This is a genomic window from Sorangium sp. So ce426 (assembly GCF_051475585.1).
Taxonomy (GTDB): Bacteria; Myxococcota_A; Polyangia; order Polyangiales; family Polyangiaceae; genus Sorangium; species Sorangium cellulosum_B.
This window is the reverse complement of the sequence record NZ_CP150341.1, coordinates 3,772,672-3,888,014: the sequence shown is the minus strand read 5'-3', so window position 1 is coordinate 3,888,014 and position 115,343 is coordinate 3,772,672. Positions and strand designations below refer to the sequence as shown.

Below are 115,343 nucleotides of genomic sequence, written 5' to 3'. Positions count from 1 at the left end.
GGCTCGGCGCGGCCGCGCTCCCCGCCGTCGGACAGTCGGTGTGCCCGGTGCTCCACGGCGGCAGGCTGCTCGGCCTGCAGGCGAAGCTGAACCCGGCGATCCCGGAGCGGAGCTCGATGCGGCCTGGCGCGACCTGGGCGCCCGTCGAGATGCCGGACGGCCTCCCGGGGCCCATGGGCGTGCTGGTCTGTCTCGACTTCCTGTTTCGGGAGGGCGAACCGCACCGGAGGCTCGTGGCGGAGCGCCTCGGGGCGTGCCGATTCCTCGCCGTGCCGAGCCTGACGCCGCACCACACGCTGCCGGAGTTCGCCGGCAAGGCGTGGGAGGAGGCGCGCCGGTACGGGCGGCCGGTGCTCTATTGCGACGGCGCGGAGGGCGGCGGCACGTCGGTGTACGTCGATGAGGGGCAGGCGCATGATCTGAAGCGGTTTCCGGATCGCGCCGGGTACCTCGATCCGGGCGACGAAGGGGTGATCGTCGCCGACGTCGATCTCGGGTACGAGCGGGCCGGGAGGTCGACGCGCTACGAGGCGCCAAGGCCGGTGGTGCCGGTCGCCGAGGCGACGTTCGTGTACCGCGGGCACCCGGCCGGGGAGGCGTACGCGCGGTGGCTCGACGAGGCGCGGGAGCTGCTCGCGCGGGATGACGACGACGCGCTGGAGGCGGTCGTCGCGCGGATCGAGGAGGCGCGCGACGTGCTGCTGAACGCGGGTGCGCTCTCCGGAGCCGCGGCGCGGGGGAGGCGGCTCAGGCGGCTGTACGGCGAGCTCGACAAGGTGACGAGCGTCGAGCAGCTACGGCAGTTCACGCGGGAGGTGGTGCTCCCGGCGGAGGTGCTGCCGCTCGACGCGCTGCGGGCGGCGATGGCCGGCGCGGCCGCCGACGTGGTGTTCGGGTGGATGGCGCAGCGGGAGGCGCGGGAGGCCGGGTTCGCCGAGGTCGAGGCGCGGCTCCGGAAGGCGGTGGACGCGACGCGGGGCGCCGGCGAGTGGACGAGCGACGGCGCGGCGGCGCTCGGGGCCGTGGCGCAGGCGGTGCGCGGCCCACGCGAGGTCGACGAGAGCAGGCAGGAGGAAAAGCCGGCGCCGGAGGTGCGGGTGGTGCTGCCGGGAGGGCTCGACCCGGCGGCGCTCGGAACGAGGCGGGTCGGAGGGTGGATCCTCGCGTTTCAGAGGCGACCCGCTGACCTGATCGAGGTCGTCAAGGGTCGCCTCCGGCGCGTGGCGGCTGACGCTGAAACGCGGCGGCCCGTCGAGGAGGCGGACGAGCACGGGCACGTCACGCGGTTCTCCGAGCATCAGATCAACGCAGCGGAGAACCTTCGCCTGCTCGCGATGGCGGAGGGGAGACAGCGTATCGCGACCGTCGGTATCTCGTCCGAGAGCCAGAGTGTTCCGCCCACGATCCTGATCGCGTCGTCCCGAGACGAGGGGTGGGTCCTGTGGACCGACGCCGGCGAGGGATCCCTCGGTGATCGCTCGGTGGGACTGCTCGCCGCGCTCGCCGAGACCGGGCTTGCGGGCGCCGCGTGCGACGAGATCCCACCGGACGCGCGGCGGGACCGGATCGCGGGCCTCTTGCACCGCTTCGGTGGCGCGCGCGCCGTGATCGCGGCGCTCCGCGACCAGCGGCTGCGCGAGGTCGACGGCAGGTTCGTGGAGCCCGACGCCCGTGTCGACGGCGGGGAGCCCACACCGATGCTCGGCGCCCTCGACGCATGGCTGTCGTCGGGCGAGCCGACGGCCCTCGTCCTCGGCGAGTTCGGGCTGGGGAAATCGACCGCGCTCGCCGTGTGGGCCGACAGGCGCTGGGAATCCGGGGCGACGCCGCTGCCGCTCCTCGTGAACCTCGCCGGCGCGTCCCCGTCGGCAAGCGCAGAGCAGCTCCTGCTCCAGGCAGCCGGGCTCGAAGATGCCCCCGAGAACCGCGCCGCCGTGCGCCTCCTCACCCGGCATCACCTGCTCGTCCCCTGCTTCGACGGCTTCGACGAGATGGCGACGCGCCTCGAGGCCGCGGAGCTCGCAGGCAGGCTCTCCGGGCTGCTCGAGATCGCGGCGGGCGGAGGAAAGGTGATTGTCTCCTCGCGGGACAACTACTTCCCCAGCCAGGCGCACCTCACGACGACGACCGAGAGCGCGCTCTCGCAGGCGCTCGGCGCGCCGGCGGGGATCCGGCGCGTCGTGGTCCAGCCGTTCACCGACGATCACGTGCGCGAGCTCGTGCGACAGATCCGCGGCGAGGGCGGCGCCACGGCGGCGCTCTCGCGCATCGCCGGGATCTACGACCTCAAGGACCTGGTGCACCGGCCGCTGCTGCTCGGGATGGTGCTGGCCACGCTGGACGACCTCTCTCCCGGCGCGCAGGTCGGCCGGGCGGACCTCTACGAGGCGTACCTGAAGCGATGGCTCGACAACACGCGGAAGGACGACCCGGAGTGCTTTACCGACGAGCAGAAGAAGGAGTTTGCAGAGGCGCTGGCCGAGCAGCTCTGGCGGTCTGGAAAGGCGACCTGTACGTGGCAGGCGCTCCAGAGCTCCGTCCGTGCTCGCCTCTTCCCGCTTCTGCCCGAGGGCATGGGCATGCCGCCGGGCGCGGCATTCCTCGAGATCCAGGGCGGAGCCTTCTTCGTCCGCGACGACGAGGATCGGTATCGCTTCGCGCACAAGTCGTTCCTCGAGTACTTTCTCGCCCGCGCGCTGGTCGCGACGCTGCCTGAGCGGCCGGAGGAGGCGCTCCGGACAAGGCCGATCACGCAGGAGGTCGCGGCGTTCGTCGGAGAGATCCTGAGGGCGGACGGGGAGCCGAGGCGCGCGAGCGCGGTCCGCGCGGTCCAGTCGTTCCTGGCGGAGGATCGGCGGCCGCTCCAGCGACCCGGTGAGATCGTCGAGAACGCCCTGCGGCTGCTGCTCGGCCTCTCTCGATGGGCAGGTGATGGGGCGGACTGGATCCCGGGCGGAGCGGATCTCCGCGGGGCGCAGCTCGTCGGTGAGGATCTTCGCGGGGCGCGCCTTCTCGGCGCGAAGCTGGAGGGCGCGAACCTCGCCGGCTCCGACCTCTCCGGAGCGGATCTGACGGGCGCCATGCTGAGCGGAGCCACACTATCGGGTGCGAAGCTCGACCGGGCGCTCCTCCGAGGCGTGCTCGCGCATCGCGCAGACTTTACCCAGGCCGAGGCGAACGGTGCCGTGGTCGAGGCAGCGGACCTCACGGGCGCGGTCTTCCGGCAGTCGACCTGGACAGCAGGTCACTGGAAGGACGTGCGAGCCGAGGACGTGGATGTGAGCGCATGGCTGGCTGCGCCTGAGAACGAGCTCCTCGAGCGCGGGCTCAACCTTGCTCCAGTACCGCCGCAGGTGCAGGCAGAGCTCGTCTCGGGACACACCTCAGACATCCTTGCGATCGCCTGGGCGCCTGACGGCAAGCACCTGGCTAGCGCAGGAGGCGACAACACCGTGCTCCTCTGGGACACGGACACTGGCAACGAGCTCGCTCGCCTCGTGGGACATTCGAATTCTGTCACGGCCGTTGCCTGGCACCCCGACGGAAAGCGCCTGGCTAGCGCCGGAGGCGACAACACCGTGCTCCTCTGGGACACGGGCACTGGCAACGAGCTCGCTCGCCTCGTGGGACACTCAGCTGCGGTCAGGGCTGTTGCCTGGCACCCCGACGGAAAGCGCCTGGCTAGCGCCGGAAACGACAACACCGTGCTCCTCTGGGACACGGGCACTGGCAACGAGCTCGCTCGCCTCGTGGGACACTCAGCTGCGGTCAGGGCCGTTGCCTGGCACCCCGACGGAAAGCGCCTGGCTAGCGCCGGAAACGACAACACCGTGCTCCTCTGGGACACGGGCACTGGCAACGAGCTCGCTCGCCTCGTGGGACACTCAGCTGCGGTCACGGCCGTTGCCTGGCACCCCGACGGAAAGCGCCTAGCGAGCGCCGGAGGCGACAACACCGTGCTCCTGTGGGGCCCGGACACCGGAAACGAACTCGCTCGCCTCGAAGTACATTCGCCTTGGGTCATCGCCGTTGCCTGGCACCCCGACGGAAAGCGCCTGGCTAGCGTAGGATACGACAACACCGTCCTCCTATGGGACACGGACACTGGAAACGAACTCGCTCGCCTCGAAGGACAATTGCGTGGGGTCAGCGCCGTTGCCTGGCACCCCGACGGAAAGCGCCTGGCTAGCGCAGGATACGACAACACCGTGCTCCTCTGGGATCAGGGCACCGGAAACGAGCTCGCTCGCCTCGTGGGATATTCGAATCCGATCACGGCCGTTGCCTGGCACCCCGACGGAAAGCGCCTGGCTAGCGCAGGAATCGACGGGACGGTGCTCCTCTGGGACACGGGTACTGGCACCGAGCTCGCTCGCCTCGTAGGACATTTGAATTCGGTCACGGCCGTTGCCTGGCACCCCGACGGAAAGCGCCTGGCTAGCGCAGGAGATGACAACACCATACTCCTATGGGACCTGGACACCGGAAACGAATTCGCTCGCCTCGAAGGACATTTGCGTTGGATCAGCGCCGTTGCCTGGCACCCCGACGGAAAGCGCCTGGCTAGCGCAGGAGTCGACGGGACGGTGCTCCTCTGGGACCTGGACACCGAAAACAAATACGCTCGCCTCGAAGGACATTCGGATTGGGTCAGGGCCGTTGCCTGGCACCCCGACGGAAAGCGCCTGGCTAGCGCAGGGGTCGACAGCACCGTCCTCCTCTGGGACCTGGACACCGGAAACGAGCTCGCTCGTCTCGTGGGACACTCTGCTGGGGTCACGGCCGTTGCCTGGCACCCTGACGGAAAGCGCCTGGCTAGCGCCGGAGACGACAACACCGTGCTCCTCTGGGACCCGGACACCGGAAACGAGCTCGTTCGCCTCATGGGACACTCAGCTCCGGTCATAGCCGTTGCCTGGCACCCCGACGGAAAGCGCCTGGCTAGCGCCGGAGACGACAACACCGTGCTCCTCTGGGACCCGGACACCGGAAACGAGGTCGCTCGCCTCGAGGGTCATCCCTCCCGGATATGGGCGATTGCCTGGCACCCCGACGGAAAGCGCCTGGCTAGCGCCGGGAACGCCTCGGTACGGATCTGGAACGCCTTCGATAGCAAGCTCCTCGCCTCGTTCGAGTTCGCAGGCCTCGCCACCCTCATCCGCACCGCCGGTGGCTTCTGCTCGTTCGGTGACCTCCACCCCGACCGCGCCCGCCTCGCCCTCCGGCGCCCCGGCGCGACGACCACGCTTTACCTTCCCCTCGCCGGCTTCCGCGACATCCTCCACCGCCCCGACAAGGTGAAGGCTGCGCTCTCCGGAGATCTCAGCGGCGACAACCTCGGCGAGGAGCTCGCCAGGCACGGCTACGCGGGCGGCGTGGCCTGGGATGGTGAAGCGCACGTCATCAAGGCTGGCCCCGCGGCCCACGGCCCTACCGCCGCTGTCCCCACGATAGCCGCCCCTGCGCCAGCGCTCACCGCACCCGCGCTCGCCGCCGCGGCCCCCGCAGCCGCCGCACCGGCCCCCGCGCACGCGCCTGCAATCCGCGAGCTCGCTCTCGAATCGCTCTCCCTCCCCGCCGCCGCCCGCCCCAACCCCTTCCGCCCCGGCCCCGCCCTCACCGACGCTTCCGCCCTCCCCGGCCGCGCCCCCATCCTCGCGGAGCTCCTCGCCCTCATCGACAGCCGCAGCCCCGCGGTGCTCCGCGGCCCGCGCCGCTCGGGCAAGACCTCCATCCTCCACCACCTCGCCGCGCGCCTCTCCCCTGCCCGCGCCGTCCACCACCGCTCTCTCGAGGGCCGCGCCTCTCCCCTTCGCACCGCCGACGATCTCGCCCTCTTCCTCGACCCCTCTCTCCAGTCCGACGCCACCCCCGCGCTCACCTTGCGCAACCGCCTCTCCAGCGCCGGCAACGCCGTCCTGCTCCTCGACGAGGTCGCCAACCTCCACCAGGCCGACGCCACCGTCTTCGCGTGGCTGCGCGCCGTGGGCCAGGAGCAGACCAGCGTCGTCCTCGTCGGCTCGCACTGGGACTGGGTCACCGTCGTCGAGCACGCCTTCGCCGCGGCCCCGGGCTCCTCGTTCGGCAACGACGTCACCCCGGTCAACCTCGGCCCTCTCCCCGAGGAGGACGCGATCCGCTTCCTCGTCGACACCGCTCCTCCCGACGTCCCCATGGAGGCCGAGCGGACCGCCCGCTGGATCGTCGAGCTCTGCGGCCCATGGCCCTTCTATCTCCAGGTCATGGGTTATGCCCTCGTCCAGGCCGTCCGCGCTGGCCACCGCCGCGCCTTGGTGGAGCGCGCCGGCGTGCGGGAGCTCTACGAGCAACGCCTCCTCCTCGACCGCGACGCGGCCTTCTTCCGCCCGCGCTGGGCCGAGCTGCCCCAGCGCGCGCGCGCCGTGCTCGGCGCCCTCCGCGGCGCCCCCGACGCGGCGCTGCCCGAGGTGCGCAGGCTGCCTTCCGAGGACGTCGCCGTCCTCTGCGACGCGGGCCTCTGCGATGCGCTCGGCGCATGGCTGGCGGATCCGCCGTTCTTCGACTGGATTCGCCGGGTGGCCAGGGAACCAAGGAGAGAGCCGTGACGCGCGCGTTCGACGTGAGGAGAGCCTACGCACCGGAACGCGATGTCCGCGATCACGCGCAGCTCCTGGATCTCTTGCTGTCCTTGCCGGTGAACGGCGTGATATGGCCGCTCGTCGGCGCGCGCAGGGCCGGGAAGACGTGGACGCTCAGGGCGCTCGAGCACCACCTCGGCCTCGCCGACAAGACGAGCGTGCGTTACCTCGACCTCCGCAAGTTCGGCCGGACGCTCCCCAGCGTGCCGCCGGGGACAACGCTCCTCCTGGATGAGCCGCAGCTCGCCGGCCAGGGCGGCAGCCCGCGCGACGCGAGCGCCTTCCTGCGCTGGTGCGTCGACCTCTACACCAACAACACAAGGATCTTCCTGGCGATGAGCCCCGCCGAGTGGATCGCGCTCGAACGCGCGGCCTCCGGCGACGCCGGGCTCGTCTGCTCGCGGGACATGCGCTTCCTCGATCCCCTCACGCACAGCGAGGCGCTCAAGCTCGCCCGCACCGCGGTGTCGAGGGCGCTCCTCCCCGACCTGCCCGTCGCCTGGCGCCGGAATCCCTTCCTGCTCGAGCTCGTCTTCGAGCTCGCCGAGCAATCTCCCGCTCTGGCGAACACCCCATGGGCGCTCCTGCGAACGGCGCGCGTGAGCAGCGAGCGCATGGAGTTCGCCTATCACCGCGCCGTGTTCGAGGACGGGCTGACCGACGCGCAGCGGGGCGTGCTCCGCGAGATCGCGCGCGGCGCGTCTCCCCGCGACGAGAACGTCGATCTGCTCGAGCGCTGCGGCCTCGTCCAGCAGCGGGACGGGCGCCCCGTGCTCGCCGATCCGATCCTCGAAGCGAACCTGTGCCCGCTGCGGATCCACCATGTCTCCGACATCCATTTCGGCCCGAAATCCGCCGAGCGCATCGACGTGAAGGAGAGGAACCAGCACGGCAACACCATGACGGGCGGGCTCGGCCCCCCGCGCGTCTGCGATCATTACGTCGAGCACGTCGCCGAGCTCGCCGCGTCCGGCCGCGCGCCGCACCTGCTCGTCGTGTCGGGCGACGTCGCCGAGTGGGCCGACGACGCCCAGTACGCCGAGGCCCGCCTCTGGCTCGATCAGGTCTCCAGGCACCTCGCGGATCACCCTCGCCTGCCGCCCGACGAGCCCAACGTGCTGCTCGTGGGCGGCAATCACGACGTCGACTGGCGGCAGGCGGCGGGGCCCGCCCAGGCCGACACGCAGGCGCGCCACGCGCCTTTCGCGCGGGCGTTCGGCGATCACCCGCGCTGCGCGCGGCCGCCGCTCGAGGAGCCGCCGGCGACGCGGGCGCTCGCGGTGGCGCGGTATGCGGATCTCGGGGTGGAGTTCGCGCTGCTCGGATCGGCGGAGTTCGGCGGCCAGGAGGAGAAGGATCCGGTCCGGGACGAGCTCCTCTCGCTCATCGGCCGTCTGCGGCAAGGCGCCATGGACGAGCCGGACGCCGAGCGCGCCGCGGCGCTGCGCGACCACGTGGCGCGCATCGATCCCGGCCTGGTCCACAACGCGGATCTCCAGCGCCTGCGCAGGGCGCAGTGGCACGCGCCGATCCGGATCGCGGTCCTGCATCACCCGGTGTCGCCGCTGCCGTCCACCGAGCTCGCCCGCTTCGGCGGCCTGATCAACGCAGGTGAGGTGAAGGACGCGCTGGCCCACAAGGAGTTCTGCCTGGTGCTCCACGGCCACAGCCACACGGGGTGGTTCGGCAAGGAGCAGTGGCCGGAGCGGCACGAGGATTGGACGATCCGTATCGCCGCGGCGCCGTCGCTCTCCAGCCGGGAGGTGCAGGAGTACAACGGCTACAACGAGATCGAGATAGCGCGCGACGGCGTGGGCGGCGAGGTCGGCTATCAGATCCACGTGAGGCGCGTGGGGAGACAGGGCGCGACCTGGACGCGGCTGGCGTCGATGGGACCGTTCGCGCCGGGGAAGTAGCGCCGCTGCGGAGGCGCGCGCTCGTAGCGGGGGAGCGCGCGTCGTGGGTCGCCAGGGTTCAGGGGGGCTTCCAGCGCGTCGAAGCGCGGCGGTTGCCGCGCTTTCCCGTCCCTGGCGGCCACCTGCGCGGCCTCGGCGGTCTTGCTGCGCAGCCCCGGCTCCCGCCTGCGCGTCCCACTGCCCCTCCTGCGCGGCCCCGGCGGTCCTGCTGCGCGGCCTCGGCGCTCTTGCTGCGCAGCCCCGGCTCGCGCCTGCGCGTCCCACTGCCCCTCCTGCGCGGCCCCGGCAGTCCTGCTGCGCGGCCTCGGCGCTCTTGCTGCGCAGCCCCGGCTCCCGCCTGCGTACCTATCATGGTATGCTATCGTACAATCAATCGGCTGCTGAGCCGTCCCAGCCCTCTCCTGCATCCCCCACTTGGTGTCCTACCACACATTTCCGTGGCTCCTGCGCAGCTCCTACGTCGTCTTGCGCGGCGCTGCTCTCCTATCGCGACCTGGGCTTCGTGCTCTCCTCTGAGCAGAGCTTCGGTGTCACCGAGTTCCTTGATCGAGCGAACGCCCCTCGGCTGCTCGGGTTGCCGGCGGCACCCTGGCTGCATTCAGCGCGGAGATCACGCAGGTCCAGGACGACATCGCGCATGCTAGATCTTCTCCGCGGGGCAGAACATGCTCGACCTCCCTCTCCTCGGCGCCGTGGACATGGAACGGACGCTCAGAAATGCGCGCTCGATCGCGGTGCTGGGGATCAAGCCGGAGAGCCGCCGGGACCTCGATGCGCACCAGATCCCGCTTTACCTCCAGAAGGTCGGCTACCACATCCTCCCCGTCCCGACCCGCTATCCCGAGGCGACCCAGATCCTCGGCGTGCCCGTCCACCGCCGCCTGATCGAGCTTCCCGCGCCCATCGACGTGCTGAACGTCTTCTGCAAGCCCGAGGAATTCGTGCCCCACGTCGAGGATGCGCTGGTGTTGCGTCCGTCAGTGGTGTGGTTCCAATCGGGGTTGCTCGAGCTCTCGGCGGCGCGCAGGCTGCTCGACGCCGGGATTCCGGTCGCGGAGGATTGTATCGGCTGCCGGCGCGCGTCGATGTGGCCTTCCATCGAGCCATTCGAAGCACAGCGCGCGGCGGCGGGCTCGCGGACGCCATGAAAACGGGCCCGCGCTCGACGCCTCCCGGCCTCGTGTGGATCCCTGGCGGCACCTTCACGATGGGCCACGAGCCGATCTTCGAATCCGAGGCGCCCAACCCACCTCATCGCGTCGAGCTGTCGCCCTTCTGGATCGGCGCTCACCCGGTCACCCGCGCCGAATACAGCACCTTCGTCGAGGCGACGGGCGCCGCGGCGCCGCCCTCCGCGGGCCGGCCAGAGCTCGACGCGCCCGATCGGCCCGTGGTGAACGTGAGTTACATCGAAGCCCTGCGGTATTGCGCCTGGGCCGGGGGGACCTTGCCCACGGAGGCGCAATGGGAGCTCGCCGCGCGCGGGTTCGATGGGCGGCGATATCCCTGGGGAGACGACCCCCCGGACGAACGGCGCGCCTGCTTCGCCGAGGACTGGAATCGCGGCGGGCCGAGCCCGACAGGCGCGCACCCGGCCGGCGCGAGCCCCTTTGGTTGTCACGACATGGCCGGCAATGTCTGGAGCTGGTGCCTGGACGCGTTCCGCGCGGACGCGCACCTCGAACGAACGCGCCTCGGCCGCGATCCGTGCGTGGGCGGCGCGACGCGGGTGCGCCCGCTGCGAGGCGGGTGCTGGCGCAGCATCGAGAGCAGGCTCCAGTCGGCGTACCGCAACTGGAGCCACGAGGTCGCGCGACATACAACGATCGGCTTTCGCCTCTGTGTCTCGACGGTTTGACGCGAACGCCGTCAAGGCGAAGGCAGATCGCGTGAAGTCGGCGGGGGCGAGGATGCCGAGGGGCGCGGGACGCCGGGCAGGGCCGCGGCGTCGGGCGCGATCCTCCGCGGGTCCACGGCCGCTCGTGCCGTCCGCGCGGCAACGCCCTCATCCTGCCGTGGACCCCGGCTGGCGGCTGGCATGCCCTGGGTCAGGTCGTATCCTTCATCCCCGCCTCTCCCGGCCGCGGCCGTACCATGCACGGCGGGGAGGGGGAACGTTGATGACGATCCTGAGGACTGCATTGCTTCTCGGTGGGGCGCTCGGCCTCTCGTCCTGCGATCACGCGATGAAAGGACGCATGGACGGCCACGCGCCCGCCGCTCCGGACGACAGCGCGGCCGGGTCGCAGGCCACGCTGGTCGAGCCTGCGCTCCATTTCATCGAGAGCCGAGGGGCGGCGGAGTCCGCCTCGGGCTATCACGTCCAGGGGCGAGACAAGGCCGTTCACCTCGGACCCGACGGCATCACCTTCGTCCTGGCCGGCGCCCCGGAGGCCTCGCTCCCCCGCTGGGCGGTGAGGCTCGAGTTCGAGGGCCATCGCGCCGGCGTCGCGCCCGAGGGGAAGGATCCCACCGGCGCGGTGGTCAGCTATTTCACGGGCCCTCGCGCGCAGTGGAGGACCGGCCTCCCGACCTATGCCGCGGTGGTTTACGAGGACCTCTGGCCCGGCGTCGATCTCGAGATCTCCGGCACGGCCCGCGCGCTGAAGTACCAGTTCGTGGTCGCGCCGGGGGTCGATCCGGCGCAGATCCGGCTCACCTACCGGGGCGCGAGCGCGGTGCGCCTGACCGACGGCGGGCAGATCGAGATCTCCACGCCGGCGGGCAGCTTCACCGACGACGCGCCGCTGTCCTTCCAGGACACCCCCGAGGGCCGCGTGGCGGTGCCGAGCGCGTACGCCCTCGAGGCACCCGCGCCGGACGGGGCGCAGACCTATGGGCTCCGCCTGGGCGCCTACGACCCGACCCTGCCGCTGGTGATCGATCCGGCCGTGCTGATCACCTGCGGCTTCATCGGTGGATCCGGCTCGGACGACGGCGAGGACATCGCGGTGGACCTGGCCGGCAACGCCTATATCACGGGCTCGACGACCTCCACCCGGACGACCTTCCCGGACATCGTCGGTCCCGATCCCAAATACAACGGTGGCCAGGACGCCTTCGTCGCCAAGGTGGACCCGCGGGGCGCCCTCGTCTACGCGGGCTATATCGGCGGATCCGGGTTCGAGCTCGGCAGGGGCATCGCGGTGGATTGGGCCGGCCAGGCCCACGTGACAGGCCTCACGCACTCCGATGATTTCCCCGTCGAGATCGGCCCGGACCTGACCTACAACGGCCAGGGCGACGCGTTCATCGTGAAGATCGACACCTCCGGCAAGGACATCGCCTATGCCGGCTACATCGGCGGCGCCGGGACCGATCTCGGGTTCGACGTCGCCGTGGACAGCTGCGGCGACGCCTACGTGACCGGGAGGGCTGACTCCGACGCATCGACGTTCCCCGCTCAGGTGGGCCCCGATCTCACGCAGAACGGCGGCGCCGACGCCTTCGTCGCCAAGGTCGACGCCTCCGGCGCAGGCCTCGTCTATGCCGGTTACATCGGCGGCAGCGCGCAGGACGAGGCCTTCTCCATCGCCGTGGACTGGGCCGGCGCCGCCTATGTCACCGGCTGGACCTTCTCAGGCGCAGACACCTTCCCCGTCCAGGTCGGCCCGGATCTCTCCCAGAACGACGGAGGCGCCGCCGGCGACGCGTTCGTCGCCAAGGTGAGCCCCGCGGGCACCGGGCTAGAATACGCCGGCTACATCGGCGGCGCCGGCTCCGACGTCGGCCAGGGCATCGACGTGGACCTCGCTGGCAACGCCTATGTCTCCGGGAACACGGCCTCCGACGAGCTGACCTTTCCCGTCAAGATCGGCCCCGACCTGACCTACAACGGCGCCGAGGACGCGTTCGTGGCGAAGGTCAGCCGGTCGGGCGCCGAGCTCGTCTACGCCGGCTATGTCGGCGGCACGAGCCTGGACGGCAGCACGGGGCTCGCGGTCGACCTCGCCGGCCGTGCTTACCTGACGGGCGCGACATCGTCCGCTGATTTTCCCGCCGTCGGGGGGCCCGATCTCACGCACAACGGAGGCGTCGACGCCTTCGTGACCAAGGTCGGCGCCTCCGGCGCGAGCCTCGTCTATTCCGGGTTCATCGGCGGATCGAGCACGGACACCGGCAGAGATATCGCGGTGCACTGGCACGGCGACGCGTTCGTCGCCGGGATCGCCCATTCGACGGAGGCGACCTTCCCGACCGTGAGCGGCCCCGATCTCACCCACAACGGAGACGCCGACGCCTTCATCGCGAGGATCAGGCAGACGCGCTTGCTCGCCTCGCCCTGAAGCGCGCTTCCGATCGGCGCTCTACCAGCAGGCGCTCTGAGCGCGCCTCGCGTGCCGTGATGGCCGCGGCGCAGACATCGAACGGAAACATACGGTCGACAACCCACCTGGGGTCCGACATCGAACGGAAACATACGGTCGACAACCCATCTGGGGTCCGACATCGAACGGAAACATACGGTCGACAACCCATCTGGGGTCCGACATCGACCGGAAACATACGATCTACAACCTATTTTGGGCTCGACATCGACCGGAAACATACGATTTACGATTCATTCACGGTCCTTGTTTTATGGATCCGTCCTGAGGCCTCGAGCGCCGCACCGCGAGGTCCTTCAGAACTTGCAACTTACGAGGACCCATGACCCAGGCTACCAAGGCGACCAAGATCGAGCTATTTTCGCTGTCGACTCCAGCGATGCGCGCATTCCACCTGACCTGGCTGGCGTTCTTCGCCTGCTTCTTCGCGTGGTTCGCGGTGGCACCGCTGATGCCGGTCATCAAGGGCGAGTTCGGGCTGACCAAGGAGCAGATCGCCAACATCAACATCGCCGCGGTGGGGATCACGGTGGCGGGGCGTCTGGTGATCGGGCCGCTCTGCGACAAGTACGGCCCGCGGGCGACCTACACGTGCTTGCTCGCGCTCGGCGCCATCCCCGTGCTCGGGATCGCGCTCGCGCAGAGCTATGAGGTCTTCCTGTTCTTCAGGCTGCTGATCGGCATGATCGGCGCGAGCTTCGTCATCACGCAGTACCACACGTCCGTCATGTTCGCTCCCAACGTGGTCGGCACCGCGAACGCCGCGAGCGCGGGCTGGGGCAACGCCGGAGGGGGCGTCACGCAGTCGGTGATGCCCTGGGTGCTCGCGGCCGTGCTCAGCCTGGGTGTCAGCTCGTCGCTCGGCTGGCGCCTCGCGATGGTGGTGCCGGGCGCGCTCATGCTCGTCGTCGCGGTCCTCTACTGGAAGTACACCCAGGACTGCCCGCAAGGGAACTACAAGGACCTCCGCGCGGCGGGCGTCGAGATCGAGGGCGGGAAGAAGGGCGGATGGGCGGTCTTCAAGGCGGCGATGGGCAACTACCGGTCCTGGATGCTGTTCGTCACCTACGGGGCCTGCTTCGGGATCGAGCTCTTCGTGCACAACGTGGCCGCCAGCTACTTCGTGGACCGGTTCAAGCTGGATCTCCAGACCGCAGGCATGGCCGCGGGCAGCTTCGGGCTCCTGGCGCTGTTCGCGCGCGCCGTGGGCGGCATGCTCTCCGATCGGCTGGCCCACCGGAAGGGCCTGGACGCCCGCACGACCCTCCTGTTCGCGCTGATGGTCGGCGAGGGGCTCGGCCTTCTCTGGTTCTCCCGGATGCAGACGGCGGGGATGGCGGTGCTCGCGATGGTCGTCTTCGGGCTCTTCACACACATGGCTTGCGGCGCCACCTACGCGCTCGTGCCCTTCATCGATCGCAAGGCGCTCGGCGGCGTCGCGGGCATCGTGGGCGCGGGCGGCAACGTCGGCGCGGTCGCGGCGGGCTTCCTGCTCAAGGCCGTCGGCGACATCCAGGACTGCTTTGCGGTGCTGGGCTTCGCCGCGCTCGTCTCGTCGGTGTGCGCGATCCTCGTGCGCTTCACCGCCGCCCACAAGGCGAGCGAACAGGCCCTCTACGACAAGGCCCTCGCCGAGCGCCTCGCCCAGAGCGGCGCCTCGGCCCCGGACGGCCTCGCGCGCGCGAGCTGAGCACGCCAGAGGTTCGCCTCAGCGTCGCTGTGCCTACGATGCCACCTTCACGCGGTCGACGCCAAGCCCAGGCGCCCTCGCAACCGGGGGCGCGAGCGCGCGGCCGCAGGTCAGCGCGAGAGCGGGCTCGCCGTGCTGCGCAGCTCGCGGCGCCCCGCCGACAGGGCCTCCATCAGCGCGGTGTCCTCGGCTGGCTTGACGAGGTGCCTGTCGAAGCCCGCCTCTCGCGATCTCCTCCGGTCCTCGTCCTGACCGTAGCCGCTCAGGGCGACGAGGCGCGTCGACGCGAGCGACGGCTCGGCGCGGATGGCGCGGGCCACGTCGTAGCCGTCCATTCCGCCCGGCAACCCGAGGTCGCACAGGACCACATCCGGAGGGCGCGTCCGGGCCGCCGTCAGGCCGGTCGGGCCGTCGAACGCCGTCTCCACGTCGTAGCCGCTCAGGGTCAAGAGCATCTCCAGGCTCTCGGCCGCGTCGTGGTTGTCCTCGATCACGAGGACGCGAACCCCCTGGCGACTGGCCTCCTCCCCGTCGGAGGCGGACGACAGGTCCCGGGCGACCGGCGCCGCGAGCGGCAGCCGCAGCGTGAAGACCGAGCCGCGGCCGGGCCCCTCGCTGTGGGCCGCCACCGTCCCGCCGTGGAGCTCGACGAGCCCCTTCACCAGCGCAAGGCCGAGCCCGAGCCCCCCCTTGCTCCGGGCCAGCCCCTGATCCGCCTGGCTGAACGGATCGAAGATGCGCGATAGCAGCCCCGGATCCATCCCGACGCCGTTGTCCTCGACCGTGATGACGGCCTGTCCAGACATGCCCCCTTCGCGCCCGGACGCCCGAGGACGAGGGCCCGCCTCGACGCGCACGCCCACGCGCCCTCCCCCGCTCGCGCCCGCGTCGGTGAACTTGCCGGCGTTCTGCAGCAGATTGCCCAGCATCTGCGCCAGCCGGGTGTCGTCGCCCTCGACCCAGAGCGGCTCGTCCGGCACGCTCACGCGGAGCGCCACGCCGTCGGCCTCGAGGTTCGCCCGGTAATCCTCGGCGGTCTGGCGGACGATGCCGGCGATATCGCAGCGCGCCTTGCGGAGCTGGATCCGGCCGCGGGCGATGCGAGAGATGTCGAGCAGGTCGTCGATCAGCCGGACCATGTGCGTGACCTGGCGGTCGATCACGTCCCGGGCTCGCCGCTGCACGGGATCCGCCGCTCCGACCCTCCGGAGCATCGCGACGGCCGTGCGGACGGGCGCGAGGGGGTTGCGCAGCTCGTGGGCGAGCATGGCCAGGAACTCGTCCTTCCGCCGGTCCGCGTCCCGCAGCGCCTGCTCTGCCAGCTTGAGATCATGGATGTTGATCGCGATCCCGAACCAGCGGACGATCCGGCCCGAGGCGTCGCGGATGGGCCGCCCGCGCACCTTGAACCACTGGTATCCGCCGTCGCGCCACCGGACGCGGTACTCCAGGTCATACGGGGCGAGCCCCCCGACCGCCGCGCGCCAGGAGGCGAAGACCCGCTCCCGATCGTCCGGGTGCAGGACCTCGAGCCACCGGTCGCCGAACTGCCGCTCGGCGGGCACGCCGGTGAACTCGATCCATTGCTCGCTGAAGAACTCGCAGTAGCCGTCGGGCCGGGTCGCCCACACCATGCCCGGGATCGACTCGAGGGTCTGACGGTGAAAGAGCTCGCTCTCGCGCAGGGCGGCCTCGGCCCGGTGGCGCTCGGTCAGATCCAGCATCGAGCCGATCATGCGGGTGGGCGCGCCGCTCGCGCTCCGGCCGATGTAGCCGCGGTCGAGGAAGGGCGCGTACGAGCCGTCGCCCTTGCGAAAGCGGTACTCGTCGGTCCAGCTCTCCCCGTTGCCGTCGATCGCCGCGCGGATCCCCTCCGACACCCGCGCCCTGTCCTCCGGGTGGATGCGCTCGTACCAGCCCTCGGGGCCGTCGCCGAGCTCCTCCGGCGTGCAGCCGAAGTGCTGGACGACCGCTCCGTTCCAGAAGACCCGGTTCGTCTCCAGATCCCAGTCCCAGATCACGTCGTTCGTGGCGCGGTTGACGAGGCGATACTGCTCCTCGCTCCGCCGGACGGCCGCCTCGGCCTCCAGCCGGGCGGCTTCTGCGCTGGCCGCGCGTTCGCGGGCCTCGCTCTCCCGCGGCGCCACCTCGGCCTGCCCGGCCTCGGTGGCGCCCTCGGCGCGCTGGCGGCCAGCCCCGTCCACCCGTGTGCTCCGCATCGTCCTCGCCCGGAGGTCTGCGTAGTGGCGCGCTCGGCGTTTGGCCACTCGCCGCGCCGAGAAACGATGCTGGAGACCTCGGCGACGCGATCCCCCGCGCGGGCCCCGTCCGCCGGCTCGGCGACGTGGTCCCCCGCGCGGGCCCCGTCCGCCGGCGCGAGCTCGCCTGCGCGGTTGCGGCCGCGGCCTCTGGCAACAATGCATAGAGCGTGGCCGCGCTGGGGAAATCCGCGGAAGAAGGCGCCGCCGGCGCGCTCAAGCGACAGCTGGCCGAGCTCGGCGGCGCCGAGGCGTTGCTGCAGGCGATCCTGGACAGCGCGTCCGAGTGCATCCTGGTGATCTCCCCGGACGGCACGGTCCTGCTCTCCGGCCGCGCGCTGCCGAGGGCGAGCTCGACGAGCCTGCTGCGGACGAGCATCTACGAGCACATCGCCCCGGAGACGCGAGAGGCGGCCCGCTCCTGCGTCGAGCGCGTCGTGCGGTCGGGGGCGTCCGACAGCACGGCGGTGCCGATGACGGTGGCGCCAGAGGAGGTCGACCTCAGCGCGCTCCTCCGGGACCTCCTGCATGAACGCGCGGCGCTGCTCCGGCGCGCGGCGTGCCCGGTCGCGCGGCGGCACGCGAGCACCTGATCAGCTCGCGTCCGGGGGCATGATCCCGCGCAGGAGCTTCTGCGCGCTCGCCATGCTGGAGACCAGGCTGTGATGCTGGACGGCCTTCTCGACGGCCGCGATGAGCCCCGACACGTCGCCATTCTTGTCGAAATAGCCGAACGCCTTGTGGGTCGAGAGCAGGTCTTGCTTCTCCAGGATGTCCTGGAACGCGGTGTAGAAGATGATCGGCACCTTCGGGAACAGCGCCTTGATCCTCAGGTACGCAGTGAGGCCGTCGATGCCCGGCATGCGGATATCCAGGATGACCAGGCTGACCATCGCCGTCATGGCGGCGATACCCTCCTGCGCGCTCGCGTACAGGCGCACGTCGTAATCACGCCGCAGCGTGAACTCGAGCGCAGACCGCATCCGCGGGTCGTCGTCGATCACGACAACGATCGCCCGCTCCTTGTCGGGCTCCTCCGGCGCCTCGCCCGAAGCTTCGCGGAAGCGCCTGGTGAATTTCGCCGATGTCATCTTGGCGCCTCCTTTCAATTCCCGGAGAGGTTGAGATCGTTCCGGCCGACGGGCGCGCCGGCCGGCTGCAGCCGTTGCGGCGGCTGCGGCTGCTCATGAAGCGCCGCGCGCGGGAGCCGGACGACGAACGTCGTTCCGCGATCCGCGGCGCTCTCGACGTCGATCGTCCCGTGGTACATCGCGACGAGGCGGGAGACGAAGCTGAGCCCCAGGCCCACGCCCGTCGTCGGCTTCGTCGAGAAGAACGGCTGGAAGATCTTCGAGAGGTCGTCAGACGCGATCCCGTCGGCGTTATCGCTGATGGTGACGACCTGGAGCTCCCCCTCGTCGACCGTCTCGACCCGCATCCGCCGGCCGCGGCCGTCGCCGACCTGGAGCAGCGCGTCGCGCGCGTTCAGGACGATGTTGCTCACGATGGAGTCGAAGTGCGACTCGTACCCGATGACCGCCGAGCCGCCCTGGAGATCGAGCTCGACCGACACGCCCTGGCGCGCGAACTCGTCGCGGTGCCGCGCCGCGACGGACTCGATGACGCGGCGGAGGCTCACGACCTCGTTGCCGGCGAGCGCGACGCCGAGCTTCGAGTACTCCAGGATCCTGTTCGTGACGCTCAGCGCGCGCGACGTGCAGTCGCCCACCATCCGGAGCACGCTGTCGAGCGTCTCCTCCGCCTCCTCGATGTCGCCCAGACGGGCGATAACCGCCTTGATCTTGCCCTCCGGGATATCACCCTTGAGCAAGTCGAAGAGCTCGCCGAGCCGGGCCGCGTTCTTCACGCACAGCGTCTCGCCGCCCTGGGTCACGGACTCGAGCACCATGGCGGCCCCCGAGAGGGCGTTGCGCATCTCGTGCGCGAAGCCGCCCGCCATCTGGTTCTCGACCGCCTCCCGCTCCAGGCGGACGATCGTCGCGTGGGCCTGCTCGAGCTCCGCCGTGCGCTCGCGGACCTTCTGCTCCACGCCCGTGTAGAGCTTCGCGTTCTCGATGGAGATCGCCATCTGCGAGGACAGCATCGAGAGCAGCTCCAGCCGATCCTGGGTGAACGTCCCGGTCGCCGTGTTGTTCTCGAGGTAGATGGCCCCGTAAAGGCCGTTATGGTGGGTGATGGGCGTGCACAGGACGGACCTCGGACAGCGCTGCGCGACGTAGTCGTCGCGCTGGAACTGCCTGTCCGTCGAGGCGTCGGAGAGGACGACGCACTGGCCCGTCCGCGCGACGTACTGCACGATCGCGGCCCAGAGGAGCGGGCGCTCGTGCGCCGCGGCCTCGTCGAGGGGCAGCCCCGGGAAGCGCGGTTCGTCGCGGCCGTCGGTCCAGTCGACCTCGGCCTCGATCCGCAGGCCGTCGCTGTCCCGGAGGACGAGGCAGCCGCGCTGGGCGCCGGCGTTCTCCATGGCGACCGACATGAGCTTGGCGAGGAGCCTGTCGAGCACGATCTCCCCGGAGATCGCCTGCGCCGCCTTCAGGACCGTCCTGAGATCGAGGCGAGATGCGCCGAGCGAGGTCGTCGTGACGAACCTCCGTGAGGGCGCGATCTCCGAGGATTGCGGAGGGGGCGCCTCGCGCACGGCGAGCTGCGGATACCGCTCCTCCAGGTCCTGCGCCTTGCGGGCGGCGCCCCAGAGCTCGTAGTGGTACCTCGCGTCCGCGAGGTAGACGCGCGCGAGCTTCTCTCTCCCCTGCGCGAGCCAGAACCGCCCCGCCAGCTCGCAGGCCACCGCGGCCTCGTTCACGTAGTCGTGCTCCGAGGCGGACGCGATGGCGCGGTCGTACAGGTCCAGCGCCTCGGCCGCGCGGCCGTCGATCCGCGCGAGCTCGGCCTCCACGAGCAGGTACCTGTGCAGGAAGTTGCTGGCGCACGTCGCGGACAGCGCCTTGAGCTTCGCCTGGTTCTCCGACAGCTTCGCGCGGTAGCGCGCCCTGTCCTCCGGCGAGGCCGCCGGGTAGAGCGCTGTCATGGCGAGGGAGTAATAGAAGGTGTGCAGCGGCGTGAACACCTTGCCCGTGCTCGCGCCGAGGGTCGGCTCCGTCTCGGCGGCGTGTTTGTAGGCGAGCTCGTATTCGCCGAAGACGAAATAGAGCATGGCCTGCGCCGTATGGATATAATTGACGGTGTTGAAGTTCTTCGTCGCGTAGAGGCCGGGGAGCGCCTGCTCGGCGTCGAAGAACTCTCCCTTGATCTTCGCCGCGTGCTCGGACCTGCCGGTGAGGTTCCGGATGACCTGCCGCCACACGCGGAGCTGGTTGATGACCTGCTCCTGCTTGAACCTGAACACCTCCTCGATGTGCCTGTCGAACATCGCCTCGAGGTCGAGGAGGTTCTGCCCGGAGATGGCGCCGCAGACGAAGGCGTTGATCAGGCAGTACGCGGCGCTCTCGGCGTCGCCGTTCTCGGCGTAGCTCAGGTACCCTTCGATGAGCGGCGCCTGGCTCTCGCGGGCCGGACGGTAGAAGTGCCGGGAGAGCCCGTAATAGAAGTTGTAGGTGCTCGCCTTGTAGAACGGCTCGTCCCGGCGCCGGTGCACCGCGATCGCCAGCTCGCCGAACCGGGATCCCGTCGCGATGTCGCCCACGCCGGCGTTGACGAGCACGCTGAACGCCGCGAACGCATAGGGCGAGAGCGGCGACTCGCCGTGATCCATCGTCAGGTCGAGCGCGCGGCAGATGAAGAGCCCGAGCATCTCCGGCGCGGCGAAATACGACGCATGGATCGCGCGCCGGAGGATCACGAGCGCGGCTTGCTTCGGGGCCTCCGTCATCGGGGCGAGCCGGCCGAGGCGCTCGAAGCCGATCTCGGCGACCTGCTTCGTCGTCTTCGTGTAGGCGTCGAGGAAATCCTGCGTGCCGGGGCTCGCCGGGAACGTCTCGCCGAGCTGCGCGAGCGCCTCCACGGCGATGTCCACGGCCCTCCGGAACTCCGCCTGGGTGTGGTGATAGAGGATCAGGAGCTGGTAGAGCTTGCTCCTGTTCATGACGTCGTGGATCTCGCACAGGGCGGCGTCCACGAGCGCCTTCATCGCGCCCCAGTCGGCGTTCATGCACGCCGCCTCGGCCGCGCCGATGTGGAGCGCGCTCATCAGCGCAGGATCGCTCTGCCAGGCGCTCGCGGGCAGCAGCGAGAGGCCTCGGGCGAAGTAGCCGCGCGCCGCGTCGAAGGCGGCGGAGAGCAGCGCGCGCCGGCCCGCGAGCAGGTTCAGCTCCGCGAGGCGCCGCTGCTCCGCGGCGTCGCTCAGCAGGTCGGCGCCGCGGTTCAGGTGGTAGACGACGTCGAAGACCTTCTCCTCGGGGGCGCGCCCGCCCAGGCTCCGCAGGAGCAGCCGGCCGATGTCGGCGTGGAGGCCGCTGCGCTCGCCGTCCTCGATCATCGCGTACGCGGCCTGCTGGACGCGATCGTGGAGGAACCTGTAGTCCGGGAAGACGAGCGGCGCGGCGAGATCGTCGGGCGCCGCGGGCTCCATCGGGGAGAGCGGGACGAGGAGGCCCTCCTGCAGCGCGGGCGCGAGGTGCCGGTAGGCATCGGCGCGGGTCTCCTCGCGGATGACCGCGAGCCTGCCCAGGTCGAAGCGGTTGCCGAGGCAGGACGCCGACATGAGCGCTCGCTGCGTGTCCTCGGGCAGCTCCCGCAGCTTGCCGATCATCAGGTCGACGACGTTGTCCGTGATGTTCCTGGACTCGATGTGCTCGACGTCCCACGTCCACGCCGCGAGCCCGGCGTCGTACCGCAGACACCCGGTGTGGTGCAGCGTGCGGAGGAACTCGTTGACGAAGAACGGGTTGCCGCCCGTCTTCCGCGTGACCAGCGCGGCCAGCGGCGTGACCGCCGCGGCGTCCGCGCGCAGCGCGTCGGCGAGCATCCGGCAGACCGTCTCGGCGCCGAGCGGCCCCGGGGAGATCTCGCTCACCCGGCCGACCGCCCCTTCCCGTCGCAGCGCGGCGATCGCGGCCGAGAGCGGGTGCGCGGCCCCCACCTCGTTGTCGCGGTAGGCGCCGATGACGAGCAGGCCGCGCAGCTTCGCGTCGGTCATCAAGAGCTCGATGACCCTGAGGGACGCGGCGTCGGCCCACTGCAGGTCGTCGAGGAAGATGGCCAGCGGGCGCTCGGCGTCGCAGAACACGCGGACGAAGTTCTGGAGGACGCGCACGAAGCGGTTCTGGGACTCGGCGGGCCCCAGCGCCTGGACGGCCGGCTGGTCGCCCACGATGCGCTCGATCTCGGGGATCACGTCGACGAGGACCTGCCCGTTCGCCCCGAGCGCGGCCTTGATCTTCGAGCGCCAGAGCGCGAACTGCGCCTCGGGCTCGGCGACGATCTGCCGCACCAAGTCGCGGAACGCGCTGGTGATCGCGGTGTACGGGGTGCTTCGCTGGAGCTGGTCGTACTTGCCCGCGACGAAGTACCCGCGCGCCTCGGTGATGGGCTTGTACAGCTCGTGCGCCAGCGCGGACTTGCCGATCCCCGAGTACCCGGCGATGAGCATCAGCTCGGCGCCGCCCCGCGCCGCGCGATCGAACGCCTCGAGCAGCGCCTGCACCTCGCGCTCGCGCCCGTAGAGCTGCTGCGGGATGCGGAGCTCGCCGGAGGCGTCGGCGCGGCCCAGCGGGAACGGGGCGATCTCGCCCGTGGCCGCGAGGCGCCGCTCGCACTCCTCCAGGTCGTGGAGGAGGCCCGCCGCGCTCTGGTAACGGCCCTCGGCCGCCTTCGCCATGAGCTTCATCACGAGGTCCGACAGGACCTCCGGCACGCCCGGACAGCGCGCGCGCGGCGGGGCGGGATCGCGCGCGACGTGGCAGTGGACGAGCTCCATGGCGTCCGTCGCGCTGAAGGGCGGCGCGCCCGTGAGGAGCTCGTAGAAGGTGGCGCCGAGCGAGTAGAAATCGGTGCGATGGTCGAGCGACCGGTTCATGCGGCCGGTCTGCTCGGGAGAGATGTAGGCGAGCGTCCCCTCGAGCACCGCGGGGCTCTTCATCGAGAGCTCTTCCCGGGAGAGCCGCGTCGAGATGCCAAAGTCGATGATCTTGGCAACACCCGTCTCGCGGTTGACCACGATGTTGGACGGATTGATATCCTTGTGTATAATTCCGCTTCCGTGGACTTCGCGAAGGGCGCTCGTGATCTGGATCGCAAGCCGGATGAAGTCCGCGGCGTCGAGCGGGCGGCGCTGGAGGTGGTGGAGGTGGTGCGCCAGCGAGCGGCCGCCGAAATCCTCGAGGACGAGGAGGAGCCCGTTCTCGTGCCTGCACAGGTCGAGCGCCCGGACGACGCCCGGCGCATCCAGGTTGCGGAGCACCGCGTACTCATGCCGGTAGCGCGTGAGCTCCGTCTGGCTGGGATAGTCCGAGCGCAGCAGCTTGAGGATCACGGCGCGCCCGTCTCCCGCGCGCTGGCCCCGGTAGACGCGCGAGCTGCCGCTCTCGTAGATCGTGTCGGTCGCTTGATACCCCGAGATCGTCAGCATCACTCCCCTTGACGTCAGAGTGCTCTGGCGCGGTCAGGCCCGGTCGACAGCCCACGGCATGGCATGCCCCCGCCACGAATGTGTCCTGGATGGTAACACGAAGCCGCTTCGCGGCTGGACGAATCTCGCGGGACGGCGTGGGTGGATATCCGCCGTTGATACCTGTTCTGGTTCAAGGTGCCACCTAGGGAGCCTGGCCTGCGAGGTCTCCGGACAGGCAGCAGGGGACAGAGGGCGAGTCGGTGATCCGAATTTCCGGCCTCCCCGCGGCGGCGGCGGAACAGATCGCTGAAGTGCTGGGACGACGCGCTGCCCACCTCAGATGCCGCTCGCGGCGACGATCGCGAGGCGCAGGGCCTCGGCGGACTCCTCCGGGCGTGGGTGCTCGAGGTGGGAGAACGCCGAGATGGGATCGCTGTAGAACGAGACCGGGAACGGGGAGCCGACGATATCGAAGAAGCCACGCGCGTCGCTTTAAGAGCCGATTAAGGAGCGGTCCTGCGGCGGGGACCTAGCCTGTTCGGCGGAGGTCACGCCATGCGCATCATCGCTTCTGCTCTGCTGATCCTTGTCCCTGTCATCCCCCTCGCCGGATGCGGTGAGAACCGTGAGCCCGATCCGGCCGCCGCATCGAGCAGCGCTAGCAGCGCGGGATCCGGAGGATCCGGCGGCGACGGTGTGGCAGGCGGAGCATCGAACGGGAGCTCAGGCGGCTCGGGCGGCTCGGGCGGCTCGGGCGGCTCGGGCGGCTCGGGCGGCTCGGGCGGCTTGGGGGGCGGCGGTGAGCCGGGTTGGGGAGGAGACTCGAGTGGCGGCGGAGGATCGCTGCCAGCGGAAGCCTGGCACCGGCAGATCTCGATCTCCGATATGGATTCGGCCCGCGCCGTCGCGATCGATAGCGAGGCAAACATCGTCTTGGCCGGCGCCGCGGGGCGAACGACAGACCCGGGCACCATCGTCTCGCCGCTCTTCGGCTCCCTGGACATCTTCGTCGCCACGTACGCAGACGACGGCGCCCCACGCTGGGTCCGGCAATTCGGTGGCCACTGGGCGACGGTCACGGGGGTCGCGATCGACGGAAACGACGGCATCGCCGTCGTCGGCGAGTACTCGAGAGGTCCGCTCCAAGCCGGTGATTTCGTCCTGCCAGAGCCGGAAAGAGACGACCCGGAGGTCGCCTCGTCCGACACCTTCGTCCTCGCGCTCGATCGGGACGGCGCCCCGCGCTGGATGCACCGCCTGGGCGGCGGCGGCGTCGACTTCGGAGGCCGCGTGGCCATCGGTCCCGGAAACGACGTCATCGTCGCCGCCGAGTCCGCGGGCCGCCTTACCCTCACCAGGTTCGCCGCCGATGGGACGACCCGCTTCGCGAAGGACGTGGGAAGCCTGCGCGGAATCAACGCGTACTTCGACCCGATCGTGGGGGTGGCCGTGGACCTCCACGGCGACATCCTCGTCGCCGGAGACTTCTACGACGACGCCGACCTCGGCGGCGGCGCCACCTCCGGGCTGAAAGGCAATCAGGCCTGGGTGGCGAAGTACTCGGGGGAGGACGGCGCGCACCTCTGGTCGAGGCACTTCGGCCAACCGGCAGACCCCATTTTTAGCGGCGGCGACTCGGCGGCTGCGCTGCTCGTGGACGAGCGCGGCGACGTGCTGCTCGCCGGCCGGTTCGCGCAGGGCGCCGACCTGGGCGAGGGGCCAATCGACGACATCTCACGCGGCGCGTTCCTCATGAAGCTCGCCGGGGAGGACGGCGCGTTCCAGTGGACGAAGGCGTTCCCGGCCGTACAGGTCAGGTCGACCAGCCTCTCGTTCGCGCCCGACGGCCGGCTCGCGCTCATCTCCTGGCTCGGCGCCGCGCCCTCGTTGCCCATCGATCTCGGCGGCGGCTCGGTGGTCGAGGGGGGAACGTACGTTGCCACCTACGAGCCAGACACCGGGGCGTTCGTCGCGCAGCGGCGGCTCGTCGAGCTCGGCGGCACTGTCGAGCCCGCCGCCTCCACGCTCGACGCGAAAGGACACGTGTTGTTCGTGGTGAACTTCATCGAAGAGCTACGGACCGGCTTCGGCGCTCTGAAGAGCGAAGGCTGGAGCGACTTCCTCCTCGCGCACGTGCCGCTCTGAGACGGAAAGCCACGCAGCACTTCCTCCCCCCACTTGCGCCTGGCACGGACGTGCACACGTGCGTCGCCGTCGACCTCGCGCGTGAGCTGGCGGGGATCTGCTCTCCAGCCCCTCGCTACGGGCGCCGCCGCAGCTTCCGACCCCTCACCCCGTGAGCGCGTCGAGCGCCGCGAGCAGCGGCGCGGCCCTCTCGCGGTCGATCATCTGTACATAGGCGATCCTGCCGCGAAGGTGCGCCTCGAAGTCCGAGACGCCGCTCCGATTCTGGGCGGCGAGCCCGGTCTTCTTCGCCGCGTGGAGGATCGCGCGCAGGCGGCGCACCTCCTCGCGCGGGGCAGAGGGCTTGTCGTTGACCACGACGCCCGTCACCACCTGCCGCCCGCCGGCGCGCTGGATACGGCCCTTGTCCGGGTTGATGGCGAAGCCCTCCTCCTCGACGATGTGGCGGACGCGGGCCAGCAGCATCGCGATGTCGCCGCGCTTGCCCGGGGGTGCCGAGAAGGTGAGGTCGTCCGCGTACCGCGTATACGTGAAGCCCGCGCGGGCGCACATGCCGGCGAGGCGGCGATCGAGCTTCCGCGCGACCTGGTTCGAAATGGCCGGGCTCGTGCAGGCGCCCTGCGGCAGCGCGCGATCGCCGACAGCGACCCAGTAGCGCTGCCCGTCGTACTCGACCGGACGCCGCGGCGGCTCGGTGCAGAGCAGGGCGAGGAGCGTGGCCACCGCCGGGGAGTAGCCGAGCCGATGGAAGACGCCGCGCACCCGCGGGAACGTGATGGTCGGGAAGAAATCCGACAGGTCGAGGTTCACGACAACGTCGCGGCGCGTGTGCGGGCGCGCGTTGGTGACCGTGGAGCGGCCCTTCACGAAGCCGTGCGCGGGCGCCTCGACGGGCAGCTTCTCCAGGATCTCGCGCAGCACCCAGGCCTGCGCCGCGGCCAGCGAGGCGTGGGGCGCCGCGAGCTGCCTCGTGCCGCCCGAGCGCTTCGGGACGTCGAAGTACACGTAGTGCGGGCGCTCGACGGCCTCGCCGTGAAAGCAGAGCCAGCGCAGGCGCGGGACGGCGACGCCGAGGGCCGCGGCCAGGTCGGCCGGGGTGGACAGCACGGGCAGCCCGCGCTGGGCGAGCGACTCGACGTGCGAGCGCCGGTCCGCGAGGCCCGCCGAGACGTCGGTGCCCAGGAAGATGATGTCCTCGGCCCGGCGGCGCGCGACCGCCTCGGCGCGCTGCCGCTTGCGCTCGGCGCTCTGGCGCCGCTTCTCCTCCTTGCGGGCGAGCTTCTCGCGCTTGAGCCGCTCGATCGCCTCGTCGGCCGAGCGCGCCGCGACGGTGCCGGCGAGCGACGCGGCGTCCTTGTGCCTGAGCCAGAGATCACCGACGCGGTGGATCTCGGCGAGCTGCGCCTCGGTGAGCAGGCCGCGCAGGACGAGGCCCCGATCGATGAGGGCGGTGCGCTCGTCGCTCTGCGGCGGGATCGTGTCCACGCGGCCGATCCAGGCCGTCTGGTACGGGTTGATCTTGAGCGCGCGCCTGCGCAGCTCGTCTGCGGAGAGGCCGAGGATCCCGCCGGCGTCGTAGGGGTCCGCGGGGCGCGGCTTCGCGCCCGCCGCCGCGGCGCGGGGCTGCCCCGCTCGGGCGGCCGGCTGCGCGGCGGCCGCGGGCCCGGTCTGCGCCGACCGGGCCTGCGCCCCCTGGGCCTGCTCGGCCTCGGCCCCGCCCGGCGCTCGCTCGCCCAGCTCGGCCCCGCCCAGGCCGAGCATCGACTTCAGCTTGTCCCAGAAGCCCATTCGACCGTTCCTCTGGGCAGCACCCGGTCCAGGGTGGTGGGGTGCTTAGCCCACCCTGCCCGAATGATGGAATTGCCAGGACGCCATGAGACGCCAAAAGACGCCAAAATTTTTGTGTTTTTCTTGGCGTCTTTTGGCGCCTCATGGCGTCTTTTGGCGTCCTGACGGTTCAAAAGACCCCACCTTCGGCCAAAGTACCCCATCACCCGGTCCAGCCCTCCAAGGAGGCCCGCCCGCCCGACTACTTGCTCGTGACCACGCCCGATCACCCAGGCGCCGGGCAGCTGTGCGGGTCCAGGACCGTCAGGTCCCTCTGAGTGGACCCGCACAGCTGCTAAAGGCGCCCAAAGAACATCGGGGGTGGGGATGCATGGAAGAACAACCTCCACCACGGCGGAGCGCCGCAGCGTGTTGGGCTCGAGCGGACGGATCTCCTTGCAGGGCTGGACTCTCAGGTCTCTGGTGAACCTCACTTCGTCGATCGCCTGGCGACGAGCCACGCGAGGCCCACCACCGCGGCGGGGCTCGCCTTGAACTGGTCAGCGACGCGCCGGATCTCGACCAGCACGTCCGCGTGGACCGGGAGCGTCCTGACGACCGGCGCGCGGAGCTCGCGCGCGCCGAGCGCCCGCTCCGCCTCCGGACCGCCGAGCGCGAGGGCCTCGACCCAGGAGCGGCAGCCCTGGATGCGCTCGAACGCGAGATCCCACGACGCCTCGACGACCTCCGCGAGCCCCGCCCGCTGGGCGGCCGCGGCGCGCTCGATCTCGACGAGGAGCTCCGCGGGGAACGGCACGGCCTCGCCTCGCGGGGCGGCCGTCGCTGCGCGCGAGCCGGCCTCCGCCTGCTCCGGCGGCTGCAGCGACGGCGCCGCGTCACCGCGGCCGGACAGGTGGAGCTTGACCGCGAGCAGGTGCCGGCACGGGCCCGCGCGCAGCCGGTTCTTGTAGAAGTACGAGCAGCTGCACTTCGCCTTCTTGATCGCGCCGTCGGTGTCGAGGAGCAGCTCGCAGCTCGTCGCCTTGGCCCTGGCCATGACGACGCGGCGGCCGCCAGAAAGGCTCTCTTCCCGCGCGATCTCCACCCCGCCCTGGGCGATGCGCCGGCCCTCCGCGAGCTCCGGGGGCTCGGGGCCGAGCAGCGCGTCGGAGAGGGCGACCGGCATCACCGGGCGGCAGCGATAACACTCCGCGGCGTGGTCGTAAACCACCTGCCCCTGCTTCGCGGCGAGGTGCAGCGCGCTGCGGAGCGCGCCGTCCGGCGCCCCCATCGACACGGCGAGCTCGCCGTAGGACGCGCGCCGGACCATCTCGAGGTGGCGCGCGACGCGGTCCGCCAGCTGCGCGTCCGGGGTGAAGGCGTCCGCCATGACGTCGAGGTGGGAGCCCGAGGTCCAGTCGTTCGCCGTCCAGCCCGAGAGCGCGAGGGTGAAGCGCATCTCGCCCATGAAGACGATCCACAGGCTCGGCAGCCCGGAGCCGAGCAGCCGCACCTCGATGCGATCGGCGAGCGGCAAGAGCCGCGCGAGCACCGAGAGGCGGCGCCTCCCCCACACCTTGATCTCCTCGGTCGCCTCCGCCGCCGGCGCGCCCCTCGGCGCCCCGGAGCGGTACGGGCCGAGCCCGCCCGCGCCCGCCGCGGGCCCCACGGCCACGGGGATGTCGTCGCAGGTGACGCCGCGGCACGGGATGGAGACGCCCCAGGGGTCGAGCACCAGGATCGGCGCCTTGCCCGGCGTGAGCTGGAAGCGCAGGCTGCGCGGGCCCGCGCGCTCGCGGTGCCGATCGAGGTGCGCGAGCAGCGAGTAGAGCGCCTCCACGGGGACGTCGACCCTCCGGGACGGCAGGCACATCGCCGCCTGGAGCTGGCCGAAGCCGCGCAGCCACGAGGGCGGGAGATCGATCTTCTCCTCGCGGTAGTCGCCGCGGCCCTCCACCGCGACCTCGAAGCCGGTCGGATCGACGAGGAGCCGCGTCGGCCGGTAGCTGCGGAGCGTCTGGAAGTGCTCGTGGAGCGCGAGCGAGTAGTCGACGTTCGTCGTGCCGAGGCCGGCGTCCTGCGCGCCCCGGAAGGCGTCGCGATCGACCGAGAGGCAACCGTAGCTCGACTCGTCCTTGGAGAAACACTCGAAGAAGACGACATCGGGCGCGACGGTCACGACCGGATCACAGGGGACGAGGTGGCGGAAGAGCTGCGGGTCGCTCCGCGCGAGCTCGCTCGCCCAGCGGACGCGCGCCCCCCAGTAGAGCTTGTGCATCTTCCGGAAGTCGGCCTCGAGGTTCGGCGGCCGCGGCGCGCTCCCGAGGCGCGCGAGCTCGGCCTTCATGGCCTCGCCGTGGAGCTCCCGGCGGAGCCGGGCCTCGCGCTCGGCCTCCTGCTGCTTCCACGCCTCGTGGGCGGAGCGATCCTTCGGCAGGCGCCGCAGGTCCCCCACGACGACGTCGTGGAGCGCGCTGATCGCCTCGCGGAAGCGCACCGGCCGCGCGAGCTCGCCGTCGAAGAAGACCCGGGGGCGCGCGAGGTTGGGCGCGAAGCTGAGGGCGGCGCCGCCGCCGAGGTCCTTGACGCCGCTCGTGCCGAGGTAGCGGAGATCGAAGCTCACGCCGCGTCCTCCCCCTCGAACAGCCGGAGCTCGGGGAGCCTGCGCGCGATGGCGTCGCGCAGCGCAGGGGCGCGGAACGCGGCACGGGCGAGCGCGCCGAGGGCGGCGCGCCGCTCGGGCGCGCGCACGCTGCGGAGCGCGACGCCGAGCAGCGGCAGGAGCGCGTCGGCCTCGCCGGGCCGGGCGACAACGCGGTCCGCGATCTGCCGGACGACAGCGCGCTTGTCGCGCGCGCCGCCGTGGACGGCGAGCAGCGCCGCCGCCCAGACGTGCCGCAGCGCCTCGGGCGAGAAGGCCGCCTTGCGCGCGGCGAGGTGCCGGATCAGGAACGCGCGGGCGCCTTCGTGGGGCGTCTCGGCCAGCGCGGCCCACAGGCCTGTGTCGTCGCGGAAGCGGGCGTCGGCCTCGAAGAGCTCGAGCGCGCGGGCGCGGACGTCCTCGTGGCGGGAGTCCAGGAGATCGCGCACGTGCTCGGCCCGGCCGTGGGGCGAGCGCCCGAGCACCTCGACGAGCCACGCGACCGCCTCCTCCCGCACGCGCGGCGCGACCGCTGTCGCGAGGCGCGCGATCATGTCGAGATCGGCGGCGGTCTCGACGGGCTTCGTCCTCGCCCAGCGGAGGCCGAGCTCCGCGACAGGCGCGGCGCGCGCGCAGGCGAGGGCCACGCACTCGGCGAGCGAGAGCCGCGAAGGCGAGACGTGCTCGACCACCGCCTCGCAGACGAAGGCGAGCGCCGCGGCGTTCTCGGTCTGGAGCAGCGAGAGCCAGTCCGCGATCGGCAGGCTCCCGAGGCCCGGGATCTGCCGGAGCAGGCCGGCGGCGAGGGTCTGCACCTCGTCGTGCGGGCTCTCGAGGAGCGCGCGCACGCGGGCGAGCGGCAGGCCGCGGAGCTCGGCGGCGTAGCCGCGCTCGAGCAGCCCGACGGCGAACGCCCGGACGGTGCGGCTCCTCGCGGCCGTGACCAGGCCGAGCACGTCGTCGAAGGCGCCCTGCCACGCCTCGGGGTAGATCGGCGCTGGCTCGAGCTCGGCGAGGGCGGCGCCCTCCGCGAGGCGGACGCCGCGCGGGAGGCGCTCGAGGGCGGGCGAGCCCCAGTAGAGCGCGTGGAGCAGCCCCCAGGCGTCGAGCAGGCGCTCGGGCCTGTCGAGGTGCTCGTCGCGGTAGAGCGCGAGCGCGGCGCGGATCGCGCGGCCGTAGCGGGCGGCGTCGCGCCGGCCGAGCCGCCGGAAGTAGCGGAACGCGCGGCGCCGCAGGTAGTGGCGCGTCCGCATCGAGAAGCGCGGCGACGCGACGTCGCCCTGCGGGAGGCTGGCCGGCACGCCGGTGTCGCTGACGAGGCAGGGCTCGTCGCTGGAGGTCCTGGTCACCCAGTCGTAGCGGGTCACCTTGACGAGCTTGCGGCGGACGAGGCGATCGAAGGCGACCATGAAGCGGCCGACGATCTCGTCGTCTCCCGCCTGCTCGGCGAGCTTGTAAAGGACCTTGACGAGGCCGCGGTGGTGCGGCCGGTCGCAGCCGTCGTCGATGTAGCGGAGCAGCGCGCGCCGCGCGAACGGGCGCCGGTCCTCGTACCAGCGCGGGGCGAGCGCCTTCAGCTTCCGGCCCGCCTCCGAGGCGAGCACCTCGTCCACGAACCGGTCGTCGCCGGCCTCGAAGCGCTCGTCGAGGAGGAGCGTCGACGCTGTCTGGGATCGAGCGGCGCTCATGCGCGGCAGGATGCTACGGAACCGGCGAGGAGCCGGTCAAGGGCGGCGCCGCCGCGCCGCGCGTCGCGCGATGGGGGTGTCACGCGACGCGCGGCGCGGACGGCGCCTACGATACCGCCTTACCGCCTCACCGGCGTCTCAGCGCACTCGCCGCGCGACACGACCGACACGCCCGCCGCGTGCGCGAAGCACGCGTTGGGGTACGTGGTGTCGTCGCAGCCGCAGACCGGGTCGTACTGCTCCGTGCACGCCTCCGGGATGGTCTCGCAGGTGCCCGTCTGATCGGCCGCGCCGCACATGGCCTCGATGCTGTAGTTGCAGAACTCACCCTTCTCGCACGCGAAGCCCGCGATGCCGCCGCAGATCTTCCCGGGAGCAGGCGCGCACTCGCCCTTCGACGCGACCGACACGCCCGCCGAGGCGGCGGCGCAGGCGTTGCCGTACGTCTGGCCGTCGCAGCCGCAGACCGGGTTGTACTCGAACGTGCACGCCTCCGGGATGGGCGTGCAGACCCCCGGCCCGTCCCACGCGCCGCACTCGACCTCGGGCGGGAAGTTGCAGAACTCGCCCTTCTCGCACGTCCAGCCGCCGCGGGTGCCGCACGCCTTGCCTTCCGACGGCGGCGGCGCGCACTCGCCCTTCGACGCGACCGAGACGCCCGCCGCGTTCGCCGTGCACGCGTTGCCGTAGGTGTTCCCGTCACAGCCGCAGACCGGGTTGTACTCCTTGGTGCACCCGCCCGGCGTGGGCAGGCAGGTGCCCGTCATGTCGCCCGCGCCGCACTGGGCGTCCGGCGCGAAGTCGCAGAACTCACCCTCCTTGCAGGAGAGGCCGAGGAGGCCGCCGCAGACGTCGCCCGGAGGAGGCGAGCACTGGCCGATCGACGACACCGACGTGCCCGCCGCGTTCGCCATGCACTCGTTGCTGTACGTGTTGCCGTCACAGCCGCAGACCTCCCTGAGCTCCTTCGTGCACACCTCGGGGATGGGCTGGCAGGTGCCCGTCTGATCGGCCGCGCCGCACATGGCGTCGAGCTCGTAGTCGCAGAAGAGGCCCTTCTTGCAGGTGAGGCCGAGGAGGCCGCCGCAGGCCTTGCCTTGCCCGCCGCCGCCCCTCACCTCCTCCGCGTTGGATGCGGTGTCGTCGTCGGCGATCTGCACCTGACAGCCCACGGCGAGCGGGAGCATCGACAGCGCGAGCCAGAGGAAGGATCCGATACGGCTGCTCTTGATACGATTCTGGACGTTCATGGGTTCCTCCAAAAGAGCCCCGCCGTCACCGGCGAGGCGATAGACATCCACGAGCCCCTCCCCTCCAGAGGAAGGGCGCCTCGCGCCGCGCGCAGTACGGCGAGCGCGGCGCGCGAGTTCGATGTTCGTCTCCCCGACAGCTCAGTCGGGGAGCGTCAGCGTCAGGACGCGGCGCCCGGGCTCGGGCGCCGTGACCTCGAGGAAGAGCACGTCCTCGCGCTCCACCCCTTCACCGTCCGCGCGCACCGTGACGACGGCGGACTCGCCCGCCGGCACCACGAACGCCTCCGCCGGGCTGACCCCGAACGGCCCCGCGCCGCGGCGCAGGCGCGGCGCGCCGATGGACACGCCCTCGGCGCACGTGTTGCGGACGACCACATAGCTCTCGCCGGCCTCGAGCGAGACCCACGCGGCGGGCTCGATCGTGAGGCAAGGCAGGTGCGCCAGCATCGTCTGCGCCACGCTGATGGGCTCCCCCGTGAGCTGCAGATCCACCGGCTCCGACCGGCGCTCGCCCTGCTTCACCTGGATCCGCAGGACCTGATCCGTCGACGCGTCCACCGCGGCCACGAAGCTGCCGTCGCGGTTGATCTCCGCGATGACGGGCGCGTCCGCGCTGTCGAGGTTCGTCACCACGACCACGCCCTCCGCCGGCTCGACCGCGCCAGGCTCGCCCTTGAGGAAGACCTGTTGCCGCAAGACCTTGGGGTCGTCCGACACGCCGACGAGCCCTGTGTCCAGGATCGGCTCGTGGACCGGCGGGCTCGGCTGCGGGCTCACGACACAGCCGCCAACGAGCGCTCCGAGGAGCGTCGCGACGCGCGCGCCCCGCCGTCCTCGGTGTCCGTATGTCGTCCGCATCGCCATGCCGGGCATTAGAGCAAACCTGGTGCCGAATGAAAAAGGGCGGAAATCGTCGTGAAACGCGAGGCACAGGTGTCTCATCGAGTGTCTCACTGTCTCAGATGGCACATCCATGAGACACTGCGCGGGTGAGCCAAGCCGAAGGGACCCTGCTCGCCCGCCGCTACCGCCTGCTCCGCCCCCTGGGACGGGGGAGCCTGGCCACGGCGTGGCTCGCGCGGGACGAGGCGCTCGGGCGGGACCTGTGCCTCAAGCTGCTCGGCCACGCGCGCACGGCGGAGCGGGCGGCGTTCCGCGGCGAGTTCAGGATGCTGGCGGGGCTCTTCCATCCGCACCTCGTCCGGGTCCTCGACTTCGGCATGCTCCGGGAGACCGGCGAGCCGCGCTTCTACTTCACGTCGGAGGCGGTGCTGGGCGCGCCGCTCGACGAGTACGTGACAGGCCGGCGCTTCGAGGAGGCGCGGGCCGCGATCGTGGACGTGCTCGACGCGCTGCGGTTCCTCCACCGCGCGCGCATCCGCCACGGCGACGTGAAGCCGGCCAACATCCTCGTCGGGGCCTCGGGGCGCGCGGTCCTGATCGACCTGTCCTGCGCGGCGCGGCTCGGGGGGAGGCCCGACGACGGCGTCTCCGGCACCCGGGGCTACCTCGCGCCCGAGGTGATCCGCGGCGAGCCGGCCGACGGGCGCGCGGACCTGTTCTCGCTCGGCCGCACGCTCGAGGCGATCGCGCCGCTGCTCGCGGAGCCGCTGCCGGAGGCGATCGGCGCGCTCGTCGAGCGCCTCGTGCGGTCCGAGCCGCGCGACCGCCCGGCCGACGCGGGCGAGGTGCTCGACTGGGTGGGCGCCGCGCCGCGCGCCGTGGCCCCGCCGCCGCCGGAGCCGCCCCACCTCGTCGGGCGCGATGGGGAGATGCGCGCGGTCGCCGAGGCGCTCGCCGCGCTCGAGCGAGGCGAGCGCGGCCCGCGCGTCTGCGTGATCGCCGGGGAGCCGGGCTGCGGGAAGAGCCGCCTCCTGCGCGAGGCGACGTGGAGCGCCGAGCTCCGGATGGAGGCGGTGGAGGGCTTCGCCAGGGCCAGCGCGCCGGTGGCCTCGATGCTGCGCCGCGCGACCGGCGAGGAGGCGCTCCCCGCCGGCGCGCTGGGCGCCCTGCGCGCGCACGAGCGCCTGACGCGGGCGCGGGGAGGCCACGCGGGGGCGGGGGCCGGGCCGCTGGTGCTCGTGCTCGACGACGCCGACGAGGTGAGCGGGGCGGACCGGGAGATGCTCGAGGCGCTCGCCCGCCTGCTCGGCCCCGAGGATCCGGTCCTGCTCCTCGCCGCCGAGCGCGTCCCGCACGGCGGCGGCCGGGCGCCGCTCGCCGCGGTGGCCGCCGAGGCGGGGCGGAGCGCGCGCGAGGTCGCGCTGCCGCCGCTCGGGCGCGAGGCGGTGCAGCGCTGGATGGACGACATCGGCCTGGGCGACGCGACGGAGGTCGTGCTGCGCGCGAGCGCGGGGTGGCCCGCCGATCTCGTGGTGATCGCGGGGCGGCTCGCCGAGAGCGGGGACGTGGCCGGGCTCGACGCGACGACGCCCGGGGCGAGCGCGCGCTACGCGCTGCGGCTGCGAGGGCTCGGGCGGCCGCTGCGGGACGCCGTGGCGACGCTGGCCGTGCAGGGGGGCGCGGTCGCCGACGAGGAGCTGCCGCCGCTCGGGCTGCCTGTCGCGCACCTGGCCGAGCTCGCCGCCCGCGGCGTCGCCGCGCGCACCGCCGGGGGGTGGACGCTGACGCGCGCCGGGCCGATCGCCGCCCTCCTCTGCGCCCTCGGCGGCGAGGCGGTCCGCGCGGCGCACGCGCGGGCGGCGGCCGCCCTGCCGGCGCACGCCGAGCAGCGGGTGCTGCACCTCGCGCTGTCGGGCGACACGGCCGCCGCCGAGCGCCTGTTCCTCGAGCGCCGCGCGGAGCGCGAGGCGGATCCGAGGCCGTGGGGCGCAAGCGCGGAGGCGCTGCTCGAGGTGGCGACGTCGGCGGAGGCGCGGCTCGAGATCGCGTCCACCCTCCAGCGCGTCGGCCGCGCGGCGCGGGCGCGCGAGGTGCTGGAGCACCTGCTCGCGAGCGACGAGGCCGGAGGGCTCGGCGCGCGGCGCGCGCAGGCGCTCGTCCGGCTCGGCGCGTGCCTGCTGGAGCTGGGCGACCCCACGGCGGCGCTCGCGCGGCTCGACGAGGCCGAGCGGAGCGAGGTGGCCGGCGGGGAGGGCTCGGCGCTATCGGCCACGCCGCGCGAGCGCGCCGCCCTCGCCGATCTCGCGAGCCGGGCGCTCTTGCGGCTCGGATCCCACGCGGAGGCGCGGGCCCGCGCCGAGCCGGCGCTCGCGTGGTGCGACGAGCCGGAGGTGCTGGCGAGCCTCCACGAGGACGTCGGCGTCGCGGCGAGCTACCTCGGGGAGCGCCGGCTCGCGGGGCTGCACCTCGGGCTCGCCGCCGGGCTGCACCGCGATCGGCGGGCGCCGAGGGCGCTGGTGCGGGCGCTGTCGTACCAGGCGATCGACGCCTTCCGGGCCGGGGAGGTCGAGGCGGCGCTCGTCGGGTACCGGCAGGCGCTGGCGACCGCGGAGGAGCACGGGCTCGGCGACCTGGTGGCGCGCTGCAGCCTCAACGTGGGTACGGCGTGCCACCAGTCGGGCGAGCTCGGGGAAGCGCTCGCCGCCTACGAGCGCGGGGCGCGGCTCGCCTCCGCCCTGGGGCAGGCGGACCTGGTCCTCGTCCTCGACTTCGATCTGGCGAAGCTCTGGGCGGACGTGGGGGCGTTCGAGCGGGCCGCCCGCGTGGCCTCCCGGGTGGAGGCGGAGGCCGCGCGGCGGGGGGCGCCTTTCTTCGCGGCGGCGGCGGCCTCGGTCCTCGGGGACTGCGCGCTCGCGGGCGGCGACGCCGAGGAGGCGGCGCGCTGCTTCGAGCGGTCGCGGCGCGGCTTCGAGGCGCAAGGGGCGCAACGGGAGGTGGTGGAGGAGGAGCTGGAGCTCTGCCGGGCCCACCTCGCGCGGGGCGCGGTGGGGGACGCGCGGGCCGCGCTGGGCCGGGCGCGGGAGCACGGCGCCGCCCGGGAGGCGCCCGACCTCGGGGCGCGCGCGGCGCTGCTGGAGGGGCGGCTCGCGCTGCTCGACGGCGAGGGCGACGGCAACCTGGGTCAGGGAGATTCCGACCAGGGCGGTTTCGACCTCGGTCAGCCCAACCTCGCTCACAACCTCGCTCAGGGTGGCCTCAACCTCGGTCAGCCCAACCTCAACCTCGGTCAGGGTGGCCCCAACCTCAACCTCGGTCAGCCCAACCTCGGTCAGGGTGGCCCCAACCTCGGTCAGCCCAACCTCGGTCAGGGTGGCCCCAACCTCGGTCAGCCCAACCTCGGTCAGGGTAGCCCCAACCTCGGTCAGCCCAACCTCGGTCAGGACCTCACCGCCGCCCGGGAGCGCCTCGAGCGCGCCCTGGGCCTCGCCGAGCGCGCGGCGCAGCCCGACCTCGCCGCGGACGTCCGCCTGGCGCTGGCCGAAGCCCACGAGCTCGCGGGCGAGCCAGAGGCCGCCGCGGCGCAGCGGGCGCGCGCGACCGCCGCCTGGACCGCCATGGCGCGCTCGCTGCCGGAGGCGCTGCAGCACGCCTTCTGGACCCACCCCCGGCGCCGCGCGGCGCAGCCGGCGCGCACCCCCGCGGCGGCCGAGGCCGCGGCGCCGCCAGCGGCAGAGCGCACGGCCAAGCTCGAGCGGCTCCTCGCGGTGTTCCGCAGGCTCAACTCCTCCGTCGAGATCGCCGACATCCTCGCGATGGCCATGGACGCCGCGATCGACCTCACGGCCGCGGAGCGCGGGTTCCTGCTGATCGAGCAGCCGGGCGGCGAGCTGCGCGTGGCGGTCGCGCGCAACGTCGACCGGGAGAAGGTCGGCAGGAGCCACCTCAAGTTCAGCTACGGCATCGCCGAGCGCGCGATCGCGACGCAGGAGCCCGTGGTCACCGTGGACGCCCAGGAGGACCCGCGCTTCCACGAGCACGCGTCGGTGCACGCGATGCGGCTCAGGTCCGTGATCGCCGTGCCGATCCGCTCGCCGGACGGCGTGCTCGGCGCGCTCTACCTCGACAACCGCTTCCGGCGCGCGCGGTTCGCGCCGGAGGACGTCGACCTGCTCCTCGCCTTCGCCGACCAGGTCGCGCTCGCGCTGCGCAACGCGCGGCTCGTCGACGACCTGCGCCGCCGCACCGTGGAGCTCGAGGCCGAGCGCCGCCGCGTCGAGGAGCTCCTGCGCGGGCAGGCCGCGGAGATCGACCGGCTGCAGGAGCAGGTGCTCGTCCGTCAGCAGGCCCTGGAGCACCGCTACGATTACGGCGCCATCGTGGGGCGCGGCCCCGCGCTCCGCGCGGTGTTCGCGACGCTCGACCGCGTCGTCGACGCGCCGGTCAACGTGCTCGTGACGGGCGAGAGCGGCACCGGCAAGGAGCTCGTCGCGCGCGCCATCCACTTCGCCGGCCCGCGGAAGAGCGGCCCGTTCATGGGGATCAACTGCGCCGCGCTCCCCGCCGCGCTGCTCGAGTCGGAGCTCTTCGGGCACGTCCGCGGCGCGTTCACGGGGGCCGACCGGGACCGGACCGGCCTCGTTGTCGCGGCGCGCGGCGGCACGCTCTTCCTCGACGAGCTGGGCGAGATGCCGCTCGAGGTGCAGGCGAAGCTGCTGCGGGTGCTCCAGGAGCGGGAGGTGCGCCCGGTGGGCAGCGCCGAGGCCGTGCGCGTGGACTTCCGCCTCGTCTGCGCGACGAACCGCGATCTCCTGGCCGAGGCCGCGCGCGGGCGCTTCCGGGAGGACCTCTACTACCGCGTCGCGGTGGTGCAGATCCGGCTGCCCGCGCTGCGCGATCGCCTGGAGGACCTGCCGGAGCTCGCGCTCCACTTCGTGCGCCGCGCCGCCGAGCAGCTGGGACGCCCGGCGCCGCAGCTGTCCCACGAGGCGCTGCGGCGGCTCGGCCAGCACGGCTGGCCCGGCAACGTGCGCGAGCTGGAGAACGTGATCACGAAGGCGGTCGTGCTGTGCGACGGCCGCAGGATCGGCCCCGACGACGTGGACCTGCCCCGCGCGCAGGAAGGCGGCGGCCGCGGCGCGCCGCGACCGCCGCGCGACGAGCGCGCCGCGCTGCTCGCCGCGCTCGAGCGGACCGGCTGGAACGCGCTCCAGGCCGCGCGCGAGGCGGGCATGTCGAGGGCGACGTTCTACCGGAAGCTGCGGCGGCTCGGAATCGAACGGCCGATCGAACGGCCGATCGAACGGCCGATCGAACGGCCGATCGAACCGCCCGCCCCACGCACGACCGAACGGCCGAAAGGCGCCCGCGACGACTGAGCCCTTCCTCCAGCGCCTCGAGCGCGAGCGCGGGCCCGATCGGACGCTGGCGACTGGCGCTCTGGACGGCGTCCGTCACAGGCGTACACACCCACCGTCCTCCGCGCGATAGCGTTGGTTCTCCTCTTCTGACATCGCCGGCACGGGGCAGTTCGCCCCACTTGGGGCAGTCCGGCCTCTATCCAGCCATGAGCTTGCCAGCCGCGCGGCGCCGCGCACCGACGCGATGGAAGAGCCGCCCACGACACGGCGTGGAGAAAGGGATCTCATCCATCGGCGTGACGGGGATCATGCGCCACCCTGGCCACGACCGCGCACCGACAGGCGCTCTCCGCCAGGGGATGGCCCGGGCCTTGCGAGGGTGCCGGGCATGAACACAGCAAAATTCGTCCTGCTGCTGCCTCTCTCGATCGCCGCTGCGGCCGGCTGCGATCGCGCGGAAGGCACGACTCGCTCGGACGGCAATCCCGCGGTTCCGGGCGAGATCGCCCAGCGGGCGAACAACCCCACGCCGACGGCCGCCGACAACACAGGCAAGAACGATCGCGATCGCGATCCCGCCGCGCTGACCCCCGGGGACCAGGGCGAGAACGAGGCCGATCGCACGATCACCCAGAAGATCCGGCAGGCGGTGATCGCGAACGACACGCTCTCGATGAGCGCGAAGAACGTCAAGATCATCACGACGGGGCAGGTGGTGACGCTGCGCGGCCCGGTGAAGAGCGACAAGGAGAAGGCCGACATCGCCGCGATCGCCCTCGGGATCCCGGGTGTGCAGAGGGTCGATAACCAGCTCGAAGTCGACGTCGACTGAACCGACACGAACGGTCCGAAAGGAAGACACCATGGCAACGAAGAAAGCGGTCCTTGGCCTCGTGAGCACGCTCGCTCAGGCAGACATCATCGTCGGCGATCTCCAGCGCGCCGGCTTCATGACCGGCGACATCTCGGCGCTCTTCCCCGACAAGCACGGGACGCGGGACTTCGCGCACGAGAAGAACACGAAGGCGCCCGAGGGCGCGACGGCGGGCGCCAGCGCGGGCGGCGCGGTCGGCGGGACCATCGGGCTGCTCGCCGGCATCGGCGCCCTCGCCATCCCGGGGCTCGGGCCGTTCATCGCGGCCGGCCCCATCATGGCCGCGCTGAGCGGCGCCGCGGCCGGCGCCGCGCTCGGCGGCGTGACCGGCGCCCTGATCGGGCTCGGCATCCCCGAGGTCGAGGCCAAGCAGTACGAGGGCAAGATCAAGGGCGGCAACATCCTCATCTCCGTCCACGTCGAGGACAGCAACGAGCGCGCGCTCGCCAAGCAGATCCTCGAGCGCGGCGGCGCGACCGACGTCGCGGTCCTCACCGAAGAGGGGATCTCGTCGAAGCACAGGGCCGTCGCCTGAGCGTGACGCGCCGTCATCCCACGTGATCTCGGGCAGCTGCCCGCCTGACGCCGCGCATCGGCCGGTGTCAGGCGGGCAGCCGCTCGAGGTCGAGCTCGTCCGACGGCGTGATGTCGGCCTTGAGGAAGCGCTGCATCTGCCGGAGCGCGTGGCCGTTGTCCTCCTCTGTCTCGGAGGCCACGCAGTCTGACGGGACGAGCAGCCGGTAATCGCGCATGTAGGCGTCGTTCGCCGTGAACAGGACGCAGATGTTCCCCGCCATGCCGGTGAGGAGGAGCGTCTGCGCGCCGAGCGACTCGAGCAAGATCTCCAGCGTGGTGCCGTAGAAGCCGGAGTGCTTGGGCTTGAGCACGAAATAATCGTCCTCTGCAGGCCGCAGCAGCGCCGCGATCTCGCGGCCGCGCACGCCCTCTTCCAGGCAGTGCTCGATCTGACGGTGGAAGTTGGATTGCCAGCGGCCGAAATTGTCGTTCACGTAGACCGCCGGAATGCCGGCGTCGCGACACCGCCGCTTCAGCGCCCGGATGCGGTGCGCCATCGGGAGCGCGTGGGCGAGCAGCCGGTCGCCTCCCGGGAAGTCCAGATCGTTGATCACGTCGATGAGGAGCAGCGCTGTCCGGCTCTCGTCCGGCGCGGCGCCGTGAAGGTCGTGGGAACGCCGAGGCATGGGGTGCGTGGGTTATACTGCGGGCGAGGGCGCGTGGGGCAGCGATCACCGCCGATCACCGCCGCGCCCGGTCCGCCGTGGCGAAACGCGACCTCGGCCGTGGCGGCGCGCCGCAGGGGCGCAGGATCCGCGATGGCCCCCAGGCGGCCAGGACGGGCGCGCGGCGCAGGATGCGCGAGGACGCGTCGTCGGCCGCCGGCTTGCATTGCTCGCCATGACGGACCTGGCGCGGGCCCCTCGGGTCGCCCTCCGGGTCGAAGGAGCGCACATGCCTCGCAGCATCTGGAAAGGGAGTATCAGCTTCGGGCTCGTGCAGATCCCGGTGGCCCTCTACCCCGCCGAGCAGCCCGATGAGCTCCACTTCACGCAGCTCGACAGGCGCACCATGGCGCCGATCCGCTACGAGCGCGTGAACCGGGAGACGGGCGAGCCGGTGAGCTGGGACGATATCGTCCGCGGCTATCCCTACGAGAAGGGCGAGTATGTCGTCCTGTCCGACGAGGACCTGCGCCGCGCGAACGTGGAGGCGACGCAGACCGTGGACATCCTCGACTTCGTCGACGCCTCGGAGATCGACCCGATCTACTACGACAAGCCGTATTTCCTCGCTCCCGCGTCCCAGAACGGCAAGAAGCGATCGCCGGTGACGGCGTATGTCCTCCTGCGCGAGGCGCTGCGGAAGACGGGCAAGGTCGGTATCGCGAAGGTCGTGATCCGGACGCGCGAGCACATCGCCGCGGTGAGGCCGCACGGCAGAGGGCTCGTGCTGAACCTGCTCCGGTTCGCGCACGAGCTCCGCTCCGATGAGGAGCTCGACCTGCCCGAGATGGACGCCCAGGGAAAGGGGCTCGGCAAGCGGGAGCTGGAGATGGCGGAGCGGCTGGTGGCCGAGATGGCCACCGCGTGGCAGCCGGAAAAATACAAGGACGAGTACCGCGACGACGTGATGAAGCTCATCGAGAAGAAGGTGAAATCCGGCCGCACGACGGCGCCCACGGAGCCCGTGGAGGAAGAGCGCCACCGCCGCGCCACCGGCACGGTGGACCTCATCGCGCTGCTCAAGAAGAGCCTCGGACAGAAGGGCGAGAAGGCCGCGAACGACGAAGCGAAAGACGGCGCGAAGAACGGCGCGAAGAACGGCAGAAACGCGCCGGAAGAAGGCGGCAAATCCAGGGTGCGAAAGGCGGAGGCCCCGAAGCGGAAGGGCGGCAGCTCGCGTCGGGCCGCGTAGCCCGCACGGAGAAGCGGCCCGCGCGCCGGTCTGACCGGGGGCGCAGAGGAGGGTAGAGCGAGCTCATGCGCCCCAAGTATCCGGCGGACGTCACGGCGGCTTTCCTCGAGCTGCAGGGGCAGCCCCCGCTCGCCGCGCAGAAGCTGGCTCCGGGCGCCCGCGTCGCCGCCGACGAGGCGCCGCCCTCCTTCGCCGCGATCCTGACGCAGCTGATCGAGACGCTGTTCTTCGCGTCCATGGCGACGGAGGAGGGGCGGCTCAACCCGATCGGCGTCGTGTTCGCCGAGCGCCTCGCCGAGCTCGAGTCCGGAGAGCCCGCGTGGGATCTCGTGCGGTTCGGGTCCCCGGTGGCGTTCGACGCGGAGCACCTGGCCAACCTGGGCCCGGCGAGCGCGTGGCCGCGCGCCTTCCTGGCCGTGGTGCCGCTCGACGGGTCGCTCGCCGTCGCCGGCATCGCGGTGCCGCACGGCCGGCCGTCGTTCGCGCTCGATCAGCTCGTGCGCGTCGTCGCCCCGAAGCCCGGCGTCGTGGCCGTGTACCGCGGCGAATGGGAGGTCGTCCGTTACGAGCGCGGCGCCGTGCGGACGTGGATGCCCAAGAACCGGCCGCTGCTCGACTCCATCGAGCGGACCGTCGCGCGGGACCAGGCGAGCGCGCTCGCCCGCAACGTGCGCGGCTATCTGCTGCGCATCGTCGAGGGAATGGTCGAGCTCGGTCGCGGCGGGCTCCTCGTCGTCCTGGGGCCGGGCGAGGGCCTGCCGCACCTCTTCGGGGAAGAGGGCAATCTGCTCGACACCGAGGTCAAGCGGCTGGCCCCTGCCCTGTGCCTCGGCTCGGCCATCCTCGACCTCGCGGGCGCGCACGAGACCCACCTGCCGGACGGGCCATGCCCGCCGTCCGGGGCGAGGCCAGCGCCGCGCGACTCGGAGCACGCGCTGCAGAGGTCCGAGCGCGTCAGCCGGCTGCTCGAGCTCATCGTGCGGCTGACGACCGTCGACGGCGCGGTCGTGATGAGCCACGCCCTCGACGTGCTCGCGTTCGGCGCGAAGCTGCCGCCTCCGAGGGCGATCATCTCCGAGGTCTTCGCCGCCACCCCCGATCAGCGGATGGACGCGAGCCTGAGCCTCGACGCGCGCGGCACCCGCCACCGCGCGGCCGCGGCGTTCGTCGCGGGGTACCCGGAGCGGATCGCCTTCATCGTCTCCCAGGACGGCAACGCGGCGACGTTCCAGGAGATCGAGGGGAAGGTCGTTTACTGGCCGCTTTGACGAGGCGCGGCGCGCGAGGTGCGACGTGCGAACTCAAAGATGCCGCAGGATGGCCGCAGGCATCTGATCGAGAGGCACCGCCGCCGCGGCGAGCCCGGCCTCCAGCACGCGGCGGGGCATGCCGTAAACGACGCAGGACGACTCGGCCTCCGCGAGGACCCTCCCGCCCGCCGCGCGGATCGCCCGGGAGCCCTCCAGGCCGTCGTCCCCCATGCCCGTCAGCACGACCCCGAGCACGCCCGGCCCGAACTCGGCCGCGGCGCTCGCGAAGAGCAGATCCACCGACGGGCAATAGACGGACGCGCCGGCCGTCGCCGGGAAGCCGACGCTGGCGCGCGTCAGGTTGCGCCGGACCTCGATGTGCGTCCCCCCGCGCGCGATGACCACGAGCCCGGGCCGGAGCTGGAGATCGTCCGACGCCTCGACGATCGAGAGCGCGCTCCCGTCGTCGAGGCGGCGCGCCAGCGATTCCGTGTAGCCAGGAGGGATGTGCAGCGCGACGACGATGGGGACCGGGAACCCGGCGGGCATCGCCGCGAGGAGCCGCGTCAGCGCCAGCGGGCCGCCGGTCGAGGCGCCGATCACGACGAGCCGCGTGCGCGACAGCGCCGGGATCGCGAAAGGCGCGGGCGGCGGCGCGGACGGCGGCTCCGCGCGGTGGACCTTCGCCTCGGCGGCGGCGAGCACCTTGCGGACCAGCTCGTCCGCGAGGCCGAAGAGGCGATCGGTCGCGAGCGCCGTCGGCTTCTCGACGAGGTCGGTCGCGCCTTCCTGGAGCGCCCTGACGCCGAGCTCGCTGTCCGCGTCGGCGCTGCTGACGACGATCACCCGCGGCGCGCCCTCGCGCGGCAACGACGCGAGCACGCCGAGGCCGTCGAGGTTCGGCATCACGAGATCCAGCGTGACGACATCCGGCTTGTAGCGCGCGATCTTCTCCAGCGCGTCGAAGCCGTCCATGGCCGTGTCGACGACCTCGATCGAGGAGCTCGCGCCGAGGACCTGCCGCAGCACCTTGCGCACGAAGGCGGAGTCGTCGACAACGAGCACGCGGACCGCGGGGCGCCTCATGGCTCCGCGTTCCGATACAGGAACACGCCGCCCCGCTCCTCGCAGGCGAGCGCGGTGCCGAGCCTGAAGAGCGACTCGGAGACCCCGACCAGGAGGATCCCGCCCGCGGCGAGCGCCCCCGAGAGGTTCTTGAGCACCCACCGCGCCGTGTTGTCGTGGAAGTAGATGAGCACGTTGCGGCAGATCACGACGTCGAGCTGCCCGAGCGACGCGACCTGCGATGTGTCGAGCAGGTTGATCCGCCGCCAGTCGATCGCCCGCCTCAGCTCGGCGCTCACGACGACGCGATCGGGCGTCACCTGCAGCCACCGCTCGGCGAACGGAGGCGGCGGGGCGTTGCTCCGGAGCGAGCGCGGCCCGAGCACGCCGGCCTGGGCCCGCGAGAGCGCCCGCGCGCTGATGTCGCTCGCGATGATCTCGACCTTGTCGAGCAGGCCCCGCTCGGCCAGGAGCATCGCGAGCGTGAACGGCTCCTCGCCGCTCGAGCAGGCCGCCGACCAGATCCGCGGCCGGCCGCCCGCCGCCACGCGCGGCGCGACGAACTCCGAGACCGCGAGCTCGAGCTGCGCGAGCTCGCGGAAGAAGTACGTCTCGCCCACGACCAGCCCGTCGATCAGCGCGTCCATCTCGGCCTCGCCCCCCGGGTCGTAGCGGAGGAAGTAGTAGTAATCGAGCAGCGAGTCGAAGCCGGCGTCGAGGGCGCGCGCCGACAGCTTGTCGCCGAGCAGCTCGCGATCGGCCGCGTCGTAGTGGAAGCCGATCTTCTCGGCGACGAGCGCGCTGAAGATGGCGAAGACCTGCGGGGAGATGGGGAGGCGGCTCGTCATGCCCACGGGATCAGGCCCACTGCGCGAGGACGGACGCGGACACGCGCCGCACCTCGGGATCTGGATCGGTCCGCGCGGCGCGCTCGACCGCCGCGAAGCCCTCGCGGGTGGCCACCGCGGCGAGCGTCGTGGCGGCCGCCTTCCGCGCCGGCGCGCGCGGCAGCCGGAGCGCCTCGAGGAGCGCGGCGTCCGCCCCGGGGAGCCGCATCCGCGCGAGCGCCGCGGTCAGGAGCGGCGAGAGCTCGTCGTCCGCCGTCGCCAGCGCGTCGAGGATGCCCTCGATGCGGCCCGGCACGGGCGTCGAGAGCGCGGCGAGCAGAGGGCCCTGCGCCCGCGACGTGACGAGCAGCGCGACGAGGGCCCTCGTCGCCTCGGCGCCGGGCCGCCCCGCGATGAAGCTGGTCGCGGCCGCCCGCACGCTCTCGTCGGGGTCGCTCGCCGCCCGCACGAGGGCAGGCAGGACCTCGGGCGACGAGAAGCCGGAGACGGCCGAGACCGCGACCAGCCGGGTCGCCACGTCCGGGGACGAGAGCGCGTCGAGCAACGTCGGCAGCGACGCCTCCCGCCCCGCGATGCCGAGCCCGATCAGCGCCGACCGCCGCATGTCCGTGTCGCCGTCCCGGGCCGCCTGCTCCAGCGCCGCGAGCGCGAGATCGCCCTTGATCCCCGACAGCGCCTCGATCGCCGCCACGCGCACCTGGCCGCTCTCGTCCCGGAGCCGCTCGGCGATGACCCCTGCCGCCGCCTCCCACCCGAGCTTCCCCAGCGACTGGCAGGCGTAGTACCGGACCCACGCGTCGCCGTCGCCGAGCCCCGCGAGGAGCGCGTCGATCACGCGGGGATCCCGGCGCGACTGCCCGAGCGCCCGCATCGCCACGGCCCGGATCCGCGCCGCGGGATCGGCCGCGACCTCGACGAGCGCGTCGAGCGCCGCAGGCGCCGCGAGGGACGCGAGGCCATGGATCGCCTGCTCGCGCGCCCGCGCGTCGGGGTCACCGAGGCTGGCGAGGAAGACCGGCAGCGCCGAAGGAGGCGCGAGGTGCCCGAGGATCCGGAGGGCCGTCCTCCGCGCGGCCGGGGCCCCGTCGCGGGCCGCGGCGAGCGCGAGCGCCTCGACCTCCGGGCCGCCGAGGCCCTGGATCGCGGTCGTCGCGGCGTGGACCACGCGGGGGCCCGGGTCGTCGAGGACCTGGAACAGCGCGCGCGCCGAGCCGGGCTCCGCGATGCGCGCGAGCGCGTCGCACGCCGCGGCGCGGACCTCCGCGTCCGGATCGGCGAGGCAGCGCTCCACCTCGTCCGCGGCCGCGACGCCCCGGACGAGCGGCAGGAGCAGGAGCCTGCGCGCGCTGTCGCCGTCGCGCAGCGCCGCGAGCACCCGGGGATCCGCGCTCCGCGAGAGCTGGCCGAGCGCCTCCGCGGCGGCGCTCGCGACGGGAGGATCGGCGTCGAGCAGCCGCGTCAGCTCGAGCAGCGCATCGTCGCCCCCGATCGCGCCGAGCACGCTGCAGAGGGCGGCCTGCTCGGCCGGATCCGCGCCCGCGAGGCTCTGGGAGAGCCGCCGCGTCACGCCGGGCGCCGGCGCCTCGCTCCGGAGCGCCTCGTCGATCGGCGCGGCCGTCCCGTAGCGCTCGCGGTACCGCTCGCGCAGCTCGGCGAGCGCCGCCGCGGCGACACGCACGACGCCGTCGCTCGGCCGCCCGAGGAGGCGCACCAGCGGCGCCACGGCGCCGCGGCTGCCGGTGCGGCCGAGCGCCCGCGCCGCCTCGAGCAGGTAGCGCGGATCCTCGAGGAGGACCGCCAGCGGGCCGGTCGCGCGCGGGTCGCCGCTCCGGCCCAGCACGTCGATCGCCGGGAAGACACGGAAGAAATTTCCGCTCGAGACGGCATCCACGAGCGAGTCGACAGCGGACCTGCCGCCGACCCGGCCGAGCGCCTCGATCGCGGCGACCGCGACGTTGTCGTCGGGGTGCGACGTGAGCTCCGCGAGCCGGGGGACGGCCCTCGTGCTGCCGCGGCGGCCGAGGATCTGCGCCGCGTCGGCGACGAGCGCGGGGCGAGCATCCAGGGTCAGCGCGAGCACGGCGGCGTCGACGTCGCCCAGCGACGCGACGAGCGCGTCGACCGCGGCGGCGATGCGCGCCTCGCTGTCGCGCCGGGCGGCGAGGCACGCGCAGAGGGGGTCGACCGCCGCGTCGCCGAGCGCGGCGAGCGACGCGACGACGGCCCGCCGCACGGTCCAGCTCGGATCCGCGAGCATCTCGATGAGCTCAGGCACCCCCGGAGGCCCCGAGGCGGCGAGCCACTCGACCTGCTCGACGCGCCGCCGCTCCGCGTCCGAGACGGCGAGCGCGGGCGCGTGTGCGTGTGCGTGTGCGTGTCGACGAGCGATCATGCCGTCTCCGGCGGCGTGTGCTGCGTCCCGTTCACCTTGATGTGGGCGACGGCGTGGGCGACCGTCGCGACGACGCCCGCGACCGCGTCCGCGTGCTCCGCGCTCGCCTGCCGGATCCTGCCGAGCTGCTCGAGCACCTGGCCTGCGTCGCTCGCGATCGCGCCGGTGTCCCTCGCGTGCCTGGCCGTGGAGGCGAGCAGGTCCCGGACCGGGTCGCGCAGCCGCGCGAGCGAGGCGGCGTGCTGCTCGCTCCGGGTCGAGAGCTCACCGATCCCCTTCTCGGCGGCCTGGAGCGACGACGTGTGCCGGTTCGCGCCCGACGCGAGGGCCGCGACCGCCTCCGCCTGGTCGGCCACGGCCCGCGCCGTCTGCCTGGCGATCCGGCGCACGGAATCCCCCTCCTTCGCGAGGGACGCCGTCGCCTTGCCCTGGTCGGCCGTGGCGGCGGTCACCGCCGCCGCGAGCCGCGCGACCTGGCGGGCGGACGCCTCCAGCTGCTTCGCCGCCCGCGCCTGCTCGCCGGTGCCCCGCGCCGACTGGACCGACAGCCGCCGGATGTCGTCCATGGCGCGCGAGATCTCGGTCGCGCCGCCCGCCTGCTCCGCGAGGCCGGCGACCATGCGCTGCGACGCGCCGGAGACCTCCTGCGTGAGCGCGGTGATCCCGGCCAGGGCGCGTGTCTGCTCGACCATCGCGGCGCTTGTCTGCTGGGTCAGCGCGCGCATCTGCGCGGCGACCTTGGCGAGCTGCAACGCCCCCGTCGCCTGCTCGTCCATCGCCCGCGACACCCGCTCGGCGGTGGACGTGAGCTGCGCGTTGGCCCTCACGGCGTCCCGCAGCGCGCGCGCCTGCTCGGCGGTCGCGTCCTTCGTCTGCCGGGCCATGCGCCGCATCTCCGCGCTGCCCTGCGCGAGCGACTGGATCGCCTTGGTCTGCTCGGCCGCGGAGCGCGCGACCGCCCTGCCCTCGTCGCTCATGCGCGACGCCGTCTGGGTCAGGGAGGCCACCGCCTGCACCTGCTCCGCGTTCGCCCGGTCGATGTCGCGGATCGAGCGTCCGAGCTCCTCGACCCCTTGAAGGATGGACGCGAGCGCCCGATCGGCGTCGCCCGCGAGCCGGGTCCCCTCGTCCGCGACCTTCACGCCCTCGCTCGAGGCGGCCACCGCCTCCCGGGCGCTCGCCTGGAGCGCGCGGACGATCTTGGCGATCTCGGCGCTCGAGACGGCGGCCCGATCGGCGAGGTTGCGGATCTCCTCGGCGACGACGGCGAAGCCGCGGCCGTGCTCCCCCGCGCGCGCGGCCTCGATGCTGGCGTTGAGCGAGAGGAGGTTCGTGCGGTCGGCGATCAGGTTGATCGTCTGGACGATGTCGCCGATCTCCTCCGCCCGCTTGCCCATCTCCTTCATGACCGACGCGGAGTCGGCCATCGCCTGCCGGATGCTCCCGAGCCCGGCGATGGACCTGCCGACCGTCGCGGCGCCCTGGCGCGCGGTCGCGACCCCCTGCTCGGCGGTCGCGCGCGCGGTATCGACGATGGCGACGATCCGCCGCGTCGAGGCCTCGACCTGCGACGACGTGGCGGCGTTGCCGGCCGCGAGCCCGCTGATCTGCTCGGCGCTCTGCGCGACCTGCTGCGCGGTCCGCGCGAGCTGCTCGGCGGCGACCGCGTTCGCCTCGATGGTCGCGGCGTTCTTCTCGGCGGTGGCCGCGACCTCCTCGACCGAGCTCGCGATCTCCGTGATCGTGCTCGCGGTCGTCGACGCGCTCGAGTCGAGCGCCTTCGCGCTCTCGGCCACCCCGCGGATCGACCGCGCCATCTGCTCGGCGGTCGCCGCGGTCTCCTCGACCGCGCTCGCCATCTCGGTCGCGTCCTTCGCGACGCGATCGAGGGAGCCGCTCACGCCCACGACGGTCCCGGCCATCGTCGAGATCTGCGCCCCGACCCCCTTGGCGTCGGTCGAGAGGCGCGCGACGCCCTTCGACATCTCCTCGATGGTGGCCCCGATCTCCTCGATGGCCGCGGCGTTGCTCTCGCCGCGGGCCGCCGCCTCGTCGGCGGATCCGCTCGTCACGGAGACCGCCCCGAGGAGCTCCTCGCTCGAGGAAGCGAGCTCCTCGGCGCTGGCGCTCACGGCCTTCACCGAGCGGGCGATCTCCTCGAGCGCCGCCGCGGTCGTGTCCGCCGAGGCGGCGAGCGTCTCGGCGTCGCCCTTCACGCTGGTGAGCGCGGGGGCGAGCGCGCCGATGCCGCTCGCCATGCCCTCGGTCGCCCTCACGACCTCGATGACGGCGTCGCCCACCCGCTGCCCGGTGCGGGCGAGCGCCTGCGCGGCCGCACCGGCCTCCTCGAGCTCGCCCGCGAGCGCCCCCGCCATGGCCCCCTGCTCCCTGCCGGCCGCGGCCTGCTCGGCGCCGAGGGCGGCGAGCCGCGCGGCCGCCTGCTCGACGCCGGCGACGGTCGAGACCGCCTGACGGAGCGCGCGCTCGGTCTGCTCCGCCCGCGCGAGCGCGCCGTCGATGTCCGCGATTGCATCAGATGCCATGATCCTGCTCCTCACCGATGATCCTGCCGACGTCGACGAGCATGACGAGGCGCTCCCCGAGCTTCGCGACGGCCCTGACGAACCCGGCGCTCTCCTCTGCCATGACCTCGGGGGGCGGCCTCAGCTCGCCCTCGGCGATGTTGACGACCTCGCGCGCGCTGTCCACGAGGAGGCCCACGGTGCGGCCGCCGCGCTGAACGACGATGACGCGCGAGTCCAGCGTCGGCTCCGCGCTCGGGAGCCCGAAGCGGACGCGCAGATCCACGACCGGGACCACGCGGCCCCGGATCTGCACCAGGCCGCCGACGTACGATCGCGCCCCCGGCACCCGGGTCGCCCCGGCGAACGACTCCATGTGGAGCACGTCCGCCGCCGAGATGACGTACTCGGTGTCCGCCACCTTCAGGACCACGTGAAGATCGCTCACGAGGCCACCCGGGCGAGCGCGCCGCGGCCGCCTCGGCCAGCGGAGAGCCTGCCGCTGAGGGTCACGAGGTCGAGCACGAGCGTGGGGCGCCCGTCGCCGAGATCCGTCGAGCCAGACACGCCTGGCACCCGGACGAGCGGGTCCTCGAGCGGCCGCACGACCACCTCCTGCTGGCCGATCACGCGGGTCACGCCGAACGCGAAGGGCGCGCCGTGGCGGCGGACGACGAGCGCCCTGCGCGCCGGCGAGGCCCCGAGCTCGAAGAGGGCGCCGAGATCGACGAGGGGCACGACCTCGCCGCGGCGCTCGATCAACATGGTCCCGCCCCGCGCTTCGCCCGGCGCTGGCAACATGGTCCCGCCCCGCGCTTCGCCCGGCGCTGGGCCGCGGAGGACGCGCGCGGCGTCGATCTCCACGACCTCCTCGACGCCCGCGACGGGCGTCACGAACAGCTGGTCACCACACAGGAAGGAGAAGGCGTCCACGATGGTCAACGTGAGCGGGATCCGGAGGGTGAAGGTGGTGCCGGCGCGGGGCGACGTGCTCACCGAGAGCTCCCCGCTGAGCTGCTCCACGGCGATGCGGCGCACGATGTCCATCCCGAGCCCGCGGCCGCTGGTCTTCGTCGCCTGGTCGAGCGTCGACAGCCCGGGGAGCGTGATGAGGTCGAGCAGCGCCGCGTCGCTCTCGGGCGCGGGGCGGCCGGCCCGCCTCGCGACAAGCGCGCGATCGATGCCGCGGCCGTCGTCGGCGACGCTGAGCTCGAGCTGATGGCTGGAGCGCTCGAAGCAGGAGACCCGGACGACGCCCTCCTCGGTCTTGCCGAGGCGCCGCCGCTCGGCGGGCGGCTCGATCGCGTGATCGACGGCGTTGCGGAGCAGGTGCACGATCGCAGGGAAGACGCGCTCCGCGACCGCCTTGTCGAGCTCGGCCTTGCCGGCGTCGATCTCGAGCCGGACCTGCTTGCCGGTGGCGCGACCGAGGCCGCGGACGACGAGCGGCACGCGCTCGAGGAGCTCCGCCACGGAGATCATGCGCGCGCGCATGATGGCGCCGCGGAGGTCGCGCAGCGTCCGGTCGTGCTCGCGCAGGATCTCCGACAGATCGCGGGTGTCGACCCCGCGGGAGCGCAGATCGGCGGCCGCCCGAGCGAGCCGGAACCGCGTCACGACCAGCGCCGACAGCTTGTCGAGCGCGTCGTCGAGGCGCGCCACCTCGACGCGGACGACGCCTCGGAGCTGGGGTTCCCGGTCCGCCGGCTCGTCCGGCTCGCGCTCCGCCAGCGCCGCGACGACCGGCGGGACGGGGAGCTCCACGGTGAGCGCGCGGACGCCATCCGCCGCCGCCGCGCGCGCGACCTCCTCGTCGGGCGCGCTCGTGAGGACGAGGAGCGCGAAGGCGATGCCGCCCGGCGCTCCCTCGCTGGCCGGCACCGAGAGCGGGATGACCTTGACGATCTCGGCGAGCTTGCCGACGCGCTCGCGGACGGTCGTGATGTTCACCCCCTCGGCGGTGCGCGCCGGCGAGGGGACGAAGTCGACCCGCAGCGCGCGCCGCCCGCCGGCCACGCCCTGCGCGAGCTGCACCCGCTCGCCGGGCCCGAGCTTCGCGAGGATCTCGGGATCGGCGCCGATGGTCGGCACGGGCGGCGACGGCGCGGCGGCGAGATCGAGCGCGGTGAGCGCGGCGAGGAGCTCGGGCGCCGCCGGCAGCACCGGCTTGCGCTCGGCGAGGGCCCGCGCCCGCTCCTCGATGGACCGGAGCCCGCGGAGCAGCACCTCGATCGACGAGGCGGAGAGGCTCCCGGCCGACCGGTCCGCCGCCCGGAGCACGGTCTCCATCGCGTGGGCGAGATCCACAATCGGCTCCACGCCGACCATGGCGGAGAGGCCCTTGATGGTGTGAAGAGCGCGGAAGAGCTCCCGGATCGCCTTGGGGCTCGACTCGCCGCCGCGGAGGGCCGCCTCGGCGGCGAGGAGGTTGGCCGTCGACGCCGAGAGGTGCTCTTCCACCTCGACGAGGTAGCCGGCCACGAACTCGTTCACATCGAGCGCGCCGCCCATCCGGTCATCCGGCGCTGGCGACGCTGTCCTGCAGGAGCGCGCGCACGCTGGCCAGGATGGCGTCGGGGGTGAAGGGCTTCGTCATGAACTCCGACGCCCCCGCGGCGAGCGCGCGGGCGCGGGACTCCTCATCACCCCGGGTCGTCACCACCAGGATCGGCAGGCTCCGCAGCCTGTCTTGACCCCGGATGAACTCGATCACCTCGAGTCCCCCGATATCGGGCATATTCAGGTCGAGCACCACGAGATCGAACGGCCTGAGCGAGAGCGTCTCAATCGCCTCGAGCCCGCTCGCCGCGTGCGCGAACCCGTGCTGCTCTGCACGCAGGCAGGCCACCACCATCTCGCGCATCACCCGGCTGTCATCGACGACGAGGATCTCTGCCACAGCGGTGCTCGACCGAGGGAATAGCCTTTCCGAATGCGGGGTGTCAATCGCGCTTGTGCGTCCGTGCCAGAATCAGGGAACTCCCGTCAGACACGTCCCGAGCCGCGGATGCCGTGCTCGGGCGTCCAGGCGCTGCCCGCACGTCGAGGAACGCCAGCGCGCCAGCGAACGTCGGCGGACGCGAACGCCCTCGCCATGACAGACGTCGATGGAACCCGGCGAGCGCTGGATGATGCGTGGCGCGATGACCAGAAGCGACCTGACGCGCCAGACGCGAACGGAAGCGAACGGCTGCAACCGGAAGCAACCGGAAGCAACCAACGCAGACAGGCAGAAGAGGGCAACAGGGCGCCTTTCATCGTATTAGGCTTGCATCGTCGAGGGCTCTCCCTCAGATGAGACTGGGCGGTAAAGATGCTTGCGGAACCAACGCGTCTCCGCGCCCGTCCCGCCCCGAGAGGCGCCGCCCTGTGGCGATATGCCTCACGGCCCCTGCTGCTCCTGGAGAACCATGAATCGGTCAATGACGATGGACTTCGTGCTCGCCGACGCCGCGCGCGATGCGAACGGCCCGCCCCGGCGCCCGGCGCCGGCCGCGGGGCGAGGCGTCCGGGAGGGGGGTATGGAGCCTCCGCCGAGCGAGCACGCGCAGCGCGGGGCGGTGTGGATCCTCGACGATTCGTTGCTGGAGGCCGAGATGGCCGCGCGCGCCCTCGCGCCGGGGTACGAGGCCCAGGTCTTCACGGACGCCGCCGCGATGCTCGAGCGCGTGGCGGGGGGCGATGTGCCGGATGTCCTCGTGCTCGATCAGGTGATGCCGGGCATGTCCGGCACCGAGATCTGTGGCCTCTTGCGGTCGCGCGCCGCCACGGTCGGGCTCCCGATCCTCATCCTGACCGTGGCCGGGCAGGAGGAGGACCTCGTCGAGGGGCTCACCGCGGGCGCCGACGACTACGTGGTCAAGCCCTGCCCGGCGGCCGCGCTGTCGGCGCGCGTCGGTGCGCTCCTTCGCTCGAAGCGGCTCCGCGAGCGGGCCGAGCGGGCCGAGCGGATCGCGGCGGTGGAGCGCGATCTGCTGCGGGCGCTCATCGAGCAGAGCGGCGACGGCATCATGGCCGCGGACGCGGGCGGGGCGCTCCGCATCTGCAACGGCGAGGCCCAGCGGCAGCACGGGGTGTACGAGAGCGACGCGCGCGACGCGCTCGAGTCGCTCCGGACCCGCGGGCTGCTCGCGCTGGACGGCCGGCCGCTGCGCCCCGACGAGGACCCGCTCCACCGCGCGCTCCGGGGCGAGAAGGTCGAGAACGCGCGCTGGCTCGTCACGCGCCCGGACGGCTCGATCCGCGCCCTCGCCGGGACGGCATCGCCGCTCAGGCACGCCGACGGCTCGCCCGCGGGCGCGGTCCTGATCACCCGCGACGAGACCGACGCGATCGAGGCGGAGCGGGCGCTCCGGGACAGCGAGGAGCGCTATCGCGTGATCATCAGCGCGCTCGAGGAGGGCATCACCCTCCAGGACGAGCGCGGCGTCATCCGCACCGCGAACGCGAGCGCCGAGCGGATCCTGGGCCTGCCCATGGCCCAGCTCGTCGGGTCCACGATGATGGGCCCGTCTTACCGGCTCGTCCGCGAGGACGGCTCGCCGTTCCCTCTCGAGATGGTCCCCTCGCAGATCGCGCTCCGGACCGGCGCGCCCCAGTCGGGCGTCCTGCTCGGGCTGGAGCGGCCGGACGGCTCGGTCCTGTGGCTCTCGGTGAACGCGCAGCCGCTCCGCGGCACCGACGGCTCGGTCGCCGGCGTCGTCTCCTCGTTCTTCGACGTCACCGCGCGGAAGCGGGCGGAGGAGGAGCGGCAAGGCCTGCTCGCCGCGGCGGAGTCCGCGCGGCAGGAGGCCGAGGCCGCGAGCCACCTGAAGGACGAGTTCCTCGCGACGATGAGCCACGAGCTCCGCACGCCGCTCACGGCGGTCCTCGGCTGGGTCCGGATGCTGCGCACCGGCAAGCTCCCCGAGGAGCGCCGCGACAAGGCGCTGGAGACGGTGGAGCGCAACGCCCAGGCGCAGGCGCAGCTCATCGACGATCTGCTCGACATCTCGCGCATCATGGCCGGCAAGCTCCGGCTGGACGTCCATCCGATCGAGCTCGTGCCGGTGATCGACGCCGCCATCGAGGTCGTGCGGCCGGCCGCCGACGCCAAGGGGGTGCGGCTCCTGTCGCTCCTCGAGCCCGGCGTGGGCGCCGTCGCGGGCGACGCGGGCCGGCTGCAGCAGGTCGTCTGGAACCTGCTCAACAACGCGGTGAAGTTCACGCCGCGGGGCGGCGTGGTGCGCATCCGGCTCGATCGCGCCGGCGGGTCCGCCGAGATCACCGTATCCGACACCGGCCAGGGCATCGAGCCCGCGTTCCTGCCTTACGTGTTCGAGCAGTTCCGGCAGGCCGAGAGCGGCACGACCCGCAGGCACGGCGGCCTGGGCCTGGGGCTCACGATCGTGAAGAGCCTCGTGGAGATGCACGGCGGCACGGCCCACGCGCTGAGCGACGGGGAGGGTCGGGGCGCCACGTTCGTCGTCCAGCTGCCGCTCGCGGCGCCGCCGAGCCACGACCGGGGGCGCCGGCTCGCGGCGCTGCCGTCCGCCTCCGCCGGGAGCGACCGCCCGCCCGAGCTCGCGGCGCTGAACGTGCTCGTGGCCGAGGACGAGGACGACACGCGCGAGCTCCTCGTCACGATGCTCGAGCAGTGCGGCGCGCGCGTGACGGCCGTGTCGTCCGCGGCCGAGGCGCTGCTCGCGGTGAAGGCGCTTCAGCCCGACGTGCTCGTGTCCGACGTCGCGATGCCCGGCGAGGACGGCTACGTGCTGATCCGCAAGATCCGCGCGCTCCCGGCGGCGAGCGGGGGGCGGACCCCGGCGATCGCGCTCACCGCCTACGCGCGCACGGAGGATCGCATGCGCGCATTGCGGGCGGGGTTCAACACCCATGTCCCGAAGCCCATCGAGCCGGCGGAGCTGCTCGCGGTGCTCTCGACCATGTGCGGCACGAGGGCGGGCTCCTAGGTCGCCTGCGGCGTGCGATCGCGCCATCGCGCCATCGCGCCGCTCGCGCGATCGGCTCGGCGCGGCGCGCCGCCGGCTCACCCCCTCCGGCAGCTCCGCTCGATGGTGTCCATCAGCTTCAGCACGTCGAACGGCTTGCTGAGGATCGCGTCCGCATCGATGCCGGCGCGCTCCGTCGCGCCGCGCGCGGTCATCACCACGGTGGGCGTGGCGGCGAGCGTCGGGTCGCGCTTCTGCTCGGCGCGAAACTGGAACCCATCCATGACGGGCATCATCAGGTCGAGCAGGACGAGCGCGATGGACGAGGGGTCGTCCCGCAGGCATGCGAGGGCCTCGCGCCCGTTCGCGGCGCAGGCGACCGCATACCCCTCCTCTTCCAGGAGCTCGCTCAACGTCCGGCGGATCGCGGCGTCGTCATCGACGATCAGGATGCGCTTGCTGGGACGGCTCATCGTCATGCGCACTCGCTCCCTCCGCAGGGTGACGGCGACCAGGGCGCCACGACCTCGGGCCGGCCCGCGGGGCCCCCTCGCGCCGGGCGCCTCAGGCGCCCTCGAATCCCGGCAGACCCTGCCGGCCCGAGGCCCGAGGGCCGGCGAGCGGCAGGGTCACCTTGAAGGTCGAGCCCTCTCCCAGGACAGAGCTCACCTCGATCGAACCATCCAGCGCTTCGACCACCTGCGTCGTGATGTAGAGCCCCATGCCCAGACCACCATAGTGCCGCGCCGACACGGCGCGCTCGAACCGCCCGAAGATCCGGCCGATGTGCTCCTGCGCGATCCCGATGCCGTGGTCCGCGATCGTCAACGTGGCCATCGAGCCCATCGAGGCGACGGTGATCTCTATCGGGTTTCCCTGACCATACTTGAGCGCGTTCGAGACGAGGTTTTCGACGACCTGCTCGAGCCGCACACGATCCCAGCTCCCTGCGGCGTCGTCCGCCGCGCTCACGGTGACCCGCGAGCCCGCCTCCGCGATCTCGCCGCCCTCCTGGAAGCGAGACACCACCTGCCGGACGATGTCCGACAGCCGGACTTGCTCGAGCTCCAGGGCGAGGCGCCCCGCGGAAATGCGGGAGATGTCGAGGAGGTTCTCGACGAGCCGCCTCAGCCGCTCGCTCTGCCGGCGAACGAGCCCGAGCCGGTCCATGAGCCACGGGAGGCGCTCCCTGTCGGAGCACAGCTCGGGCGCGCGGCGTATCAGGGTCTGGATCTGCAGCGCGAGCGGGGTGAGCGGCGTCTTCAGCTCGTGGGAGGCGATCGAGAGGAACTCGTCCCGCAGCGCGATCGCGCTCTGCGCGTCCCTGTACAGGCGCGCGTTGTCGACCGCGAGCGCGCAGCGGCGCCCGAGCTCCTCCGCCGCCGCGAGGTCCGCCTGGCTGTACCGGCGCTCGGATCGCACGACCATGAAGGTCAGCGTCCCGAAGAGCCGCCCGCGCCGCGCCAGCGGGACGCACATGAACGAGTGCCCCCCGATGGCCCGTATTACCCGGAGGTGCTCGTCGTTCTGCGCGATGGCGCGCATCTGCTCGTCCGTGAAGTGCTCGACGAGCACCGACCTCTGCTCGAGGAGCACCTTGGTCGGCGGGTGCTCCGGGTTGCCGTCGAGCCTGGGCGCGAAGCGCTTCGCCTCCTCGGCCACGGCTGCGAGCGAAGGGTCCGAGTGCGCCACGCCCACCCGCCGGAAGGTGCCGTCCTCCTCGTCGAGCGCGTCGACGAGGCAGAAGTCGGCGAGGACGGGCACCGCGAGCTGCGCCACCCGCGCGAGCGTCGTGGAATAGTCGAGAGACTCGGCCAGCACCACGCTCGCCGCGTCGAGGAACCGGGGCAGCTCCTGCGCGCGCTCCCGCTCCGCGGCCTCGACGGCGCGCCGCCGCATCCGCGCCATCTCGATCTGCGTCCGGACGCGGGCGAGGAGCTCGCGCGGCGAGAACGGCTTCACCAGGTAATCGTCCGCCCCCGTGTCGAGGCCCTCGACGACGGCGTCCTCCCCCGCCCGGGCGGACACGAGCACCACAGGGACGCTGCTCGTCCTCGGGTCCGCGCGGAGCTCCCGGAGGAGCTCCACGCCGTCGAGCTCGGGCATCATCACGTCGCTCACCACGAGGTCGGGCGGGCGCGCGAGCGCGGCCGCGAGGGCCGCCCGCCCGTCCGAGACCGCCTCCACGCTCCACCTCGGCGTGAGCAGGTGGACGAGGTACTCGCGCATGTCCGCGTTGTCGTCGGCGACGAGGATCCGGCCCTCTCCGCCGCCCGGGGCGACCTGCACGTGCGCGGCGTCGGCGCGCGGCTCCGAGCCCGCTGGCGCCGCCGCTTCGCGCCCGGGTGACTGGGGTGAAGACCACTGGGACGCCTCGAGCACGTGGAGGCTCGCGCTCGCCGCCGAGGGCGCCGGCTCCCCGGCGGCGACCACGCGCTCCGGCGAGAGGTGCGCGCGGCCCCTCGGGATCGCCACGGTGAACGCGCTCCCCTGCCCCACCGCGCTCGAGGCGCGCAGCGAGCCCCCGTGCGCCTTGACGAGCTCCTGGACGAGGGAGAGCCCGATCCCGGTGCCCTCGATGCTCCGGCCGCGCGCGCCGTGCACGCGGTGGAACCGCTCGAAGATGCGCGGGAGCTCCTCCGAGGGGATCCCGGTGCCGGTGTCGCGCACGGTCAGCTCGACGTGGTCCGGATGAGCGCGCAGCGAGACCGCGATCTCCCCCTCGAACGTGAACTTGAAGGCGTTCGAGAGCAGGTTCATGACGACCTTCTCCCATTGCGCCGCGTCAACGTAGACGGGCTCGGGCAGCGGCGGGCAGTCCACGACGAGCGAAAGGCCCGCGCCCTCGATCAGCGAGCGGAAGGAGCTCGCGAGCTCCGCCGTGAGCCGCGCGAGATCGGTGGGCACGAACGACGTCTGGAGGCGCCCCGCCTCGATGCGGGAGAAATCGAGCAGCGTGTTCACGAGCCGGAGGAGCCGGAGCGTGCTCCGGTGGGCCGCGGCGAGGCCGTCGCCCGCGAGCGACCTCGCCGGGCTCGACAGCGCGTCCTCGACGCGCCCGAGGATGAGCGTGAGCGGGGTGCGGAACTCGTGGCTCACGTTGGCCACGAACTCCGTCTTGAGGCGGTCGAGCGTCGCGAGCTCGTCCCGGTGCTGCGCCACCTCGCGCTCGAGCCGCCGCTGCTCGGTGACGTCCCGCCCCTCGGCGATCATGAAGACGACCTTGCCCTGCCGATCCTTCACGGGGTTCAGGTTGAAATCGATCGTGATGCGCTTCTCACCTTCGTTCCCCCCGAGGACCTCCACGTCGTACCTGACGAACTCGCCGCGCGCCGCGCGCCGCACAGCGTCCTTCAGGCGCTCCTGGATCTCTGGCGAGCCCTGCCACCAGCGGCACTCCCAGAAGGGCACGCCGTGCACCTCCCTCCGCTCCACGCCGGCGCCGCGGGTCGAGGTATGGTTCGACTCCCAGCTCGTACCGTGGGCGTCGAGCAGGCCGAAGAACTGGAAAGAGCTGTTCATCGCGACCCGCGCCGCGAGGAGCCGCATCAGCCCCGACTCGCGGCCAGGGCTCGCGCGGGCGAGCTCCTGCTTCAGGAGCTCGGTGTCCCAGAGGAGATGTTCTTCGGAGTCGTCCACAGGTCGCACGATCGCAAGGTCTTCCAGGCATTCGATGAAGTCGCGCCCTTCTGCGCGCTCCTCGCTCGACCGCTGTTTCATCCCTTCTCGCATCACGCACGCGGCTGCTCGAGGCAGAGAACAGCTCATCCTGAAGCGCTTAGTGGAGATCGCCGACCACGCAAGGGCCGAGCGAGAACCGCCTTGAACTTCCACGGGGGGCCCGCGCGTGGATCCGGATCGTTCGAGCGCACGACCACCCCTGCGCGCGCCGCAGCAGCCGATCACCACCGGCTGCTGCTGAGGCAGCAGCCTCCTCCCACCGCTCCTCCAAGGTGATGGCACGGTGATGGTACGGTCACGGCCAAGGCAGAGCTGGCCCGGTTAGTGCATTTGGCCTGGGAGGGCGGAGCGCGCAATAACCGTCAGCTCATGAGGGCGCGCTGGGCGCCCCAGGACATCTCGGTGGAACCCAAGACCTCTCTGCAGCGCGCCCCCGGCGCTCCGGTGCTCCCGGACACGCCCTTTCGGTTCATCATTCACTTCGTCGGTCGTTACCGCGCCTGGTATCTGGCGATGTTCGTGTTCGAGTCCGCCCACGCCTCGTGCGGGATCATGATCCCGTATGCCATCGGGCAGGTCATCCAGGGGGTGACGCAGGCGTCGGGCGCTGGCCGCGCCGTGCTGAGCGGACGGCTGCGCGACGCGCTGGCGCTGTTCGTCGCGCTCATCGCCGGCGAGTTCCTGTTCAGCCGGATCGCCGGCCTCTGCCAGATCCTCGTCGGGCCGTGGCAGCGCCAGAACGTGACCCGCAATCTGTACGCGTACCTCCAGCACCACTCCCATCGTTACTTCAGCAACAACTTCGCCGGGGCGCTCGCCCACCGGATCAGCGAGACATCGATGGGGGTCTCGCAGACCCTGTGGGCCATCCTCTTCGACTTCTGGCCCATCGCCATCGTCTTCTCGGTCTCGATCGGGCTGCTCTACCGCGCTCACCCGGCGCTCGCCGCGGTCGTCTCGGCCTGGGCGGTGCTGTTCGTCGGCATCTCCTACTGGCTCGCGACCCGGTGTCAGCCCCACGCGGTGCGCGCCGCGTCCGCGCGGAGCGAGACCACAGGCAAGCTCGTCGACTCCGTCACGAACCTCACGAGCGCGCGGCTCTTCGCCCGGTTCGGCTTCGAGCGCGCGTACCTGGACGAGCAGCTCAAGCACGAGCTCCGCGCGGTGCGCAGATCGAACTGGTACTCCGAGCGCGTGCGCTGGTTCCAGTTCGCGTCCGCCGCGCTGCTCAAGGTGGGGACGCTCTACCAGTCGCTCAGGCTCTGGGAGCGCGGCGACATCGGCGTCGCCGAGTTCGTCATGGCGACGAGCCTGTCGCTCCTCATCATCAACGAGGCGCGCAACCTCAGCCGCCGCTTCCTCGAGTTCTTCGAGTTCGTCGGCAACGTCGCGAACGGGGTGAACACCATCGTCCGCTCCCACGAGCTCGTCGACCGCCCCGAGGCCGTCGCCCCGACGCTCGAGCGCGGCCGCATCGAGCTCCGGAACGTGACCTTCGGGTACACGCCCGATCAGCCGATCTTCGAGGGCCTCGACGTGATGATCCCGCGCGGCCAGCGCGTCGGGCTCGTCGGCTTCTCCGGCTCCGGCAAATCCACGTTCGTCAGCCTCATCCTGCGTCTCTACGACATCGACTCCGGTCACATCTTGATCGACGGCGTGGACATCCGAGACATGACGCAGGACGCGCTTCACGCGCAGCTCAGCCTGATCCCGCAGGACCCGAGCCTCTTCCACCGGACGCTCCTCGAGAACATCCGCTATGGCCGGCTGAACGCGACCGACGCAGAGGTGGTCGAGGCCGCGCAGAAGGCGCACGCGCACGAGTTCATCGTGCAGATGAAGGACCAGTACCACTCCATGGTCGGCGAGCGCGGCGTCAAGCTCTCGGGCGGCCAGCGGCAGCGCATCGCCATCGCGCGGGTCATCCTGAAGGACGCGCCGATCCTCCTCCTCGACGAGGCGACCTCGAGCCTCGACTCGATCACCGAGCAGGCCATCCAGGACACGATGGACGGCGTCATGAAGGGGAAGACGGTGCTCGTCGTCGCCCATCGCCTCTCGACCGTCGTGCACCTCGACCGCATCCTGGTGTTCGACGGCGGCCGGATCATCGAGGACGGCACGCACGCCGAGCTGCTCGCGCGAAACGGGGCCTACAAGCGGCTCTGGAGCAAACAGTCGGACGGATTTCTGCCGGAGAGCGCCGCCGAGGCGCCTGCGTCGATGGAGGCGCCGCCGGCCCGCGGCCACGAAGCACCGCGGCTCCAGCCGGCGGCTGACCGCGCCGACGAGCTCCCGCGGGGAGCTCCGCTGAAAGCGTGGGAGGCGCCGCTCGCCTGAGCGGCCGCCAGATCGAGCAGGCCGCGGGCACTCGCGCTCACCGGGCTCAGGCCGAGGCCGGCTCCTCGAGGCCAGCTTTCCCCGACACGAAGGCGCGCGGGACTGGAGCGCGCCGGCGCCGGAGAGGCGCGCTTACCGGAAGCTCCACGGCTGCGGCTGACCCATGCGGGCGCGGAGGCCCTCCTCCCAGCGGACGAGCCGCGGCGTGAGCCACGCCGTGCCCACGGCCAGGACGGCGCCGGCGACGACGTCGACCGCGTAGTGCCAGCGGAGGAGCATGGTGGAGACGATGATGTTCATGGAGAAGAACGCGGCCACCACGGCGAGCCAGAAGAGGCGCCGGTCGGTGCGGGCGCGGTGGAACGTGTACAGGGCGAACCAGAGCGGCGCGGCCGTGTGCAGGGAGGGAAACACGTCCTTCATCGCGCCGCCGGCCTGCACGACGCTGCTCACGCAGCCCCAGAAGAAGCCGCCGTCCAGCGGCCCCTGATAGAGGTGGCTCAGCGCCTGGATGGGGCCGTACGCAGGGACCGCCATGTAACCGAGCTGGCCAACACAGTAGACGATCGTGGAGCCGACCGCGTACTCCGTCGTCCCCCGGCCTGGGCGGGCGACCCATACCGCCAGCACCATCGAGAGGAAACAGATCAAGAAGTAGCTGAAATAGAAGAACGAGAACCACTCCACGATCGGGCGCGTGTTGAAGCGCTCCATCCAGAGCGCCGGCTCGACGCGGAAGAGGAGGAGATCGAGGTGGAGGAGCTGCGCGTCGACGCTATCGCTCCGGACCGCCGGCAAGAGGGTCCGGAGCGACAGATAGTTGAGTAGGAAGGCGCCGACGAGCGAGAGTCGGTAAAGGACGCTCCGCAGCAAGGGCGCCAGGAACGTCGCGCGGCGCACGAGCACGCAGACGGACACCAGGGCGGCGATGCCCGCCAGATTGCGGTTCATGCACTGCGCTCGCAGCTCCGTCGGCGGCGCGCCAAGCAGGAAGATCGTCGTCAAGGCGAGATAGCCGATGAGGATCGCGTCGTGGAGAGCGAACACGCCGACCAGGCCGCGCAGAGCGTCCTTCAACAGCGCGCCTTCGGGCTCGACGTCGACCAGCCCGCCGGAGCCGGCGACCTCATCGCAGTCCGTTGTGAGCCTCTCTTGCATTCGGGGATGTTCCAGGGATGGCATGGTGCGCTTGGGCTGATGACGCCGGGCCGCTCTCTATCACGTGTTCGCGCGTGGCGTCACCGTGACATCGGTGACGCTCCAGCGACCGGGAGGCGACAGGCGGAGCAACTCGGGGGCCACACGGATGTCGAGTTTTCGACGGGCTGCTTCGCGCCGCTTGACAGCGGTAGGGGCCTCCACGCCCCCGGCATGGCGCTCGTGCGACAGCCCAACCGCCGCCTCGGCGGACCGCGCGCGTGCGAACGCGGCGACGCAGCGGCGCAGGGTCTACGCGTCACCACGACGCTGTCGCGTCCCAGGTTGGGTTGCCGGGCGCCGGACGCGCAGAATCTGCGCGACGGCGGCGCCCTGGATTTGCGGGACGGCTGCGCCCACAACGCCGGTGGGGGATCGGTGATGGCGATCGAGAACGCGCGCCGTCAAGCACGCTGGGCTCCGGAGCTCATCCTCGCGGCGGCCCGGCGGCCGTGACGTCGGCGACGTCGCGAGCGCTGGAGTCGTCCACACGAGAGGGCGCCGTGGATTTCGACCGCGCGGCGCGGACGAGGCGCGATGGCCCGCGCGCTCACGACCGGTGGGGCAGTCTGCCGCGCGGCGGGGCGTCCGCTGGAACGCCGGTCTCGGCCGAGCTGAGCGGCGCTGGACGCAACGCGACGGGATCGGCGCTCCGCACGTCGGCGCAGAAACCGCGTCTTCCCCGGGCGCGCGCGGAGGATCGCGGTCACCTCACCCTGCTGGAGCGCACCCGGGACGCTCCCGACCGCTCACGAGAATCCACGGAAGCCCCCGTTGGATCCGCGCCGATGACGTCGCGTGGCGATGGATCCCTCTTCATGGCACTCACGTTGCAATCCCCCGGAGGAGCCGACATCGTTCAGCGACGATCCCACAGGGCACCACGCCTGGGTCACCCCGTGAGGGCGCTGAAGCGATGCGCCCCGACACCAAGGAGACGACTCATGGCACAGCAACACGGTCAGAGCAGCAGTCGTGGGTTCGCCGCGATGGACCAGAAGCAGCAACGCGCGATCGCGAGCATGGGCGGCAAGGCCGCGCACGAGAAGGGCACGGCCCACGAGTTCAGCTCCGAGGAGGCCCGCGCGGCCGGCCGCAAGGGCGGCGCGAGCGTGAGCCAGAATCGCGAGCACATGGCCGCGATCGGCCGCAAGGGCGGCGCGGCCGTGAGCCAGAACCGCGGACACATGGCGCAGATCGGCCGCAAGGGCGGCGAGTCGCGCGGCGACGGACAGAGCGGCGCGCCGGGGGAGAGCGAGCGCGAGGACGAGCAGGGCAGCAGCGCCGCACAGCACGCCGACGCCGTCGGGCCGCGCCACGAGACGAACTGAGCAGCGCGGCGGCGCATCGCCGCCGGTGATCGGGCGCGCGGGGGGTGCCTGCGCGCCCGATCGTCCGTCACGGCGACAGGGTGACGAGGAAGACGTCGCCGTTGCTGCGATCGCCCACAGGCGCGCTGTGCTCGACGGCGGGGAGGCCGCCGCCGAGCTCGATCCGCTCGCCGTGGAAGAGGCCAGCGGCAACGGTGTTCCCGCTGCCGGTGACGGCCTGGGCCGTCGAGAAGCAGAAGACCCCATCGCGGTAGACGTCGGACCAGAGCTCCTCGGAGAAGTCCGGACTGAGCTTCGCGACGAACGCGTCGCCCGACTCGGGCGGCTCGATTTCCACGGGCGCCCCGCCGAGATCGAGCGCCTCGGTGAAGTAACCGCTCAGCACATGGTTGCCCCAGGGGTCCTGCGAGAAGCCCCAGACGAACTCGTCGCCCGCGGACGGGAGCCCACGGGCGGCGAGCGGCTCACCGGTCTCTGCGTCGAGCCGGGCCAGGTAGAGGTCGTAATCCCCGACGGCGGCGCGCTCGATGTCCGTGGGCCCGACGCGGAACGGAGCGCTGTAGTTGCCGAGGACGACCGGATGGCCGTCGAGCCCGAGGCCGATGAACTTGGCGAACTGCTCGCCGGCGGCGCCCAGCGACCGGCCCCAGACGAGGCTGCCCGATGCGAGATCGAACCGCAGGACGAGCCCATCGATGCCGTGGATCGGCTCGTCGTCGCGCGAGCCGTCGACGGCGCTCTCCACGACGTTGCCGTCGATCTCGAGCTTTCCGCCGAAGGCGCCGGCCGCGTAGAGCGCCGACCCGCCGACCGCGATGCTGCGGAAGCGCTGCCAGCTCTCCGCGGACCCGAACCGCCGGCTCCAGAGGTGGCCGCCGCCGGCGTCGAGCTTCGCGACGACGACGTTGGGACCGCCGCTCCCCTCGAGCGCGGTCCCGGGCGCCTCGCTGAAATTGATGCTGCCGTCGACCATGCCGAGGACGATGATCTCGCCCGCCTCGGTGACGGCCACGGCCGTGGCGCCCTGGTCGAGCTCGCCGCCAAAGCGCTTGCTGAAGAGGTGGTTGCCGTCGCCGTCGAGCTTGGCGACGAAGAGGTCCTTCCCACCGGCGCTCACGAGCTCCGTGCTCGCGTCCGCGCCGAAGTTGAGGGTTCCCTCGAACTCCCCGGCGACGACGACGTTGCCGATCGAATCCGTGGCCACCGCGAACGCGACCTGATCGGACTTGCCCCCGAAACGCCTGCTCCAGACGTGGCCTCCCGCCGCGTCGAGCTTCACGACGAAGAGGTCGAGACCACCGTCGCTCGCGAGGGCGTCCGCCTCGCCACCGAAGTTGATCGCCGTCTCGAAGCCGCCGACCAGGACGACGTTGTCGTGCGGATCCGCCGCGATCGCCTCGATTCGCTCGTTCTTCGCCTCGCCGGCGCCGAGCCCCCACAAGGCATCTCCGAGGAACGCCGGAGGCTCGCCGCCGCCACTGCCGCCCGCGCCGCCGTCGCCGCCCGCGCCCCCCACTCCACCGGATGCACCGGCGCCCGGTTCGCCACCTTGCCCCCCCGCGCCTCCGACTCCACCGCTGCCACCGGCGCCTCCGACTCCACCGCTGCCACCGGCGCCTCCGACTCCACCGCTTCCACCGTCGCCTCCGACCCCGCCTTGCCCCCCGGCCCCCCCTTCACCGCCTTGCCCACCGCCGCCTCCGGCCCCGCCCTGCCCGGCGACGCCGCCTTCGCCGCCTTGCCCGCCGCCGCCTCCGACGCCGCTCGTCGACGAGGTGACGCCGTCCTCAGGCTCCGAGTCGCAGCCGTTGCAGCCCAGGGGAAGTCCCATGCTCGTCAGAAGAGCAATCCGAGCCACGTTCGTCACCAAGTGCGCTTTCATCCATCCTCCATGTCTCGACGAAGAGCCCGAGCCGCGGGCGCTCGGTGGAGCCAAGGCCGGTCCGGCACCCCCTCGCTGTGGGCTGTCGAACGTCCTCAATCTGCTGTGTCGTGGACGTCAAGTACGCGTGCGCGCGGATCGAATCAAGCAGCTGTCGCGGCGAATTCGTGGCAACGATCGGCTATCCCTGGATCCGCCGGTAACGACGCGTCCCGCCTGGACGGCGCGCCTCGCCTGGACGGGGCTCCCCGCTGACCAACCGTTCTCTTGCACACGGCCCGCGATGGCCTCGGACGCGCGCCGCGCGCGTCGCAGGTTTGCTTCATCGTGGCAGAATGCCCCACCGCGAGCCCCGCGGCACGTCCACCATACAAGCCGCGCCGGGCTTCGGTGGGCGCGGTACGCGATCTGCATCATCCCGCGAGTCGCGCGCGAACGAAGAGCGCCGCCGGCGCGCGTCCCCCCGCGCGCGCCGGCGGCGCGGCGGCCATGGAGACCGCATCCAGGGCCTCTGGCGCGGCGGATCATCACGCCTCCCGGACGGCGGACCCCACGACCGATCACCGAGACGAAGCGCCGGGCCAAAGCGCTCGGCGTCCAGACGCGGAGCGCCTATGACGGAGCGAGCCTACGACAAGAACACCGCCTGGACCCACGCCGTCATCCCTCCGATGACCCCCCTCGCGACCGACCACGAGGCGGACGTGTGCGTCGTCGGCGCGGGGATCGCCGGGCTGACGACGGCGTATCTCCTCGCGAAGGCCGGCAAACGCGTCGTCGTCCTCGACAACGGCGCCATCGGCGGGGGCGAGTCCGGGCTCACCACCGCGCACATCACGCACGCGCTCGACCGGCGCTGGGCCTCGCTCGCGAAGCTGCACGGCAAAGGCCGGCTGCGCCTCGCCGCAAGGAGCCACACGGCGGCCATCGAGACGATCGAGCGGATCGTCGCGGAAGAGCAGATCGACTGCGACTTCCGGCGCGTCCACGGCTATCTCTTCACAGCCCCGGGATCGCCCCCGGCCACCCTCCGGGACGAGATCGAGGCCGCGCACCGCGCCGGGCTCGGCTCGACCCATTACGTCGACCGCGCGCCGCTGCTCGATTTCGATACGGGGCCCGCGGTCCGCTTCCCCGATCAGGCGCAGTTCCATATCCGCAGGTACCTCGCGGGGCTCGCGCGGGCGATCGAGCGCGACGGCGGCAGGCTCTACACACTCGCGCACGTGGTCGACGTCGACGAGGACACCGTGCCTCACGGGGTGGTCGTCAAGACGGCGCGCGGGCACCGGGTGATCGCCAGCGAGGCCGTGCTCGCCACGAACTCCCCCTTCCTTCCGCGCATCGCCGTGCACCTGAAGCAAGCGGGTTACCGGACCTACGTCGTCGGCCTGCGCATTCCGCGGGGCGCCGTCCCACCGGGGCTCTACTGGGACACGGCCGAGCCGTTCCATTACGTCCGCCTCGCCAACATCAACGGCGCGGACGACCCGGACGAGGTGCTCCTCGTGGGAGGAGAGGACCACAAGACCGGACAGGCCAGCGACGCGGATCAGCGCCATGCGCGGCTCGAGGCGTGGGCGAGAGAGCGCTTCACGCAGGCCGGCGAGGTGCTGCACCGCTGGTCCGGCGAGGTGATGGAGACGGTCGACGGCCTCGCGTACATCGGTCGCATCAAGAAGGGATCGAGGATCCTCATCTCCACGGGCGACTGTGGCAACGGCATGACGCACGGGACGATCGCGGGCCTCGTGATCTCCGACCTCGTGCAGGGCCGCGAGAGCCGGATGGCGTCGCTCTTCGATCCCACCCGCGTCAACCTGAGCCTGGCCGCCGTTTCCGAGTACGCGAAGGAGAACCTCAATGTCGCGTGCCAGTACGCCTCGTGGCTCGGCAAGGGCGATGTCCCTGACGTGGCGCCGATCGCGCCCGGCGCCGGCGCCGTCGTGCGCAGGGGCCTGAAGAAGCTCGCCGTCTACCGCGATCCGCAAGGGCAGATCCACGAGATGTCGGCCATGTGTACCCACCTCGGCGGCGTGGTCTCGTGGAACTCCGCGGAGCGCAGCTGGGACTGTCGCTGTCACGGCGCACGCTTCGACGCCATGGGCCGCGTCCTCCGAGGCCCGGCGACGGCCGATCTCACGCCGATCGCGCCGAGCGAGGCGCCTCTCGGCGCCGGAGGATCGGTCTCGCCGCCGAGGGAGCGGGAGGGGGTCGCCGGCCAGCCGGCGGCCGTGCCCTTGCCCCAGAGTCGCCCGGCCACGTGAACGGAGCGAGTCGCGAGCGCCAACAACCGATGAGCGCAATGGGCGTGGATCGACGTGATCGACGCGATCGACGCCATACGCGATGCGCATGCCATGTCCCCATGAGCACGATGCGCGCGCGCTGGCGTAGTTGACCCCCGCGCGAGCGGCGTGCGATCATGATCGAGTAGTCCGGGGCTGTCCCGGACGGCTTGGTGATGAGATGAAATTGTTGCGCCCCCGTGCCTCCCGCGCCGCAGGCATAGCCCTGGCTGTCCTCTCGGTCGCCGGGTCGCTTCCGGCGCGGGCCGAGCCCTCGGCGGCCGATCGGCAGACCGCGCGGACGCTCCTCATCGAGGGGCGCAAGAAGCGCGACGCGGGGGACGTCGCCGGCGCCCGCGATGATTTCCAGGCGGCCCATGCGCTCGTGCGCGCCCCAACGACGGGGCTCGATCTCGCGCGCGCCGACGAGGCGCTCGGTCTCCTGATCGAGGCCCGGGAGACGGCCTACGAGGTCGTCCACCTGCCCCTCGGGAGCGACGAGCCGCCGGTGTTCACGCAGGCGCGGGCGGCCGCCGCGGCGATGGTCGAGCAGCTCGAGGCGCGCATCCCGTCGCTCCAGCTCCGGATCGAGGGCCCGGCGCTGGACCAGCTCGAGGCGCGCGTGGACGGCCAGCCGATCCCCCGCGCGGCGCTCCCCTACCCGCGCAAGCTCAACCCCGGTCGCCACGAGGTGGTGGTGACGGCGCCTGGCTTCCAGACGGCGCGGCGGGAGGTCACGCTGAAGCAGGCGGAGCGCGCGCCGGTGGAGGTCCGCATCCGCCTCGTACCAGGGCAGTCGACCGCGCCGAAAGCAGGCGCCGCCGCAGGTGGGAGCATGGGCGCAGACGTGGGCGGAGGTCAGCTACCGCCCGCGGACGCGCCGGCGGAGCCCCGCGCGCCCGTGCCGCTGTGGGCATGGACGGCGGGCGGCGTGGGGCTCGCGGCGCTCGCGGGGAGCGCGGTGTTCGCTGCCGACCACATGGCCGCGCGGGCTCGGGTCGAGGACGAGTGCCCCGGGTCCGTATGTGAGCGGGGCGTCCACGACTTCGAGAGCATGGAGGCGCTCCGGGCGCGATGGAACCGCAGCCTGGGGCTGTCGGTGACGCTCGGCGCGGTCGGCCTCGCGGGCGTGGGCGCGGCGCTGGGCGGCATCCTCCTGCGGCCCAAGGCGGGCGGCGAGCAGGCGTCGTCGCTCGTGCCGATCGCGACGCCCACAACACAGGGCGTGGTGTGGCAGGGGGTGTTCTGATGAGGGTACGGCGGTTCTACCCGGCGACAGCCGGCGCACCCGGCGTCGTGATGGTCGGCGCTGCGGCGCTCGGCGCTGCGGTGCTCGGCTGCGCGCCCGAGCTCAGCCTGTCGACCCCTGTGGGGGCCGGCGGCGAGGGCGGCGGCGCGCCGCAGTCGGGCGGCGAGGTGCAGTGGGCGCGCGCGCTCGGGGGCGACGGGGAGCGTGCAGGGGCGAGCGTGGCCGTCGCCGACGACCGCACCGCGGCGCTCCTTGGCAGGCTCACGAAGGCGGAGGACGTGGCCCTCGACGACGAGAGCGTGACCCCGATCGGCGAGGAGAACGTCTTCTGGGCGCGGCTCTCGGCGAGCGACGGGTCGGGGCTCGGGCTGAAGCGCTTCGGTGCGTTCGATCCGCAGACGGTGAACGCGCTGGTGCCGGACGGGAACGAGGGTCTCCTGGTCGCGGGCGAGTTCTCCGGCACGCTGGAGTTCGGCGGCGAGCCGCGGACGAGCGCCGGCGGGCGAGACGGCTACGTCGCGAGGCTCGACGCGGCGGGGCAGGAGCTGTGGCTGCAGCCGCTCGGGGGCATCGGCTTCCAGGCGGCGACGAGCGTCGCGGCGGCGCCGGATCGCCTCGTCGTGGCCGGCCGCTTCTCGGGCGCGCTGCACGTCGGCAAGAACCGGCTCGAGAGCGCCGGAGGCAGCGACGTGTTCCTGGCGAGCTTCAACGACGACGGCGTGCTGCTCTGGAGCCAGCGGTTCGGCGACGGCTTCGATCAGCAGGCCCGCGCCGTGGCGATGGACGCGCGCGGCAACGCGATCGTGATCGGAGATTTCGCCGGCACGCTCGATCTGGGCGGCGATCCGCTGGAGAGCGCCGGGGATTTCGACGTGTTCGTGGCGAGCTTCGGCCCGTTCGGCGGGCACCAGTGGAGCAAGCGCTTCGGCGACGCGGGGCCGCAGCGGGCCAGGGCGGTCGCGGTGGACGGGGCGGGCAACGTGATCGTGGGCGGGGAGTTCGGCGCGACGATCGATCTCGGCGGGGGCCCTCGGGCGGCCGGGGAGCACCAGGCGGTGTTCGTGGCCAAGCTCGATCCGGAGGGCGAGCACATCTATAGCCGGGTGATCGGCGAGGACGGCGCGTCGCTGGGGCAGCTCCTCGTCGACGGCGCGGGGGACGTGGTCGTCGCGGGGGGGTTCCGCGGAGACACGACGCTGGCGGACGGGTCGGTGACGAGCGCGGGGGACGACGACGTGTTCGTCGCCAAGCTCGATCCGGAGGGCGGCTACCGGTGGAGCCACCGCTTCGGCGGCGCTGGCGCGGACCGGGCGACGGGCGTGGCCATCGATCGCGACAGGCAGGTCTACGTGACCGGCGCGTTCACCGGGAGGGTGACGTTCGGGGAAAAGCGGATCGAGGGAGGCGAGGGCACGGACGTGTTCGTGACCAAGCTGTCGCCATGAAGGCCATGAAGGATGGAGGCGCGATGAAACGTGCGGGGACGAGGGGCGTGCGGTCGCGCGGGCGACGGTTCTCTGTGGGGCTCGTGGCGGGCCTGTTCGGGCTGATCCTGCCAGCGACCGGCTGGGCGGAGGACCCCGACACCGATCTGGATGGGGTCGTGGATCCCCTGGACAACTGCGTGCAGACCCAGAATCCGGACCAGGCGGATGCCGATAGCGATGCACTCGGCGATGCGTGCGACAACTGCCCGTCCGCTGCCAATCGGGATCAGCGGGATTCGGATTCCGACGGCGTCGGCGACGCGTGCGACAACTGTCCTGTCGCGATGAACGCGGACCAGTCGGATGCGGAGGAGGACGGCACCGGCGACGCCTGTGACGACGATGACGACGACGACGGTGTCCTGGATGCCGACGACAACTGTCCTTTCACGGCGAACGACGATCAGGTGGACTCCGATCGAGACGGCACCGGCGACGTCTGTCAGGCCGGGGACGACGACGGCGACGGCATCGACAACGACGTCGACAACTGCCCCGACGTCCCGAACTCGCTCCAGCAGGACAGAGACGACGACAAGATCGGCGATCTCTGCGACAACTGCCCTGCCACGCGCAACCCGAACCAGGAGGACAGCGACGGCAACGGCATCGGCGACTTCTGCGAGCCCGACATCGACGCCGACGGCGACGGGCTGCGCAACGCAGAGGACAACTGCCCTGTGGATCACAACCCTGGCCAGGAGAACGCGGACGGGGACAGCCTCGGGGACGCCTGCGATCCTGACAGCGACGACGACGGCGTGGTCGACGTGGAGGACAACTGCGCCGTCGTTTCCAATCTGTTCCAGGAAGATACGGACGGCGACGGCACCGGCGATGCCTGCGAGGACGACGACGACGACGACGGCGTCGTGGACGCGGAGGACAACTGCCCGCACGTGCCGAACCAGGATCAGACCGACGGCGACGGGGACGGCCGCGGCGACGCCTGCGACCTCGGGGCCGACGTCGACGGCGACCGCGACGGCATACCGGACGAGACGGACAACTGCCCGCACGTGCCGAACCCCGATCAGACGGACGCCGACGGCAACGACGTGGGCAACGCGTGCGAGGACGTGGACCGAGATGGCCTGAGCGACGCGGCGGACAACTGTGACGAGGAGCACAACCCCGATCAGGCCGACAGCGACGGCGACGGTCAGGGCGACGCGTGCGAGGAAGACGACGACAACGACGGCGTCCCGGACGAGCAGGACAACTGCACCTCCGTCCCCAACGCGGATCAGGCCGACAACGACGAGGACGATCAAGGCGACGCCTGCGACGTCGATGACGCGGACGACGACAACGATGGCGTCCCGGACGGTGACGACAACTGCCCGCTCGCGGCCAACGCGGATCAGGGGGATGGCGACGCCGACGGGGTCGGCGACGCCTGCGACGACAGCGGCGGCGCGGGCAGCAGCGGCGGCGGGTCCACGGAGCCGGAGGTCTCGTCCGGGCTGGTCTGCGCGATGCAGCGAGGCGAGCGCGGCGGCGCGCTCGTCGGCCTCGTGGCGCTCCTCGCCGGCGCGCTGGGCCTGGGCGCCCGAAGGCGGCGCGATCACGCGGCGTGACCGCCGCTGCGCGCGGCCCTGGCGCGCAGCGGCCACGCGATCCCATGAGAGCGACGAGCGTGCCCGCTCGGTTGCCAGCTGAAAGAGAAGAGACAACTGCGAGCACAACGTGGGTTATCACCCCACGACCCCACGCCGGTTTCGCGATGGCTCCGCGTTTTTTTCGCGATCGGTCATTTTTCTGAGCCGTGACCTGACCGCGGCGGAACTGCTCCGGATGAACGCGCCGGTAGTCCCGCTCCGCAGCGCGCGCTGCGGACGGGAGCGCCTGAGCCACCTCTGGAGACACCATGCGCCTAGCTCTCTCTCTCTCGTTGGTGACCGCCCTGTTTGGACTCACCCTCAGCGCCGGCTGTAGCGACAGCACCGTTGACGGCGCCGCCCCGTCCGGCGGCGCGGGAGGAGGCGACGCCGCGAGCGGCGGCGGCAGCGCGAGCGGCGGCGGCAGCGCGAGCGGCGGCGGCAGCGCGAGCGGCGGCGGCAGCGCGAGCGGCGGAGGGGCCGGCACCGGCGCTGCGGGCGGAGGCATGGCGACCCCGACGAGCATCGTCGAGTGCCAGGGCAAGACATACGCGTGCGGGGATCTCGTCGACAACGACGACGATGGGCTCCTCGACGCGCAGGATCCGGACTGCCTCGGCCCGTGCGACAACACCGAGGGCAGCTACTACGGCGGGATCCCTGGCCAGGCGGGGCCGGCGTGCACCGTCGACTGTTATTTCGACCAGGACTCCGGCTCCGGCAACGACGACTGCCACTGGAACCACAAGTGCGATGAGCACGAGGTCGCGCCCGGGTTTCACCCGGAGTCCAGCAACGGGACGATGTGCGCCTATGACAGCGGGGCCTCGACGCCAGGCGCCGACGGCAAGAGCTGCAGCGATCTCAACGACGAGCAGTCCGATACGTGCCATAGGACCTGCGGTCCGCTCACGCCGAACGGCTGCGACTGCTTCGGCTGCTGCGAGCTCCCGGCGGGCGGCGGCAAGTACGTCTGGCTCGGCTCCGACGCCGATGGCACCGGTGAAGGCTCCTGCTCGCGCGGCAACGAGTCCGACCCGACCCGCTGCGAGCCCTGCACGCCCGTGGATGCTTGCCTGAACGAGTGCGGCCGCTGCGAGCTGTGCCTTGGCAAGGACACGCTGCCAGACGACTGCTTCGAGTCCGGCACCGGCGCCGGGGGTGGCGGAGCTGGTGGCGGAGCCGCGACAGGCGGCGGCGGAGACGCGACCGGCAGCGGCGGCGGGCCCACCGGCGAGCCCCAAGGCCAGTGCGCGGCGGGGATCCAGCCGTGCGGGCTCTCCGGCCAGGAGCCTTGTGCCGCAGGCTACTACTGCATCACCGGCTGCTGTCAGGTCATCTTGAACTAGCCCTACGCTTTCCCGGGTTCTCCCTGGATTCGAGGACAGGGATTGAACCATGAAAGACACAGAAGAACCGGAGGGAGGTGTTCCCCCTGCTCGGTGCCCGCCGCGCCTGCGTGATTCACTGTCCCTGCTCGGAGCGACGACAGGATCGCGGGCCGCGGCGCTGGCCGCTCACGAGCTGAGAAGCTGAGCTTGCAGCGACGAGACGTGGTTTGAAAGGAGACGAGTCGATGGTGATGCGCTCGATGTCTGTTGGGATGCTGTGCGCCTTGATGGGGATGGGATGCGGCGGCGACGACGAGGGTCAGCCGCAGAGCTGCTCGGTGGCCGCGCAGACAGGGTGCGCCGCCTCGCAGGTGTGCGAGGAGGTGGAGGGCGCCGAGCCCGCTTGCTTCGAGCCGGTGATCCTGAGGGGGCGCGTCTACGACTCGCTCGACGACAAGGCCATCGCGGGCGCGCGCGTGCTCGCCCGGGATCCGAGCGACGCGGTGATCTCCCGGGTGGCGGTCACCGGGGCCGACGGGACGTATGAGCTCGTCGTGCCCGCGCGGCGCGACGCGAGCGGCGCTCCGATCGAGGTCGACATCACGCTGCGCGCCGACGCGCAGGCGTACGAGACGTTCCCGAAGGCGCCGCGGGTCGCGCTGCCCATCGACCTCTCCACCGCGGCGGGCAAACCGCCCGCGATCGAGTCGGCGGCGACGGAGATCTCGCTGTTGCCGCTCTCGGACAGCGAGGGGCTCGGTTCCATCTCCGGGGTCGTCCACGCCGACCAGCCCGGCGGGACGCTGCTGGTCGCGGGCGGCGTCACCGGCGCGGCCGATCTCGACGGCAGCTACACCATCTACAACGTGGCTGCGGGCGACGTCACGGTGAAGGGTTATGCCGCCGACCTCGCGCTCGACACGGCGAGCGCGACGGTCAGCGCCGGCAAGGAGACGACGGGCGTGGATCTTCACGCGACCGGAGACGCCACGGCGGTGGTGAGCGGCAAGGTCGAGATCGTGAATGCTCCAGGGGGGAGCGCGACCTCGGTCATCCTCGTCGTGGCCGACACCTTTGACGAGGCGGCCGCGCGCGGCGAGGCCCCGCGAGGGCTCCGGCAAGGCAACGTCACCGGAGAGTTCTCGATCGCCGGCGTGCCCGATGGCGATTACGTGGTCCTCGCCGCCTTCGAGGACGACGCGCTCGTGCGGGATCCTGACACGTCGATTGGCGGGACCGAGATCGTGCGCATCACGGTCTCCGGCCAGGATCTGCCCGTCGCGGAGTCGTTCAAGGTGACGGGCGCGCTCGCCGTGGTCTCGCCCGGCGCGAGCACGCTGGAGGAGGTCAGCGGGACACCGACGTTCGTCTTCGAGGACGACTCCAGCGAAGATCTGTACGAGGTACGGTTGTTCGACGCGCTCGGCGCCAAGATCTGGGAGGACCTGGAGGTGCCCAGGGTGTCGGGGAGCGAGAACGTCTCCGTCGAGTACGACGGTCCCGCGCTGATCCCGGGGATGATCTACCAGTTCAGGACCACCTCGAAGAAGGACGGCGCGCCCATCTCGCAGACCGAGGATCTGAAGGGGGTCTTCGTCTACAGGTGATCGAGGGGCGCGCGGGCGCCGCCGTCAGCAGCGACGGCGGCGGGCGCGGCGCGCGCTGCCGAGCGCCACGAGGACGCCGCACAGCGCGAGCGCGCGGGCCGCTCCTGACGCGCGCTCGGTCTCACCGCCGATGACGGCATACGCGCAGCTGACGCCCAAACAACAGCAGCAGTGGACCGGGGGCGCTCCTCCCTCGGATTGGCCCCCTCCCCCTTCCCCACCCCCACCCGCCGCATCTCGGCCACCGCCGACCCCTGTGCCGCCCGCCCCGCCGGCATCGGTGGAGCAATCGCCGCCCGCGCCGTCGCCCCTGCCTCCGGCGCCCTCGGCCGGTCCTCCGGCGTCGCCGCCACCGCCTGCGCCGCTGCCGCCTGCGCCGCCGCCGCCAGCTCCGTTGTCGCCTGCGCCGCTGCCGCCCACGCCGCTGCCGCCCACGCCTGCTGCGATCCCTCCGCCGTCGTCGCCTCCGCCCCCTCCCGCGGTGGCGCTGTTCGGCGTGTTCCGGCAGCCAAAGAAGGGATGGCATTCGTCCGTGGTCGTCGGATCCCCGTCGTCGCAGTCGAGCGGGATGTCGTTCAGACAGAGTCCCTGGAAGCAGACCTCGCTGCCATTGCAGACATCGAAATCATCGCAGCTGGCGCCGTCCGGCAGGCTCACGTCCGCGGGACAGCTCCCTGCGCCGTCGCAATACTCCCCGGGATCGCACAGCGAGGTCGCGATGCGGCAGATCGTCGTCGGCGGCTCGGCCGTGCACAGAGCCGAGCAACAATCCCCGTTGCGCAGGTTGCCGTCGTCGCACTGCTCGCCGAGCCCGAGCTCGCCATCGCCGCAGACGGCGGGCCTCACCGTGAGCACCGTCGGATCGGCCGCGCCGGCGAGCAGGGGCTCGTCGGTCATCGCGCTCGACTCGTTGACGCCGTCCGAGTCCGCGTCGAAGAAGAGCGTACCCTGGTTCGTGACGACGAGTCCATCGGTCAGGGGACGCAGGATCGCTTCCATCGTGAGCACCACCCACTCCCCCGGCTCGACCTCGCCGTCCCAGCCCACCGTGTTGGTGGCGGGATCGGCCGAGACCGCGCCCTTGTCCGCGGACGCGCCTTCCAGCAGGAGCTCGGGCGGGAGCACGTCCACGAACTCGAACCCTGCGTTGTCGGGCTGCACGCGCCCCCCCGTGTTGCTGATGAGCGCCGTATAGGCGAGATCCTCGCCGGCGATGCGCTCGCCGAGGACCGTGAGATAGCCGATCAGGCGCGCTGGCACGGAGACGTCGATGCGCACGCCGCTCTCGTTGTTTTCCGGCGCCGGATCGTGCTCGCTCGAGCTCACCTTCGCCGTGCTCTCGATCTCCTCGTCGACCGTGGGCGGCGGGAGCGTGGGCGCGACCATGGTGACCGCGATCGACGAGCTCTCCCGTGCGGCGAGCGAGGCGCGCCGGCACACGAGCTCTCCGCCGGCCAGCTCGCACGTCCAGCCGGTCCCCGAGGCGCTGGCGGGGCTCGCCCCGGCGGGCAGCACGGACGACACGACGACGTCGCTCGCATCGCCCGGCCCCTCGTTGGCGACGTCGATCGTCATCGTGAGCTGCGCGCCCGGCGATACAGGATCCGGCGCGGCCGTCTGGGTGATGGCCAGATCCGCCCCGCAGGCGCCGGACACGATCGGCGCCGCCGCGAACACGATGTTGTCGACCGCGACGCCGCACGGCCCGGGGCGCCCGATATCCGTGCAGACCCGGCTGTCGTCCTGCGTGTAGTCGAAGCGGAGCCTCACGGTCCGCCCGCGCAGCCCCGCGCCAGGGAAGCGGATCGACACGCGCTTTCTCCCGCTGGAGCTGCCGGACCATACCGCGTTATCCTCCAGGTAGTCCGGGTCGTCGTGGGCTGGAAGGTGCTTTGGGAAGTGGTGGCTCCCGCCGGTGACGATCCGCTCTGCGAACGCCTCCGCGAGCACCGCCCGGGGCGCGGCGCCGGCCGTGAGATCCTCCACGCGCAGCGTCAGACCGTCGAACGCCTGGATGAGCTTTTGCGGATCGTCCTCCAGCTCGTAGGTGAGATCGAAGTCGAGCGTGACGTGGGAGTTTCCGGAGCTCTCCGGGATGGTCACGGCGGGCGACACCAGCGCGACGAGCGACGTCGCCGCCTCCTCGTCGTGAAATGCCGCGTTGTTTCCGGGCGTCAGCGTCTGCGCGACGGTCCACGGCGAGGCGGAGGCCGTCCCGCCGGCGCGCACCGACTGCCAGCCGGAGGGCAGCGCTGGCGCGCTCGCTGCGTCGAAATCCTCGCGGAGGAGGATCTCCGCGGCGCCCGGCGAGCCCGTCTCGAGCTGGATCGGCAGCTCGATGGTGCCCTGAGCCGAGCTCACCGTGAGCGTCAGATCGATCGGCGTTCCCGGAACGAAGTCCCGGGCCGTCCTGAGGACGAACGGCGCGTCGCCGGCGACGGTGCGAAGGGGCTCGATATCCGGGTAGAGCGCGCTCGCCCTCACGAGGGTCACGGAGGGCGTCTCCGTCGACAGCGCGGCGGTGATCCGGGAGACGGTCGTCCTGCCGGAGATCGGGTTGGCGAGGTAGTTCTCGAGGTAGACGCCGACGTCGACGAGCTCCCCCGGATCGACGCGCTCGTTCGCGAGGGCGCCGCACGCGGTGTCCGCGATCCGGGCGCCGGCCGCGCGCAGCGGCGGGACGCGGGCGAGCTCGTCGAGGATGTCGAGGTGGACGTTGGGCGCGATCAGGGAGGTCGACGACGGCTGCCCCTCGTCGAACCGCGGCGGGGTGGCCGTCATGCTGAAGACGCTGTAGAGCTCACCGGCGAGCGCGACGCCGCCGATGCGGTCGCCGAGGTTCTGCCGGGAGGCGTCGTTGCCGTGGCCCGCGTGAAAGGGGTGGTCCGAGATCGGCGCAGGCGGGCTGAAGGAGGCGCCTTGATCGCTCGACGCGGTGTGGAGGATCTCGGTCAGGTCGCCCGAGCTGTCGACATCCTGGTCGTAGTAGACGACGTGCGCGGTGCCGGTCGTTCGGTCGACGGCCACGAAGGGGAAGAACTGGGCCCGATCGCGCCCTGGATTGCTGTTGAGGAGGACGGCGGGGCCTGCGGTGCACTGCTCCGTGAAGGAGCGCAGGGCGATGTCCCCTGTGCCGTGGGCGCCGCTCCGCTGGTAGACGACGTAGACCTGCCGCGTGGCCTGGTCGACGTCGATCGACGGGGCGCTCCTTCCGTGGTCGACGCCGAGGATCTGGTCTTCCGTGGGGTAGCTGGCCTCGTCGAGGAGGGTGAGCGGCTCCCAGGTGAGGCCTCCGTCGGTCGACCGGCGGCAACCGAGGTTGCGCAGCGAGGTCCCCGGGTCGATGGCGCGAAAGACGGCGTAGACGACCGAGTCCCTGTCGGTCGCGCCTGGGAGGATGCGCGCGCTCGGCCCGTCGAGATCGCCGCCGGCGGGCGCCTGCGCGATCGTGGCCGCGGGCGACCAGGTCTGGCCGAGATCGTCGGAGTGGCTGTAGAGGATCCTCGGAGGCGCTCCGCCGCGCTGAACCCAGGTAACGGAGAGGCGCCCTGTCGCCGGGTTGACGTCGATGGAGGCCTGCTCGGCGCTCTCCCCCGCGACGAACGCGGGGGTCACCTCGACCGGCGCGGACCACGAGGAGCCGGCCGTGCCGCTGCCGGGGTTCGAGGCATGGAGGCAGAGGCCCTGGAGGCCATCGGCGGGGCGAACGTAGGTGGAGGAGCTGACGAACACGTCGCGGGTCGGATCGTGGACGACGCGCGGGGCGCCGAGCACCTGGCCGCCGGCGACCGAGGGCAGCACCCCCGCGCCGCTCGGACCGGGGACCTCCGCGAAGGATCTCCCGCCGTCGGCGGAGCGCGCAACGCCGGACAGGCTGATCGGATCCGCGAGGGCGCCGCGCGGATCGGTGTAGGTCGCGACGAGGATGCTCGCGTCCGCGTTGGCGGCGATCGCGGCCTGGTGCTGAGCGCCCAGCGCATCGACCGCGTGCACGGTGCGGTCGGCGCTCGCGACGGCCGCGAGCCGAGCTGCGCCGAGCGCCTCCGGTTCGTCGCTGCCACAACCGGCGCCGGCGGTGAGGAGCCCCCCGCTGAGCAACCAAGCGACCGTGCGTCGCGCGCGCATAACACCTCCGAAAGGAGATAGATGCCGCGAGCTCGCAGGACGTGCCGATTTCCCCGACATTGCGGGGCCTGTCCGGCGAACGGGCGCGATGTGCTGGGGTCGGTCTCTCACGACGCCAGCGCAAGCCCCGCGCCACGCGAGGGATGCGCCCGGCGCGAAGGCGCGCGTCGACGCGCTTTCCCTTTCTTCCCGGCCGGCGAGCCGTGTGCCAGGAAGCCGGTGCGTCGGGCGCGGAGCGTCCTGCGAGCGCCCTCGGGCCGGCAGGCGCCTGGACGGACGGCTCAGGCGCGGCGCCCGGGGTCGCCGCGGTCGCGGCTCGCCTGGGAGGCGGGCGGCTCGGGTGGACGGGCGGGGAGCACGAGGTCCGCGAGACGGCGTGCCGCGGCGAAGGCCACCTCCGCATCTCCGACGGGGCCCTCACCCGGGTTGGCGAGGCCCTCACCCGCGGAACCCTCACCCAGGTTGGGATCGGGATCCTCACCCGGGTTGAGTGCGAGTGCGAGTGGGAGTGGGGGTGGGAGTGGTGGGGGGGTACCACCCGGGACTCCACTCATACTGGAATAAGCCAGAACCGAAGGAGTTTCCCCGGACGAAACCTCACCCAGGTTGGCGCGCCCGCTCAGCGCGAGCATCGCGATGCCATGGAGGCCCGCGAAGAGCACGTAGGTATCCTCCTCCGGCCGCCTGCTGCCGAGATGGCGCAAGAGCTCGACGAATGAGCTCCAAAGAGGGCGCGCGAGCCGCAGGCGCCCCTGTTCGCGCAGGCGGACGCGGTCGAAGCGGCGCTCAGCCATCAGCCAGTACAGGTCCGGATGGCACAGCGCAAACTCGACGTACCCGACGGCAAGCGACCGCGCATCGGCGCCAGCGCGCGCCCGCGCGTCGAGGCGCTCCGCGAGCCGCCGCCACCCGAGGCCATCGACGCGAATGAGGAATCCGTCGAGCGAGCCGAAGTGGTGATACAGCACCATCGTCGTCTGGCCCAGGAATGCGGCGATCTTGCGGGCCGTCAGATCGTCCCGCGTCAGCCGTCCCTCGCAGAGCGCCATGAACACGCGCTCCACCGGCTCATCGGCACCCATCACACCCATGCCCACCATCCTGCCACGTCCGCGCCTCGCCCGTTGACGCCACCAGGATAACATTGTTATCCTTGGTCATGGGATGGCTGCTTCGCAACGCAACGTCGGTCTCCGGGGCGCAGCGCGGGGGCCGCTGGCTGGTAGGGTTGGCGCTTGCGGGGGCGTGCACGTCGCGACCGCCGACGGCGGACGACGCGCCTGCAGGGCCGTACGCGGTCGTGGACGGGTGGCCGCGTGTCCCTGACGGGATGGTGTTCGGCCCAGCGCTTGATGTGGCGGTTGACGCGCGAGGGCGCGTGCTGGTGAGCCATGCGGCCGGGCGCACGTCAGGGAACGACACGCCGATCCGCGAACCCACGATCTTGGTCTTCGATCCAGAGACGGGCGAGCTGCTCGACGCGTGGGGCGAAGGGCTGTTCTTCTATCCGCACGGGATCGAGGTGGATCGCAACGACTTCGTCTGGGTGACGGACTCCGAGCAGAACCGGGTGTTCAAGCTGACGGCGGAGGGGGATGTGGTCATGACCCTCGGCGAGGCGCCATGAAGGGCATCGGTGTGTGGATCCTCGTCCTGCTGGCGGATATCGGGTGCGCGACGAGCCCCGAGCAGCTCGACCGGCCCACCAACGTGGCCTTCGGCCTGGACGGCGACATCTACGTGGCCGACGGCTACAACCATGCGCGGATCGCGCGCTTCTCCGAGGACGGCAGGTTCGTCATGGAGTGGGGTGAGAAGGGCTTCGGGCCGGGGCAACTCGACACGCCTCACGGCATCGTCACCGACGATGATGGGCGCGTCTACGTGGCGGACCGGGAGAACGCGCGTGTTCAGGTCTTCAGCGCGAACGGCCACTACCTGGCGCAGTGGAAGAGCGCAGCGCTGGGGCGACCGTGGGCGATCGCCTTCGGACCCGACGGGCACATCTACGTTGTAGACGGAGGCGATCAGGATCCAGAGCGGCCGCGGGGGCATGTGCTGCGGATGAGCCTCGACGGGAAGATCGTGGACCGGTGGAGCACATCGGGGGACGGTCCCGGGGAGATCGACTGGGGACACGGGATCGCCGTTGGGCACGACGGCAGCGTCTACGTCACCAGCCTGAGGGGTCGCGGCGTGCAGAAGTTCCGGAGGACGAAGTGAGAAGGAGAGCGCGCGGGCTCGCGCTCACAGTCACCGTGGTTGCCTCGGTCGGGGCGGCGCCGAGCTGGGCACAGACGACGGGGGACATTCCGTCGCGACCAGGCGGCCGCGGTCACATTGCGCTGTACGGCATTTTTACAGCATCGCCGCAGAGCCGGGCCGTGGCTACGATTCATGTCGCGCCGCAGGTGGCGGCTGGCGTTCGCCTGAACAGCTGGCTGCTCGCAACCACGGACGTCACGTCGGCCTGGACTACGTTTCGGATCGAGGGCGAGGCGCGGCGCTCGTCGTTTCGCTTCGGAAATCCGTTCGTGACCGTGCAGGGGGCGCTTATCGAGGAGCGAAACCGCTCGATCTATGCCGGGGTCGGGGTTGCACCGCCGGTGACGACGTTCCCTGGCACCATCCCGAAGAATACGGAGGCCGAGTACAACTACGCGGTAGCTACGGCGGCCCGCGGATTCGCGGATTACTGGATGTGGGCACCGAACGCGATCCCGATCGCGCTGTTGCTCCGCAGCCGGGCGGAGCTGTCCATGCCGGTGATCGTTGGCGCTGAGCTGGATCCAGCCGTGCTCGTTTCCGTGAACTCCAACCCGTCGCGGCTGGCGGTCCTGGCCGCCGCTCACGCGGGCTTGCGGATGGGTCCGCTGACACCCGGAGTGCGAGTGCAGATGCTCGCGCAGTCGGCGCCGCTCGCCGGGCGAGATTTCTCACAATGGGCAGCAATCTTGTATACGAACATCGAAATTGAGCCGGTGTTCGTGCGCTCCCAGGTTGCCGTCAACCTGGATGCGCCATCCGGGCTGGCCGGGCAGCGAGGGGCGACTACGTGGGGGGTATCGCTGGGAGGCGGCGTCCACCTTTAGAATTGTTGAGCTATTTCTTTGGTTCTGTTACCGGCCCACGATGCATCGCCAGCATCTCCTCCATGGCCTTCGCAGCAGCCGCCGCCTACCGAGCCACATTGCGACGTCGCGCTCGTCGCGGCGATGTCGCGCTCGACTGACGTTGCGCTCCGCACACGCTCTGCTCTGCCCTCCGACCTGATCACTGGGTGGCGCAGGTGGCGAAGAGGATGACGGCCGCCACCTCCTCGATCACCCAAATCCTCAAAGATCAGCCGATTTCGAGTCTGGCACGGCGCTTGATATACCCGTCAGGCATGAGCCAGCCTCGTGCGATCGTCCCCGGCGCTACGTATCTTCTCACCCGCCGTGTGCTGCGAAGGCATTTTCTCTTCCGCCCCGATTCCGCGATCACACGGCTCGTGATCTATACCCTGGCGGTCTCTGCCCATCGCTATGGCATCCTCGTACACGCCCTTTGCGTGATGTCCACGCACATTCATATCGTTGTCACAGACACACATGGTGAACTCCCACGATTTTTGCAGAGATTCCATCGGCTTGTCGCTCTCGGGACCAAGATCTTGCGCGCGTGGGAGGGGCCGGTGTGGGACGATCGAGCAACGAGCGTGGTACGGCTAGCAACACGGGACGCTCTGGTGGACAAGATCGCTTACACCCTCGCAAATCCGGTCGCTGCTGGTCTCGTACCGCATGCACATGAGTGGCCAGGAGCCAAGGTGCTCGTCGGCGACATCGGCTGCGGGGTGCTGCGCGCCCAACGCCCTGAAATATACTTCAATCCACAGAACCCCGAATGGCCAACCGACGTAGCACTTGCGATCACGCTTCCACCGTCGATCAGCGATTCCAATGCCGACAAATTTCGTCGCGAGATCACAGGACGGATCGAGCTGCACGAGAGACAGGCTCACGCTTCCCTACAGCGACAAAGGCTTGGCTTCCTCGGGGCTGCGCGCGCGAGAAACATTTCTCCGTACAAGCGAGCAACGAGCATCGAACCACTTCGCGATCTCAATCCAACATTCGCAGTCGGCCGCCGGCAGGCAGACGCAAAGAACGCCGCCATCGCGGCCGTCCAAGCCTTTCGCATCGCATACCGACATTCGATCAATCAATGGCGTGCAGGTGTGCGCAGCGTAACTTTCCCTGCGGGCACGTGGTGGATGCGCGTGTTCCACGGGGTCACCGTCAACGACGGCGAGCCTGCGGCCGCATAGACGCAGGACCAGCACATTGTCGACACGATTAAATTAAGATCGGAAACCGGGAGTATCAGTTCGCCCGTCGCACAACACGATCGACGCCTGGATACAGCGTTGTTGCAGGGGACGGGAGGGACCAAGCGCTCGATCTCCTTCAAGGCTCGATTCATGCGCAACAACGGACGATTCGGCTGGCCGGAAGGCGTACTGGCTCGCCAGTTCGGGTTTGCTCGAAGCTGCCAGGCTCGGCGTGCACAGAGTCCGAGCGGTCGAAATGTCTGCGTGGAGTGGAGTCGAGAGTCTACATCACCATCGTGACGAGAGGTGATTCGGGGCCGGGACCGAGCTGGCGTGCGCGTCGCGTAGCGCCCCCGCCACGACGTCCACGAGATACGCTCCCAGCACGGTGGGGTTGCGTCCCCTGCCGCAGCACGGTCGGGTTGTGCCCCCCGTGGCACGAACCACCGCGTGGCACGAACCACGGTCGGGTCGAGACCGCGGGTCGAATCGCGCCGCCTATGCTAGACCGCGCTGCGCCGATGCCCCCCGAGCGCTCCCTCACTTCCACCTCGAGCTCCCCGCTCAGCGCCACGATCGCCGAGCTCTCAGGCCACGTCGACGACAGCGCCTCGAACGATACCGCTACCAGCGGCCCGCCCGCCTCCACGCCGGCCGACTTCGAGCCGCTCTCGTCGCTCGACCTCCCGGCAGACCGCCGGGTCGTCACGCCCCGTGAGCTCGCCGCAGAGCTCGCCGCGACGCCGCCTGGCACCCGTCATGTCACAGGCTCGGCCGGCTCGGCCGGCGCCCTCGTCATCCGTCGCCTCGTCGCGGCCGCCGCCGGGCGCCGGATCATCGCCCTCACCCCCGACGTCGACAGCGCCCGCGCTCTGGCGGCCGATACCTCGTTCCTGCTCGTCGATCGGGACGCCGATGACGCCGAGGCCGCCGGCTCGACCACGTTCGGCCGCGTCCTTCTCTACCTGCCGAACGAGGCCAGCCCTTACGCGGATGTCAACCCGGACCGCCGGGGCGCCCAGACCCGCCTCGCCACGCTCTTCCACCTCGGCATGGACCTTCCCTGGTCGGTCCTCGTCTGCCCCATCACCGCGCTCGTCCGCAAGGTCGTACCCAGGGACGAGATCACCGAACACGCCGAGCTCGTCATCGCCGAGCAGGAGATGGATCGCGATGCGCTCTCGGCCCGCCTCGGTGCATCGGGCTACGTCCGCAGCCCCCTCGTGGAAGACCCCGGCACCTTCGCCGTCCGCGGCGCCCTCCTCGATGTCTGGGCGCCCTCCGCCGAGCTGCCGGTGCGCATCGACTTTTATGGAGACATGGTCGCATCGATCAAGACATTCAACCCCGACGACCAGCGCACGGTCGCCGATGTGAAGGAGGTCTGGATCCCGCCGGCGCGCGAGGCGATCCTCACGCCTGCCAATGTCGAGCGGGCCCGCCAGCGGGTACGCGCCGCGTGTGACGTCATCGACTTCCCCTCGACCAAGGCGCGCGCGCTGGTCGACGACGTCGCGAGCGGCCGCGCCTTCTTCGGGGCCGAAGGCTACTTGCCTGCCTTCATCGACCTCGCCTCCCTCACGTCGTACCTGCCCGACGACGCGCTCATCCTCCTTGAGGACCCGTCCTCCGTCACCGCCGCCGTGCGAAACGAGCTCGGTCGCGCCGCGGCCGATCGGAGCCACAAGGACCGTGAGCCGCACTTCCCGCTGGCCTCCTTCTACGAGGACGAGGCGCACGTTGCCTCGTGGCTCGACGCGCGTGCCGTGCTTGCCCTGCACCGCACCGGGGTTGAGGGTGCTGTTGCTGTGGAAAACCGGAACTCGCTGGAGCGCTTCGAGGTCGTCCCTGAGGACGTCCCGTCGCTCGCGACGCGCGACCAATCGGACCTCGAGCGCGCCATCAAGACGGCTCGCGCGTCACGCGGCAAGCACGGCGCTCTCGACCCGCTCGTTCGTCGCGTGATCGCCTGGCAAGAAGCAGGCCTACGAGTGCTTATCGCTGCACGCGCGCAGACCCAGGTTGAGCGCCTCGTCGCCCTGCTCCGCCATCGCGACGTGCGGGTGAAGGCCAACCTGGGTCCGTTCGACCCCGCGTTCTTCGATGGCAGCAGCTCCGCCTCTCCGCGCGACACAGCCCTCGTCGTCACGGGCTCTCTTGCGCGCGGCGTCATCGCTCCTGCCGAGGGGCTCGCGCTGGTCACGGAGGAGGAAATCTTCGGTGCCCGCGCTCACCGCCGCGCCGCGCGCGCCGCCGCCTCCTCCACGAAGCCGTCGCAGGCCTTCCTTGAGGACCTCCGCAACCTCGGCGTCGGCGACTACGTTGTCCACGTAGAGCACGGTATCGGGCGTTACCTTGGCCTCGTCCACAAGCAGGTCGGCTCAACCACGGTCGATCTCATCGCCGTCGAGTACGCCGGCGGCGACAAGCTCTACCTCCCAGTCTACCGCCTGAACCAAATCCAGAAATTCAGCGGCGGCGAAGGCGCCCCCAAGCTCGACCGGCTCGGTGGGCAGACGTTCGCCAAGACAAAGGCGCGGGTCGAGAAGAGCGTCCGCAAGATGGCCGACGAGCTCCTCCGCCTCTACGCCGAGCGCCGCGCCGCCACGGCGGAGCCCGTTCCACCGCCGGACGACGATTACCGCGCCTTCGAAGCGACTTTCCCCTTCGACGAGACGCCCGACCAGGCCCGGGCGATCACCGAGGTTACGGCCGACCTCGAGTCCGGCCGTCCGATGGACCGCCTCGTCTGCGGCGATGTCGGGTTCGGAAAGACCGAGGTTGCCATCCGCGCCGCCTTCCGCGCCGCAAACGCCGGCAGGCAGGTCGCCGTCCTCTGCCCAACCACGGTGCTCGCGCAGCAGCACTACCTCAGCTTCCGATCCCGGATGGCCTCCTACCCCATCGAGGTCCGCGCCATGTCCCGCTTCCAGACCAAGCAGGAGCAGGACGAGGTCTCCCGCGGCCTCCGCGACGGCAGCGTCGACGTCGTGATCGGCACCCACCGCCTCCTCTCCAAGGACGTCCACTTCAAGCGGCTCGGCCTCCTCGTCGTCGACGAGGAGCAGCGCTTTGGCGTCACCCACAAGGAGCGCATCAAGGCGCTCAAGACCAACGTCGACGTCCTCACGCTCTCGGCCACCCCCATCCCCCGCACCCTCCAGATGGCGGTCTCCGGCCTCCGCGACATGTCGATCATCACGACCCCCCCGGTCGATCGCCGCGCCATCCGCACCGTGGTGACCCGCCACGACGAGGCCGTCCTCCGCGAGGCCGTCCTCCGCGAGCTCGGCCGCGGCGGCCAGGTGTTCTACGTCTACAACCGCGTCGAGGGCCTCTACGAGCGCGCCGCCCGCCTCGCCGAGCTCGTCCCGAGCGCCCGCATCTGCGTCGCCCACGGCCAGATGAGCGAGCAGAACCTCGAGCAGGCGATGCTCGACTTCGTCGAGGGGCGCTACGACGTCCTCTGCGCCACCGCCATCATCGAGAGCGGCCTCGACATCCCCCGCGCCAACACGATCCTCATCGACCGCGCCGACATGTTCGGCCTCTCGCAGCTCTACCAGCTGCGCGGCCGCGTCGGCCGCTCCAAGGAGCGCGCTTACTGCTACCTCATCGTCCCGCCCCCGAACGCCATGACCGACGAGGCCCGCGCCCGCATCGAGGCCCTCGAGCGCCACACCGAGCTCGGCTCCGGCTTCCAGATCGCCTCGCTCGACCTGGAGCTGCGCGGCTCCGGCGACCTCCTCGGCGCCGAGCAGAGCGGCACCGTCGCCCAGGTTGGCTTCGAGCTCTTCTGCCAGATGCTCGACGAGGCCGTCCACGAGCTGCGCGGCGAACCCGTGGTCCACGACGTCGACACCGAGCTCTCCTTCGACGCCGACGCACTTCTGCCAGAAGAGTACATTTCCGACGTAGGCGTACGCCTCTCCCTCTACAAGCGGCTCGCCGGTGCCGCCTCGACCGAGGACGTGCAGGACCTCGCGGTCGAGATGGAGGATCGCTTCGGCGCGCCTCCGCTCGAGGCGCGCCGGTTCGTGCACCTCATGCGGCTCAAGACCGAGCTGCGCCGGCTGAAGGCGCTCGCATGCGAGGCGAGCGCCAAGGGCGTGACGCTGCACTTGCGCGAGGACACCCCGCTCGATCATGCCAAGGTGCTCAAGCTGGTCCAGCCGAAGGCCTCACCCTACCGGCTCTCGCCCGACATGCGCCTCACCCGCCGAGCCAAGGAGGGCGAAGCCTTCACGAGCGGTCTGGAGGCGACCGACAAGCTCCTCAGCGAGCTCGCCGGCTGTCTCAAGGAGGGCAGTGATCTCGCCTAGCGTGAGTGCCCACGACATCGTCGCGCCCGCTGGAGCGCGCGGCCGAGGCGACGCGCCGCTCCGGCGGTGATAGCCTCCCTTGAGCGGAGGGACGGATGATCGATCGCCCGGATCGCGAGCGGCTCGCGGCGCTCCAGCAGAGCGTCATGACATGCTGGTACAGCCCCTTCCAGCTGGCCCGCTCCGCGCTCGACATGACCGTCTCCCGCCTGATGGGCGCGCGCGGCGATTTCCGCCTCCTCGAGGCGATCGCGGGGCCGCAGCCGCCCTTCGACTATGCCGTCCGAAACGGCGTCATGCGCGACGAGCTCTGGATCGACTACGTGGCGGACACAGGCGATGGCTTCAACCCCACCTACGCGATCGCGAGCCTCCTCGCGCGGCCGGGCCTCTCGCTGGGCGGCCGGGAGACGAGGCGCGGAGAGGTGCTCATCATGGGCGGCGACCAGGTCTACCCCTCGGCCACGCGTCAGGCGTACTGGACGCGGCTCGTCGAGCCCTACGCGGCCGCGCTCCCGAAGGCCGATGTGACGGATCCGCCGCACCTGTTCGCCATCCCCGGCAACCACGACTGGTACGACGGGCTGATGAGCTTCATGCGCCTCTTCGGCCAGAAACGCACGCTCGGCGCCTGGAAGACGTTCCAGTCGCGGAGCTACTTCGCGCTGAAGCTGCCCCACGGCTTCTGGCTGCTCGGCGTCGACATCCAGCTCGAGTCCGACATCGACCAGCCGCAGATCGAGTATTTCTGCAAGCTGGCGACGCACGACATGCGCGACGGCGATCGCGTGATCCTCTGCACCGCCGAGCCCGACTGGGTGAAGGGCGCCATCTACAACCCAGAGCTCCAGAGCAACCTCGCCTTCTTCGAGAAGCAGCTCGCCGACGCGCGGCCCGGGGTCGAGATCGTCGCGCGCATCGCCGGGGATCTGCACCACTATCGCCGCCACGAGTCCGCGGACGGCCGGCAGAACGTCATCGCCGGCGGCGGCGGCGCGTTCCTCCACCCGACCCACGGCGAGCCGGTCACCGTGGTCCGCTCCGGCCCGGGCGCCGACCAGCGCCCTTATATGCTGCGCGCCTCGTTCCCGTCAGAGTCGGAGTCGCGCCGGCTCGCCTGGCGCAACCTCTCGTTCGCCCGGCACAACCTCGGCTTCTGGCCTGCCGCCGCCTTCGTCTACATGCTCTCCTCCCTGACGCTGCCCCGTCCCGGGCCGGGGGCCGTGGGGTGGGTCCTCGTCGTCGTGCTCGTGTTCATCGTCTTCACGGACACCTACAAGACCTGGTATCGCCGGTTCGCGGGCTCGCTCCACGCGCTCGCGCACCTCGGGGCGGCGCTCGGGCTCGCGCACCTCGGCGGCGCGCTGCTCGGCGTCGACGTCCGGGACCTCCCGTCCATGTCCATGTGGAGCCTCCTCGGCGTGACGCTCTTCGTCGGCGCCACCGGCGCCGCTGTCGGGTCGACGATCATGGGCGTCTATCTCCTGATCTCGCTCAACGTCGCGCGGCGGCACGGCAACGAAGCGTTCTCGGCGCTCCGGATCCAGGACTACAAGAACTTCTTGCGGATTCACGTCCACCGCGACGGCCTCACCCTCTATCCCGTCGGGCTGAGGAAGGTGCCGCGCGCGTGGAAGGTGGCCGGCGATCGCAAGCCCGGCGAGCCGCGCTTCATCCCCGCCCGCGGCGCCCTGGCGCCGGAGCTCATCGAGGAGCCCATCACCATCCCGACCGCGCGGCAGCCACGCCGGACCGGCCAACTCACGATCGACGCGGCGGGCGCCGGGCACCGCGAGTGCCCCGCGGGCGAGCGGCGGAGTCGCCCCCCCGCAGCGGGCGCCACGGCGGGAGCTGGCGCGCCCGAGCCGTAGAGGCAGACCGGAGCCCTGGCGATCGTTCCTTCTCCATGAGGCAGTTCGCCTCAGCCGGGACATTCTGCCTTCGCGCTGGCAGGCACAACCACATCCGGGCGGTCGACTCGTGGAAGCGGTCGACCGCAGAAGGATCCTTGCGCGCCGAGCTCGCCGCGCGCTCCTGCGCGCGCGAACGTGAGGTCAGCGGGCGCAGCGAGGTGTTCTGGCGCGAGCCGGCTGCGCTCAGGGCGACGCGGCGGCGCTGGGCAGCCTCGGCGGAGCGGCCCTGGGACAGATCTCGCGCAGCTCGCCGGGGGGCGAGAGCGGATCGGGGCCTTCCCTGGGGCAGGAGCTCGGGCCATTCGCGATGGCGTCCTGACCACGGTCCTCCGGGGTCCATTCGCGGTTGATGCTGGGCGCGTTCGCGAGCCCCTCTGCGCAGGCCGCGGAGGCGGCGAGGAGCAGCGCGAGCGCGGCGCGCATCGAGGAGCGGCCAAGAGAGCGTTTCATAGGCACATCTCATCTCCCCGCGGCGCCGGCGCTGGCGGCGCCGGTCCACGGAAGCTGTCGGGGGTTCCCGTCTCTCGTCTCTCGTCTCTCGTCTCGCGACGTGAATCACGGTCCGTGCCAGGTCGAGGTTGCCCGACCGTTCGGGATGCCGGACCGCCCGCCACGGCCGCCATCGGCAGCCTCGAGCGGCGGCCGAGCCGGGCGCGGCAACGGCGACCACAAGTTCCGGTGACGACGTGCGCATGGCTTGCGCCCCCACGCAAATGCCCCAGGTGGTGGGCGGTGGGGTCCGAGCGGAGCGGGATCCCGGAAGGAGTGTCGATCATGGCGAGAGACGTCATCGAGGTGCTCAACGACCTCATCCAGCTCGATCGCGACGCGATCGCCGCTTACGACCGCGCCATCGAGGCGTGCGAGCACGCTCATACCAAGGAGAGGCTCGCGAGCTTCAGGGACGATCACGCGCGCCACGTGGTGGATCTGACCGCGCATGTGACGTCGCTCGGCGGCATCGCGGCGCAGACCCGCGACCTCAAGGGCAAGCTCATCGAGGGGTTCACGGCGATCACGAGCATGGGAGACCAGAGCGCGCTCCTCGCCATGCGCGGCAACGAGGAGCTCACGAACCGGCAATACCAGGCGGCGCTGGACGAGTCGCTCACGGCCGAGGCGCGCGCGATCGTCGAGCGCAACTACACCGATGAGCAGCGGCACCTCGCGTGGATCAAGGACGCGCTGTCAAGGAAGGTCTGGGAACAAGCCGCCTAGTGGGCGGTCGGCCCGCGGCGGTGGTGAGTACGATCGGAAGCAGATTCTACGGTTGGGGGTAATATGAAATCGAATCGGTCCATCCAGCTCGCGCTCGCCATGGGAGCGCTCGCGGTCGTGCCGGCGCTCGCGGCGGCACAGACGGGCGGCACGGGCTCGCCGCAGCAACGCGAACCGGGCTCGCCGCAGCAACGCGAACCGGGCTCGCCGGGAGCGGCGCAGGGCGGCGCACAGCATCAGGGCGACAAGCCCAGCGCGAGCGGCGCACAGCGCACGCAGCAGCAACAGGGGCAGAGTCAGAAGAAACAGGCGATGAATCTCCAGGAGCAGATCTCGTTCCCGGTCGAGGAAGGCTGCACCTACACGGCCTCCGTCAAAGGTCGGATCGATCCCGTCGCGGCGGGCAAGTCGCAGCAGCCGTCGGGCGGCCAGACCGGCAGCGGCAACCTGGGACGGGGCAGCGGCGCGGGTGCGCAGGGCCAGACCGACGGCAGCCAGGCCCAGGCCCATGCCGGCGGCGCTCAAGGCGGCAGCCAGGCCCACGAAGGCGCCCAGGCCGGCAGGGCTCAAGCGGGCGGCCAGACCGGGCCAGGTGCTGACTATCGCGAAGGTCAGGAGAAGGTGAAGCCCAACCTCACCGTCGCCGCCAGCGTCAGCTGCCCGAACGCGGTCGATCTCAAGGTCTCGGACACGCTGAAGACGGACAAGGCCATCAGCCGCTCGGAGCTCGAGGAGATGATCTCGCGTCGAACGAGCATCGCGACCGAGAAGGGCGGCCGCTTCTGCATGTACGTGCCGCAGTTCGAGCTGACGCGCGACAAGCTGAGCGGAAAGGGCATCGCCCAGCTCTGCCGCGTGCCCGCGGCGGGCGAGAAGGGCGGCGCGCCGTAAACGCCGGAGGAGGGAGACGGCGATCCTGAGGGCGCGCGCCCTCAGGATCGCCCGGCGATCGCGCCGCTGCGCCGGAGGCGCGCCGGCTCAGGGGGTCGGCGTGGGCAGCGGGCAGGAGTTCAGCCTGCCGATGACGAAGGGCCGCACCGGGACGGTCGTGCTCGTGATCGGGTAATAATTGCCAGCTGAAACCGAGGTGACGCTCCAGGTGTGGCCCACGGGGACTCCCGAGGTATCGGTATAGATGCGCATGTAGCCCGTCCCCGGACCTGCGACGAAGTCGCTGCACGTGCTCGTCCACCGGCTGTCACGCCAGGTGGTGCTGCATCCGTGGACCGAGCTGGTGGAGTCGGCGATCGGCAGCGCCCACTGGATCGTGTTCTCGTACTTCGGGTTGAGGGCCGTCGTGAGCTGCACCGCCGGGCCCGTGATGATCACGGTGTGCCCGCCGTATGCGGTCTGCACGCCGCCTGCCACCATCTTGTTGATGACGAGCACGTCACCCGCAGCGACGTTCGAGATGTTCGAGATCAGCGAGACGATGGCCCCGGACTTGGTGAACTCGGTATAGTACTTCTCCGAGCTCGGGCTCGTCGAACCCCAGTAGTAGGACAGATTGGCCTCGTCGTTCACCGCGTCCACGATCGGGTCCGGGTCGGACCAGAACTCCTCTTTCTGAATGTTCGTGAGGAAGACAGCCCCGACCGCCGACGGCGTACCGGCGGTGATGAAGTCGAGCGCTCCGCTGGATAGCAGCGAGCACGCATCGGCCGGGGCAGCGCCGAGCGCGACGAAAGAAGCAGCAGCAGACACCATCAGAAAGCGAACCGCATTGCTGAGCATGAAGTACCTCGGTTGACGGTTACCACGTTGCCGTTCCGCAGGCCGAGCAGATTCGGTTGAGGAGGTCGATCGTGTACAGCAAGAGAATCGCACCTGGTCGCGTCGAGCCTAGCATCCAGTGTTTACTTCCAAAGCACGGCATTCGTCAACACACTTCGAGCACATTATCCATCGATTCAATCACTTTTCTGTGTTCATGTAGGACACGAGAGCTCTTCAGACGGCACTGCCGGATACTGTCCACCGCGTGATGGTGACCTGAAGTCATCGAATCAGTCATCGCACGCATCGCACGCATCGCACGCATCGCGCGCATCTCGCGGCTGACGCTGCGCGCCAGCGGCCGTGAAGGGTTACCTGGTGACATATCGCCCTGAAAACTGGTCTGAGTGGAATCCAGCAACACGCCAAGCGCTGAGCGCCGGGGGATCGATGGGGCCGCGTCGGCGACCGCTGGAGGGGAATGTCGCGGACCGGGTGAGACGGCGCATGCTGGGGACGCCGCGAGGCGGCTCGATACAAGCCGCCTCGCCCCGCTCGCCCGTCCGGACGGAGCCCCTCAGTACGGCATCTCATCCAGCGCAGGCACCTCCGGCGGCCGCCCCCGCGCGCCGTTCTTGCCGAGCCGCGCGGTGGTCGGCACCCCCGTCCCGGGCTGCGTCGCCTCGCCGTCGTCCTCCAGCCCCGGCGGCGGCTGCGCCAGGGCCCGGCGGCCGGTGAAGCGGAGGTCCCGCGCGATCACCTCGGTGCGGTAGCGGCGGATCCCGTCCTTCTCGTAGCTCGACGTGCGCAGCCCGCCCTCGATCAGCACGCCGTCGCCCTTGGTCAGCACCTTCGCGAGCGCCTCGGCGCGCGGCCCCCAGAACACGATGTTGTGCCACTCGGTGCGCTCCTTGGGCTCCTTGTTCTTGTCGACGAACGACTCGTTCGTCGCCATGCGGAGCTGGAGCACCGGCGTGCCGTTGCCCGTGTAGCGCAGCTCCGGATCCGCGCCGAGGTTGCCCATGAGAATCACCTTGTTCAGCCCTTCGTTCATGATGTGCTCCTGTGCTTGGTTGTCGTCATTTGCTGTCATTTGCTGTCGTTTGCTGTCGTTTGCTATCGCCAACTAGCGTTTACTATCGTTTGCCGTCGTCTCGGTCGTCTCCGCCGTCTTCTCTCGTTGACTTCCTTGTCACCTTGCCTGCCGTGCTGCGTCGCTCCTCGTGAGGCGCCGTGTCGTCGTGGAATACGAGGAGCGGGTCCGGCGGCGCCCGTTCGCCGGACTCGCCCTCTCACCGGTCTCGCTCAGGAATCCATCGCCGCGCCGCCCCCGGGCCGCGCCGGCGCCGCCGCGTCGACGGCGGCGCGGAGCGACGAGGCGAGCGTCGGCTTGCCGATCAGCGCCTCGCGGGCGCGCTCCCTCCCCTGCCCGATGTGCTCGCCCGCGAACGACAGGTGCGCGCCGCTCTTCTCCACGACCCCGAGCTGGCAGGCGAAGTCGATGAGATCCGCCGCGCCGTCGATGCCCGCTCCCCACCGGATGTCGAACTCGGCTTCTCTGAACGGAGGAGCCATCTTGTTCTTGACCACCTTGACGCGCGTCCTGCTTCCAATGGCCTCGTCGCTCACCTTCACCGGCCCCACCCGGCGCACGTCGAGCCGCACGCTCGCGTAGAACTTGAGCGCGTTGCCGCCGGTCGTCACCTCGGGATTGCCGAAGACGACGCCGATCTTCTGCCGGAGCTGGTTGATGAAGATGAGCGTGGTGTCGGTGCGGTGGCATATGCCCGTGAGCTTCCGCAGCGCCTGGCTCATCAGCCGCGCCTGGAGGCCCATGTGCGAATCGCCCATGTCCCCCTCGATCTCGGCCTTGGGCGTGAGCGCAGCCACCGAGTCGACGACGATCACGTCGACGGCGCTCGAGCGCGCGAGCATCTCGACGATCTCGAGCGCCTGCTCGCCGTTGTCCGGCTGCGAGACGAGCAGCCTGTCGATGTCGACGCCGACCGAGCGCGCGTACGTGACGTCGAACGCGTGCTCGGCGTCGATGAACGCGGCGACGCCGCCCGCGCGCTGCGCCTCCCGCATCGCGTGCAACGTGAGCGTGGTCTTGCCCGACGACTCCGGGCCATAGATCTCCACGATGCGCCCGCGCGGGTATCCCCCGATCCCCAGCGCCGCGTCGAGCGACAGGGATCCGGTCCGGATCAGGCCGATGTCCCGGGTCTCGTTCTCGTCGTTCAATGACATGATCGCCCCCTTCCCGAACTGCTTCTCGATGGTGCCGACGACGGTCTTCACGGTGCGGAGCTTCTCAGCGATCTCGGTCATCATCTCGGTCTCTCCTCTTCGACGTGCGTTCGTTGCTTGTTGCGGTTCAACTGCTGCGTGCTGAACGTGCGCGCCCCCGAGCGCGCAGACAGACGATCCAGCGCGGCCGTCGGGGCGGCCGCGATCGCGCCTGCATCGCTGCGGGCGCGGTGGTCCTTGGCCGCTCAGGCGCCCGCGGCGGTGGTGGCGGGCGCCGGCCCGCAGGCGGCCTCGCGGTCGAACAGCCGCGCGCCGATCGCCTCGGCCACGTGCGCTGCCCGCACGGCAGAGCTCCTGTCCATGTCGGCGAGCGTGCGGGCGACCCGCAGCACCTTGGTGTACGCCCGCGCCGAGAGGCCGAGCCGCTCCACGGCCGAGGCGAGCACGCGCGCGCCGGTCGCGTCCGGCATGGCGACGCGCGCGAGATCGCGCGGGCCGAGCTCGGCGTTGTGCGTCGCCGCGACCTCCCCCGCCTCGAAGCGCGCGCGCTGCGCGGCCCGGGCCTCGACAACGCGCGCCCGCACCGCCGCGGAGCTCTCGGGCGCGTCGAGCGGCGATCGGCCGTCGGCGAGCGGCGCGCACAGGTGAGCGACGTCGACGGGCGGCAAGGAGATGTGAAGATCGATGCGATCGAGCAGCGGCCCGCTCAGCCGCGCGCGGTAGGCGCGGACGCGATCGAGCGAGCAGGCGCAGCGATTGCCGCGGTCGCCATGAAAGCCGCACGGACAGGGGTTGATGGCGGCCACCAGGATCGGACGCGCCGGGAACACGACGCGGGCGCGGGCGCGGCAAAGGGCGACCGTGCCCTCTTCGAGCGGCTCGCGGAGCGCCTCGAGGACGCCGCGGCGGAACTCGAGCAGCTCGTCGAGGAACAGGCACCCGTGGTGGGCCAGGGAGACCTCGCCGGGGCGGATGGGATCCCCGCCGCCGACGAGGCCCGCTGCGCTCACGGTATGATGCGGGGCGCGGAACGGGCGAATCGCGACGAGGCCCCTGTCCGGGGAGAGCAGCCCGGCGACGGAGTGGATCGCGGTGATATCGAGCGCCTCGTCGTAGGACATCGGCGGCAAGACCGTTGGCAGGCGCCGAGCGATCATGGTCTTTCCGCTGCCTGGCGGGCCGACCATGATCAGGTTATGTCCCCCGGAAGCGGCGATCTCGAGGGCGCGGCGCGCCCCGTGCTGGCCGCGGACCTCCGCGAGATCTGCCGCTGCAGCGCTCGGCTCCGCGTCGATCGCGGCCATGGTCCCCGCGCCCGGGAGGGGCTTGTTGCCGCGGAGGTGCGCGACGACCTGGCCGAGGTGCTCCGCGATGAGGACGTCGATACCAGCCACGCTCGCCGCTTCGCGCGCGTTTCCCTGGGGCACGATCGCGCGCGTGACCCCCTGCGCCGCCGCGCCGCGCAGCGCGGGCAGGACGCCGCGTACGGGGCGCACCGCGCCGCTCAACGAGAGCTCGCCGAGCAGGCCAATCCGGTCGAGCCCCTCGGCGGGCACCTTGCCGAGGGCCGCGAGCGCGGCGATCGCGATGGCGAGGTCGTACGCGCCGCCGCTCTTCTTGAGGTCTGCCGGGGCGAGGTTCACGGTGATCACGTATTCGTCGAGCTCGATGCCCAGCTGCTGGAGCGCGGCGCGGACGCGCACGCGGCTCTCGCGGACGCTCGCCTCGGCGAGGCCCACCATCTGGAAGAACGACGGACCGCGGCCCGAGTCGACCTCCACCCGGATGGGGTGCGCGTCGAGCCCGAGCAGAGAGAACGTGAGCGCCGTGGCCTGCATGCCGGAGCCTTTTCGCGAAAGGCGTGCCAGGCGGAGAGGGCGGCGAACGCAGGGGAATTCGTGGCGGGAGGGGTGGCGGACGCGGCGGAGGAGGTGGCGGCCGCCAGAGGCTCGGCACGCGTGCCCGGAACTCCCGCCGTCGCGCCTGGCAGGCGCGCGCGAGATCCATCATTGACATGGGCGCGCCAGGAGCACAGGGATGGATCCGAGCCGGAACGGATGCGCTGCCATGGCGCCCCGGCGGAGGAGATCCGACGAGGCGCAGCGGCCCTGGCCTCCCGGCCCAGCGGCCTTGACCGCCCGGCCCAGCGGCACGGGTGGCTCGACCCGTCCAGGAAGACGTGCTCATGCGTGTTGCCAGCGACATCGGCGGGACGTTCACCGACCTCGTCGCCTTCGATGAGGACACAGGGGAGCTCTCGCTGGCCAAGGTCCCCACCACACCGGACGATCTCACGCGCGGCGTCCTGGAGACCCTCGATCCAGCACGGATCGAGGCCGCCCGGATACGGGCTTTCATCCACGGCACCACCTTGATCATCAACGCCCTCACCGAGCGCAAAGGCGCGCGCACTGGGCTGCTCACGACGCGGGGCTTTCGCGACGTGCTGGAGATCGGCCGGGCCAACCGGCCGGACATCTACAACTTCTCCTTCCGCAAGCCCGAGCCCTTCGTCCCCCGACATCTCCGCCTTGAGGTCACGGAGCGGATGGACCACAAGGGCGAGGCGCTCACGCCCCTGGACGAGGACGGCGTCCGGCGCGGCGTCCGCGCGCTCCTCGACCGGGGCGCCCGCGCGATCGCCATCTGCTTCCTGCACGCCTACCGGAACCCGGCCCACGAGCGCCGCGCCGCCGAGATCGCACGGACGGAGGCCCCCTCCACGCCGGTGAGCGCGTCGTCCGAGATCACGCGGGAGTGGCGCGAGTACGAACGCACGAGCACCGCAGTGCTGAACGCCTATGTCCAGCCGCTCGCCGCCGCGTACCTGAGCGGCCTGGAGAGCAGCCTGACCGGGCTCGGCGCGGCGGGCACATCGCTCCATGTCATGCAGTCGAGCGGCGGCATCACCACGTTTCCCGACGCGCGCGCCGCGCCCATCCGCCTCGTCGAGTCCGGGCCTGCGGGCAGCGTGCTCGGCGCCATCGCCCTCGGGCAGCTCCTCGGAGAGCACGACATCATCTCCCTCGACATCGGGGGCACGACCGCCAAATGCGCTGTCCTCCAGGGCGGAGAGGCGCGCGTCACCACCGAGTACAAGGTGGAGTGGACCCCGACGTCCCCCGGATACCCCCTCATGATCCCGGTGGTCGACATCGCGGAGATCGGCGCCGGCGGCGGCTCCATCGCCCGCATCGACGACGCCGGACGGCTAGAGGTCGGCCCGCGGTCGGCAGGCGCCGTGTCGGGGCCGGCCTGCTACGGTCGAGGAGGAGAGGAGCCGACCACCACCGACGCGAACCTCCTTTGCGGCCGCATCAACCCCGCGTACTTCCTCGGCGGTCGGATCCCGCTCGACGTGCAGGCCGCCCGCAGGGCGATCCGCCGCATCGCCGCGCAGTGCGGCGTCACTGAGCCCGAGGCCGCCCGGGGGATCCTCCGCCTCGCGAACGCGATCACGGAGGGCTTGCTCAGGCGCATGACCCTCCGCCGCGGGCACGATCCGCGGGAGTTCGCGCTTATCGCTTTCGGAGGCGGCGGCTCCATGCACGCCTCGGCCCTGGCGCGCGGCCTCCGGATCCGGCGGGTCGTCATCCCTGTCGCGCCGGCGCATTTCTCGGCCTGGGGCATGCTCATGGCCGATATGCGGGCCGACATCGTCCGAACCGCGATGGTGCGCGCCCAGCCGTCGCAGACGACCGCGCTCGCCGCGCTCCTCCAGGAGCTCGAGCACGAGAGCAGCGCCCGCGTCTGCCGGGGAGGGATCGACCCGGCCCGCGTCTCCACGCGCCGCTTCGCCGAGCTGCGTTATGCAGGCCAGGAGCATACGGTCAAGGTCCCCCTCCCCGCCGGCGCGCTGGATAGCACCGCCCTGGAAGAAACCATCGAGCGCTTCCACGCGCTCCACGAGCAGAACTACACGTTCCGCCTGGACGCGGCGGTGGAGATCGTGAGCCTCCACGTCGCAGCCCTCGGCGCCGTGGACAGGCCGCGCGCGGCGCGGCTCGAGCGCTCGCCGCCGGATCCCGCGCCCGCGCGCAAAGGCGCCCGCGCCGTCGACTTCGACGAGCTCGGTATCCTGCAGAGCCCCCTTTACGAGCGTGCTCGCCTGAGGCCCGGCATGCACGTCGATGGACCGGCCGTCGTCGAGGAGCCGGCCGCGTCGACGGTCCTGTTTCCAGGAGATCGCCTCACGGTCCACGAGCAGGGCAGCCTCCTCATCGACATCGACGCCCCCGCCGCCGGGTGAGGCGCGGCCGACCCCTGAACCGACGGAGCTGTCATGAGCACGACGACGAGGATCGATCCCTTCACGCTCGAGATCATCAAGAACGAGCTCATCGCCGCTGGTGACGAGATGTTCCACGCGCTGCAGCGGACCGCCATGAGCCCCATCATCTACGAGGTCCTCGACTACGCCGCCGGGCTCACGGACGCGCGCGGAGACCTCCTCACCCAGGGCAACGGGGTCGCCGACTTCATCGGCGCGCTGAGCTTCGCCGTGGCCCACGTCCTCAACAAGCTCGGCAGAGAGCGCCTGGCGAACGGCGATATCGTCATCCTGAACGATCCCTACGCGGGCGGCGGCACGCACCTGTCCGATGTCGCGCTGATCATGCCGATCTTCCATGAGGGCGAGCTCGTCGCCTTCGCCGTGGACAAGGCGCACTGGACCGAGGTGGGCGGCAAGGACCCGGGCTCATGGACCACGGACGCGACCGACGTGTTCCAGGAAGGGCTCCAGTTCCCGGGCATCAAGCTCTTCGAGGCCGGCAAGCCCGACGAGGGGCTCCTCGAGCTCATCCGGGCCAACGTGCGCACGCCCGACGCGACGCTCGGCGACCTGTACGCCTGCGTGGGCGCGCTGCGCGTGGGCGAGCGGGCGCTGCACCGCATCCTCCGCAAGTTCGGCAAGGGCACCGTCCTCCGCGCCATGCAGGAGCTCCTCGGCGAGGGAGAGCGCAGGGCTCGCCTGGAGCTGGCGAGGCTCCCCCGCGGGACGTACGACGCGACCGACTTCATCGACGACGACGGCATCGGGAACGGCCCGTTCGAGGTGCGGGTGAAGGTGACGATCGACGACAGCTTCCTCTGCGATTTCACAGGGACGAGCGCGCAGGTGCCGGGGCCGATCAACTGCGGCCGCACCGGCCTGCATTCGGCGGTACGCCAGGCCTGGAAGGCGATCACCGATCCTCTGCTCCCGACCAATGAAGGCGTGTTCCGACCGGTCCAGATCGTGTGCCCTCCGGGGACGATCTTCACGGCGGAAAGGCCGGCCCCCGTCTCCACCTACTGGGAGACGATGCAGTACGCGACCGAGCTCGTCTGGAAGGCCCTGGCGCACCTCGCCCCGCGTCGCCTGACCGCCGGACATTTCCTCTCCGTCTGCGGTACGATCATCCATGGCATCCACCCCGACGATGGAACTCCCTTTCTCCTCGTCGAGCCACAGGCGGGCGGCTGGGGGGCGGGCGCGGACAAGGACGGCGAGAACGGCCTCGTCTGCGCCGGCGACGGCGAGACCTACATGATCCCCGTCGAGATCTGCGAGACCCGCTATGGGCTCCGCGTCGAGCAGTACGCGCTGGATATCGTGGACGGCGGGGCGGGAGAGCGCCGCGGCGGGCGGGGCCTCGTGCGCGATTACCGCATCACGTCGGCGTGGGCTACGGTGACCGCGACCTTCGGTCGGCATCGATTCCCGCCGTGGGGGCTGAACGGCGGCCACCAGGGCTCGCCCAACTACCTGGAGTTCGTGCACGAGGACGGCAGCCGGAGAGCGATGGGCAAGTGCGCCCGTCACCTCCTCAAGCGGGGTGAGCTGTGCCGGCTCCACACGGGCACGGGCGGCGGGTACGGCGATCCCGCGCGGCGGAGCCGCGCGCGCGTGCTCGACGATCTGCGCTGCGGCTACATCACCGAGGAGCAGGCCAGGCGCGATTACGGCCTGCGCGACGCGGAGGAGCCGGCGCCTTCGCCCCTCCGCTCCGACAAGGCATGAACCCGCGGCTTCAGGCGGAGGTGACTGCTCATGCGCATGGGGATCGACGTCGGCGGGACCAACACCGACGCCGTGATGATGGACGGCGCGGAGGTCGTGGCGAAGGTCAAGGTGCCGACCACGACCGACGTGAGCGGCGGTGTCCTGGAGGCTGTGAGCCGCCTCTTGGAACGAGCGCGGGTGCCGGTCGGCCAGATCCGCGGCGTCATGCTCGGCACCACCCATTTCACGAATGCGCTCGTGGAGCGCCGCCGGCTGCAGGAGGTCGCGGCGGTGCGGCTCGGACTGCCGGCGACCGCGGCGCTGCCGCCGATGGTGGACTGGCCTTGCGATCTGCGCAGGGCGCTTGGCGACCACGGGTTTCTGGCCCATGGAGGTCACGAGTTCGACGGTCGCCGGCTGTCGCCCGTCGAGGCCGGCGAGCTGCGCCGCATCGCCCGGGAGATCGGCCGGAGAGGCCTCCGCTCCGTCGCGATCGCCAGCGTCTTTTCACCCGTCAACCCCGAGGCCGAGCTCGAGGCCGCGGCGATCCTGCGGGAGGTGCTGCCGGACGCCTCCCTCAGCCTGTCGCACGAGATCGGCCGGATGGGGCTCCTCGAGCGGGAGAACGCCGCCATTTTGAACGCCTGCCTCAAGGACGTTTCGACGACGACGATCCGAGCGTTCCACGATGCCTTGGCGCAGGCCGGCGTCTTGGCGCCGCTCTATCTCACCCAGAACGATGGCACCCTGATGAGCTCCGACCGGGCGGAGCGCTATCCGGCCTTCACCTTGTGCTCGGGCCCCACGAACTCGATGCGCGGCGCCGCTTTCCTCACGGGCCTCGCGGACGCGATGGTGGTCGATATCGGCGGCACCACCACCGACGTGGGCGCGCTGCGCCGCGGGCTGCCGCGCGAAGCGTCGATGACGCTGCGGGTGGCTGGCGTGCGCTGCAACTTCCGCATGCCCGACGTCCTGTCCATCGGGCTCGGCGGCGGAAGCCATGTGCTCGACGGACCTCTCCGGATCGGGCCGCGAAGCACCGGCCACGAGCTGACGCAGCGAGCGCTGGTGTTCGGGGGCGACACGCTGACCGCCACGGACATCGCCGTGGCCGCAGGGTGCGCTGTCATGGGCGACCGCGCGAAAGTCGCGCACCTGGCAGACGAGCTCGTCGCGCGCGCGGCGCTGCGGATCCACGAGATGGTCGAGGCCGCCATCGATCGGGGCAAGCCCGCGGCGGCGGACATTCCGGTCGTCCTGGTAGGCGGGGGCTCCTCGCTGATTTGCAGGCCGCTCCAGGGGACCTCCGAGATCGTCAGGCCTCGGCACGCCGAGGTCGCCAACGCGGTCGGCGCCGCCATCGCGCACGTGTCCGGCGAGGTGGACCGGGTCGTCAACCTGGAGAGCCGATCCCGGGACGACGCGCTGGCAGAGGCGCAGGCGGAGGCGATCGCGAAGGCCTCGGCCGCAGGCGCTGACCCGGCCAGCATCCACCTCCTCGACATCGAGGAGGTGCCGCTCGCCTACCTGCCGTCCAACGCGACCCGGATCCGGGTCAAGGCGATCGGCGATCTGCGGAACGGGTGAGGAGGCTGGGATGGGATTCGTGCTGGAGCGCAAGGACCTGCCCGACCTGTCGCTCGGCGCCGCCTTCCTGGGCACGGGCGGCGGCGGAGATACCTATATCGGCCGGCTGATGCTCGAGCGCGTGATGGAGGAAGGGCGCCGCGTGGAGATCGTCCACCTCGCGGAGGTGGGAGACGGAGATTACGTGATCCCTACGGCGATGATGGGCGCTCCGACCTGCCTCATCGAGAAGATACCGCGCGGCGACGAGAACGCGCTCTCGCTGCGCCGCCTGGAGGCATTCCTCGGCGTCCGGGCGACATGCACCATGCCCGCCGAGGCGGGCGGGATGAACTCGACCGTGCCGCTCATCGTGGGAGCGCAGCTCGGGCTGCCGGTCGTGGACGCCGACGGAATGGGCCGCGCCTTTCCCAACATGTACCAGGTGACATTTCATGTCCACGGCGTCCCCGGAACGCCGATGGCCATCACGGACGAGCACGGCGACACGGTGATCCTCACGGCCTGCGACAACTTCAAGATGGAGTGGATCTCCCGCGGCATCACGATCCGCATGGGAGGCTGCGCGCACACCGCCGAGTACCCCATGGATGGGCCGACGGTGCGGCGAGCGGCCATCGGCGGCACCCTGGGCGTCTGCCTGGCGCTCGGGAAGGCGATCCGGGAGGCGAACGAGCAGCACAGAGATCCGTTCGATCGCCTCGTCGGTGCCCTCCGAGAGACGCCCTACCGTCACGGCCGCGTCCTCTGGACTGGCAAGGTGATCGAGGTCTACCGCCGCACTACGGAGGGCTTCGCCAGGGGCTGGGTGCAACTCCAGGACACCGAGGGCTCCGGGGAGACGCTGGAGGTGCTGATCCAGAACGAGAATCTGGTCGCCCGCGTCGGGACGCGCGTCCTGTGCAGCGTGCCTGATCTCGTGTGCATCCTGGATCGCGAGACCGCGGAGCCGATCGCCACGGAGGCGCTGCGCTACGGGCAGCAGGTGAAGGTCATCGGCGTGGCGGCGCCGCCGCTCCTGCGCACACCCGAGGCGCTGGAGGTCTTCGGGCCCCGCGCCTTCGGCATCGATCTCGATTTCGTCCCCCTCGAGGAGAGCGAGCCGTGAGCGCGCGCGATGGACCCGAGACACGCGAGACGCCGCGCGCGGGCCAGCACCACGGCCGCGCGGCCACGGCCCGGGCGCGGCGCTGGGCCGCGATCGGGCGCGACGACTTCCCCCTTGCCCGGGTGCCCGAGGCCGCGCGCTACCCGTGGTGGAGCGTCGCCGTCCAGCGGTTCGGCGAGCTCTCCGCGCTGTCGCAGCTCCTCCTCGGCGCCACGCTCGGCTTCCACATGACCTTCTGGGGCGCCTTCTGGGCGATAACGCTGGGTGTCGTCCTCCTGGAGGTCGTCGCGGTGCTCACCGGAATCGCCGGCCAGCGAGAGGGCCTGTCCACGTATGTCCTCGCCCAGTGGACCGGCCTGGGACGCCACGGCTCGTCTCTGTTCGGCCTGTGCACGGCGGTGAGCCTGGTCGGGTGGTTCGGTGTCCAGAACGCCATCTTCGCCAAGGGCCTCGCGGCGCTCGCCGGCACGCAGGTGCCGCTGTGGGTCTATTGCGTCCTCACCGGGGCGGCCGTCACGTTGATCGTGATCTACGGGTTCAGCTCGATGGCCTGGACCTCGTACATCACGGTTCCGCTCTTCCTCGCCCTCAGCGCCTGGGCCATCCGGAGCGCCCTCGCCCGGCACGAGCTGGCCGACCTCCTATCGATGCCTCCACCAGGAGAGCCCATGAGCATCGCAGCCGGCGCGACGCTGGTGGCCGGCGGGTTCATCGTGGGCGCGGTCCTCACCCCGGACATGACCCGCTACAACCGTTCGGCGGCCGACGTGGTAAAGCAAACGCTCGTCGGCGTGACTCTCGGCGAGTACACGATCGGCCTCACCGGCGTGCTCCTGGCGCACGCCGTCCAGAGCGCGGATGTCGTCCACATCGTGACGACGGAGGTCGGGGTCGCTGGCGCGGCGATCCTCGTAACGGCCACGGTGAAGATCAACGACTGGAATCTGTACTCGGCCTCCCTCGCCCTGGTGAACACGGTCCATCAGACGACGAACCGACACGTCCCGCGGAGCGCGATGACGCTCGCGGTGGGTACGGCGGGGACGGCGCTCTCGATCGCCGGGATCCTGGAGCACCTCATCGGATTTCTCACGCTGCTCGGGATCGCTTTCCCGCCTATCGCCGGCATCATGATCGCCGAATACTACGTCGTGCGCCGACATCGCGCGGTGCTCGAGCGCACCCGGTCCGCCGGCTCGCTTCCCGCGCAGGTGGAACCCCCGAGTCTTCGACCGCTCCTCGCCTGGGCAGGCGGCGTGGCGGCGGGATATCTCATCGACGCCGGCATCCCGGCCATCAACGCGCTCCTGGGCGGCTTGCTCGCCCACGTCACGCTGAATCGGGGGAAAGCGGCTTCATGAAGAGCGCCGCCCGCCGCAGCTACTCGGGCGCGCGATACCTCGCCACGACGATCGTGATGTCGTCGTCCGGGCTCGGGCACCACCCCTCGACCGCATCGAGGATCCGGTCGCGGATCACGCCGACAGGCTCCGTCTGGACAGCCTCGATGACGGCGCAGAGCCGCTCCAGCCCGAACTGCTCGTGATGGGCGTTCCGCGCCTCGGTCACGCCATCGCTATAGAGCACGAGCACGTCCCCATCCCCAAGGTAAAGCTCGGCATCCCGCGTCAGCGCGCCGATCTCGGGCAGCGCGCCGATCCAGACGCCTGAGCTCGGAATGCACCCGCAGCGCCGCGTCCGCGCCGAGCACACGACCAGATCGTCGTGCGCGCCCGCGAACGTCACGCGCCCGTTGCGCTCGTACCGGAGCAAGAGGAGCGTCGCGTGCTCGTCGCGCTCCAGACGATCGCGGACGTTCTTGTAGATCGCCTTGTTGAGCGCCGTGATGACCTTCGCCGGGCTCGCGGCCGGGTCGTTGCACGTGAGCGCCGATACCATGCTCTGGATCATCAGCATGATGAGACCCGCCGCGAGCCCGTGCCCCGCGACGTCGCCGATCCCCAGCCACCCGCCCCCGTTCGCCGGGATCACATCGTAGTAATCACCGCCGACCTCGGCCGCCGGCTTCATGACCGCGCAGAGGTCGAGCCCCTCGATAGAGAGCTGCTTCGGCACCAGCGTGGTCTGGATGCGCGCCGCGACCTGGCTCTCCTGACGGACCCGCTCCTGCTCCAGCCGCTCGCGCAGCTCCACCTCCCGGACGACCTGCCGGTGCAGCGCCGCGGCCTTGACCGCGGAGCCGAGCTGGAGGCGCAGCACCTCGTACATCATCCCGCTGGCGCGGTGGTCGAGCACCGCGACGCCGAACCTCTCCTCGTCGCCGAACGCGACCGGAAGCACGATCCTGCTGATGCGCTCGTCGGCGTCCAGGAAGCCCGGGGGCGCGAGGCGGTGCGCCGGGAAGCTCACGGCCGGCACCTCCACCTCGTGGCCGTCCTCCATCACGAACAGCGGCTTCATCGTGGCGTGCTGAGCGTCGTCGTACAGCGACACGGCGACGTCCGAGAACCGCATCCTCGGCAGCTCCGACGCCAATAGCCCCTTGAGCACGGGCAGGCTCAAGCACGCGGAGAAGCCCCGCGCGCCGTAGGTGACATCGATCGCGGCGAGCTCGACGTTCAGCCGCTGCTCCCCCTCGACGTGCACGCACTCGCTCCCGATCAGGATGCGCGCAGCGTGCCAGAGCTGCTCCAGCGCTGCGTCGCCGCCCACGGGCGACCCCTGTACCCGCGATCGCAAGAGCGATATCACCGCCTGGAACTCCTCGAGGAGCACGCCCTCGCGCCTCGCCCCGTCGAGGAGCGCCTGGAGCGCGCGCAGGAAGCGCCCCTCGTCGCCCGCGAGCTCCGCCTCCATCGCGGCGAGCAGGTCGCCCGCCCAGCCGTCGAGGGCGCCCCTCGGGATCGCCACGCTGCTGGCGAGCGCGCGCTCCAACGACGCCCGCTGATCCGCGATGGGGCGCGGAAAGCCGCGCACCGAGGGGACCGGCTGAAGGAACGTGTCGCCCGCGCGGTACCCGCAGCCGCAGGACTCGCGCTGCGTGAGCTCCACACGCGCGAGCTGCAGCGCCTCGACAGCCTCACCGTCGATCATGCGGAGGACCGTGCTCACGGCCATCCCCCCGAGCCGCTCGATCGGCTGGCGCACCGTCGTCAACGACGGCTTCGTGAAGCGAGCGATGCCGACGTCATCGAACCCGCAAACGAGGACGTCTTCCGGGATGCGGCGTCCCTCGGCCTTGAGCACCTCGATCGCCCCGAGCGCCATCCTGTCGTTGGCCGCCACCACGGCGTCGAACGCCACCCCGCGAGCCAGGAGCTCGCGCATCGCCGCGCGCCCCGTCGGGATCGTGAACCCACCGAACACGAGGAGGCGCTCGTCGCAAGGGAGCGCCCGCGCCGCAAGCGCCCTCCGGTACCCGCCGGCGCGCAGCGCGGCCTCCTCGCTGCTGCTCGGGCCGCCGATGTACGCGATGCGCCGGCACCCGTGCTCGTCCGCCATGTGCCCGACCGATATCTCGCTCCCGAGGGCGTTGTCGACCATCAGGCTCGGCACACCGTCGATCGCGGTCCCGATGCTGCACACCGGCAGCGGCGCGAAGGACCGGCAGAACGATCGCATGACCTCCATGCCGCCGTAAGGGGAGAGCGTCGACGAGGCGACGATGACGCCGTCGGCGGTCTCAGGGCCGATGAGGTGATAGAAGGTTCCCCGGTCGGCCACCTCCGGCCGGCGAGCCATGGCCGGGTCGCTGAACGCCGTCAGCAGGTTGACGTCGTGCGCCGCGGCGCCGCGCTCGATCCCGGCGCGCAGCTCGGACTGGTAGTCGCCAACGACATTGTCGATCAGAAACGCGAGCGTCCGACGCTTCCTCGTCATGGCCTCGGGCTCTCGATCATGCATCCGCGATCGAGACCAGCTCCGGGCATATGCGATCCAGGGGCTTCAGGCTCCGACGCTGCCATGTGCGCCGCGCGTCCGTGACGAACCGTATCCTGCATTTGAGGCCATGGCCCATCAGGCCGCAGATGAAGCCGACGAACGCCTTGAGGCAGCTCGAGCTCATGAAGCGCAGGTCGCGCACGTCGAACTCGACGGTGCTCACCGAGAGGCGCATCACCTCGCCCTCCAGCGCCTTGACGTACCTGCTGAGCGGCGGAGATGCCGCCATGTCCCCCGTGCCGGTGAGCTTGACGCTGAGGGTGTCGTCCCTCAAGGCTGGCTCGATCCCGAAGCTGTCGGTGACGACAGGATCCACGCTCAAGCAGCTCATCCCTTCTCCATCTCTCGACCGAGCGCGCGACGACCGTCGGCTCGGTCCTCTGGATGCCGCAGCCGACGGCCGGTGTGATGGTCGATGCGAGCTCTCCACACTACGACGTAGTCGCGCCGGATCCAATCCCTTCCCGCGAGCCGCGCGGGGTGCTCTCGGCACGCGCCATGCGCCATGCGTGAGCGCGGGTAGCCAGGGGAAGACGCGCACGATGCGGCGTCGCACGGTGAGCACCGCAACATTTCGCGAAGAGGCTCTCGATGCAGAGCGCGCCCGCTCGATCGCGGCATCCCGGCTCGGAGCGCGGGATGCCTCCGGATTCGTGTGGATGTCGTCCGGGCGCGTGGCGCCTCGCCGGGCAGGCGCAGGGAAGCGCGTCGGCGGTCGCGCGTCGCGCCGGCGTGGTTTCAGAGCGCGCTGACGAGCGGCCCGGCGTCGCCTTCGAGCCATTGCTCGGAGATCATGATGCTCGTCGAGAGCCCGGTCTGGAAGCGGTATCCTTCCTCGATCGAGAGGATCTCGATGACCCTCCTGTCGCCGATCCGGACGGGGAAGATCACCGAGACGCTCGACGGAAAGGAACCGTCCTCGTCGGCCCTGTGCTCGCCGACCGAGACAAACTCGCCTCCGGCCCCAGCGCCGAGCGGCCTCACGGCGACCACCGACGGAACGCTGCAATCGATCCGCAGCCACTCGCGCTGCCGGCGCGCCTTGCACGCGCCGCCCCTCGCGACGCGCGCGAGCGACACCTGCTCCGCGGCGTCCCACTCGGCCGCTGCCGGCCGCGCCGTTCGCTCGGGGGGCGGCGGCGTCGCCTCGAGCGCGCGCTTCTGCGGCGCCTCCGCGCCTCCTCCCGCGTCCGCCGAGCCTCCCGCGTCGCCCGCCTGCGGCCCGGCCGCCGCGCCTCCCGCCGGGGCGAGCACCGACTCCGCGGCCTGCGCCGGCGCGAGCGCGCCGAGCAGGACCATCCCGAGCACCGCTCTCTTCTTCATAACGTCCTCAAGAAGGCGGCGAGCGCCGCCTTGTCATTCCTCGACATGTGGCTGGTGCGACCCATCCGGTCCTGGTTTTCGTCGATGACCTCTTCGAGCGTCTTCGCGGATCCATCGTGGTAATAGGGCGCTGTCCCGCCGACGAAGCGCAGCGAGGGCGTCTTGAACACCTGGCCCGCCTTCTCGTCCGCGAACCCGGGCCGCGCCGCGAACCCGGGCATCGGGTAGCCCATGCGGTCGGTGTGCTCCGTCTCGGGCACGTGGCAGCGAGCGCACTGCGCCGTGTCGCTCATGAAGAGGGCGCGGCCATGCTCCTCCTGCGGCGTGAGCTTCCGCGCCTCCCTGGGCGGCGGCACGAGGCCCGCGCGCAGGAACGCGGCCAGGTGGCGCGCCCTCAGGGCGAGCTCGCCCTCGCCTAGACCACCGGGCCCCCACCGGTGAAGGCCGAACCCCTCGCGGAGGCGCTCCGCCAGGCTCTCGCTCTGGGCGTTCCAGCCATAAGGCCCCTCGGCCGACACGCGACCCGCGAGCATGGGAGTCTGCCGGGGCACGCCGCCGCGCGGCTCCACGTCGACCGGCTGGTTCTCGGCGGATCCGAGGAAATTGACGCTCTCGCCGCCGATGTCCATCACGTGGGCCTCGTGCCACACGTGGCCGTCGTCGCGCCCGTCCGGATGGCAGCCAGCGCACCCGAGGCCGCCGCTCGTGCCCCAGTCGACCGCGTTGTAGAAGAGCTTCCGGCCAAGGGCGGCCCGCTGCGGGACCGGCGCGTCGGCCAGCGCGATGTACGGCACGGGGCTCGGCTCGAACGGAGCGCCGTCGCGGTGCTCGTCGAGGCGGACGATCGCGAGGGCGTCCGTGGAACGGCAAGACACCCACGCCATGGACTCGTCCGCGGACAGCGCGACGCCGCTGGGCGCGCCGCACAGGGTCGCCACGTAGATGTCGGGGCCCGCATGGCGGCCGAGATGGTAGGTGCGGAGCGGCCGGAGCGCCGGATCGACCGCGAGCGCGTCGAGCTCCACCAGGGTGTCGGTGCCCTCGCTGGCGACGAGCAGGGTGCGGGTGCTCTTCCGGTACACGAGCGCGCGCGGCTGGACGAACGGGGCGAGCGATGTGTTGGGGAGCTCCAGCTCCGCGTCGTCGAACGCGGCATCGTCGAGCGCGCTCGCCCGCCAGAGCGGCGCGCCCTGGCGGCGCCGGGGCGCGAGGGGCGCCTCGTCGCTCGTCACGAGGACGTCGACCGTGGAGGCGCCGAACCACGCCTGTTCACCGAGCGCGCCGAGCGCGTGGCGCGCGACGAAGAGGCGGCGGCCATCCGGCGAGAGCGCGGCCGCGTAGCCGAGCGACGCGGAGAGCGACTTGCCATGAGGAGCCCGGAAAGGCGACGGAGGGAGGGCGACCGGCCGGGCCTCGGGAGCGCCACCCAGCGCGATCCGGGTGAGCGAGGCGGACGTCAGGTGCGTGACGTACGCGGCCGCGCCGTCCTCGCGGATCACGACGCCGCGGGGCTCGCGCGGGACATCGATGGCCCATGTCGCGGTCGCGGTCGCGAGGTCCACCGCGGAGACCTTGCCGGCCCATGCGCTCGTGACGAGCGCCGTGCGCTCATCGGGCGTGATCGCGAGCCCCCAGGCGTCGGCCGGCAGGGGCACGCGGGCCGCTTCCACGAGCCCCGCCGCCGGATCGGGCCGCAAGATTAGGAGGAGCCCGGGATCGCGGATCGTGACGAGCACGCGGTCCGCGAGCGCGAGCACCTGCGCCGGCCGCCCCGGCATGGCGATCTCGACAGGGGGCGTGCTCACGTCGACGGGGAGCGGGATGCGCCGGAGGACGGCGTGGTCCTCGTCGGCCAGATAGAGCGCGTCGTCCTGCGGCGCGCGCGCGAGCGCGCTGCCGACCCGCGTGACGGCCTCGAGCTTCTGCGGCGGCGGAGAGGCCGGCGGAGCCGGCGCCGCCGTCCCGGCGACTTCGGCGCTGCGCTCGACGGCCGGCGTCTCTCTGGAAGGGCGCGAGCAGGCCGCGGCGAGGAGCGCGGCCAGGAGGAGGGTTGATGGTCGGTGCTTCATCGGTCGCCCGTGCCAACGACGGCGCCTGGCGTCCGTATTCCTCGGCACCGTCGGTCCCGATCCTCCGCGCACCGGCCACCGCTGCGCGGGAGGCGTCGCGGCGCCTGCGACAGCCCTCCCCTCTTTCCTTGGCGACCTCGGCGCCATGGCGGTTTCTCTGCTGATCCGTGGCAACTTCCCACAGCAAAGCAAGAGAACCTCTCAGCCTCGCTGCGGCGGTGTGCGTGACGTGCGCTGTGGTACGGTCATCGCGAGTCCCGTTGCCTGGATACGGCGGCTCGCCTGCAGCGTTGGGGAGCGTCGGTGGGACCGAGGGTGGGGCGACTCGGCACATGGGAAGGCGCCGGCGCTGGCCGGCCGCGCGCGCGGCTACGCCCGCCTCGGCCGGCGCCCGGCGCCCCTCACCGCGCGATAGTCGGTGAGGAGCGACCCCAGGATCGTGACCGCCCCCGCGGCGACGTGGATCACCGCGGCGAGCGGGTCGCGCTTCGCGTAGCCGAGCGCGAACGGCGCCGCGATCGCCGACACGCCGAAGGCATGGTCGATGACCTCGTGCGCCTCGATCGGTATCCGCTTTGCCAGGCTCAGCCGGCAGTCGGTGAGCAGGGAGACGAAAATGACCGACGCGCCGAGCGCGACGCCCGCAAGCCTCGCGGCCTTCGTCCGCGCGGAGAGCCCGGCCAGAGCGACGATGAGCCCGTTCGAGTAATCGAGGGCGGAGTGCACGTCCTCGGGAATGATCCGCGCGAAGGGCGCGGCGCCGAGGAGCGGCCTCGAGGGGATCGTCGTCGTGCGCTGCGCCTCCCGCACACTCGGGGCGAGCGAGGCGAGCTCCGCAGTCGGTACGTCGTCCGGCGGCAGGTAGGTCGTCGGCAGCTCGTATGCGCCCAGCGAAACGTCGGATCGTGCCATGAGGTCCTCCCGCTCTGCGCAGAGGCAATCCGCAGACCGGGGACAGGCCTCGTGCGCGGCGCGGGGCCCAGCTCTCTTGAGCTCGCCCCCCCCCGCGCTGCGCCTCGCGCAGGTCGCTCCGCGCGCCGCGCGTCCTACGGAGGCCTCTGTTCGTGCGATCCGCGATGCTAGGCTGCGCCCATGGGAGTCCGGATCATTCCTCTCGGCGGCCTCGGCGAGGTCGGGATGAACGCGATGCTGATCGAGGAGGAAGGCCGCCGCGTGCTCGTCGACTGCGGCGTCATGTTCCCCAACGACCAGGTGCTGGGCGTCGAGGTCGCGATCCCCGACCTCAGCTACGTCCGCGAGGCGGGCGGGGTCGACGCGGTGCTGCTCACGCACGGCCACGAGGATCACATCGGCGGGCTGCCGTCGCTGTTGCGCGAGTTCCCCGTCCCCGTGTACGGGACGCGCTTCACGCTCCGGCTGGTGCGCGAGCGCCTCGCCGAGCACGGCATCGACGTGCCGCTCCGCGAGGTCGAGCCGCAACAGCACTTCGTGGCCGGGCCGTTCCGCGCCGAGCCCCTCCGCGTGACCCACTCCATCCCCGACGCGGTCGGCTACGCCATCGAGACGGGCGAGGGGATCCTCATCCACACGGGCGACTACAAGATCGATCTCACCCCCGTGGCCGGCGAGCGGCTCGATCTCGGCCGCTTCGCCGAGTACGGCCGGGCCGGCGTGGCGGCGCTCCTCTCGGACTCGACCAACTCGGAGCGCGACGGCTGGTCGGTCAGCGAGACCGCGGTGGCCGAAGGGTTCACCCGGCGGTTTCGCGAGGCGAAGGGGCGCATCCTCGTCGCGCTGTTCGCCTCCAACGTCCACCGGGTCCAGAGCGTCCTCGACCTCGCCGCCCAGCTCGGCCGCAAGGTGGTGCTCGCCGGGCGCAGCCTCGCGACCAACACGCGGATCGCCCAGGAGATCGGCATCCTGCGCGTCCCGCCCGGCGTGCTCGTCGACGACGCCACGGCGGCCTCGCTCCCGCCCGAGCGCCTCGTCGTGCTCGCTTCGGGCGCGCAGGGCGAGCCGAACAGCGCCCTCGCGCGCATGGCCATGGGCGACCACCACCGGCTTCGGGTCGATCCGGGCGACACGGTGATCTTCTCGTCCCGCGCGATCCCCGGCAACGAGATCGCCGTCAGCCAGCTCGCCAACCGCCTGGCGAAGCGCGGCGCCGTTGTGCTCGATCGCGGCCTCGATCCCATCCACGCGAGCGGCCACGCGCAGGCCGAGGAGCAGAAGGTCCTCCTCGACGCCGTCCGGCCGGAGCACTTCGTCCCCATCCACGGCGAGTACCGGATGCTGCTCGCCCACGCGCGCACGGCGCTCCGGATGGGCGTGCCGGCGTCGGGGGTCTTCGTCGTCGAGGACGGCGACTCGCTGGTCCTCGAGAACGGCCGGATGCGCCTCGGCGAGACGGTGAAGAGCGGGCGGGTGTGGCTCGACGCGCGCGGCGGGCTCGACGTCTCCGAGCTGGTGCTCCGCGAGCGCGAGCAGATCTCGGATCAGGGGCTCGTGATGGTCCTGGTGGTGGCCGACCGCAAGACGGGCGAGATCTTGCGCGGCCCCGATCTCCTGGGGCGCGGCGTGGCGCACTTCGAGGAGGGCGGCCCGCTGTACGCCGCCGCGCTCGACAGCGCGCGCGACGCGCTCGCTGCGCTGTCCCCCGCGGCGCGCACGCTGGCGCCGGCGCTGGAGGACGCGCTCAGCCGCGGCGTGCGGCGGGTGTTCCGGCGCGAGGCCTCGCGGCGCCCCGCCGTGCTCCCGCTGGCCGTGTTGCTGTGAGGTCCGGCGCCGCGCCGTCAGGCGGGCCAGGCCGACCAGGCGGCCCGCGCGGCCCAGGCGCCTGGCCGCGCTGACAGGCGATCTGGAGTGAGCGCGGCTGTCGCCGGCGCTGGATCGCGCGGACCGGCGGAGCCCCTTTGTTCTGTCGCCGCATGACCGGCGTCGCTTCATGGTCCATCCTGGGGGGTTGCCCTCAGGCCGCGTGTCCCGGCGACCTCCCGAGCCGATCACCGCGCGACGCGGCATCATGGTGGAGCAGGCGAGATGAACGAGAGTCCCACGAACTCGCGCCTTCAGGGCGAGGCGGAGACGACGATCATGGAGGGAAAGGGCGCTGTCGCCGAGACGCGGGTCGAGGAGCCGCTCGGCGCCGATACCCGCCCTCCCCCGTCGTCGCGGCGGGGAGCGCCCGCCAGCCGGCGGGCT

71 protein-coding genes (2 of these 71 only partly in view) are annotated in these 115,343 nt (G+C 71.6%); 38 read left to right on the top strand and 33 right to left on the bottom strand.

Features of this window, described 5'->3' with window-relative positions; translation table 11 throughout:
* The 6 genes from WMF44_RS14590 to WMF44_RS14565 all read left to right on the top strand — a co-directional run.
* On the top strand, positions 1-6,584 hold the 3' portion of the coding sequence (locus WMF44_RS14590) for a pentapeptide repeat-containing protein (protein WP_437299721.1). 367 nt of this gene lie to the left of the window's left edge; only the last 6,584 of its 6,951 coding nucleotides appear in the window; its start codon lies beyond the left edge, outside the window; the stop codon is at positions 6,582-6,584.
* Positions 6,581-8,533, top strand: coding sequence for a metallophosphoesterase (locus WMF44_RS14585; RefSeq protein WP_437299720.1), 1,953 nt, complete (start codon positions 6,581-6,583; stop codon positions 8,531-8,533). The genes WMF44_RS14590 and WMF44_RS14585 overlap by 4 nt, the downstream gene beginning before the upstream one ends.
* 698 nt (positions 8,534-9,231) lie before the next feature.
* On the top strand, positions 9,232-9,681 hold the full coding sequence (locus tag WMF44_RS14580) for a CoA-binding protein (RefSeq protein ID WP_437299719.1): 450 nt from the start codon (positions 9,232-9,234) through the stop codon (positions 9,679-9,681).
* Complete coding sequence (locus WMF44_RS14575) at positions 9,678-10,391, top strand: formylglycine-generating enzyme family protein (protein ID WP_437299718.1); 714 nt, start codon at positions 9,678-9,680, stop codon at positions 10,389-10,391. The genes WMF44_RS14580 and WMF44_RS14575 overlap by 4 nt, the downstream gene beginning before the upstream one ends.
* Before the next feature lie 262 nt (positions 10,392-10,653).
* A complete protein-coding gene (locus WMF44_RS14570) occupies positions 10,654-12,819 on the top strand; it encodes an SBBP repeat-containing protein (protein ID WP_437299717.1) in 2,166 nt (721 codons plus the stop codon).
* Between the two features lie 364 nt (positions 12,820-13,183).
* Complete coding sequence (locus WMF44_RS14565) at positions 13,184-14,551, top strand: MFS transporter (RefSeq protein WP_437299716.1); 1,368 nt, start codon at positions 13,184-13,186, stop codon at positions 14,549-14,551.
* Positions 14,552-14,661: 110 nt separating this feature from the next.
* Here WMF44_RS14565 and WMF44_RS14560 read toward each other — a convergent pair whose 3' ends face one another.
* Positions 14,662-16,770 (bottom strand): hybrid sensor histidine kinase/response regulator, encoded by a 2,109-nt coding sequence (locus tag WMF44_RS14560; protein WP_437299715.1) that lies wholly within the window; start codon positions 16,768-16,770, stop codon positions 14,662-14,664.
* Between the two features lie 209 nt (positions 16,771-16,979).
* On the opposite strand from WMF44_RS14560, the gene WMF44_RS14555 reads away from it, so the two are divergent.
* Entirely contained in the window at positions 16,980-17,402 is a 423-nt protein-coding gene (locus tag WMF44_RS14555; RefSeq protein WP_437299714.1) for a hypothetical protein, read from the top strand.
* Here WMF44_RS14555 and WMF44_RS14550 read toward each other — a convergent pair whose 3' ends face one another.
* Positions 17,403-17,900 (bottom strand): response regulator, encoded by a 498-nt coding sequence (locus WMF44_RS14550; protein WP_437299713.1) that lies wholly within the window; start codon positions 17,898-17,900, stop codon positions 17,403-17,405.
* Positions 17,901-17,914: 14 nt separating this feature from the next.
* Positions 17,915-23,356 (bottom strand): trifunctional serine/threonine-protein kinase/ATP-binding protein/sensor histidine kinase, encoded by a 5,442-nt coding sequence (locus tag WMF44_RS14545; protein WP_437299712.1) that lies wholly within the window; start codon positions 23,354-23,356, stop codon positions 17,915-17,917.
* Between the two features lie 867 nt (positions 23,357-24,223).
* On the opposite strand from WMF44_RS14545, the gene WMF44_RS14540 reads away from it, so the two are divergent.
* On the top strand, positions 24,224-25,483 hold the full coding sequence (locus tag WMF44_RS14540; protein WP_437299711.1) for a hypothetical protein: 1,260 nt from the start codon (positions 24,224-24,226) through the stop codon (positions 25,481-25,483).
* Positions 25,484-25,627: 144 nt separating this feature from the next.
* Here WMF44_RS14540 and WMF44_RS14535 read toward each other — a convergent pair whose 3' ends face one another.
* The 5 genes from WMF44_RS14535 to WMF44_RS14515 form a co-directional block, all read right to left on the bottom strand.
* Positions 25,628-27,271 (bottom strand): reverse transcriptase family protein, encoded by a 1,644-nt coding sequence (locus WMF44_RS14535; protein WP_437299710.1) that lies wholly within the window; start codon positions 27,269-27,271, stop codon positions 25,628-25,630.
* Positions 27,272-27,740: 469 nt separating this feature from the next.
* On the bottom strand, positions 27,741-29,873 hold the full coding sequence (locus WMF44_RS14530; RefSeq protein WP_437299709.1) for an SWIM zinc finger family protein: 2,133 nt from the start codon (positions 29,871-29,873) through the stop codon (positions 27,741-27,743).
* Positions 29,870-31,579 (bottom strand): hypothetical protein, encoded by a 1,710-nt coding sequence (locus WMF44_RS14525; protein WP_437299708.1) that lies wholly within the window; start codon positions 31,577-31,579, stop codon positions 29,870-29,872. Before WMF44_RS14525 ends, WMF44_RS14530 begins: the two co-directional genes overlap by 4 nt.
* Positions 31,580-31,698: 119 nt before the next feature.
* Entirely contained in the window at positions 31,699-32,829 is a 1,131-nt protein-coding gene (locus WMF44_RS14520; protein ID WP_437299707.1) for a Kazal-type serine protease inhibitor family protein, read from the bottom strand.
* 141 nt (positions 32,830-32,970) lie between these two features.
* A complete protein-coding gene (locus WMF44_RS14515; RefSeq protein WP_437299706.1) occupies positions 32,971-33,609 on the bottom strand; it encodes a hypothetical protein in 639 nt (212 codons plus the stop codon).
* A gap of 212 nt (positions 33,610-33,821) precedes the next feature.
* Between WMF44_RS14515 and WMF44_RS14510 the strand changes: the two genes are divergently transcribed.
* The 3 genes from WMF44_RS14510 (at position 33,822) to WMF44_RS14500 (ending at position 40,441) form a co-directional block, all read left to right on the top strand.
* Entirely contained in the window at positions 33,822-39,050 is a 5,229-nt protein-coding gene (locus tag WMF44_RS14510; RefSeq protein WP_437299705.1) for a sigma 54-interacting transcriptional regulator, read from the top strand.
* 370 nt (positions 39,051-39,420) lie between these two features.
* Entirely contained in the window at positions 39,421-39,864 is a 444-nt protein-coding gene (locus WMF44_RS14505) for a BON domain-containing protein (protein ID WP_012235299.1), read from the top strand.
* A gap of 31 nt (positions 39,865-39,895) precedes the next feature.
* Positions 39,896-40,441, top strand: coding sequence for a DUF3341 domain-containing protein (locus WMF44_RS14500; protein ID WP_437299704.1), 546 nt, complete (start codon positions 39,896-39,898; stop codon positions 40,439-40,441).
* Positions 40,442-40,508: 67 nt separating this feature from the next.
* On the opposite strand, the gene WMF44_RS14495 is transcribed toward WMF44_RS14500, so the two are convergent.
* Positions 40,509-41,108: a cysteine hydrolase family protein gene (locus WMF44_RS14495; protein WP_437299703.1), complete on the bottom strand. Its 600-nt coding sequence runs from the start codon at positions 41,106-41,108 to the stop codon at positions 40,509-40,511.
* 268 nt (positions 41,109-41,376) lie between these two features.
* On the opposite strand from WMF44_RS14495, the gene WMF44_RS14490 reads away from it, so the two are divergent.
* Together WMF44_RS14490 and WMF44_RS14485 are read left to right on the top strand one after the other, a co-directional pair.
* Positions 41,377-42,339 (top strand): Ku protein, encoded by a 963-nt coding sequence (locus WMF44_RS14490; protein WP_437299702.1) that lies wholly within the window; start codon positions 41,377-41,379, stop codon positions 42,337-42,339.
* A 65-nt stretch (positions 42,340-42,404) separates the two neighbouring features.
* Entirely contained in the window at positions 42,405-43,607 is a 1,203-nt protein-coding gene (locus WMF44_RS14485) for a putative sensor domain DACNV-containing protein (RefSeq protein ID WP_437299701.1), read from the top strand.
* A gap of 33 nt (positions 43,608-43,640) precedes the next feature.
* Here the strand turns inward: WMF44_RS14485 and cheB are convergent, their stop codons facing one another.
* From cheB to WMF44_RS14450, 7 genes are read right to left on the bottom strand one after another with little or no spacing between them, the layout of a single operon-like run.
* Positions 43,641-44,675, bottom strand: coding sequence for a chemotaxis-specific protein-glutamate methyltransferase CheB (cheB, locus tag WMF44_RS14480; RefSeq protein ID WP_437299700.1), 1,035 nt, complete (start codon positions 44,673-44,675; stop codon positions 43,641-43,643).
* On the bottom strand, positions 44,672-45,502 hold the full coding sequence (locus tag WMF44_RS14475; RefSeq protein WP_437299699.1) for a CheR family methyltransferase: 831 nt from the start codon (positions 45,500-45,502) through the stop codon (positions 44,672-44,674). The genes cheB and WMF44_RS14475 overlap by 4 nt, the downstream gene beginning before the upstream one ends.
* Positions 45,503-45,512: 10 nt before the next feature.
* Entirely contained in the window at positions 45,513-47,894 is a 2,382-nt protein-coding gene (locus WMF44_RS14470) for a HEAT repeat domain-containing protein (protein WP_437299698.1), read from the bottom strand.
* Positions 47,891-50,437, bottom strand: a complete 2,547-nt coding sequence (locus tag WMF44_RS14465; RefSeq protein ID WP_437299697.1) for a methyl-accepting chemotaxis protein — start codon at positions 50,435-50,437, stop codon at positions 47,891-47,893. The genes WMF44_RS14470 and WMF44_RS14465 overlap by 4 nt, the downstream gene beginning before the upstream one ends.
* Positions 50,427-50,864: a chemotaxis protein CheW gene (locus tag WMF44_RS14460; RefSeq protein ID WP_012235290.1), complete on the bottom strand. Its 438-nt coding sequence runs from the start codon at positions 50,862-50,864 to the stop codon at positions 50,427-50,429. The genes WMF44_RS14465 and WMF44_RS14460 overlap by 11 nt, the downstream gene beginning before the upstream one ends.
* On the bottom strand, positions 50,861-52,927 hold the full coding sequence (locus WMF44_RS14455) for a chemotaxis protein CheA (protein ID WP_437299696.1): 2,067 nt from the start codon (positions 52,925-52,927) through the stop codon (positions 50,861-50,863). Before WMF44_RS14455 ends, WMF44_RS14460 begins: the two co-directional genes overlap by 4 nt.
* A gap of 4 nt (positions 52,928-52,931) precedes the next feature.
* Positions 52,932-53,315, bottom strand: coding sequence for a response regulator transcription factor (locus tag WMF44_RS14450; protein ID WP_437299695.1), 384 nt, complete (start codon positions 53,313-53,315; stop codon positions 52,932-52,934).
* 511 nt (positions 53,316-53,826) lie between these two features.
* Here WMF44_RS14450 and WMF44_RS14445 point away from each other — a divergent pair.
* Positions 53,827-56,367 (top strand): hybrid sensor histidine kinase/response regulator, encoded by a 2,541-nt coding sequence (locus WMF44_RS14445; protein ID WP_437299694.1) that lies wholly within the window; start codon positions 53,827-53,829, stop codon positions 56,365-56,367.
* Positions 56,368-56,444: 77 nt separating this feature from the next.
* On the opposite strand, the gene WMF44_RS14440 is transcribed toward WMF44_RS14445, so the two are convergent.
* Positions 56,445-56,825 (bottom strand): response regulator, encoded by a 381-nt coding sequence (locus WMF44_RS14440; protein WP_437299693.1) that lies wholly within the window; start codon positions 56,823-56,825, stop codon positions 56,445-56,447.
* An 85-nt stretch (positions 56,826-56,910) separates the two neighbouring features.
* Positions 56,911-60,066 carry an ATP-binding protein gene (locus WMF44_RS14435; protein WP_437299692.1) on the bottom strand — a complete coding sequence of 1,052 codons (3,156 nt, stop codon included), beginning with the start codon at positions 60,064-60,066 and terminating at the stop codon, positions 56,911-56,913.
* Positions 60,067-60,396: 330 nt separating this feature from the next.
* On the opposite strand from WMF44_RS14435, the gene WMF44_RS14430 reads away from it, so the two are divergent.
* A complete protein-coding gene (locus WMF44_RS14430; protein ID WP_437299691.1) occupies positions 60,397-62,370 on the top strand; it encodes an ABC transporter ATP-binding protein in 1,974 nt (657 codons plus the stop codon).
* A 132-nt stretch (positions 62,371-62,502) separates the two neighbouring features.
* On the opposite strand, the gene WMF44_RS14425 is transcribed toward WMF44_RS14430, so the two are convergent.
* Positions 62,503-63,528, bottom strand: coding sequence for a phosphatase PAP2 family protein (locus WMF44_RS14425; RefSeq protein ID WP_437299690.1), 1,026 nt, complete (start codon positions 63,526-63,528; stop codon positions 62,503-62,505).
* 213 nt (positions 63,529-63,741) lie between these two features.
* Here WMF44_RS14425 and WMF44_RS14420 point away from each other — a divergent pair, with 213 nt between their 5' ends.
* Both WMF44_RS14420 and WMF44_RS14415 read left to right on the top strand, forming a co-directional pair.
* Positions 63,742-64,023 (top strand): hypothetical protein, encoded by a 282-nt coding sequence (locus tag WMF44_RS14420; RefSeq protein WP_437299689.1) that lies wholly within the window; start codon positions 63,742-63,744, stop codon positions 64,021-64,023.
* 488 nt (positions 64,024-64,511) lie between these two features.
* Positions 64,512-64,898: a KGG domain-containing protein gene (locus tag WMF44_RS14415; protein ID WP_437299688.1), complete on the top strand. Its 387-nt coding sequence runs from the start codon at positions 64,512-64,514 to the stop codon at positions 64,896-64,898.
* A gap of 67 nt (positions 64,899-64,965) precedes the next feature.
* On the opposite strand, the gene WMF44_RS14410 is transcribed toward WMF44_RS14415, so the two are convergent.
* A complete protein-coding gene (locus WMF44_RS14410) occupies positions 64,966-66,729 on the bottom strand; it encodes a PE-PGRS family protein (protein ID WP_437299687.1) in 1,764 nt (587 codons plus the stop codon).
* 665 nt (positions 66,730-67,394) lie between these two features.
* Here WMF44_RS14410 and WMF44_RS14405 point away from each other — a divergent pair.
* The 6 genes from WMF44_RS14405 to WMF44_RS14380 all read left to right on the top strand — a co-directional run bounded on the left by WMF44_RS14405 (position 67,395) and on the right by WMF44_RS14380 (position 76,343).
* The gene (locus tag WMF44_RS14405) at positions 67,395-69,047 is read left to right on the top strand and encodes an FAD-dependent oxidoreductase (RefSeq protein WP_437299686.1); all 1,653 of its coding nucleotides are present in this window, start codon (positions 67,395-67,397) and stop codon (positions 69,045-69,047) included.
* 202 nt (positions 69,048-69,249) lie between these two features.
* Positions 69,250-70,317 (top strand): PEGA domain-containing protein, encoded by a 1,068-nt coding sequence (locus WMF44_RS14400; RefSeq protein WP_437299685.1) that lies wholly within the window; start codon positions 69,250-69,252, stop codon positions 70,315-70,317.
* Positions 70,317-71,762, top strand: coding sequence for an SBBP repeat-containing protein (locus WMF44_RS14395; RefSeq protein WP_437299684.1), 1,446 nt, complete (start codon positions 70,317-70,319; stop codon positions 71,760-71,762). Before WMF44_RS14400 ends, WMF44_RS14395 begins: the two co-directional genes overlap by 1 nt.
* A 23-nt stretch (positions 71,763-71,785) precedes the next feature.
* Entirely contained in the window at positions 71,786-73,384 is a 1,599-nt protein-coding gene (locus WMF44_RS14390; protein WP_437299683.1) for a thrombospondin type 3 repeat-containing protein, read from the top strand.
* Positions 73,385-73,674: 290 nt separating this feature from the next.
* Positions 73,675-74,754, top strand: a complete 1,080-nt coding sequence (locus WMF44_RS14385) for a hypothetical protein (protein WP_437299682.1) — start codon at positions 73,675-73,677, stop codon at positions 74,752-74,754.
* Between the two features lie 233 nt (positions 74,755-74,987).
* Complete coding sequence (locus WMF44_RS14380; RefSeq protein WP_437299681.1) at positions 74,988-76,343, top strand: hypothetical protein; 1,356 nt, start codon at positions 74,988-74,990, stop codon at positions 76,341-76,343.
* 24 nt (positions 76,344-76,367) lie between these two features.
* Here the strand turns inward: WMF44_RS14380 and WMF44_RS14375 are convergent, their stop codons facing one another.
* Both WMF44_RS14375 and WMF44_RS14370 read right to left on the bottom strand, forming a co-directional pair.
* Complete coding sequence (locus WMF44_RS14375) at positions 76,368-80,468, bottom strand: hypothetical protein (RefSeq protein WP_437299680.1); 4,101 nt, start codon at positions 80,466-80,468, stop codon at positions 76,368-76,370.
* A gap of 281 nt (positions 80,469-80,749) precedes the next feature.
* Complete coding sequence (locus WMF44_RS14370) at positions 80,750-81,559, bottom strand: TetR/AcrR family transcriptional regulator (RefSeq protein ID WP_437299679.1); 810 nt, start codon at positions 81,557-81,559, stop codon at positions 80,750-80,752.
* Positions 81,560-81,852: 293 nt separating this feature from the next.
* On the opposite strand from WMF44_RS14370, the gene WMF44_RS14365 reads away from it, so the two are divergent.
* The 6 genes from WMF44_RS14365 (at position 81,853) to WMF44_RS14340 (ending at position 90,976) form a co-directional block, all read left to right on the top strand.
* Complete coding sequence (locus WMF44_RS14365) at positions 81,853-82,095, top strand: hypothetical protein (protein WP_437299678.1); 243 nt, start codon at positions 81,853-81,855, stop codon at positions 82,093-82,095.
* A complete protein-coding gene (locus WMF44_RS14360) occupies positions 82,092-82,691 on the top strand; it encodes a 6-bladed beta-propeller (protein WP_437299677.1) in 600 nt (199 codons plus the stop codon). Before WMF44_RS14365 ends, WMF44_RS14360 begins: the two co-directional genes overlap by 4 nt.
* A 161-nt stretch (positions 82,692-82,852) precedes the next feature.
* Positions 82,853-83,560, top strand: a complete 708-nt coding sequence (locus WMF44_RS14355; protein ID WP_437299676.1) for a hypothetical protein — start codon at positions 82,853-82,855, stop codon at positions 83,558-83,560.
* Between the two features lie 296 nt (positions 83,561-83,856).
* Positions 83,857-84,780 (top strand): transposase, encoded by a 924-nt coding sequence (locus WMF44_RS14350; RefSeq protein ID WP_437301563.1) that lies wholly within the window; start codon positions 83,857-83,859, stop codon positions 84,778-84,780.
* Positions 84,781-85,304: 524 nt separating this feature from the next.
* The gene (gene mfd, locus WMF44_RS14345; protein ID WP_437299675.1) at positions 85,305-89,105 is read left to right on the top strand and encodes a transcription-repair coupling factor; all 3,801 of its coding nucleotides are present in this window, start codon (positions 85,305-85,307) and stop codon (positions 89,103-89,105) included.
* A 95-nt stretch (positions 89,106-89,200) separates the two neighbouring features.
* Positions 89,201-90,976 (top strand): metallophosphoesterase, encoded by a 1,776-nt coding sequence (locus WMF44_RS14340; protein ID WP_437299674.1) that lies wholly within the window; start codon positions 89,201-89,203, stop codon positions 90,974-90,976.
* 225 nt (positions 90,977-91,201) lie between these two features.
* Here the strand turns inward: WMF44_RS14340 and WMF44_RS14335 are convergent, their stop codons facing one another.
* The gene (locus WMF44_RS14335) at positions 91,202-91,468 is read right to left on the bottom strand and encodes a hypothetical protein (RefSeq protein WP_437299673.1); all 267 of its coding nucleotides are present in this window, start codon (positions 91,466-91,468) and stop codon (positions 91,202-91,204) included.
* A 324-nt stretch (positions 91,469-91,792) separates the two neighbouring features.
* Here WMF44_RS14335 and WMF44_RS14330 point away from each other — a divergent pair, with 324 nt between their 5' ends.
* Both WMF44_RS14330 and WMF44_RS14325 read left to right on the top strand, forming a co-directional pair.
* Positions 91,793-92,236: a ferritin-like domain-containing protein gene (locus WMF44_RS14330; RefSeq protein ID WP_437299672.1), complete on the top strand. Its 444-nt coding sequence runs from the start codon at positions 91,793-91,795 to the stop codon at positions 92,234-92,236.
* Positions 92,237-92,335: 99 nt separating this feature from the next.
* A complete protein-coding gene (locus WMF44_RS14325) occupies positions 92,336-93,127 on the top strand; it encodes a hypothetical protein (RefSeq protein WP_437299671.1) in 792 nt (263 codons plus the stop codon).
* Between the two features lie 87 nt (positions 93,128-93,214).
* Here WMF44_RS14325 and WMF44_RS14320 read toward each other — a convergent pair whose 3' ends face one another.
* From WMF44_RS14320 to WMF44_RS14300, 5 genes are all read right to left on the bottom strand, one after another.
* The gene (locus WMF44_RS14320) at positions 93,215-93,970 is read right to left on the bottom strand and encodes a hypothetical protein (RefSeq protein WP_437299670.1); all 756 of its coding nucleotides are present in this window, start codon (positions 93,968-93,970) and stop codon (positions 93,215-93,217) included.
* 145 nt (positions 93,971-94,115) lie between these two features.
* Entirely contained in the window at positions 94,116-94,376 is a 261-nt protein-coding gene (locus WMF44_RS14315) for a hypothetical protein (protein ID WP_437299669.1), read from the bottom strand.
* A 153-nt stretch (positions 94,377-94,529) separates the two neighbouring features.
* Positions 94,530-95,006, bottom strand: coding sequence for a single-stranded DNA-binding protein (locus tag WMF44_RS14310; protein WP_437299668.1), 477 nt, complete (start codon positions 95,004-95,006; stop codon positions 94,530-94,532).
* 251 nt (positions 95,007-95,257) lie between these two features.
* Entirely contained in the window at positions 95,258-96,286 is a 1,029-nt protein-coding gene (gene recA / locus WMF44_RS14305) for a recombinase RecA (RefSeq protein ID WP_437299667.1), read from the bottom strand.
* 161 nt (positions 96,287-96,447) lie between these two features.
* On the bottom strand, positions 96,448-98,040 hold the full coding sequence (locus tag WMF44_RS14300; RefSeq protein ID WP_437299666.1) for a YifB family Mg chelatase-like AAA ATPase: 1,593 nt from the start codon (positions 98,038-98,040) through the stop codon (positions 96,448-96,450).
* Between the two features lie 347 nt (positions 98,041-98,387).
* On the opposite strand from WMF44_RS14300, the gene WMF44_RS14295 reads away from it, so the two are divergent.
* From WMF44_RS14295 to WMF44_RS14275, 5 genes are read left to right on the top strand one after another with little or no spacing between them, the layout of a single operon-like run.
* The gene (locus WMF44_RS14295; protein WP_437299665.1) at positions 98,388-100,451 is read left to right on the top strand and encodes a hydantoinase/oxoprolinase family protein; all 2,064 of its coding nucleotides are present in this window, start codon (positions 98,388-98,390) and stop codon (positions 100,449-100,451) included.
* 33 nt (positions 100,452-100,484) lie between these two features.
* Positions 100,485-102,206: a hydantoinase B/oxoprolinase family protein gene (locus tag WMF44_RS14290; RefSeq protein ID WP_437299664.1), complete on the top strand. Its 1,722-nt coding sequence runs from the start codon at positions 100,485-100,487 to the stop codon at positions 102,204-102,206.
* Between the two features lie 30 nt (positions 102,207-102,236).
* Entirely contained in the window at positions 102,237-103,778 is a 1,542-nt protein-coding gene (locus tag WMF44_RS14285) for a hydantoinase/oxoprolinase N-terminal domain-containing protein (protein ID WP_437299663.1), read from the top strand.
* A 10-nt stretch (positions 103,779-103,788) separates the two neighbouring features.
* The gene (locus WMF44_RS14280) at positions 103,789-104,886 is read left to right on the top strand and encodes a DUF917 domain-containing protein (protein WP_437299662.1); all 1,098 of its coding nucleotides are present in this window, start codon (positions 103,789-103,791) and stop codon (positions 104,884-104,886) included.
* Positions 104,883-106,247 carry a purine-cytosine permease family protein gene (locus WMF44_RS14275; RefSeq protein ID WP_437299661.1) on the top strand — a complete coding sequence of 455 codons (1,365 nt, stop codon included), beginning with the start codon at positions 104,883-104,885 and terminating at the stop codon, positions 106,245-106,247. Before WMF44_RS14280 ends, WMF44_RS14275 begins: the two co-directional genes overlap by 4 nt.
* A 19-nt stretch (positions 106,248-106,266) precedes the next feature.
* Here WMF44_RS14275 and WMF44_RS14270 read toward each other — a convergent pair whose 3' ends face one another.
* From WMF44_RS14270 to WMF44_RS14250, 5 genes are all read right to left on the bottom strand, one after another.
* Entirely contained in the window at positions 106,267-108,726 is a 2,460-nt protein-coding gene (locus tag WMF44_RS14270) for a SpoIIE family protein phosphatase (protein ID WP_437299660.1), read from the bottom strand.
* 16 nt (positions 108,727-108,742) lie between these two features.
* On the bottom strand, positions 108,743-109,120 hold the full coding sequence (locus WMF44_RS14265; protein WP_437299659.1) for a hypothetical protein: 378 nt from the start codon (positions 109,118-109,120) through the stop codon (positions 108,743-108,745).
* Between the two features lie 407 nt (positions 109,121-109,527).
* A complete protein-coding gene (locus WMF44_RS14260; RefSeq protein WP_437299658.1) occupies positions 109,528-110,112 on the bottom strand; it encodes a hypothetical protein in 585 nt (194 codons plus the stop codon).
* A complete protein-coding gene (locus tag WMF44_RS14255; RefSeq protein WP_437299657.1) occupies positions 110,109-112,181 on the bottom strand; it encodes a hypothetical protein in 2,073 nt (690 codons plus the stop codon). Before WMF44_RS14255 ends, WMF44_RS14260 begins: the two co-directional genes overlap by 4 nt.
* 369 nt (positions 112,182-112,550) lie before the next feature.
* Positions 112,551-113,093 carry an SPW repeat domain-containing protein gene (locus tag WMF44_RS14250; protein ID WP_437299656.1) on the bottom strand — a complete coding sequence of 181 codons (543 nt, stop codon included), beginning with the start codon at positions 113,091-113,093 and terminating at the stop codon, positions 112,551-112,553.
* 180 nt (positions 113,094-113,273) lie between these two features.
* On the opposite strand from WMF44_RS14250, the gene WMF44_RS14245 reads away from it, so the two are divergent.
* Complete coding sequence (locus WMF44_RS14245) at positions 113,274-114,917, top strand: ribonuclease J (RefSeq protein ID WP_437299655.1); 1,644 nt, start codon at positions 113,274-113,276, stop codon at positions 114,915-114,917.
* A gap of 264 nt (positions 114,918-115,181) precedes the next feature.
* Positions 115,182-115,343, top strand: partial view of a sigma-70 family RNA polymerase sigma factor gene (locus WMF44_RS14240; RefSeq protein ID WP_437299654.1) — the 5' end (the start) only. It continues 1,230 nt past the right edge of the window; the window shows 162 of its 1,392 coding nt (coding positions 1-162); its start codon is at positions 115,182-115,184; its stop codon lies beyond the right edge, outside the window.

What these genes read in the sequence shown, in the direction of transcription:
- WMF44_RS14245 (WP_437299655.1), top strand. Translation starts at nt 113,274, where the DNA reads ATGGGAGTCCGGATCATTCCTCTCGGCGGCCTCGGCGAGGTCGGGATG.
- WMF44_RS14370 (WP_437299679.1), bottom strand. Translation starts at nt 81,559, where the DNA reads ATGGGTGTGATGGGTGCCGATGAGCCGGTGGAGCGCGTGTTCATGGCG.
- WMF44_RS14310 (WP_437299668.1), bottom strand. Translation starts at nt 95,006, where the DNA reads ATGAACGAAGGGCTGAACAAGGTGATTCTCATGGGCAACCTCGGCGCG.
- WMF44_RS14340 (WP_437299674.1), top strand. Translation starts at nt 89,201, where the DNA reads ATGATCGATCGCCCGGATCGCGAGCGGCTCGCGGCGCTCCAGCAGAGC.
- WMF44_RS14470 (WP_437299698.1), bottom strand. Translation starts at nt 47,894, where the DNA reads ATGATCGCTCGTCGACACGCACACGCACACGCACACGCGCCCGCGCTC.
- WMF44_RS14400 (WP_437299685.1), top strand. Translation starts at nt 69,250, where the DNA reads ATGAAATTGTTGCGCCCCCGTGCCTCCCGCGCCGCAGGCATAGCCCTG.
- WMF44_RS14575 (WP_437299718.1), top strand. Translation starts at nt 9,678, where the DNA reads ATGAAAACGGGCCCGCGCTCGACGCCTCCCGGCCTCGTGTGGATCCCT.
- WMF44_RS14440 (WP_437299693.1), bottom strand. Translation starts at nt 56,825, where the DNA reads ATGACGATGAGCCGTCCCAGCAAGCGCATCCTGATCGTCGATGACGAC.
- WMF44_RS14250 (WP_437299656.1), bottom strand. Translation starts at nt 113,093, where the DNA reads ATGGCACGATCCGACGTTTCGCTGGGCGCATACGAGCTGCCGACGACC.
- WMF44_RS14300 (WP_437299666.1), bottom strand. Translation starts at nt 98,040, where the DNA reads ATGCAGGCCACGGCGCTCACGTTCTCTCTGCTCGGGCTCGACGCGCAC.
- WMF44_RS14360 (WP_437299677.1), top strand. Translation starts at nt 82,092, where the DNA reads ATGAAGGGCATCGGTGTGTGGATCCTCGTCCTGCTGGCGGATATCGGG.
- WMF44_RS14390 (WP_437299683.1), top strand. Translation starts at nt 71,786, where the DNA reads ATGAAACGTGCGGGGACGAGGGGCGTGCGGTCGCGCGGGCGACGGTTC.
- WMF44_RS14290 (WP_437299664.1), top strand. Translation starts at nt 100,485, where the DNA reads ATGAGCACGACGACGAGGATCGATCCCTTCACGCTCGAGATCATCAAG.
- WMF44_RS14445 (WP_437299694.1), top strand. Translation starts at nt 53,827, where the DNA reads ATGAATCGGTCAATGACGATGGACTTCGTGCTCGCCGACGCCGCGCGC.
- WMF44_RS14395 (WP_437299684.1), top strand. Translation starts at nt 70,317, where the DNA reads ATGAGGGTACGGCGGTTCTACCCGGCGACAGCCGGCGCACCCGGCGTC.
- WMF44_RS14475 (WP_437299699.1), bottom strand. Translation starts at nt 45,502, where the DNA reads ATGACGAGCCGCCTCCCCATCTCCCCGCAGGTCTTCGCCATCTTCAGC.
- WMF44_RS14285 (WP_437299663.1), top strand. Translation starts at nt 102,237, where the DNA reads ATGCGCATGGGGATCGACGTCGGCGGGACCAACACCGACGCCGTGATG.
- WMF44_RS14505 (WP_012235299.1), top strand. Translation starts at nt 39,421, where the DNA reads ATGAACACAGCAAAATTCGTCCTGCTGCTGCCTCTCTCGATCGCCGCT.
- WMF44_RS14455 (WP_437299696.1), bottom strand. Translation starts at nt 52,927, where the DNA reads ATGGGCGGCGCGCTCGATGTGAACGAGTTCGTGGCCGGCTACCTCGTC.
- WMF44_RS14265 (WP_437299659.1), bottom strand. Translation starts at nt 109,120, where the DNA reads ATGAGCTGCTTGAGCGTGGATCCTGTCGTCACCGACAGCTTCGGGATC.
- WMF44_RS14405 (WP_437299686.1), top strand. Translation starts at nt 67,395, where the DNA reads ATGACGGAGCGAGCCTACGACAAGAACACCGCCTGGACCCACGCCGTC.
- WMF44_RS14270 (WP_437299660.1), bottom strand. Translation starts at nt 108,726, where the DNA reads ATGACGAGGAAGCGTCGGACGCTCGCGTTTCTGATCGACAATGTCGTT.
- WMF44_RS14565 (WP_437299716.1), top strand. Translation starts at nt 13,184, where the DNA reads ATGACCCAGGCTACCAAGGCGACCAAGATCGAGCTATTTTCGCTGTCG.
- WMF44_RS14500 (WP_437299704.1), top strand. Translation starts at nt 39,896, where the DNA reads ATGGCAACGAAGAAAGCGGTCCTTGGCCTCGTGAGCACGCTCGCTCAG.
- WMF44_RS14465 (WP_437299697.1), bottom strand. Translation starts at nt 50,437, where the DNA reads ATGGCATCTGATGCAATCGCGGACATCGACGGCGCGCTCGCGCGGGCG.
- WMF44_RS14385 (WP_437299682.1), top strand. Translation starts at nt 73,675, where the DNA reads ATGCGCCTAGCTCTCTCTCTCTCGTTGGTGACCGCCCTGTTTGGACTC.
- WMF44_RS14280 (WP_437299662.1), top strand. Translation starts at nt 103,789, where the DNA reads ATGGGATTCGTGCTGGAGCGCAAGGACCTGCCCGACCTGTCGCTCGGC.
- WMF44_RS14420 (WP_437299689.1), top strand. Translation starts at nt 63,742, where the DNA reads ATGGCGCTCGTGCGACAGCCCAACCGCCGCCTCGGCGGACCGCGCGCG.
- WMF44_RS14560 (WP_437299715.1), bottom strand. Translation starts at nt 16,770, where the DNA reads ATGCGGAGCACACGGGTGGACGGGGCTGGCCGCCAGCGCGCCGAGGGC.
- WMF44_RS14330 (WP_437299672.1), top strand. Translation starts at nt 91,793, where the DNA reads ATGGCGAGAGACGTCATCGAGGTGCTCAACGACCTCATCCAGCTCGAT.
- WMF44_RS14540 (WP_437299711.1), top strand. Translation starts at nt 24,224, where the DNA reads ATGGATTCGGCCCGCGCCGTCGCGATCGATAGCGAGGCAAACATCGTC.
- WMF44_RS14550 (WP_437299713.1), bottom strand. Translation starts at nt 17,900, where the DNA reads ATGACATCGGCGAAATTCACCAGGCGCTTCCGCGAAGCTTCGGGCGAG.
- WMF44_RS14525 (WP_437299708.1), bottom strand. Translation starts at nt 31,579, where the DNA reads ATGAGCGCCGCTCGATCCCAGACAGCGTCGACGCTCCTCCTCGACGAG.
- WMF44_RS14295 (WP_437299665.1), top strand. Translation starts at nt 98,388, where the DNA reads ATGCGTGTTGCCAGCGACATCGGCGGGACGTTCACCGACCTCGTCGCC.
- WMF44_RS14435 (WP_437299692.1), bottom strand. Translation starts at nt 60,066, where the DNA reads ATGAAACAGCGGTCGAGCGAGGAGCGCGCAGAAGGGCGCGACTTCATC.
- WMF44_RS14570 (WP_437299717.1), top strand. Translation starts at nt 10,654, where the DNA reads ATGACGATCCTGAGGACTGCATTGCTTCTCGGTGGGGCGCTCGGCCTC.
- WMF44_RS14255 (WP_437299657.1), bottom strand. Translation starts at nt 112,181, where the DNA reads ATGAAGCACCGACCATCAACCCTCCTCCTGGCCGCGCTCCTCGCCGCG.
- WMF44_RS14320 (WP_437299670.1), bottom strand. Translation starts at nt 93,970, where the DNA reads ATGCTCAGCAATGCGGTTCGCTTTCTGATGGTGTCTGCTGCTGCTTCT.
- WMF44_RS14380 (WP_437299681.1), top strand. Translation starts at nt 74,988, where the DNA reads ATGCGCTCGATGTCTGTTGGGATGCTGTGCGCCTTGATGGGGATGGGA.
- WMF44_RS14430 (WP_437299691.1), top strand. Translation starts at nt 60,397, where the DNA reads ATGAGGGCGCGCTGGGCGCCCCAGGACATCTCGGTGGAACCCAAGACC.
- WMF44_RS14350 (WP_437301563.1), top strand. Translation starts at nt 83,857, where the DNA reads ATGAGCCAGCCTCGTGCGATCGTCCCCGGCGCTACGTATCTTCTCACC.
- WMF44_RS14485 (WP_437299701.1), top strand. Translation starts at nt 42,405, where the DNA reads ATGCGCCCCAAGTATCCGGCGGACGTCACGGCGGCTTTCCTCGAGCTG.
- WMF44_RS14335 (WP_437299673.1), bottom strand. Translation starts at nt 91,468, where the DNA reads ATGAAACGCTCTCTTGGCCGCTCCTCGATGCGCGCCGCGCTCGCGCTG.
- WMF44_RS14545 (WP_437299712.1), bottom strand. Translation starts at nt 23,356, where the DNA reads ATGCTGACGATCTCGGGGTATCAAGCGACCGACACGATCTACGAGAGC.
- WMF44_RS14410 (WP_437299687.1), bottom strand. Translation starts at nt 66,729, where the DNA reads ATGGGACTTCCCCTGGGCTGCAACGGCTGCGACTCGGAGCCTGAGGAC.
- WMF44_RS14415 (WP_437299688.1), top strand. Translation starts at nt 64,512, where the DNA reads ATGGCACAGCAACACGGTCAGAGCAGCAGTCGTGGGTTCGCCGCGATG.
- WMF44_RS14425 (WP_437299690.1), bottom strand. Translation starts at nt 63,528, where the DNA reads ATGCAAGAGAGGCTCACAACGGACTGCGATGAGGTCGCCGGCTCCGGC.
- cheB (WP_437299700.1), bottom strand. Translation starts at nt 44,675, where the DNA reads ATGAGGCGCCCCGCGGTCCGCGTGCTCGTTGTCGACGACTCCGCCTTC.
- WMF44_RS14375 (WP_437299680.1), bottom strand. Translation starts at nt 80,468, where the DNA reads ATGCGCGCGCGACGCACGGTCGCTTGGTTGCTCAGCGGGGGGCTCCTC.
- WMF44_RS14490 (WP_437299702.1), top strand. Translation starts at nt 41,377, where the DNA reads ATGCCTCGCAGCATCTGGAAAGGGAGTATCAGCTTCGGGCTCGTGCAG.
- mfd (WP_437299675.1), top strand. Translation starts at nt 85,305, where the DNA reads ATGCCCCCCGAGCGCTCCCTCACTTCCACCTCGAGCTCCCCGCTCAGC.
- recA (WP_437299667.1), bottom strand. Translation starts at nt 96,286, where the DNA reads ATGATGACCGAGATCGCTGAGAAGCTCCGCACCGTGAAGACCGTCGTC.
- WMF44_RS14260 (WP_437299658.1), bottom strand. Translation starts at nt 110,112, where the DNA reads ATGAAGAAGAGAGCGGTGCTCGGGATGGTCCTGCTCGGCGCGCTCGCG.
- WMF44_RS14535 (WP_437299710.1), bottom strand. Translation starts at nt 27,271, where the DNA reads ATGGGCTTCTGGGACAAGCTGAAGTCGATGCTCGGCCTGGGCGGGGCC.
- WMF44_RS14495 (WP_437299703.1), bottom strand. Translation starts at nt 41,108, where the DNA reads ATGCCTCGGCGTTCCCACGACCTTCACGGCGCCGCGCCGGACGAGAGC.
- WMF44_RS14325 (WP_437299671.1), top strand. Translation starts at nt 92,336, where the DNA reads ATGGGAGCGCTCGCGGTCGTGCCGGCGCTCGCGGCGGCACAGACGGGC.
- WMF44_RS14520 (WP_437299707.1), bottom strand. Translation starts at nt 32,829, where the DNA reads ATGAACGTCCAGAATCGTATCAAGAGCAGCCGTATCGGATCCTTCCTC.
- WMF44_RS14580 (WP_437299719.1), top strand. Translation starts at nt 9,232, where the DNA reads ATGGAACGGACGCTCAGAAATGCGCGCTCGATCGCGGTGCTGGGGATC.